General features: G+C 38.6%; 125 protein-coding genes, 1 pseudogene, 1 riboswitch and 1 other annotated feature (1 of these 128 running past the window's edge). Of the genes and pseudogenes, 21 read left to right on the top strand and 105 right to left on the bottom strand.

Translation table 11 applies throughout. From position 1 onward, the window contains the following. Positions 1–10, bottom strand: the 5' portion of a protein-coding gene (gcvPA, locus tag MLE14_RS05055; RefSeq protein WP_243297242.1) for an aminomethyl-transferring glycine dehydrogenase subunit GcvPA. The gene continues 1340 nt to the left of window position 1, outside the view; 10 of the gene's 1350 nt are visible here — the first part of the coding sequence; it begins with the start codon at positions 8–10; the stop codon falls past the left edge of the window. A 15-nt stretch (positions 11–25) separates the two neighbouring features. Continuing rightward, positions 26–1141 carry a glycine cleavage system aminomethyltransferase GcvT gene (gene gcvT / locus MLE14_RS05050; protein WP_390628234.1) on the bottom strand — a complete coding sequence of 372 codons (1116 nt, stop codon included), beginning with the start codon at positions 1139–1141 and terminating at the stop codon, positions 26–28. Positions 1142–1446: 305 nt separating this feature from the next. After that, positions 1447–1555, bottom strand: a riboswitch (glycine riboswitch). 149 nt (positions 1556–1704) lie between these two features. On the opposite strand from gcvT, the gene MLE14_RS05045 reads away from it, so the two are divergent. Together MLE14_RS05045 and MLE14_RS05040 are read left to right on the top strand one after the other, a co-directional pair. Beyond that, positions 1705–3393 carry a DEAD/DEAH box helicase gene (locus tag MLE14_RS05045; protein WP_243297240.1) on the top strand — a complete coding sequence of 563 codons (1689 nt, stop codon included), beginning with the start codon at positions 1705–1707 and terminating at the stop codon, positions 3391–3393. Continuing rightward, a complete protein-coding gene (locus MLE14_RS05040; RefSeq protein ID WP_243297239.1) occupies positions 3374–4201 on the top strand; it encodes a YqhG family protein in 828 nt (275 codons plus the stop codon). Before MLE14_RS05045 ends, MLE14_RS05040 begins: the two co-directional genes overlap by 20 nt. Positions 4202–4244: 43 nt before the next feature. On the opposite strand, the gene MLE14_RS05035 is transcribed toward MLE14_RS05040, so the two are convergent. The 9 genes from MLE14_RS05035 to comGA are packed head-to-tail and all read right to left on the bottom strand — an operon-like array spanning position 4245 to position 8882. After that, entirely contained in the window at positions 4245–4424 is a 180-nt protein-coding gene (locus MLE14_RS05035; protein ID WP_243297238.1) for a YqzE family protein, read from the bottom strand. Positions 4425–4459: 35 nt separating this feature from the next. After that, positions 4460–5008, bottom strand: a complete 549-nt coding sequence (locus tag MLE14_RS05030) for a shikimate kinase (protein WP_243297237.1) — start codon at positions 5006–5008, stop codon at positions 4460–4462. Then, positions 4974–5327, bottom strand: coding sequence for a competence type IV pilus minor pilin ComGG (locus tag MLE14_RS05025; protein WP_243297235.1), 354 nt, complete (start codon positions 5325–5327; stop codon positions 4974–4976). Before MLE14_RS05025 ends, MLE14_RS05030 begins: the two co-directional genes overlap by 35 nt. Beyond that, positions 5320–5823, bottom strand: coding sequence for a competence type IV pilus minor pilin ComGF (comGF, locus tag MLE14_RS22405; RefSeq protein WP_279326772.1), 504 nt, complete (start codon positions 5821–5823; stop codon positions 5320–5322). Before comGF ends, MLE14_RS05025 begins: the two co-directional genes overlap by 8 nt. Then, positions 5747–6064: a type II secretion system protein gene (locus MLE14_RS05015; protein WP_243297233.1), complete on the bottom strand. Its 318-nt coding sequence runs from the start codon at positions 6062–6064 to the stop codon at positions 5747–5749. The genes comGF and MLE14_RS05015 overlap by 77 nt, the downstream gene beginning before the upstream one ends. Next, entirely contained in the window at positions 6051–6500 is a 450-nt protein-coding gene (gene comGD, locus MLE14_RS05010) for a competence type IV pilus minor pilin ComGD (protein WP_243297232.1), read from the bottom strand. The genes MLE14_RS05015 and comGD overlap by 14 nt, the downstream gene beginning before the upstream one ends. Continuing rightward, entirely contained in the window at positions 6487–6792 is a 306-nt protein-coding gene (gene comGC, locus MLE14_RS05005; RefSeq protein ID WP_313897731.1) for a competence type IV pilus major pilin ComGC, read from the bottom strand. Before comGC ends, comGD begins: the two co-directional genes overlap by 14 nt. A gap of 10 nt (positions 6793–6802) precedes the next feature. Then, positions 6803–7834 carry a competence type IV pilus assembly protein ComGB gene (gene comGB / locus MLE14_RS05000; RefSeq protein WP_243297231.1) on the bottom strand — a complete coding sequence of 344 codons (1032 nt, stop codon included), beginning with the start codon at positions 7832–7834 and terminating at the stop codon, positions 6803–6805. Then, entirely contained in the window at positions 7827–8882 is a 1056-nt protein-coding gene (gene comGA, locus MLE14_RS04995) for a competence type IV pilus ATPase ComGA (protein ID WP_243297230.1), read from the bottom strand. The genes comGB and comGA overlap by 8 nt, the downstream gene beginning before the upstream one ends. Positions 8883–9147: 265 nt before the next feature. Here comGA and MLE14_RS04990 point away from each other — a divergent pair, with 265 nt between their 5' ends. Next, a complete protein-coding gene (locus tag MLE14_RS04990) occupies positions 9148–9390 on the top strand; it encodes a DUF2626 domain-containing protein (RefSeq protein ID WP_097157346.1) in 243 nt (80 codons plus the stop codon). Positions 9391–9455: 65 nt separating this feature from the next. Here the strand turns inward: MLE14_RS04990 and MLE14_RS04985 are convergent, their stop codons facing one another. Both MLE14_RS04985 and MLE14_RS04980 read right to left on the bottom strand, forming a co-directional pair. Next, positions 9456–10535 (bottom strand): SAM-dependent methyltransferase, encoded by a 1080-nt coding sequence (locus MLE14_RS04985; RefSeq protein WP_243297229.1) that lies wholly within the window; start codon positions 10533–10535, stop codon positions 9456–9458. A 35-nt stretch (positions 10536–10570) separates the two neighbouring features. Continuing rightward, positions 10571–11197, bottom strand: a complete 627-nt coding sequence (locus tag MLE14_RS04980) for an MBL fold metallo-hydrolase (RefSeq protein ID WP_243297285.1) — start codon at positions 11195–11197, stop codon at positions 10571–10573. Between the two features lie 259 nt (positions 11198–11456). Here MLE14_RS04980 and MLE14_RS04975 point away from each other — a divergent pair, with 259 nt between their 5' ends. Further along, on the top strand, positions 11457–11630 hold the full coding sequence (locus tag MLE14_RS04975; protein WP_243297228.1) for a DUF2759 domain-containing protein: 174 nt from the start codon (positions 11457–11459) through the stop codon (positions 11628–11630). A gap of 29 nt (positions 11631–11659) precedes the next feature. Here the strand turns inward: MLE14_RS04975 and MLE14_RS04970 are convergent, their stop codons facing one another. From MLE14_RS04970 to MLE14_RS04945, 6 genes are all read right to left on the bottom strand, one after another. Then, the gene (locus MLE14_RS04970) at positions 11660–12772 is read right to left on the bottom strand and encodes a YqgU-like beta propeller domain-containing protein (protein ID WP_243297227.1); all 1113 of its coding nucleotides are present in this window, start codon (positions 12770–12772) and stop codon (positions 11660–11662) included. A 248-nt stretch (positions 12773–13020) separates the two neighbouring features. Beyond that, entirely contained in the window at positions 13021–14208 is a 1188-nt protein-coding gene (locus MLE14_RS04965; RefSeq protein WP_243297226.1) for a M14 family metallopeptidase, read from the bottom strand. A gap of 138 nt (positions 14209–14346) precedes the next feature. Next, positions 14347–16236 carry an LTA synthase family protein gene (locus MLE14_RS04960; protein WP_243297225.1) on the bottom strand — a complete coding sequence of 630 codons (1890 nt, stop codon included), beginning with the start codon at positions 16234–16236 and terminating at the stop codon, positions 14347–14349. A gap of 328 nt (positions 16237–16564) precedes the next feature. After that, entirely contained in the window at positions 16565–17509 is a 945-nt protein-coding gene (locus tag MLE14_RS04955; protein WP_243297224.1) for an ROK family glucokinase, read from the bottom strand. Then, entirely contained in the window at positions 17506–17721 is a 216-nt protein-coding gene (locus tag MLE14_RS04950; protein WP_243297223.1) for a YqgQ family protein, read from the bottom strand. Before MLE14_RS04950 ends, MLE14_RS04955 begins: the two co-directional genes overlap by 4 nt. A gap of 113 nt (positions 17722–17834) precedes the next feature. Next, complete coding sequence (locus MLE14_RS04945) at positions 17835–19304, bottom strand: spore germination protein (RefSeq protein ID WP_243297222.1); 1470 nt, start codon at positions 19302–19304, stop codon at positions 17835–17837. Positions 19305–19465: 161 nt separating this feature from the next. On the opposite strand from MLE14_RS04945, the gene MLE14_RS04940 reads away from it, so the two are divergent. Continuing rightward, a complete protein-coding gene (locus MLE14_RS04940; protein ID WP_243297221.1) occupies positions 19466–20335 on the top strand; it encodes a hypothetical protein in 870 nt (289 codons plus the stop codon). Here MLE14_RS04940 and MLE14_RS04935 read toward each other — a convergent pair. From MLE14_RS04935 to MLE14_RS04915, 5 genes are all read right to left on the bottom strand, one after another. Beyond that, positions 20307–21863: a rhomboid family intramembrane serine protease gene (locus MLE14_RS04935; protein ID WP_243297220.1), complete on the bottom strand. Its 1557-nt coding sequence runs from the start codon at positions 21861–21863 to the stop codon at positions 20307–20309. The two genes, MLE14_RS04940 and MLE14_RS04935, sit on opposite strands and share 29 nt — an antisense overlap. A 125-nt stretch (positions 21864–21988) precedes the next feature. Further along, positions 21989–22168, bottom strand: coding sequence for a hypothetical protein (locus MLE14_RS04930; protein WP_243297219.1), 180 nt, complete (start codon positions 22166–22168; stop codon positions 21989–21991). An 83-nt stretch (positions 22169–22251) separates the two neighbouring features. Beyond that, positions 22252–22821: a 5-formyltetrahydrofolate cyclo-ligase gene (locus tag MLE14_RS04925; protein ID WP_243297218.1), complete on the bottom strand. Its 570-nt coding sequence runs from the start codon at positions 22819–22821 to the stop codon at positions 22252–22254. A gap of 297 nt (positions 22822–23118) precedes the next feature. After that, on the bottom strand, positions 23119–23268 hold the full coding sequence (gene rpmG, locus MLE14_RS04920) for a 50S ribosomal protein L33 (RefSeq protein ID WP_097157332.1): 150 nt from the start codon (positions 23266–23268) through the stop codon (positions 23119–23121). A gap of 58 nt (positions 23269–23326) precedes the next feature. Next, positions 23327–23749: a hypothetical protein gene (locus MLE14_RS04915; RefSeq protein WP_243297217.1), complete on the bottom strand. Its 423-nt coding sequence runs from the start codon at positions 23747–23749 to the stop codon at positions 23327–23329. 627 nt (positions 23750–24376) lie between these two features. Here MLE14_RS04915 and MLE14_RS04910 point away from each other — a divergent pair. Next, complete coding sequence (locus tag MLE14_RS04910) at positions 24377–24739, top strand: hypothetical protein (protein ID WP_243297216.1); 363 nt, start codon at positions 24377–24379, stop codon at positions 24737–24739. Then, positions 24739–25248, top strand: a complete 510-nt coding sequence (locus tag MLE14_RS04905; RefSeq protein WP_243297215.1) for an endolytic transglycosylase MltG — start codon at positions 24739–24741, stop codon at positions 25246–25248. Before MLE14_RS04910 ends, MLE14_RS04905 begins: the two co-directional genes overlap by 1 nt. 46 nt (positions 25249–25294) lie before the next feature. On the opposite strand, the gene phoU is transcribed toward MLE14_RS04905, so the two are convergent. The 10 genes from phoU to MLE14_RS04855 form a co-directional block, all read right to left on the bottom strand. Continuing rightward, entirely contained in the window at positions 25295–25954 is a 660-nt protein-coding gene (gene phoU / locus MLE14_RS04900; RefSeq protein ID WP_243297214.1) for a phosphate signaling complex protein PhoU, read from the bottom strand. A 68-nt stretch (positions 25955–26022) separates the two neighbouring features. Continuing rightward, positions 26023–26841, bottom strand: coding sequence for a phosphate ABC transporter ATP-binding protein PstB (pstB, locus tag MLE14_RS04895; RefSeq protein WP_243297213.1), 819 nt, complete (start codon positions 26839–26841; stop codon positions 26023–26025). Positions 26842–26870: 29 nt separating this feature from the next. Then, complete coding sequence (gene pstA / locus MLE14_RS04890) at positions 26871–27749, bottom strand: phosphate ABC transporter permease PstA (RefSeq protein ID WP_243297212.1); 879 nt, start codon at positions 27747–27749, stop codon at positions 26871–26873. Then, the gene (gene pstC / locus MLE14_RS04885) at positions 27749–28705 is read right to left on the bottom strand and encodes a phosphate ABC transporter permease subunit PstC (protein WP_243297211.1); all 957 of its coding nucleotides are present in this window, start codon (positions 28703–28705) and stop codon (positions 27749–27751) included. Before pstC ends, pstA begins: the two co-directional genes overlap by 1 nt. Positions 28706–28757: 52 nt before the next feature. Beyond that, positions 28758–29732 carry a PstS family phosphate ABC transporter substrate-binding protein gene (locus tag MLE14_RS04880; RefSeq protein ID WP_243297210.1) on the bottom strand — a complete coding sequence of 325 codons (975 nt, stop codon included), beginning with the start codon at positions 29730–29732 and terminating at the stop codon, positions 28758–28760. 276 nt (positions 29733–30008) lie between these two features. After that, complete coding sequence (locus MLE14_RS04875; RefSeq protein ID WP_243297209.1) at positions 30009–32186, bottom strand: peptidoglycan D,D-transpeptidase FtsI family protein; 2178 nt, start codon at positions 32184–32186, stop codon at positions 30009–30011. Between the two features lie 134 nt (positions 32187–32320). Further along, complete coding sequence (locus MLE14_RS04870; RefSeq protein ID WP_243297208.1) at positions 32321–33538, bottom strand: MFS transporter; 1218 nt, start codon at positions 33536–33538, stop codon at positions 32321–32323. Between the two features lie 264 nt (positions 33539–33802). Then, on the bottom strand, positions 33803–34411 hold the full coding sequence (gene sodA, locus MLE14_RS04865) for a superoxide dismutase (RefSeq protein WP_243297207.1): 609 nt from the start codon (positions 34409–34411) through the stop codon (positions 33803–33805). 132 nt (positions 34412–34543) lie between these two features. After that, positions 34544–35026: a DUF456 domain-containing protein gene (locus tag MLE14_RS04860; protein WP_243297284.1), complete on the bottom strand. Its 483-nt coding sequence runs from the start codon at positions 35024–35026 to the stop codon at positions 34544–34546. Between the two features lie 101 nt (positions 35027–35127). Beyond that, positions 35128–36762 (bottom strand): Na/Pi cotransporter family protein, encoded by a 1635-nt coding sequence (locus MLE14_RS04855; RefSeq protein ID WP_243297206.1) that lies wholly within the window; start codon positions 36760–36762, stop codon positions 35128–35130. A 201-nt stretch (positions 36763–36963) separates the two neighbouring features. On the opposite strand from MLE14_RS04855, the gene MLE14_RS04850 reads away from it, so the two are divergent. Then, on the top strand, positions 36964–37728 hold the full coding sequence (locus MLE14_RS04850; protein ID WP_243297205.1) for a DUF1189 domain-containing protein: 765 nt from the start codon (positions 36964–36966) through the stop codon (positions 37726–37728). Positions 37729–37762: 34 nt separating this feature from the next. Here MLE14_RS04850 and MLE14_RS04845 read toward each other — a convergent pair whose 3' ends face one another. Further along, on the bottom strand, positions 37763–39496 hold the full coding sequence (locus MLE14_RS04845; RefSeq protein ID WP_243297204.1) for a methyl-accepting chemotaxis protein: 1734 nt from the start codon (positions 39494–39496) through the stop codon (positions 37763–37765). Between the two features lie 164 nt (positions 39497–39660). On the opposite strand from MLE14_RS04845, the gene MLE14_RS04840 reads away from it, so the two are divergent. Both MLE14_RS04840 and ispG read left to right on the top strand, forming a co-directional pair. Then, positions 39661–39978 (top strand): hypothetical protein, encoded by a 318-nt coding sequence (locus MLE14_RS04840; RefSeq protein WP_243297203.1) that lies wholly within the window; start codon positions 39661–39663, stop codon positions 39976–39978. Positions 39979–40065: 87 nt separating this feature from the next. Further along, a complete protein-coding gene (gene ispG / locus MLE14_RS04835) occupies positions 40066–41169 on the top strand; it encodes a flavodoxin-dependent (E)-4-hydroxy-3-methylbut-2-enyl-diphosphate synthase (RefSeq protein WP_243297202.1) in 1104 nt (367 codons plus the stop codon). A gap of 64 nt (positions 41170–41233) precedes the next feature. Here ispG and MLE14_RS04830 read toward each other — a convergent pair whose 3' ends face one another. Beyond that, the gene (locus tag MLE14_RS04830; RefSeq protein ID WP_243297201.1) at positions 41234–41614 is read right to left on the bottom strand and encodes a hypothetical protein; all 381 of its coding nucleotides are present in this window, start codon (positions 41612–41614) and stop codon (positions 41234–41236) included. 185 nt (positions 41615–41799) lie between these two features. On the opposite strand from MLE14_RS04830, the gene MLE14_RS04825 reads away from it, so the two are divergent. After that, on the top strand, positions 41800–42384 hold the full coding sequence (locus MLE14_RS04825) for a 5' nucleotidase, NT5C type (protein ID WP_243297200.1): 585 nt from the start codon (positions 41800–41802) through the stop codon (positions 42382–42384). A 26-nt stretch (positions 42385–42410) separates the two neighbouring features. On the opposite strand, the gene MLE14_RS04820 is transcribed toward MLE14_RS04825, so the two are convergent. From MLE14_RS04820 to MLE14_RS04810, 3 genes are read right to left on the bottom strand one after another with little or no spacing between them, the layout of a single operon-like run. After that, entirely contained in the window at positions 42411–42827 is a 417-nt protein-coding gene (locus MLE14_RS04820) for a Fur family transcriptional regulator (protein ID WP_243297199.1), read from the bottom strand. Between the two features lie 26 nt (positions 42828–42853). Then, complete coding sequence (locus MLE14_RS04815) at positions 42854–43699, bottom strand: metal ABC transporter permease (RefSeq protein WP_243297198.1); 846 nt, start codon at positions 43697–43699, stop codon at positions 42854–42856. A 16-nt stretch (positions 43700–43715) separates the two neighbouring features. Further along, positions 43716–44471, bottom strand: coding sequence for a metal ABC transporter ATP-binding protein (locus tag MLE14_RS04810; RefSeq protein ID WP_243297197.1), 756 nt, complete (start codon positions 44469–44471; stop codon positions 43716–43718). A gap of 380 nt (positions 44472–44851) precedes the next feature. Here MLE14_RS04810 and MLE14_RS04805 point away from each other — a divergent pair, with 380 nt between their 5' ends. Continuing rightward, positions 44852–45106, top strand: a complete 255-nt coding sequence (locus tag MLE14_RS04805; RefSeq protein WP_243297196.1) for a DUF2624 domain-containing protein — start codon at positions 44852–44854, stop codon at positions 45104–45106. A 44-nt stretch (positions 45107–45150) separates the two neighbouring features. Here MLE14_RS04805 and MLE14_RS04800 read toward each other — a convergent pair whose 3' ends face one another. Both MLE14_RS04800 and MLE14_RS04795 read right to left on the bottom strand, forming a co-directional pair. Beyond that, positions 45151–46047 (bottom strand): deoxyribonuclease IV, encoded by an 897-nt coding sequence (locus tag MLE14_RS04800; RefSeq protein ID WP_243297283.1) that lies wholly within the window; start codon positions 46045–46047, stop codon positions 45151–45153. A 13-nt stretch (positions 46048–46060) separates the two neighbouring features. Continuing rightward, a complete protein-coding gene (locus MLE14_RS04795; RefSeq protein WP_243297195.1) occupies positions 46061–47377 on the bottom strand; it encodes a DEAD/DEAH box helicase in 1317 nt (438 codons plus the stop codon). A gap of 158 nt (positions 47378–47535) precedes the next feature. On the opposite strand from MLE14_RS04795, the gene MLE14_RS04790 reads away from it, so the two are divergent. Beyond that, positions 47536–48216, top strand: coding sequence for a YqfQ family protein (locus MLE14_RS04790; RefSeq protein WP_243297194.1), 681 nt, complete (start codon positions 47536–47538; stop codon positions 48214–48216). Positions 48217–48306: 90 nt separating this feature from the next. Beyond that, a complete protein-coding gene (locus MLE14_RS04785; RefSeq protein WP_243297193.1) occupies positions 48307–49257 on the top strand; it encodes a 4-hydroxy-3-methylbut-2-enyl diphosphate reductase in 951 nt (316 codons plus the stop codon). 192 nt (positions 49258–49449) lie between these two features. On the opposite strand, the gene MLE14_RS04780 is transcribed toward MLE14_RS04785, so the two are convergent. The 26 genes from MLE14_RS04780 to rpsU form a co-directional block, all read right to left on the bottom strand. After that, positions 49450–50553, bottom strand: a complete 1104-nt coding sequence (locus MLE14_RS04780) for a Nif3-like dinuclear metal center hexameric protein (protein ID WP_243297192.1) — start codon at positions 50551–50553, stop codon at positions 49450–49452. Beyond that, positions 50550–51254 carry a tRNA (adenine(22)-N(1))-methyltransferase gene (locus MLE14_RS04775; protein ID WP_243297191.1) on the bottom strand — a complete coding sequence of 235 codons (705 nt, stop codon included), beginning with the start codon at positions 51252–51254 and terminating at the stop codon, positions 50550–50552. The genes MLE14_RS04780 and MLE14_RS04775 overlap by 4 nt, the downstream gene beginning before the upstream one ends. Positions 51255–51570: 316 nt before the next feature. After that, entirely contained in the window at positions 51571–51936 is a 366-nt protein-coding gene (gene cccA, locus MLE14_RS04770) for a cytochrome c550 (protein ID WP_243297190.1), read from the bottom strand. A gap of 168 nt (positions 51937–52104) precedes the next feature. Further along, positions 52105–53250, bottom strand: coding sequence for an acyl-CoA dehydrogenase family protein (locus tag MLE14_RS04765; RefSeq protein ID WP_243297189.1), 1146 nt, complete (start codon positions 53248–53250; stop codon positions 52105–52107). 349 nt (positions 53251–53599) lie between these two features. Next, positions 53600–54736: an RNA polymerase sigma factor RpoD gene (gene rpoD / locus MLE14_RS04760; protein WP_243297188.1), complete on the bottom strand. Its 1137-nt coding sequence runs from the start codon at positions 54734–54736 to the stop codon at positions 53600–53602. Positions 54737–54770: 34 nt separating this feature from the next. Further along, positions 54771–56588 carry a DNA primase gene (dnaG, locus tag MLE14_RS04755; protein WP_243297282.1) on the bottom strand — a complete coding sequence of 606 codons (1818 nt, stop codon included), beginning with the start codon at positions 56586–56588 and terminating at the stop codon, positions 54771–54773. A 79-nt stretch (positions 56589–56667) separates the two neighbouring features. Then, positions 56668–57153: a YaiI/YqxD family protein gene (locus tag MLE14_RS04750; RefSeq protein WP_243297187.1), complete on the bottom strand. Its 486-nt coding sequence runs from the start codon at positions 57151–57153 to the stop codon at positions 56668–56670. 254 nt (positions 57154–57407) lie between these two features. After that, positions 57408–58217, bottom strand: coding sequence for a pyruvate, water dikinase regulatory protein (locus MLE14_RS04745; RefSeq protein WP_243297186.1), 810 nt, complete (start codon positions 58215–58217; stop codon positions 57408–57410). Between the two features lie 19 nt (positions 58218–58236). Next, a complete protein-coding gene (locus MLE14_RS04740) occupies positions 58237–58869 on the bottom strand; it encodes a helix-turn-helix transcriptional regulator (protein ID WP_313897608.1) in 633 nt (210 codons plus the stop codon). Between the two features lie 147 nt (positions 58870–59016). Further along, positions 59017–61089, bottom strand: a complete 2073-nt coding sequence (glyS, locus tag MLE14_RS04735; protein WP_243297184.1) for a glycine--tRNA ligase subunit beta — start codon at positions 61087–61089, stop codon at positions 59017–59019. Continuing rightward, positions 61086–61973, bottom strand: a complete 888-nt coding sequence (gene glyQ, locus MLE14_RS04730) for a glycine--tRNA ligase subunit alpha (protein WP_243297183.1) — start codon at positions 61971–61973, stop codon at positions 61086–61088. Before glyQ ends, glyS begins: the two co-directional genes overlap by 4 nt. 119 nt (positions 61974–62092) lie before the next feature. Then, positions 62093–62270 (bottom strand) — a binding site (T-box leader). Positions 62271–62316: 46 nt separating this feature from the next. Continuing rightward, complete coding sequence (gene recO, locus MLE14_RS04725; protein ID WP_243297182.1) at positions 62317–63075, bottom strand: DNA repair protein RecO; 759 nt, start codon at positions 63073–63075, stop codon at positions 62317–62319. A gap of 73 nt (positions 63076–63148) precedes the next feature. Next, complete coding sequence (locus MLE14_RS04720; RefSeq protein WP_243297181.1) at positions 63149–63292, bottom strand: YqzL family protein; 144 nt, start codon at positions 63290–63292, stop codon at positions 63149–63151. 132 nt (positions 63293–63424) lie between these two features. Beyond that, positions 63425–64330, bottom strand: a complete 906-nt coding sequence (gene era, locus MLE14_RS04715) for a GTPase Era (protein WP_243297180.1) — start codon at positions 64328–64330, stop codon at positions 63425–63427. Further along, the gene (locus MLE14_RS04710; protein ID WP_243297179.1) at positions 64323–64721 is read right to left on the bottom strand and encodes a cytidine deaminase; all 399 of its coding nucleotides are present in this window, start codon (positions 64719–64721) and stop codon (positions 64323–64325) included. Before MLE14_RS04710 ends, era begins: the two co-directional genes overlap by 8 nt. Positions 64722–64817: 96 nt before the next feature. After that, entirely contained in the window at positions 64818–65204 is a 387-nt protein-coding gene (locus MLE14_RS04705) for a diacylglycerol kinase (protein WP_243297178.1), read from the bottom strand. Further along, positions 65188–65655: an rRNA maturation RNase YbeY gene (gene ybeY, locus MLE14_RS04700; RefSeq protein ID WP_243297177.1), complete on the bottom strand. Its 468-nt coding sequence runs from the start codon at positions 65653–65655 to the stop codon at positions 65188–65190. Before ybeY ends, MLE14_RS04705 begins: the two co-directional genes overlap by 17 nt. After that, a complete protein-coding gene (locus tag MLE14_RS04695) occupies positions 65652–67859 on the bottom strand; it encodes an HD family phosphohydrolase (protein WP_243297176.1) in 2208 nt (735 codons plus the stop codon). The genes ybeY and MLE14_RS04695 overlap by 4 nt, the downstream gene beginning before the upstream one ends. Before the next feature lie 130 nt (positions 67860–67989). Beyond that, complete coding sequence (locus MLE14_RS04690) at positions 67990–68952, bottom strand: PhoH family protein (protein ID WP_243297175.1); 963 nt, start codon at positions 68950–68952, stop codon at positions 67990–67992. A 3-nt stretch (positions 68953–68955) separates the two neighbouring features. Then, complete coding sequence (yqfD, locus tag MLE14_RS04685) at positions 68956–70143, bottom strand: sporulation protein YqfD (protein WP_243297174.1); 1188 nt, start codon at positions 70141–70143, stop codon at positions 68956–68958. An 11-nt stretch (positions 70144–70154) separates the two neighbouring features. Continuing rightward, the gene (gene yqfC / locus MLE14_RS04680; protein WP_243297173.1) at positions 70155–70442 is read right to left on the bottom strand and encodes a sporulation protein YqfC; all 288 of its coding nucleotides are present in this window, start codon (positions 70440–70442) and stop codon (positions 70155–70157) included. Positions 70443–70605: 163 nt separating this feature from the next. Beyond that, the gene (locus MLE14_RS04675) at positions 70606–71058 is read right to left on the bottom strand and encodes a hypothetical protein (protein ID WP_243297172.1); all 453 of its coding nucleotides are present in this window, start codon (positions 71056–71058) and stop codon (positions 70606–70608) included. 23 nt (positions 71059–71081) lie between these two features. Beyond that, the gene (gene floA / locus MLE14_RS04670) at positions 71082–72077 is read right to left on the bottom strand and encodes a flotillin-like protein FloA (RefSeq protein ID WP_243297171.1); all 996 of its coding nucleotides are present in this window, start codon (positions 72075–72077) and stop codon (positions 71082–71084) included. A 21-nt stretch (positions 72078–72098) separates the two neighbouring features. Beyond that, complete coding sequence (locus MLE14_RS04665; protein ID WP_243297170.1) at positions 72099–73427, bottom strand: NfeD family protein; 1329 nt, start codon at positions 73425–73427, stop codon at positions 72099–72101. A 194-nt stretch (positions 73428–73621) separates the two neighbouring features. Beyond that, positions 73622–74068: a GatB/YqeY domain-containing protein gene (locus tag MLE14_RS04660; protein ID WP_243297169.1), complete on the bottom strand. Its 447-nt coding sequence runs from the start codon at positions 74066–74068 to the stop codon at positions 73622–73624. A 13-nt stretch (positions 74069–74081) separates the two neighbouring features. After that, the gene (rpsU, locus tag MLE14_RS04655; protein ID WP_097157280.1) at positions 74082–74255 is read right to left on the bottom strand and encodes a 30S ribosomal protein S21; all 174 of its coding nucleotides are present in this window, start codon (positions 74253–74255) and stop codon (positions 74082–74084) included. Between the two features lie 301 nt (positions 74256–74556). Between rpsU and MLE14_RS04650 the strand changes: the two genes are divergently transcribed. Further along, positions 74557–75483, top strand: a complete 927-nt coding sequence (locus MLE14_RS04650) for a Na/Pi symporter (RefSeq protein WP_243297168.1) — start codon at positions 74557–74559, stop codon at positions 75481–75483. 47 nt (positions 75484–75530) lie between these two features. Here MLE14_RS04650 and deoC read toward each other — a convergent pair whose 3' ends face one another. The 13 genes from deoC to gpr all read right to left on the bottom strand — a co-directional run bounded on the left by deoC (position 75531) and on the right by gpr (position 90827). Next, positions 75531–76196: a deoxyribose-phosphate aldolase gene (gene deoC / locus MLE14_RS04645; RefSeq protein ID WP_243297167.1), complete on the bottom strand. Its 666-nt coding sequence runs from the start codon at positions 76194–76196 to the stop codon at positions 75531–75533. 15 nt (positions 76197–76211) lie between these two features. Continuing rightward, on the bottom strand, positions 76212–77564 hold the full coding sequence (gene mtaB / locus MLE14_RS04640) for a tRNA (N(6)-L-threonylcarbamoyladenosine(37)-C(2))-methylthiotransferase MtaB (protein ID WP_243297166.1): 1353 nt from the start codon (positions 77562–77564) through the stop codon (positions 76212–76214). 5 nt (positions 77565–77569) lie between these two features. Further along, a complete protein-coding gene (locus MLE14_RS04635; protein ID WP_243297165.1) occupies positions 77570–78322 on the bottom strand; it encodes a 16S rRNA (uracil(1498)-N(3))-methyltransferase in 753 nt (250 codons plus the stop codon). A gap of 9 nt (positions 78323–78331) precedes the next feature. Next, a complete protein-coding gene (gene prmA, locus MLE14_RS04630) occupies positions 78332–79276 on the bottom strand; it encodes a 50S ribosomal protein L11 methyltransferase (RefSeq protein ID WP_243297164.1) in 945 nt (314 codons plus the stop codon). Between the two features lie 19 nt (positions 79277–79295). Beyond that, entirely contained in the window at positions 79296–80417 is a 1122-nt protein-coding gene (gene dnaJ / locus MLE14_RS04625; protein WP_243297163.1) for a molecular chaperone DnaJ, read from the bottom strand. A 168-nt stretch (positions 80418–80585) separates the two neighbouring features. Next, complete coding sequence (dnaK, locus tag MLE14_RS04620; RefSeq protein ID WP_243297162.1) at positions 80586–82424, bottom strand: molecular chaperone DnaK; 1839 nt, start codon at positions 82422–82424, stop codon at positions 80586–80588. Positions 82425–82453: 29 nt separating this feature from the next. Further along, a complete protein-coding gene (grpE, locus tag MLE14_RS04615; RefSeq protein ID WP_243297281.1) occupies positions 82454–83044 on the bottom strand; it encodes a nucleotide exchange factor GrpE in 591 nt (196 codons plus the stop codon). A gap of 172 nt (positions 83045–83216) precedes the next feature. After that, positions 83217–84248, bottom strand: a complete 1032-nt coding sequence (gene hrcA, locus MLE14_RS04610) for a heat-inducible transcriptional repressor HrcA (protein ID WP_243297161.1) — start codon at positions 84246–84248, stop codon at positions 83217–83219. 86 nt (positions 84249–84334) lie between these two features. Next, positions 84335–85474: a radical SAM family heme chaperone HemW gene (gene hemW / locus MLE14_RS04605; protein ID WP_243297160.1), complete on the bottom strand. Its 1140-nt coding sequence runs from the start codon at positions 85472–85474 to the stop codon at positions 84335–84337. A gap of 74 nt (positions 85475–85548) precedes the next feature. Continuing rightward, the gene (gene lepA, locus MLE14_RS04600; protein ID WP_243297159.1) at positions 85549–87387 is read right to left on the bottom strand and encodes a translation elongation factor 4; all 1839 of its coding nucleotides are present in this window, start codon (positions 87385–87387) and stop codon (positions 85549–85551) included. 632 nt (positions 87388–88019) lie between these two features. Further along, a complete protein-coding gene (locus MLE14_RS04595) occupies positions 88020–88367 on the bottom strand; it encodes a YqxA family protein (protein ID WP_243297158.1) in 348 nt (115 codons plus the stop codon). 47 nt (positions 88368–88414) lie between these two features. Next, positions 88415–89617, bottom strand: coding sequence for a stage II sporulation protein P (gene spoIIP / locus MLE14_RS04590; protein WP_243297157.1), 1203 nt, complete (start codon positions 89615–89617; stop codon positions 88415–88417). 88 nt (positions 89618–89705) lie between these two features. After that, positions 89706–90827: a GPR endopeptidase gene (gene gpr, locus MLE14_RS04585; RefSeq protein WP_243297156.1), complete on the bottom strand. Its 1122-nt coding sequence runs from the start codon at positions 90825–90827 to the stop codon at positions 89706–89708. A gap of 255 nt (positions 90828–91082) precedes the next feature. On the opposite strand from gpr, the gene rpsT reads away from it, so the two are divergent. Then, a complete protein-coding gene (rpsT, locus tag MLE14_RS04580; protein ID WP_243297155.1) occupies positions 91083–91349 on the top strand; it encodes a 30S ribosomal protein S20 in 267 nt (88 codons plus the stop codon). Between the two features lie 10 nt (positions 91350–91359). Here the strand turns inward: rpsT and holA are convergent, their stop codons facing one another. Further along, positions 91360–92505, bottom strand: a complete 1146-nt coding sequence (gene holA, locus MLE14_RS04575; RefSeq protein ID WP_243297154.1) for a DNA polymerase III subunit delta — start codon at positions 92503–92505, stop codon at positions 91360–91362. A 339-nt stretch (positions 92506–92844) separates the two neighbouring features. On the opposite strand from holA, the gene MLE14_RS04570 reads away from it, so the two are divergent. Beyond that, on the top strand, positions 92845–92979 hold the full coding sequence (locus tag MLE14_RS04570; protein WP_243297153.1) for a YqzM family protein: 135 nt from the start codon (positions 92845–92847) through the stop codon (positions 92977–92979). Positions 92980–93059: 80 nt separating this feature from the next. Here the strand turns inward: MLE14_RS04570 and MLE14_RS04565 are convergent, their stop codons facing one another. The 3 genes from MLE14_RS04565 to MLE14_RS04555 are packed head-to-tail and all read right to left on the bottom strand — an operon-like array spanning position 93060 to position 96493. After that, complete coding sequence (locus MLE14_RS04565; RefSeq protein ID WP_279326774.1) at positions 93060–95348, bottom strand: DNA internalization-related competence protein ComEC/Rec2; 2289 nt, start codon at positions 95346–95348, stop codon at positions 93060–93062. Between the two features lie 8 nt (positions 95349–95356). Continuing rightward, on the bottom strand, positions 95357–95815 hold the full coding sequence (locus MLE14_RS04560) for a ComE operon protein 2 (RefSeq protein ID WP_243297151.1): 459 nt from the start codon (positions 95813–95815) through the stop codon (positions 95357–95359). A gap of 24 nt (positions 95816–95839) precedes the next feature. Then, complete coding sequence (locus MLE14_RS04555) at positions 95840–96493, bottom strand: helix-hairpin-helix domain-containing protein (RefSeq protein ID WP_243297150.1); 654 nt, start codon at positions 96491–96493, stop codon at positions 95840–95842. A gap of 84 nt (positions 96494–96577) precedes the next feature. Here MLE14_RS04555 and comER point away from each other — a divergent pair, with 84 nt between their 5' ends. Next, positions 96578–97399, top strand: coding sequence for a late competence protein ComER (gene comER / locus MLE14_RS04550; RefSeq protein WP_243297149.1), 822 nt, complete (start codon positions 96578–96580; stop codon positions 97397–97399). A gap of 147 nt (positions 97400–97546) precedes the next feature. On the opposite strand, the gene MLE14_RS04545 is transcribed toward comER, so the two are convergent. The 8 genes from MLE14_RS04545 to MLE14_RS04510 are packed head-to-tail and all read right to left on the bottom strand — an operon-like array spanning position 97547 to position 102652. Further along, on the bottom strand, positions 97547–98296 hold the full coding sequence (locus tag MLE14_RS04545; protein ID WP_243297148.1) for a class I SAM-dependent DNA methyltransferase: 750 nt from the start codon (positions 98294–98296) through the stop codon (positions 97547–97549). After that, on the bottom strand, positions 98293–98649 hold the full coding sequence (rsfS, locus tag MLE14_RS04540) for a ribosome silencing factor (RefSeq protein WP_243297147.1): 357 nt from the start codon (positions 98647–98649) through the stop codon (positions 98293–98295). The genes MLE14_RS04545 and rsfS overlap by 4 nt, the downstream gene beginning before the upstream one ends. A gap of 16 nt (positions 98650–98665) precedes the next feature. Continuing rightward, positions 98666–99223, bottom strand: coding sequence for a bis(5'-nucleosyl)-tetraphosphatase (symmetrical) YqeK (gene yqeK, locus MLE14_RS04535; protein ID WP_243297146.1), 558 nt, complete (start codon positions 99221–99223; stop codon positions 98666–98668). Beyond that, entirely contained in the window at positions 99213–99785 is a 573-nt protein-coding gene (locus tag MLE14_RS04530; RefSeq protein WP_243297145.1) for a nicotinate-nucleotide adenylyltransferase, read from the bottom strand. Before MLE14_RS04530 ends, yqeK begins: the two co-directional genes overlap by 11 nt. Before the next feature lie 23 nt (positions 99786–99808). Then, entirely contained in the window at positions 99809–100099 is a 291-nt protein-coding gene (gene yhbY / locus MLE14_RS04525; RefSeq protein ID WP_243297144.1) for a ribosome assembly RNA-binding protein YhbY, read from the bottom strand. A gap of 3 nt (positions 100100–100102) precedes the next feature. Beyond that, positions 100103–100945 carry a shikimate dehydrogenase gene (gene aroE, locus MLE14_RS04520; RefSeq protein ID WP_243297143.1) on the bottom strand — a complete coding sequence of 281 codons (843 nt, stop codon included), beginning with the start codon at positions 100943–100945 and terminating at the stop codon, positions 100103–100105. Positions 100946–100985: 40 nt separating this feature from the next. Then, complete coding sequence (gene yqeH / locus MLE14_RS04515; RefSeq protein WP_243297142.1) at positions 100986–102116, bottom strand: ribosome biogenesis GTPase YqeH; 1131 nt, start codon at positions 102114–102116, stop codon at positions 100986–100988. After that, positions 102098–102652, bottom strand: a complete 555-nt coding sequence (locus MLE14_RS04510) for a YqeG family HAD IIIA-type phosphatase (RefSeq protein ID WP_243297280.1) — start codon at positions 102650–102652, stop codon at positions 102098–102100. Before MLE14_RS04510 ends, yqeH begins: the two co-directional genes overlap by 19 nt. Before the next feature lie 364 nt (positions 102653–103016). Here MLE14_RS04510 and MLE14_RS04505 point away from each other — a divergent pair, with 364 nt between their 5' ends. Further along, positions 103017–103157 carry a sporulation histidine kinase inhibitor Sda gene (locus MLE14_RS04505; protein ID WP_097157255.1) on the top strand — a complete coding sequence of 47 codons (141 nt, stop codon included), beginning with the start codon at positions 103017–103019 and terminating at the stop codon, positions 103155–103157. Positions 103158–103215: 58 nt separating this feature from the next. On the opposite strand, the gene MLE14_RS04500 is transcribed toward MLE14_RS04505, so the two are convergent. Next, a complete protein-coding gene (locus MLE14_RS04500) occupies positions 103216–104007 on the bottom strand; it encodes a phosphatidylserine decarboxylase (RefSeq protein WP_243297140.1) in 792 nt (263 codons plus the stop codon). A gap of 116 nt (positions 104008–104123) precedes the next feature. Here MLE14_RS04500 and pssA point away from each other — a divergent pair, with 116 nt between their 5' ends. Continuing rightward, entirely contained in the window at positions 104124–104663 is a 540-nt protein-coding gene (gene pssA, locus MLE14_RS04495; RefSeq protein ID WP_243297139.1) for a CDP-diacylglycerol--serine O-phosphatidyltransferase, read from the top strand. Between the two features lie 291 nt (positions 104664–104954). Here the strand turns inward: pssA and MLE14_RS04490 are convergent, their stop codons facing one another. From MLE14_RS04490 to MLE14_RS22400, 3 genes are all read right to left on the bottom strand, one after another. Further along, positions 104955–106736: a M3 family oligoendopeptidase gene (locus tag MLE14_RS04490; RefSeq protein ID WP_243297138.1), complete on the bottom strand. Its 1782-nt coding sequence runs from the start codon at positions 106734–106736 to the stop codon at positions 104955–104957. A 161-nt stretch (positions 106737–106897) separates the two neighbouring features. Further along, positions 106898–107041, bottom strand: a complete 144-nt coding sequence (locus MLE14_RS04485; RefSeq protein WP_243297137.1) for a hypothetical protein — start codon at positions 107039–107041, stop codon at positions 106898–106900. 416 nt (positions 107042–107457) lie between these two features. Continuing rightward, the gene (locus MLE14_RS22400; RefSeq protein ID WP_279326374.1) at positions 107458–107583 is read right to left on the bottom strand and encodes a hypothetical protein; all 126 of its coding nucleotides are present in this window, start codon (positions 107581–107583) and stop codon (positions 107458–107460) included. A 121-nt stretch (positions 107584–107704) separates the two neighbouring features. Between MLE14_RS22400 and MLE14_RS04480 the strand changes: the two genes are divergently transcribed. Beyond that, entirely contained in the window at positions 107705–108670 is a 966-nt protein-coding gene (locus tag MLE14_RS04480) for a F510_1955 family glycosylhydrolase (protein ID WP_243297136.1), read from the top strand. Positions 108671–108699: 29 nt separating this feature from the next. Here the strand turns inward: MLE14_RS04480 and MLE14_RS04475 are convergent, their stop codons facing one another. The 9 genes and pseudogenes from MLE14_RS04475 to MLE14_RS04435 form a co-directional block, all read right to left on the bottom strand. Beyond that, the gene (locus MLE14_RS04475; RefSeq protein ID WP_243297135.1) at positions 108700–109203 is read right to left on the bottom strand and encodes a DUF1648 domain-containing protein; all 504 of its coding nucleotides are present in this window, start codon (positions 109201–109203) and stop codon (positions 108700–108702) included. Positions 109204–109334: 131 nt separating this feature from the next. Then, positions 109335–110048, bottom strand: coding sequence for an RNA polymerase sporulation sigma factor SigK (gene sigK / locus MLE14_RS04470; protein ID WP_243297134.1), 714 nt, complete (start codon positions 110046–110048; stop codon positions 109335–109337). Positions 110049–110303: 255 nt separating this feature from the next. After that, entirely contained in the window at positions 110304–110447 is a 144-nt protein-coding gene (locus MLE14_RS04465) for a YrzI family small protein (protein ID WP_243297133.1), read from the bottom strand. Between the two features lie 483 nt (positions 110448–110930). After that, the gene (locus tag MLE14_RS04460) at positions 110931–111179 is read right to left on the bottom strand and encodes a YrhC family protein (RefSeq protein WP_243297132.1); all 249 of its coding nucleotides are present in this window, start codon (positions 111177–111179) and stop codon (positions 110931–110933) included. 302 nt (positions 111180–111481) lie between these two features. Further along, a complete protein-coding gene (locus MLE14_RS04455; protein ID WP_243297131.1) occupies positions 111482–112618 on the bottom strand; it encodes a bifunctional cystathionine gamma-lyase/homocysteine desulfhydrase in 1137 nt (378 codons plus the stop codon). Positions 112619–112620: 2 nt separating this feature from the next. Further along, positions 112621–113544, bottom strand: coding sequence for a cysteine synthase A (cysK, locus tag MLE14_RS04450; protein ID WP_243297130.1), 924 nt, complete (start codon positions 113542–113544; stop codon positions 112621–112623). A 23-nt stretch (positions 113545–113567) separates the two neighbouring features. After that, positions 113568–114260: a 5'-methylthioadenosine/S-adenosylhomocysteine nucleosidase gene (gene mtnN, locus MLE14_RS04445; RefSeq protein ID WP_243297129.1), complete on the bottom strand. Its 693-nt coding sequence runs from the start codon at positions 114258–114260 to the stop codon at positions 113568–113570. 57 nt (positions 114261–114317) lie between these two features. Next, entirely contained in the window at positions 114318–114956 is a 639-nt protein-coding gene (locus MLE14_RS04440) for a class I SAM-dependent methyltransferase (protein ID WP_243297128.1), read from the bottom strand. A 195-nt stretch (positions 114957–115151) separates the two neighbouring features. Beyond that, positions 115152–115343: pseudogene (locus MLE14_RS04435) on the bottom strand (group II intron reverse transcriptase/maturase); the annotation flags it as partial.

Raw genomic sequence — 115343 nt, 5'->3', positions numbered from 1 at the left:
GATGTTTCATTGTATGCGCACCCCTTTAATTCTTAGGTCTTTTATAAAATGGTAATGGGACAACTTTTGCTTTTACTTTTTTACCGCGAATTTCAACGAACAGTTCTGTATCTACTTGAGAATTTTCAGACGTAACGAGAGCAACCCCGACATTTCTCTTTGAGGTTGGCAGCTGAGTGCCAGTTGTTACTTCTCCAATCAGCTCATCATTACCATTCCAGACAGGATAGCCATGACGCGGTATTCCCCGCTCTATCATTTCAATTCCGACTAGTTTACGGGCAGGCCCTTCTTCTTTTTGTTTTTTCAATATTTCTTTCCCATTAAAGTTCTCTTCCTTTTGCACTTTAACGGCAAATCCAAGCCCTGCCTCGATTGGTGTAATATCTTTTGTTAATTCTTGGCCATAGAGTGGGAGGTTCGCTTCAAAGCGAAGGGTATCTCTTGCGCCTAGTCCGCATGGAAGTAATCCAAACGGCTTTCCTGCCTCAAGGATTTGATTCCAAAGATGCGGTGCATCACCTGCATTACAGTATATTTCAAATCCGTCTTCACCTGTATAGCCTGTACGGGATACAAGTGTTGATGCGCCAGCAATCTTTACATCCTTTTTAAACTTAAAAAATGTAATCTCGGCTAAATCAATATCTTCTGCTAATGTTTGAAGAATATCCTGACTTTTAGGACCTTGCAGGGCCAGCTGAGCTATTTGGTTTGAGATGTTTTCGATTTCAACATTTCCCTCTTTCTGGGAGTTGATCCAGTCGAAATCCTTGTCAATATTAGAAGCATTGACAACCAGCAAATAGTCATTTTCCGCAATCATGTAAACTAATAGATCATCAACCGTTCCGCCATTCTCATAGCACATAAGATTATACTGTGCACCATTTGGCTGAAGTTTTGAGATATCATTCGTCAGAAGCTTTTGTAAGAATGATAGACTATCAGGACCTTTTACTGTAATTTCACCCATGTGAGATACATCAAACAAACCAGCTGACGTGCGAACTGCCTCATGCTCTTCCTTTATGCTGGAAAATTGAACAGGAAGTTCCCAGCCGCCGAAATCAATGGTCTTGGCACCAGCATACGACTCAAAAAGGGGTGTACGTTTTATTGTCACACAAGTTCCTCCCATCTTTAACCTGCTTTTGATTATAAAAAGAATAAAGCTCCTGAATCCGATTTAGCTCTTCTATTCTGCAAAAAGATTAGTTCCAAAGGAAGTTACGTCTGAACTTGACCATTGCATGGTTTTTTGCAAGAAAAAAAGAGCCACCTCATCCGTAAATGAGAGGGCTCTGTCCTGGAACCTGAAAGTTTACCGCAAGTTTTTCCTTATCTGCGGCTTTCCCCTTTGGTGGTCTAAAGGAAATTGCTGTTCCAAAAATCAGAAAATTCTAACCGGAATCAGCCATTCGTTTTAGACTCTCTCCAGAGCTGCGTCGAGCAAGAGTCTTTTTGCCTGAGAGATTCACGGTTCTTCCCGCTTGCTCCTTCGGCGCCACATTCTAGTACAAGTACTGTCTGCAGTCTCTCCCCTTGCTGTCATTCGCTACTATTAAAAATTGGCTTTTTGGACATACTAATGAATGTTGTACTCAAAAAGACATTATTAGATTCAAAGAACTTTCAGAAGCTATTACAATCCTACCATCTAAAGCAATAGGAATCAATCATTTTTGAGGAGGAACAGTGTTTATGGATTGGAAGCTCGTTTGGAATCAAGACTGGCAAGAGGAATTTTTAAAAAAATTAGAAGATGATGGTCCATGGGGAAGCTGGGATATGTTAAAGCTGGCTCTAGAAGCGGAACATCACACATTAATCCCGAGCTTCGAAGGCCTTCAGGCACCTAGGTTTTTGCCCAATCTTACTCCTCTTCCGCATCAGCTGGAAGTAGCCAGACAAGTGGTTGAGGAAATGAACGGTAAAGCAATCCTGGCAGATGAGGTTGGTTTGGGGAAAACGATTGAAGCAGGCCTAATTTTAAAGGAGTATATGATTCGCGGTTTAGTAAAAAAAGTGCTGATATTAGTTCCCGCCTCGCTCGTATCGCAATGGGCCCAGGAGCTTAATAATAAATTCTATATTCCTGCCATTATCCACCGAAAAAGCTATGCTTGGGAACAAGTGGACGTTATGATCTCCTCAATCGATACAGCAAAACGCTCTCCTCATAGAGAAACTATATTAGATTTACAATATGACATGATTATCATTGATGAGGCGCATAAATTAAAAAATCATAAAACCAAAAACTATGAATTTGTACAGCAATTAAAAAAGAAGTTTTGTTTATTATTAACCGCAACTCCAATTCAAAATAAAATTGAAGAAATCTTTAATTTAGTATCCTTATTAAAACCTGGTCATCTTGGCAGTCTCGCAGACTTTATGGAGAAATATAATCAGGATGCACGCTCACTTCAAGGAGATGAGCATTTAAAAGAATTGGTCAATAAAGTAATGATCCGAAACAGGCGGACTGATACCGGAATCGAATGGACAAAACGCCACGTAGAAACCGTACCAATAACCTTAACGAAAGAAGAAAGAGATTTGTATGAAGCCGTTACTAAACTTAGAACAGACGATACCCTGACAGCAGGCAGCGCCTTTTCGGTTGTAACACTGCAAAGGGAGGCATGCTCAAGCCGGGAAGCGGTGTATTATACATTAACAAATCTATTAAAGAAGCAAGAGGAACCTAGTGAAGGCTTGCAGACTAGAGTTCAGATGCTCATTGAAAAAATTCAGGCGATCCAAACCAACTCTAAGGCTGAACAGGCACTAAAATTAATTAAGGAAATCAATGATAAGGTGATTATCTTTACAGAATACCGTGCAACTCAGCTTTATCTGCAGTGGTTCTTGAAACAGCATGGAATCAAATCAGTCCCATTTAGGGGCGGGTTCAAGCGCGGTAAAAAAGATTGGATGAAAGAACTGTTTAAAAATCATGCCGATGTTCTCATTGCAACGGAAGCAGGCGGTGAGGGTATCAACCTTCAATTTTGCCACCATATTATTAATTTTGACTTGCCATGGAATCCCATGAGACTTGAACAAAGAATCGGAAGAATTCACAGGCTTGGTCAGGAACACGATGTTAAAATCTATAACTTTGCTACGAAGGATACTGTAGAAGAACATATTCTAAAATTATTGTATGAGAAAATTCAATTGTTTGAACGGATTGTCGGTGAACTAGACGATATCCTGACAAGAATGGAATTTGGAAAAATCGAGGACCACCTAGAGGATATATTTGGTCATTCTGCGACTGAAGGCGAAATGAAAATCAAATTGGAAAATCTTCAATCGATGGTTGAATTTGCCGAATCAATGAAAAGGAGTGAAACACAGCATGCAGCAACTGGAAATTAAAGAATATTTAAAGCGTTTCTTCTTATTAAATCAATGTGATTTAGTCGAAGAAGGCCCGGGTCATCTTACAATCCAGCTAACGATTGACATGGATAAAGAACTAATGAATCGTCCCTTCTATTGGCATTATCTCGAAAAAACAGGCGGAGTTCCTAATCCTATGAAAGTTAGCTTCATAACGGATCAAAGTCTGGCACCAGAAGATTTAAAGGGAGAAAAGATTCACTTTGGTTCACCGCGTCTTCAGCAAATATTTCAGGTAACCAAAAAACTTTCCAGTTATGTCCGCTTATTTCAGATAGATAAGGCTGTAATTGGGCAGCATATCCCTCTACACCCTTGGATTGGTCTTAATATGAAAGTTTCTTATCAATGCGATTTAAAAAGAGATGAGTTTCATTCAATCGGCCTGCATTTAATAACGGGACGAATGGTAGAGGATTTCCACTCATCCCTTGAAAATATTAACTTATCTACTAAGATTCCTGACCTTACTTATACTCTGTCGCCTCTCATCAAACCGCGAAGCGGACTGATGAGAATCCAGCAGTTTATTGAACAATATATCAATGAACAGGACGATACATGGGCGAAGGAAGCAAGAAACCGCTGGGAAAAAGATTTGGCCCTGTTGGATCATTTTTATGAAGGATTAGATGATTATCCTGAAACGTATTACAAAGAAAAACAAGCAATTCAAGAGCAATATGAGCCGATTGTAGAGGTTGAAATTATCAATGGAGGATTGTACTACTTAACCGATCGCTATTCCCAACAAATAAAAACAAAAGCAGAGTCTGCCGTTTAGCTTCTAACATATACAAAAAGGATGAACCAGAGCATATCCCGGTTCATCCTTTTTTCTTAAAGATCGAGAAGAAAGCAAATGGAAGTAAGCCAAACCATTTCATTAGAAAGGGCTGCTTGTATTCCTTTTTTTGCTGTTTTTTTTGCTTTCTTTCATCTTTTGGCTGTTCATAGTGCTGAACAACAGTTTGCGTTATAAACTTAACATAATCATTCATAGACATATCGGTACACCACCTGTTACCAACATTCTCTCCATTTAAAAGGATTTTAATTCATGTAACAGAAGCATCAGAGACTGGTGTATGGATAAATCTGTTGTATTCATTTGAATATGACATTGCAAATAGAATGGCTTACGTTCAAAATACAGTTTTGTAACTTCTTCTTTGCTTTTCGCCAATGGCCTAGTCGAATCTTCTTTGATTCGAGACCATAATTGCTCAATCTCACAGTCTAGAAAAACGACAATCCCATTTTTCAGCATCCATTCTCGATTTTCTTCTTTTGTGACAATTCCTCCGCCGGTAGAAACAACCGCATGTTCACGTATCGATTGCAGGACCTTGGTTTCTAACTCGCGAAAGTATTCCTCACCCTTGCTTGCAAAAATGTCTTTAATCTGCATCTGTTCTTGCTGCTCAATCAACTGGTCTGTATCTAGCACAGGTAGACCTAGTTGCTGTCCTAACAGGTGCGATAATGTTGTTTTTCCAGATCCCATAAAGCCAGTCAAATAAATCGGTTCCGCTTTCATAATCCCTCTGCCCTTTTTAATAACGATTCCAAATATGGTTTGTCCTATCATACCATAACTCCCAAGTATAAGTGGCACCCTTTTTGGTTGTACAATGAAATTGAAACAGTGATTTTTCACCTTTTTGCTCCAGCTGCTTAACATGGACAGTTCCTTCGTTATAGTGATACGTCTTCTCCTCGACCGGAGTGGTACTATTCTCAATATATTGTATGGTGAGCCCATACAAGCTTTGCAGAAGTTCAATTTGCTGCATTTCCTGATAAAGGGCTACCTCTGTTTCGTACATTCTTAAAAAAGATATACACAAACTGAAAATAAAGACTACAAATAGAGCTGTATAAGGATAAATCACACCTTTTTCATTCATAATTAAACTCCAAAGCATGAACCGTAAACCAATCCTTAGAAATGGATTCTCCATTTAAAAAAATAACTCTGCTTCGCAACCGGTTATTCACAAACTGCACCTCGAAATCAGAGACATTTTGAAGCACCAGTTCATGGCCTAACCCATTTACCCTCCTACGCACGATATCATGATATTGGGAATAAGAAATGGTTCTTTCGGGAGTCATTATATAAAGTGTGCCTTCCTGAATACGGACTGCTTCCGCATGATATAGCTCACGCTGAATTTCCTCAAAAAACATAAAAAATTCATATTCCTCATAGGATTGGCTTCTTTGATCGATACTCCCTATCGAATGAAGAAGAACAAGAATGAAATTGGATATAAGGAACAGGATTGAAAACGCAATGAGCGATTCAATTAAAGTAAATCCTCTGCTATTTTTGTATACGCTTAAGACATTTTGTATTCTCTTTTTTCTGTTCACTTTGTTTTTTAATACAAACCTCCTCATTCCGGATTGTTACTTGAAATGTCCCATAAAAATTGCTGAAGTGGTGTTCCTTTTCTTCGAAAGACTCCATTTCCATAATCGCCTGCTTTAAAGAATAAAGTGTCCCGATGTCCTCTTTCATCTCGGATCTGTGATTGTACACGAAAAGCAATGAAGTAATAAGAAACATACAAAGAAGTATCAGCATGAAAGCCAACAACGCTTCAAGTAAAGTAAAGCCTCTTTCATCACAAAGCTTCAATTTCGGTTCTCCCTTTGCCAACATAAATAACAAATCTATACCTTTTCTCTCCGATTAAAATATAAAATGTGCCAAATTGACTTACATTGCCATTTGGCAAATAATAAAATTGTCTTAAGGTGGAATTAATGATCTTAATTTCTTCATCATATTTTCTTTGCACCAGGTAGTTGTTAATTCCGGTTAATATGATATACCGGCTTTCTTCGGGTACAAATAAAATTCGAACGGTCTGCAAATGAGACATTGCATAAACTTTTGCCAAATGCAGGTCTTTTTCTAATTGACTGATAAATTGGGATTCTTTGAAATGACGATCTAGGGGGTGTAGAGAAAATATAAAAATGGTAGTGCAGATGAGGAATATGGATAAAACGATTAATATCTCTGTTAGGGTAAACCCCTGATCATCCCGTTTCTTTTTAAGTCCCGCCATCCGCTTCTCCGCTCTCATTAAAAATCCGGCTTACTTCCTCTTCACAGGCTGGGGCAGGCTGAGGCAAGTATTCTTCCTCAACTAAAACGCCATAATTCGCAGGCTCCTCATCAGTATCAAGTTTATACGCTTGAATTTGGCCTTGTACAAGACGAATAAAAGCTTCACAGCCTTTGCCTTCGATTGTTTGCTGATGTTTAGCAACATTGGGAACCGTAATGATTAGCAGAACAGAAATGATTAAAAGCACGATCATCATTTCGATTAAAGTAAAGCCTTTTTCATTCCTCATTTAAACCCTCCTATTTGATTCCTTCAAGCATTTGTATGACTGGAAACATGACTGAAACATATAGTAAAACAACAACGAAACCAATGCATAAAAAACAGATGGGCTGGATTAATTTGCTGAATGTAAGGATTTTTTTCTCCAGATTTTCAGAACAGATAATCGAAAACGATAGAAATTCTCTTTCCATTCTTCCATTTTTTTGTCCATGTTCGATTAAATAAGGTAACTCATTTAAAAAAATCCGCTCGTCGCGAACTGCGACAGACAAAGAATCACCTTTTGAAAGAGCTTGTTTCATCCTTATTGACATTTCCCTGTAGAGAGGTTTATCTTCCCATTCGTGCATAAAAGCAACACACTCAAGATACGATAAGCCTTTTTGCAGCAAAACACTCCACTGATATGAAAAGAAATAAGAATGATACAGCCTTATAATCGGGCCGGCGAAGGGGATACTTAACCAAAAACGATGTTTCTTAGTTGCTGAAATCCGTTTGATTACAAGCTGAGAAAGAATGAACATGAGAAGACAAATCAACAGTATACTCAGAGTAAGTGAAGGAAAGTCATTTCTTAAAAAGAGCAAAAGCTTTAATGTCCACGGAGACTGAATAGAGGATTGAGTAAATATTGATTCAAACTGGGGTAATAGCCAAATACATGTCAGGAAGAATAAACCTCCTGAAATAATCATCAGCACAAAAGGATACACCGCCATTTTCTTGATTTTATCTTTATGCTGATTTATTTGATTTATAAAAATGCTTCCCTTTATTAAAGCCTCACCAATGTCACCATGCCTTTCAGCAATCATAACAAAAATAACGAGGTCAGATTGAAATTCCCAGCTTCTTAGTATGAAAATCAGACTTTTTCCATTTTTTAATTGAGAAATGGCCTCTTCCCATTGCGATTTCTTTGAAAGGAAATCAGTCATGTTTAAAAATTGAAGGGCTTCTTGGATATGATAGCCCGACTGCAGTAACTCTCCTAGCCTTTTACAAAACTGAGCTTGCTCCTCTAACACCCACTTCTTATTCAACAGAGAATACCCACCGATTAAATTCTTCTTCATCAATAAAACCTAATGCCATTCCTTTTTTTAACTCCTCTTTTAACGTTCTATAATGAACATCACAATGTTTTTTTACTTCTATTACGATCTTTTGCAATTCTTTACCCGCGAGCAATTCAAAAATACAGGCCCTTTGTCTGTTATAGAATGGGCAATGGATTGAACAATCACGACCGCAATAAGGACACTTTACATGAATTAGACGCTGCGCTGTTACGGCTATCAGCGCTTGTTCAACTTCATAGTCCTTTACCCCCAATTCTAATAGCCTAGTTACTGCTCCTTTTGCATTTCTCGTATGCATAGTAGTCAAAACTAAATGTCCGGTAAGTGCAGCACGGACCGCTACTTTTGCAGTTTCTTCGTCTCTTATTTCCCCTACTACAATAACATCCGGATCATGACGCAAAATTGCTTTTAATCCGCTTGCGTAAGAAACACCTGCCTTTTCATTTACTTGAACCTGAAGAAAATCAGACGAGGTTTTTTCAATCGGATCCTCAAGGGATATGATATTCCTTTTTAGCCACTGAGAGGAATGCTTGAGAAGAGTATATAAAGTGGTCGATTTGCCGCTTCCGGTGGGTCCTGTAAATAAAATAAGACCATGAGCATGCTTTAAAAGGGAAATTAATTTTTTGGCAGTTGAAGGGAAGAGAGCTATTTGCTCAATCGGAATCGCTGCTTCTTGAGGAAGAATCCGGATACTTAAGCTTTCTGAAAAAGATGTGGGAAGTGTAGAAAGACGAAGAGAAACTTGAAGGTCTTCTAGTACGGTTGTATAAGCACCGCTTTGCGGCTTTCTTTTTTCACCGATGTCTAATCCTGCCATAAACTTGAAATGGGCAATCAGCCGGCTGCTGTCTTCATGTGAAAGATCCTGAATAAAACGCAAAATATGCTGAAGTCGAAAAAAAATCTTTGATGTCTTTTCTTTTGGGACGATATGAATGTCGGTTGCTTGGAGAGAGATTGCTTTTTTAATGAGATTATGGACCTGCTGTTCAATTATCACATTTGATCATCTTCCTTTCACTATTTTCTCCGGCTCTTACTTTTTCGGTATTCATCTGAAAAATTCCTCTAAAAAAATTTAAAATTTTTTGATAAGATTTTTTACAGCGAAAAACCAACATAATAGTGTTTCCTCAACAAAACGGTACTGCCGTGAATAATTGTTATGAAACTGACACAAACTTTCCTTAAGGAAATATTTACATTGATATTCACTTTTATATATAATGTTGTAGTAGCATAGTGGGCACGAAGGAGGGATACATATGGATCGTATGTACAGAGTACTTGGATTCTGGACTGGTATATTTGCAATTATGTTTTTCTTAGGAGATATGGTTGAAATCTCTTTACTTTTCTTCGGTCAAACGGCCTTTTTCGTTTTCTTAGGTTATTTAAAGCTCTCAGAGAGAATGTACATTTACATTTTTGGTGCCTATCTGACGGTATTCTTTGCCGGATTTACGTATTACACCACATTTATGATGACACCTGGAGCAGGACACTAAGAAACATAATAATATCCATAAGCTGTATAAAAAGAGCTCCTTTTCCAGCAGAAAAGAAGCTCTTTTTATTTTTCAAAAATTAATACATGAAAATATGGACTCATTCCGCTTGGTGAGATTAAAGATTGAATTGCGCGATTCCTCTTTACAACCGGATGAAAGGGGTCAGAAATAGAATGGCTCTTTAGCTTTTCCAAAATACCGTTATTAATGAAAAATTCATCCTGACGCACTGACTCTATTAATGAAAACCCATTTTCTATTGCAATTGAGGTTATAAGCTCCAGCGGGAGGTGATACGTGATATCCATATCACCTGGAGTTTCAAGCACATTTTTCATAAGCTGATGATTTTTATAACCCCGCAGACTCCCTTCCTTTAATTCAGGCAATTTCCATTCATTTAGTGGATACATATAGTCAATCAAGATGAGTTTACCCGACTCAAGTTTCTGTGAGAGGATAGGAAAAATTGAATCCAATATGATCGGAACTTCCATCTTATGTCCTTCTTTTGGTTCCAGCTGATATTTTTTGATAAAAGACAGTACCTTTACATCGGTAATGGTTTCAAGCGTTTGGTAAAAAACTCCGTCCCTTTCACCTACTACTACTTCACATAAATCTCCTTTGTATGTAGTTATCACTTTGACAGGCAGCGCATCCAGCCATTCATTGGCAAAAATGACTCCTTCTATCGGATGAAGTAATTGGAGCCCGTCCAATACCTTAACCTGGAAAGGGTATTCTTTTAATAATTCCTGATGATACCGACTCGATTCAATGGCATAATAACAGATTTTATTTAATTGATCTTTATATTTCTTTTCAGCGTACGTAAACCATCCATTTAGAAATTTCCCTGTTCCCGCACCAATTTCGCAAAAATCTAGCCTGATTCGTTTTTTTAAATCGGATGAACAATAATCGAATACAACTTCCGCAAACAAATCTGTAAGAAAAGGAGCAGTATAAAAATCTCCGTTCTTGCCGATTTTTTTTTTGTTTTTGTTGTAATAGCCTAATTCAGGATGGTAAAGTGCCAGGTTAATAAATTGATCGAACGGAATATGGTTTGTTTTCTGTTCACGAATTTGATTAATAATAATTTGTCTAAGAGTATTCATATTTAGATGATTAGTCAACGGATTAATAAATTCCTGCTAAAAGCAAGAAAAAACTATTTTAAAAACGGATTAAATTCTTTCTCATGGATAATCGTTGTTTCCTGATCATGGCCAGATAGGACAATTGTATCATCCGGGAGAGTTAATAATTTTTCTTTAATACTTTTTATTAACTCCTGATGATTTCCACCGGGCAAATCAGTCCTGCCGATACTTCCGTAAAATAAAGCATCACCTGAAATAACAAATCCCGCTTCTTCAAAATAAAAAGTTACACTCCCTGGAGAATGACCTGGAGTTTCGAACAATGTAAATTTTAGTCCTTCTACTTCATGTGTACCTTCTGATGTAAAAAAGTGGTCGGCGGGCTTACAGCGAACGATTCCTACCTTAAACAACTGGGATCCGTTTAAAGCAGGGTCAAGCAGCCACTTCGCTTCATTTTCATGAACATACACAGGAATTGAATAAAATGTGCGAATGTCTTCAAGAGCCGCTATGTGATCAAAGTGGCAATGGGTCAGTAATATGGCCTTTGGTGTCAGTTCCAATTTGTTTATAGCCGATCTTATTTTTTCTGCTTCTCCCCCCGGATCAATGATTAGGCAGTTTTTACTGTCATTCCATACAATATAACAATTGGCTGCGACCGGTCCTACAGGCATTCTCTTCCATTTAATCATACATCACACCCCTTTAGTTCAGTGTATTTATATCTATTATAACAAAATCATGCAGCCAATCAGATACGTATGATTTCAGGAAGATGCGTTATGATAAAGCTAAATTTTCTCTGCAACTTTTCCCTACTTTTGTCTAAACGTTGAAAAAGTATTGTTTTATCTCGACAAACCATAAAAAAACCTATAAAATAATGAGGGAATGAAAAGGGTATCATATACATATCGAACTTTTGCCTGATCGAAAGGAGCTTAAAAAATGGGTTTAGTTATTATTTTTGCTCTCGTGACTATCCTAGCTGCGATTGGCACTTATACGTCTCTTAGAAACAAAAATATCTTAGGAATTATATTCGGACTAGGTACTTTTCTAGTAATTGGCTGGTTCACAGTTATGACATTTCTTAATAGCGGTTATCCCGCTGTACACTAAAAAGCAGATGCCTGAAAAGCATCTGCTTTTTAATTTTCTTCTTTTATCAGCGGTACCATTTTTTGCTCACTAATTAAGAGAATATTTTCTAATTGATATCCATACATACAATAGCTGCCATTCGGTGAACACTCGATTGGTAAATTTTCAAGTCCTTCCATAAGAATTTTACTTTCTCCTGTATTTAGCTGATAGGATGTTAAAATAAACCCTTTGTTGTATAAATCGGCTTGCCCGCCCTCAACAGGCTGAAAGAAAAAAAACTCATTCTGTTTATTTATATCATCATAAAATGGAATAAGCCATTCTGAGTAGCTATTTAAGTGAAAGACATCCATTTGTCCAAGCTGATTCCCGTTAGAACTGTAAAACTGATAGGTACCTTTATCCTCTGAAAGTTCAGAAGGAGATAGAGTAAAAAACCATTCGCCAAATGACTTAGCATAATAAACATCTTCTGCTAGTGTGGAGATTTTACCAGATGAATCTATTTGTTTTAATGGGGCTAACAGACTCGGCTGACTTTCGTCCCATTCAATGTAGTGAAATGTACTCGAACCGCCCCATTCAGCAAAGGGATGATTCAGCTCAACTGTCTCTAGCTGCATTGCCTCAGTATCCCAAATGTAGCTTTGATAGCTCCAGTCCTCAGAAAAGGCTGTTACCAATAATTTTGCCTGATTGGTTCGATTCCAGTTTGTATAAACTTCAACGGACGGAATCGTAACGGTAGCATTTACTTTCCCTTGTTCATCAAGAACCGCTAATGTAGCTTCATTTTCTTTGGATGAATATTGGATTAACAATTGATCCCGCTCAGGACTCACCTCGGCGAGCTGAACAAATCCAGGTGTAACAAATAATGGTGTTTTTTCTCCTGATGGAAGATGATATTTAAAAATAGTGGATTCTTGATTTTTATGTTCAATATAAATAACGTCTTCATTTGAGAACCAATCGACAAACTGAATTTGGTCACGATTCTGTACTGTCAATGGAGTGACAACCAGTTTGTCAACGGAATTTTGAGCTGTGTCATTTGTAGTTGGAGGAACTTCCGAAATTGGTTTTACACTGTTTGAATCTTCACATGCTGTTAAAAATAAAAATAATGCTGCGATTAACCCGATTAATTTATGCAAATGGTGTCCCCCCTTTTATTTACAAAATATCTGCGTTCATAACTCCCTAAGTATATAGACGATTATATTGCAGCAAATGTTTCAAATTGTAACAATTTCTTTACTTTATTTACTAAAATAGGACATTCGTAACATAAAAAGAGTTCGACCCCTTAATCTTATTGTATGAGACTTTTATACTACACATCTTTAAAATTAATGAACTTACTAAAGGTGCCCTCCTGCCGCGAAGAACACCTTTTCCTTTCCTACCTTCTATAAAGGGCTACCAGAAAAACGCCTAACATAGCTTGATACATTTCATCGAATTGAGCAATTGGCAGCGGATTAACGCCACTTCCCAATTCAAAAGTGAATCCCGGCCTGCGATAAATATAAATAAACCAATCGCGATACCCCGCGTGACTATCCACATATCTGACCGACTGATATCCGCTCACTCTTTCAAACTCTTCGGCTAATTGAGCAGAGAATGAAGGTTCGTACCCAAGGTACCCCCAATAAAATTCTTCACCCTGTGTGTGAAGAGCGTACACTTGCGCGAACTGCCTTCTCTGCGTTAATTCAGCCATAGCAATTGCTTCCGGCTCAGTAAGAGGTGCCCTGCCAGGGTAATCTCGCGGACCTGGTACTTTAGGTTTTCTTGCTTGTTCAATTTCCCAATTGGCCGGGTATTGATTATTTAAATCGACGCCTCTAATATTGGCTTTCCACCCATTAAAGTTTAGACTCCCATTATTCATCTCAATGACTTCTTCTCTAACAGTTTGCGGCGGACCGTTAATCACTAAATCAACCCCATCCGGATTTACCATTGGGACTGCAGATAATGTATTGAAATTATATAGCGGAAGTGTTTGGACTCCTCTAATGGCCTCGCCGTTCGTCAAAGCTAAAACATAGTCATTGATAAATGTCATGAGAACAGGCGTAGTAATCCATTCGTTCGCATGAAAAGAAGCATTAAAATGAATCATTCGCTCGCCTCTGCCAATTCGGAGTTCAGTCAAAGGCTTTCCTAATACACTTTCTCCAATTTGTTCAATTTTGATAAATGGATAGATCTCAACTAAGGCAGAAAGGTCCTCTTGAAACCGGCTAGAATCATAGTTTACTCTCCCTTCAATGATTCTGGACATGACCCTTTCAGGCAGTCGAATCGATTGCCCTAGCTGTAATTGATTAGGATTCACTGAAGGATTCATTAAAAGAAGCGCATCTAATGATATAGAACGTTCATTAGCCAGTTTCCAAAAGCTATCCCCTGATTTAATTGTGTAGCCCACAGAGATAAATCCAGGAATTTGAACTTCAGAACCCGCAGTGATAGCGTTCGGATTTATGCCAGGATTGGAATCAAGAAGAAGCGGGAGCGGAATACCAAATAGTTGACTATAATACCACAGCGTATCTCCTGGACGTATCGTTACTCTCATGAATTTCCCCTCCTTCTTTGCACCTACATATTTAGGTGTATGAATAGCACCTAAAAAAATGCAAGTACTAATGAAAAGGGATAAGGGATAATTTATTGGAAACGAGAAAAGGGATTCCTCGAAAGGACCCCTTATTACTTATTCTTTATTAGTATTTTTATTTGCTTCTTCTTTAGAGGCATTTTCGCCATAAAACCTTAGCAAGTCTCCATAAATAATCTTGTCAGAGTATTCTAGTTCTTTGACCGTCATATCGATAAAAGGCTGACAATGAGAAATATCAACTGGTTCTTCTGTTTGCTTGCTATAGCACACATTTTCCGCATACAGATAATCCTTTGTTACAAAGCTGCCATCACGCTGCAGTGCGTAATCGAGACGGTCTTCAGCAAACAAGTCAGAACCAAAGTCAATATTTCCTTTCGTCGAAATTCCTAGCAAGTGAAGTAGAGTTGGTTTTAAATCAATTTGTCCGCCAACCGTCTCCATCGTTTTTCCTTCCATTCCAGGGATATGGATGATTAATGGAACACGTTGAAGCTGAGTATGAACAAAAGGAGTTACCTCTTCTCCCAACAGCTGGCTCATCGCTTTATTATGGTTTTGAGATATTCCATAGTGATCACCATAAATAATGATAATGGAGTCTTGATATATTCCCTCTGCTTTTAGCTGTTCTATAAACAGTTTGATCGCTTCATCTGTGTATCGGACAGTTGGGAAGTAACGATTTAATGTGCCGCTGTTTGAATTATACTCGTCAATCCATTTATATTCTTCTGCTAATTCAAACGGATAATGATTTGTCAGAGTTATAAATTTCGCATAGAACGGTTTCGGCATTTCTTTTAAATGATCAATAGATTGTTCAAAGAACGGGATATCTAACAATCCCCATTCTGTCGTTTCATCTTCAGGGACCTCGTAATCTTCCACATCATAAAACTTTTGATATCCTAGAGACTGGTACATCACGTCACGATTCCAAAAGCTGCTATTATTCGCATGGAGAGAAGCAGTGAAATAGCCATTTTCGTTTAAGATTTCCGGCAAAGCTTCATATTCATTACCTGAGTGAGTAAAGAAAACGGCTCCTCTGCTTAAAGGATACAATGAATTATCAACGAGGAATTCCGAGTCAGATGTTTTTCCTTGACCTACCTGGCTATAGAAGTTTTCGAAATAAAAGCTTTCCTTAATAAAATCATTTAAAAATGGAGTTACTTCTTCCCCATTGATTTTTTCTCCAATAACAAAACTTTGTGTAGACTCCATTGAGATCACGATCACATTTTTGCCTTTTGCTGCACCAAACAATTCTGGATTTGGTTCTTTATAATTGGCTCTGACATAGTTTTCTATATCAGCGAGTTCACTTCCATCAGCTAAAGCTCTTTGAGCCGAAGTCTTGGACTGGAGAAAAATATCGTACAAGTGATAGTTATAGGTTCCGATATTTTTAACCAAGATTTCACGGTCAAATGTTCTGGTCAGCAACTGCGGTCTTTCAGCTTCAGCTAAACCTAAATTAAAAAATGCAATCGCAAAAGCTACTAAAAAGTAAGCTCTTCGAATTCGTTTCGAATATGAAGGTCTTATTAAAAAATTGGGTTTATGCCACATTAATAAGGCAAGGATGACTACATCCACAAAATATAGAATATCAAGCGGATGAATTAAAGTTACAATACTTCCTCCCAAATCTCCGAGATTATCGGTTTGAAATAAAAGCGGAAGTGTAATAAAATCGTGAAATTCCCGATAATAAACAACATTGGCATACAGAACGGCTGATAATAGGAAATATAAGATGAAAATGTATCGACCCTGATTTTTTTCCTTTAGAAACATGCTTAACCCAAACACGATGAGCAAGAAACTTAGCGGATTTATAAATAGTATGATTTCTTGTGTCACATTATCGATTGGAATTGAAAAGCTAGTTTTATAGGCGATATACGTTTTAAGCCAAAGAAACAGCGTCGGAATGGCAAGAAGAGAAATCTTTGGCCACTTTACGTTTCGCATAAGAATAACCTCCTATAAACTACATCCCCTGTAATTTATTTATAGTTTTAGAAAAAAAAGGATTTGAAATTGAACCTTGGATAATCTTAATACGTTGTTAACAAAAAATCAAATGAAAATTTACATATAATTAGATTAATAATTTAATGTAAATTTTGTTACCCCTATTATAGACGGATAAAACCATAAAATGGTTTCAAACTCGTCCATTTTTTTGAAAATGAGACTATTGACACATAGCCCCTTTGTGACATTTGATTGAGATCCTAGGTTCAAATCTTAATTTCTGACATTGTAAGAATACTGCTTGTTTATAGGAGGGGGACTATTATTCTTGTGCTAACCATGCTGCGCCATATATACCAGCATCATTTCCAAGGGTTGCAATACTTAAGTCTGTCGATTCTTGAACCGTCGGAAAAGTAAACTTGCGAAAATACTGATTAACAGGTTCAAGCAGAGTATTTCCCGCACGAGAGACTCCCCCGCCTATTACAATTTTTTCAGGATTTAATGTATTTCCAAGATGACTTAGAGCTAAGCCAAGATAGAATGCTACTTTCTCAACGATTTGGTTTGCAAGAGTATCACCTTTTTCCGCTGCCTCAAATATGCTTTTTGCACTAAGGGCTGCTTGATCAATGAGCGTTTCACCTGTAAAGCTTTCAAGGTGCTGTTTAGCCAGTCTCACAATCCCTGTAGCAGATGCTACCGTTTCTAAGCAGCCTGTTTTTCCGCAGTTACATGAAAATCCATTCTCAGGGACAATCGTCATATGTCCAATTTCTCCGCCCGCACCTTTAATACCGTGAACAACTTGTCTGTTTGTGATCACACCGCCGCCAACACCAGTACCAAGGGTTACACAAACCATGTCTTTCGAGCCTTTTCCAGCACCCATCCACATTTCGCCTAGGGCAGCACAATTGGCATCATTGTCGATAGTTGCCCGGATTCCAACTGTTTTTTCTAATTCCGCTTTTAATGGAAACTGTTTCCACCCGAGGTTGACTGCCTCAAAAATTAAACCTGTCTCTACATGAACGGATCCTGGAGCTCCGACCCCTACACCGATCACTTGTTTTTTTTCAATATGCAGGTCATGCAGCTTCTCCTCAATTGATTTGGCAATTGAAGGTACAATTCGCTTTCCATTGTTGCTTACATCTGTCGGGATTTCCCATTTATTGAGCAATTCTCCCATTTCTGAAAACATTCCGATCTTCGTTGTAGTGCCCCCTAAATCAATCCCTATTAAAATTTTCTCATTCATTTTTCCTCTACCCCTCTTTGTTCTAATTCTTTCGTAATCTGACTGCGAATCAGCATAATTGCACTTTGATAATCCTTTGTCTCGATTAATTGTGACCGGTAAAGCTCCTTAAGTTCGTCTTCCATCAGACGCAAATCCGCCAGTCGGTCTCCTATATAAATAATGGTCCCATATTGTTTTAAGAACTGCTGTACCTCATATAATGTTTTCATATTTTTTACCCTCTTCTCTTACTTCTAGTTAAAGTATATGGAAAGGAAGAAATATGCACAAGTAAATTCATAGTCATTACATCCATTGAAAAAAGACAGGATTAACTCCTGTCTTATCTGTCTGGATCTTTAGGATGAAGAAATCGCGGTCTCCTATTTTTGAGCGGCAGCGGTGAACGTATTAAAACGTCTCTAAACGCCTTATAATTAAACGGGATAAAAGGCCACATGTACGGAACATTAAAGGATCGGACTGAGGTCAGCCACAAAATCCAAATCGTTGTGCTAATTACAAATCCGTAAACCCCGAACAATGCTGTACTGAATAAAATGAATATACGTACAAGGCGATTAGCCAGGCTTAACTCATAACTTGGCGTTGTAAACGTTCCAATTGCAGCAATGGATAAATAAAGAATCACCTCATTGATAAATAATCCTACCTCTACTGCGACTTGTCCAATCATGAGAGCTGCGACCAAGCCTAACGCCGTTCCTAATGCATTAGGGGTATGTATCGCTGCCATCCTTAATATATCTAACCCTACTTCAATGATAATAAACTGCCAGAGCAGAGGCATATTTCCCGTATCCTTTGGTCCGATAAATTCTAGAGCATCTGGCAAAAACTCTGGATGAGTCGAAACGAGATAATACAAGGGCAATAAAAATAAAGATCCCCATACAGCTATAAATCGGACCAACCTCATGTAGGCTCCCACAATCGGCTTATTGCGATATTCTTCAATATGCTGGAGGTGATGCCAAAAAGTAGTTGGTGAAATGAGAACACTGGGAGAGCCATCCACTATGATACAGACATGTCCCTCATATAAATGTACAGCTACTGTGTCTGGCCGTTCTGTATACCTAACAACCGGATTAGGATTCCAGTGTCTCCCTGATATGTATTCTTCCACCGTTTTCTCAGCCATTGGCAATCCATCAGTATCGATATTTTTAATCGATTCCCGTACCATTTCTACTAGCTTTGGGTCGGCAATTTCTTCAATATAACAAATAGCAATATCTGTTTTGGACCTTCTCCCAATTTGCAAATATTCCATTCTTAAAGATTTATCTCGGATTCTTCTTCGCGTTAATGCTGTATTAAACACTAGAGTCTCTACAAATCCGTCCCTGGCTCCGCGAACGACTCTTTCTAAATCCGGTTCCTGTGGAGTTCTGGCAGGATAAGTTCTTGCATCAATCTGGATGACTTGATCTAAACCATCTACAAGCAGAATTGTTGGACCGGCCAGCACTGTTTCTGCAGCAATCTCTAAATCATCAATTGTTCCTATCTCAATATAAGGAATATGACGTTTTAAAAGACGCTGTAAAATATCATCATCAAGCACGCCATCCTCTAATTTAGCTAAATACTTCATGAGCAGGTGAATGATATCATCTTTGGCAAATCCATCCACTAAATACATGGCCATATCACGGTCTGCATAATTTAAATCAAGTCTGATGACATCAAAGCTTTTATCTACCTGCAGCAAATCGTTTATGGTTTTAACATTTTCCTTCAAATTTTTTGAAACGGGATATTTCAGGTCGGTCTTCGCTTCTGTCATTATCAGTCAACTCCCATTAACCGAACATCTCATTATTTCATACTATTCATTTTTGGCCTTCCCCTATAAAAACATACATTTATTTCGGCCAAGCCTTCATAAGAGGCTTTGGACAAACATATAGTGTTGAGAGGCATGCTGGAAAGGAGGAATATAGTTAAATGTTAAAAAACAAATGGGTCTTCATGACTTTCACTGCTTTTGTCCTTGCATTTGCGGGGTTTTATTATCACTTAGCGAATAAAGCCGAAGAAAGCTTCACCTATTTTCCTCCGGATCCAACAGCAAGGTATAATTCTGGTTATACAACGCTCACTGTAAACCAAAAAAGCCCTGATGGACCTTATGAGGTCAGCTGGAAAAGCCAATCTTCTTTAGATCAAAAAGCCTTTTACCGCCAAGATGTTGCTCTTTTATATGAAGGGGGAAGGCTGAAGGGGAAGATGGGAGAATGGAAACAAAATGTAAGTGACATTTTCCAAGAAAGCACTCTCTTTTTTAAGGATTCACAATTACTCCAAGCTGTCAGCTTTCATTTTTCGGAAATTCACCGGGATGAAAAAATCGGCAGCGCACAAAAGCTTTCCAGTGATTATCTTTATATCATTGATTCTCAATTTAGTCCCTTCGAAAGTTTCCGGCATCCCGAAAATGAGGAACAGGAAAAATGGAAGAATACGATTGACCAGGTCGTGAGGAATCGATTAGAAAACAGCTGGCAGAATACATCTAAGCAATATAATATAAATCTCGGTCAATATGATGCTTTTCCTTTAAATCAAATAGCTCAATTTGATGATAGACCCTTACCTGGTTTTTCCTTGCTCGAAACTAAAAGAATAATAGGGCAATTATGGGAAGGGCTTTACAAAAATTATTATTTGGGAATTAAAAAACCAGACAGTTCCCAAGAAGATGCTTTAGATAGTATCATGCCTCTTATTTTATTGGCAAAGGATCGAACGCATCTTTTGGTACTAACCGAAACAAAAAGCGGAGAATCTATAGTTCTCCGCCAACAAATTGAGTGAGTTCATCTACTAAGCTGCGATATTGCTCATCATTTGGTTTGATATCTCTAGCCTGTGTAGCAAATTCGTAAGCCTCCTCTATTTTACCATCATGATAATACAGGAGCGCTAAGTTGTAATAAGCTTGATGATATTTAGGATCGATTTCAATAACTTTTTTTAAATGTGTAGCTGCCAATTCATACTGCTGCCACTGAATTTCGATGTACGACATCATGAAATAAATATCAGCGGAGGGTTCCCCGTTATCAAAATCGTAGGAATTGAGAAGCTTATATGCTTTTTCAAAATTTTCCTCTTCTACATATCCTTGTGCCATTTGAGCAAGATATGTTCCTTCCTCCGCTTTAACTCCGTTTTGGGCACCAGAATAAAGAAGACCCGCTCCTATTCCAAAAGTAAGAAAAAGAAAAATAATTTGAGTAAAAAAACGAAACTTTTTTGGAAAATGAACAATACCCGTTGCCGTAAATCCGCCAACAAGTCCGCCAATATGACCAGCATTATCAATGCCTGGTATTGCAAATCCCAAAGCAAGATTCAGTGCAATTACAATAAAAATGTTATAACCAAGAGTTCTTAAAAATAACTTAGGCTGTAACATTCCAAAATAAAGGAGAGCACCAAAACAGCCAAATATAGCTCCGCTGGCTCCAGCGGATAAATTGGGACTGAAAGCAAAACTAGCAATTGACCCCATAATGCCAGCAATCATATATATGAAGAAAAACCGCACGCTTCCAAAGATTCTCTCCACTAAAGTACCTAGATAATACAAAGCCATTGTATTCATCAGCAAATGGAGAACACCAATGTGGATAAAGATTGGTGTAATCAGACGGTACCATTCTCCTGCGAGGATAAGCGGGTTAAATTTAGCACCGAATTCAAGTAAAGTTCTAGGGTCTTCACTTGAACCTTCCAACTCCATCCAGGCAAACACAGCCAGCTGAATGGCTACAAATAAATAAGTAAAAATAGGTTTCCCATTTTGAAACGTCTTTTCTATCGTTTGTCTTTGATGAGTGGCCCATTGTTTAGTGTACTCACGTAATTGTAATACATCATGTTCATCAGGCGTGATGAGGAACGGTTGCTTCCATTTACATCCGCTCATTTGTGAAATGATATTTAGAGTTTTATCCTGATCTGCCTGATCTAAAATCAATGTGTACCATGACAATCCAGGGCTATCTGTTGGGTGGTACCATTCTGATAAAGGGGCAAATCCATCATCAACGGGGGGATATGGGGTTATGTATACGTTCAAAACAGACAGATTTTTCTTATATAAACTTTGTTTTATATCGAGTGCCTGATCAATCGAAAGATCCGTGTGCTGCCTCAGCCAATTCGACCAGTCCAGATCATATTGATTAAGGTGGATGAGGTCTGCCTCTTCATGTCCTTCAACCTTTTCTAACCACAATTCTTTTCCGTTATGCGATTCATAAATTAGCTGATACCTGCCTGAGGAAATTAATTCGTAAGCAAGTTTCCATAATAAATACGATTCGCGAAAACTCAATTGTTTTCACCCTCTCTAAGAAACACATATAACCCCGATCATCTTTATTCTATCCTGTGAACATGCTGTTTGTCTTACAAAATATATAAAAAACAGAAGAGTAAATCCTCTTCTGTCCGCTAGAATTACATCTTAAATGTACCTTGCATCAATCGGTTACGTAAAAAGGGAAGCTGCATGGAATACCGTATGATCAGCTTCCGGATAAAATACTGACCTAATAACAAATTGACAATCTTATACCGATTTCGATAAACAGTTAAAACTGCTGCACCTGCTAACATCCATTTAATGATTGAAGACATACTAATCCCTCCTACCCTTAGTTTGGCAAGAGAATGAAGCTTTATCCTTCAAATTTGCATAATTGTTTTTTTATATGCAAGAGTTAGCTAGTTTCAATAATAGCTTTGTCAGTCACAATTCGCTGAACTTTTCGGTCATATGAATCAATTGGAATCATGTCCATAAGCTGTTCATGAAAAGCCAAAGAAACTGTTTTTCCTGGGAAATCAGCTAAATAGCGATCATAGTATCCGCCGCCAAAACCAATCCTATATCCGTTTAAAGAAAAGGCTAAACCAGGGACGATTAGAAGGTCAATCTCCTTTTTTTCAACTAGCTCTGTTTCAACTGGCTTCGGTTCCCATAAATGGATATACACATTTTCTAATTGGGTAAAAGTGCGAAGGTGTCTAAAGTCCAAATGTTTTTCGTTTACAATACATCTTGGGACAGCCACCTGTTTCCTCTCTAGCCAGGCTTGTTTAATAATAAAATATGTATCCACTTCCGGAAAAACAGAAAGTGTAATGCCGATTGTTTTAGCGGTTTTCCATTCTGGTTGATTAAATAGCCTTTCTGCTACTAAATATGACTTTTGCTCATATTCCGGTTTTGAAAGCTGTTTAAGGATACCCTTCATTTCTTTTCGAATCAATTCTTTCGTCTTGTTCATCTGAATCCCTCTAAGTTTGAAATACTATTAAACCTCTTCGATCAAAAAAATAGGCTTTGTTAAACTTACTTGTTCATTTCCGTTACAGGCAAACGCTTTCCGCGAGCGGTACCGATTATCGCCTCCGGGGTCTCGCCTGTCCCGTATTTCCACTGCTCTTGATAAAATTCTTGAAATTTTTAATGTGAGGCAGTGGGAATGAGTCTCGCACCTCTAACTCCAATCAACCTTGTACTCTAAACAAAGAGCTTAACAAAACAAAAAAATAAAAAGCAGCGAAGATAAATATCCTGCTGCTTACTTAGTTTCACGATGTACAGTTGTACGTTTTTCTCTTGGGCAATATTTCTTTAGCTCAAGACGATCTGGGTTCGTACGCTTGTTTTTAGTGGAAATATAGTTACGCTCACCACATTCTGTGCAAGCCAATGTAATATTCACGCGCATTGTTTTCCCTCCAAACTATAAATACATCTTACACGACTTTTCTATGATACCATTTTTTTTAGGACAATGCTAGTACGTTTTTCTTGATTTCGTCATTCCACCGTAAAACATCATGAGTTGTTTCCCCCTGAACCGCCCATGCCCAGGCAGTTACTGTTTCACCTTGTGGTATTTCAGTTTCTAGTGAAAACATGGAACTGAGGGCTCCTCTTGCAATCGGCTGGTAATCGATCTTTCCTTTTTTTAGATTGGCTTTCATTTTCTTTTTCGATTCATTAGCAGAGAAAACCGCACATTGCTTTATGGATTCCCCATTAATGGTGCCATTTACTAATTGAATATTCTTTCCATTAAAAATAAAAATACAATCATTTTTGGGAGATATATAGGCGTATTGCTGAATTTGAGGAATAAACTCACTTTCGAAGAAAAGTTTAACCTGTCGATCGATTGCGGATTGATTACACAAGTCAATTTTCAAAATTTTCCCCTTTGTTCCTAAGGAAAAACTTTGTGATTTGTACGTTATAGGATTTATAGGGTTTTGTTTAGAAGTGGTTAATGTGAGCATACCATCCGACCAAATATAACTTTTTAGCACACTCTTTGTTTCCAGGCGTTGACGCGAAGATTCCGGCATTGACAATAAATCTGAAAAAAGATTAAGATTTGCTTTCATAGCCCACCATTTCCTTCTTTTTTTTGTAAATCTTTTAGCCTCTTATCCAACAGCTTGTACTTTTATTTGCAGACAAATTTTTAAAAAGTATGCAATTTTAACTGATGTCCGATTTGGGATGATTAAATGACTATAGTATGCTTATTTGCATTTTTTTATGTCATCATATATATATGGTAGCACCTGAAAAATATTCAGACAATAAACACATTTTGTCGTAAAATGTTGGTCCTATGACAGTTCTGAAGTATGGACAGAAGAAAAATTTTTAAGAGAAGGTCATTTATCATTCGATGTAAATTTTCATTGGATTTTCGTTTATTTGCGACAAGGGAATATTACATTTTGACGAAGTTTGCTCAATTTTGTTCCTTAAAAACTGCAGGTATGTTATAACTATTTTAGACTGACAGCAAAGGGTGGAATAATATGGAGTTTCTACTTTATGTAGTAATTGCAGCATCGGTTTTAATTTTCATAGTTTCTATGTTTATGCCTAACCGCATCAAACAAATGGAAACAGAGTTAGAGGAGCTTTCTTATCAGGTAATCCAAGATTCCTATCAATTTAAAAAAAGATTAAAAGTATTAGAGGAAGAACTTCTTGTTGATCACAGCACATCTCCTCTATCTGCGGATACTGTTAAACCAAATGAAATTATAGTGAATCAAGTTCTTTCCTTACATAAGCAAGGGATTCCAATCAAGCAAATTGCATCTCAGTCTGCCTTAAGCCAAGACGATGTAGAAAAAATCATTGAGGGTAAGGGCACAGAAAGAGGGGCTCTTTAATGCAGCGACATTTATTACAGGGATTCGCAGCGGGGATGTTTTTAACTGCATGTATCAGTTTATTAGGTGTTTATAACTCAGATAATGATAGTAATAATATCGATCCCAATCAAGCAATTGCTGAATTGAAAAAGAACGGTTATCAGGTACTAACGACAGCTGAATGGAATGATTTACAGGCACAAATTGTAACCGGTAAACCGGCAGGGGAACAATCTGTAGAAGCTACAGCTGCAGAAACTGAAGACTCAAGTGTCTCCACAAGTCAAACACCTGCAAAAGAAACAAAGGATGAAGTCAAATCCTACACATTAACTATTGCAGCAGGAATGAATTCAAGTGATGTGGCAGAAAGATTAGAGCAAAATGGGATTATTGATGATTCATTTGTATTCCAGCAATATTTAATAGACAGGAAGTTAGACGGGGCCATCCAAATTGGTTCCTATCAAGTTAGAAGCGATATGTCATTTGAAGTGATTACATCTATTATTACCAAAGGTAGATAAAAGGGCTGACTCCAATGGATGTCAGCCCTTTTTTTGGGTAACTGAGTTACTGGTTTAAATCGTATCTGCGCCCTTTAACCAAATAAAAGATGTATTCAGCAATATTGGTTGCATGGTCTGCAGTTCTTTCCAAATACCGGCACACAAACGATAATTGTGTAATTTGTGAATGATTTTCCGGCTGGGTTTGCATTAAAGAAAGTAATTCTTGAATCGTTGAGCCGTAAAGATCATCTACTACGTCATCGATATCCGCTAATTCTTTTGCTTTAACTAAATCTTCTTGATAGTAGCCTTCAATAGCTAATTCGATCATTTTAATTGTGCTTTCATGCATTTTTTTAATCGAATCAATCGGTTTTACTAAAGGCTGATTGCCAATTCGGATCGTTGATTTAGCTATGTTCACAGCAAAATCTGCCATCCGTTCAAGATCCGAGGCAATCTTAATCGCAACAATAATTCTTCTTAAGTCAATCGCAACTGGCTGTTGCTTTGCAATTAATAATATAGCGGTATCATTAATTTCATCTTCCAGTAAATCCGCATTTACATCTTCATCCATTATTTCTAGGGCTTTTTCAACATCTTGATTTTCAAGTGCGTCTAATGCATTGATTAAAGCCGATTTCGCAAAGTTTCCTAATTGAATTAATTTATCCTGAAGCTCTTTTAAATTAATTTCAAATTGTTCTCTAACTGGCATTTTTCTGCCCCCTTATGCAAAATGAATGATCAGGAATGATGGTAACCGATTTTATAATCATGATGTTTTTATCCAAAACGACCGGTAATATAATCTTCAGTCCGTTTGTCACTTGGATTGGAAAAAATAACATCCGTAGGAGCAAATTCTACTATTTCTCCATTTAAGAAAAATGCTGTTTTGTCTGAAATCCGAGCCGCTTGCTGCATGTTATGTGTAACAATGATAATACTATAATCCTTTTTCAGTTCCTGAACAAGCTCTTCCACTTTGAGGGTAGAAATTGGGTCAAGGGCAGATGTTGGTTCATCCATTAAAATTACATCAGGTTCAATGGCTAGACAGCGGGCTATACAAAGACGCTGCTGCTGACCTCCAGATAAACCATAGGCATTTTCGTTTAAACGATCTTTCACTTCATCCCATAGTGCTGCACCGCGAAGACTTTTTTCAACGATTTGATCTAAAATTTTCTTATTTCGAATCCCATGAATTTTTGGCCCATACGCGATGTTCTCATAGATGGATTTTGGGAAAGGATTTGGTTTTTGGAAAACCATTCCGACTTTTGTCCGAAGTTCTTCAACTCGATACGATTTATCAAAAATATTTTTACCGCGATAATTAATCTCACCAGCGGTTTTTACATTAGGGACTAATTCAATCATACGGTTTAAGGTTTTAATATAAGTTGATTTACCGCACCCAGAAGGACCTATAATAGCTGTCACTTCGTTTTCCGTTATATCTAAGTTAATGTTTTTTAATGCATGGTTATTCCCATACCAAAGGTTTAATTGTTTTGTTTCATATACAATTTTAGCATTCGGTTTATTTTCTTGGTTATTGATTTCTTTTTTCTCTATTTTAGCCAAAGTTTGCTGCATTTTGAAAACCCCTTTCAATCCTTATATGATTAATATCTCTTTTCAAATTTGTTGCGAATCCAGACAGCAATGGAATTCATCAGAATGATAAAAATCAGCAACACAATGATTCCGGCTGCAGCCAAATCGTGAAAATCAGTTTGTGGCCTACTCGTCCAGTCATAAATTTGTATTGGCAAAGCTGTAAATGAATCTAAAATAGATGACGGCAAAAATGGAACAAATGTCGGAATCCCGATAACAATCAATGGAGCAGTCTCTCCAACTGCCCTAGAAAGAGCTAAAATCCCGCCTGTTAAGATTCCTGGAATCGCAGCAGGCAATACAACCTTTACAATCGTTTGCCATTTGGTAGCGCCCATTCCATAAGATGCCTCTCTCAATTCCTTTGGCACAGCTCGGATGGCTTCCTGTGATGCTACGATAATCACGGGTAATATTAGAAGACTCATGGTTAGTGATGCAGCTAAAATACTTGTTCCAAAGGCCAATGCATGAACAAAAATCGCCAGCCCCAGCAATCCAAACACAATGGAAGGAACACCGGCAAGGTTAGAAATATTAATTTGAATGAGCTGAGTCAGTTTGTTTTTTTGCGCATATTCCTCTAAATAAAGGGCTGTACCTACCCCTAAAAGTAAGGAGATAGGAGCAACCACAACCATTAGCCAAATGGATCCGACCAAAGCAGCTACTACTCCTGCTCGTTCAGGAATACGAGAAGCAAAATTTGTTAAGAAATCGATATCTAAAAACCCAATTCCTTGAGTGAATATCCGATATAGAAGAATGGCAAGCACAAGAAGCCCAAAAATGGTCGCAAATAAGAATAGACCATTTAATAAAATATTCATGGTAAGCCTTAGCGAAATTCTCTTCGTTACTTTTGAATGATCGATTAAGTTCATTAGTATTCCTCCCTAAAGCGACGTGAAATAAATTGAGCAAGCATATTCATGACTAGGGTGAATACAAACAGGGTAAAGCCGACGGCAAAGATACTATAATAAATCGTTGAACCTAATCCCGCATCCCCTGTACTAACTTGAACAATATATCCTGTCATCGTCTGGATGGATTCTAAGACATTCCAATCAAAGGTTGGAGTTGATCCCGCCCCAATCGAAACAATCATGGTTTCTCCGATTGCTCTTGAAACAGCCAGTACAATAGAAGCAACTATTCCTGAAAGTGCAGCAGGAAAAACAATTTTTAATGCCACTTCAAAACGAGTTGCTCCCATTGCATAAGCCCCTTCTCGAATCGCTTTAGGAACAGACCCCATTGCGTCCTCGGATAAAGATGCAATCATCGGGATAATCATAATTCCTACTACAATACCGGGACTTAGCGCATTAAAGATTTCCATGCCTGGAATAAGCTCCCTTAGAAGAGGCGTTACAAAAGTAAGCGCAAAAAAGCCATACACAATGGTTGGAACTCCTGCTAATACTTCTAAAATCGGTTTAATAATTCTTCTGGCTCTATCTGTAGCATACTCACTCAAATAAATGGCGGCTCCCAGACCAATAGGCACAGCTACGATCATGGCAATGACTGTTATTTTTAGTGTTCCACTAACTAACGCTAATACACCGTAAGATGCATCACCTGTAAATGGGTACCATTCGGTTCCTGTTAAAAATGCCCAAAATGAAGTTTTAGTAAAAAAAGTAATAGTTTCAAAGACTAATGTTAAAACTATTCCAATGGTCGTTAAAACCGATACACTTGCGATCACTAACAAAATCCAAGGCACTGCTTTCTCTATTGTAGAGCTAGTATTTCTTTTTGATTTATTCTCCTCTATCATCTGTTGAATTGACGATTGTTTTGTTTTTTCCAAGATGAAAACCCCTTCCATCCAAATTACACCAGGAAAAGCGCTTCGAAAAAAGCGCTTCTCCCCAAATTTTTTATTTTAATGTTTCAAGAAGTTCAAGCTGTTCTGTATATTTTTCTTCTGGAAGACTTACGTAACCTACGCTAGCTGCCAGATCAGCTGAGTTTTCAAGTAAAAACTTCACATATTCATAAACCGCTGGATCTTCTTTAATCGCTGCATTGTCTACATAAGTGAAGAGCGGACGAGATAATGGAGCATATTCACCAGATTCAACTGTTTCAGCAGTTGGTTCAACTGGACCGTTTCCTCCATCAATAGGAACCACTTTTAGCTTATCTTGGTTTTCTTGATAGTAAGCATAACCGAAGAATCCAATCGCGTATTTATCACCAGTTACACCAGTTACAAGAACATTGTCATCTTCAGAAAGTGTTGCATCCTTAACCATTGGCTCATCCTCAAGGATTACTTCGTTCCAGTAATCATATGTTCCTGATGAAGTACCAGGAGAATAGAATTTAATTTCTTCGTCTGGCCATTCCGGACGAATATCAGACCATTTTTTCACAGTACCGTCTTCAATCCACATTTTTTTCAATTCTTCTACTGTTAGGTGATCAACAAAATCATTTTCAGGGTTAACAACAACAGATAATCCGTCTTTTGCTAATTCGAATTCAGTATATTCAATACCTGCTTCTTCAAGAGCTGCCGCTTCTTCATCTTTGATTGGGCGAGAAGCATTACTCATTTGTGTAGAACCTGCGATGAATTTTTCAAATCCGCCGCCAGTACCAGAAAATGCAACTGTTACTTTTACATCAGGATTAGCAAGCGTAAATTCTTCAGCTACAGCTTCCATAATTGGATAAACGGTTGAAGAACCATCAATTGCAATTTCACCAGAAAGAGCAGTTTCGCTATCATCGCCAGTTGCTCCGTTACCTTCTCCATTATCAGTTTCTGGGTCTGTACCACATGCCGCAGCAAAAACCATTACAGCTGCTAATAGGGCAAGCAGACCGAATTTTTTAAAGAAGTTCATTGTAAGAATTCCCCCTAAGACTTTTGTAATTTGTTGTCCTACATGTCTAGAATACAGACAGAGTTTTAACCACGTATAAACGAAATGTTAACGTTTTGTAAATCGCGATAAAATAGGCATAATCATGGAACCCCGACGATTATGTAATTAGTGTTACCTGTTTCGGGTAAAATATGAAAAACGATAGAATAAGCAATTTGCCTCAGTTCCTTCTCTTATTGTTCATAAAACGACAAAAAACCTGATGTGAACAATTTGTCACATCAGGTTTTTGTTTTATGGTGTGCTAGTTTCTTCTTGATCACTTTCTTCTGCGATGCCCTGTTCATTTTCTTCGCGAATTGTTTCCTGCCCTTCCTGTACTTCATCTATATTTTGAATACCTTGAACAGGATTATTTTCAGTACTGCGGCTTTCTTTTAATTCAAAATAGGCATTAAATACTTTTTGACCGATATCTAAGTTCATATTGTGCTTGGCATTACCTTGATAAGCTGAAGGAACCACTATGGCAATTGCAATTTCAGGGTTCTCGTATGGAGCATAGCCAACCAATGAAAGATTAGTAGTTGGAACAGCTCTTTCTAATTCTGGGTCATATATATAGGTTTCAGCTGTTCCTGTCTTTCCGGCAGGTTCATACGGAAGATCCCGGAACGAACGTGCCGTTCCTTCTGAATGGTTCATCACTTGATAAAAACCAAGCTGTACCTGATCAATTTCATCTTGTGACATGGTTAAACGGTTTAACACAACAGGGTCAAAGGTATCGAGAATAGGTCCTAAATGTTCTTGGTCTAATATAGGTTCTCTAACTTCTTTCACTAACTGCGGTTTCATCCGATACCCGTCATTTGCGATTGTGGATACATATTGCGCCATTTGCAGCGGAGTATAGGAATCATATTGTCCAATTGAATAGTCTAGTACAAAACCAGATCCAAAAGGACCCTTGTATCCAATCTGCTCATTTGGCAAATCAATGCCTGTCGGTACCCCAAGACCAAATTGGGCAAAATTTCTTCTGAAAATATCTAAAGAATCTTGTCGTAAAGGCAATGGCTGGTTGTACTGATAATTTCCATCACCGATTCCAATCGCAATTTTATACATGAAACCGTTAGATGACCTGCGAATAGCTCTTAGATCATCAATCCATCCAAGTGCTCCATTAAGCGTACTTTTTTCAGGGGTCTTCGCAATTTTAATCACTTCATCGTATAACCTTCCGCCAACCTCAAGGACACCCTCTTCATATCCTGTAAGAACAGTTGCGCCTTTAACAGCGGACCCCATTACATAGGAAGTTGTTATATTTCCTAAAGCAAAATCCTGCATTTCCAATTTGCCTGTTTTTTCATTCTTTTGATATAGCTTACCGGCAATCGTTAATATTTCACCTGTGTAAGGGTCCATTATAACTACAAAAGCACGATCCAAGTAATCGGTGCCAGGTCTCTGTTTTTTCTCCATTAATTCTTCTTCAATAATTTGTTCGACTTTTTGCTGAAGCTCCATGTCAATGGTCAGGACTAGGTCTTTACCCCGTTCCCCTTCAGAAATCACTTCTGTATCCATGATATTTCCATTATTATCGGTAACCGTTTTAACCTTAGCCTTTTGTCCATGCAAGAGGTCTTCATACACTTTTTCTAAATAGCTAAGACCAACGCGGTCATTTAAACTGTATCCTCGTGTTGTATAATAGTCTAGCTCTTCACGAGGCAGCCCCTCTTCAGCAGACGATACTTTACCCAATAAAGATTTCAGCGTATCACCAAATGCATAGTATCTTTCCCAATCTGTCGTAGTATCAACACCTGGGAGCGCTTCTAGATTTTCGCTGACAACTGCGAATTCTTCTGCCGTAACATTTTCATTCTTTACAATTTGCGGTGTGAGAGCATAACCACCAATAAATTCAAAGTAGATTGCAGCTACTTCTAGTTCTTCTTTCGTAAGAGACTTAATATGCTCCTCCGTCACCCGCTCTAACTGAACCTCATAAAGGCTATCAATTTTCTCATCCTCGAGAGCTTGTCTGTCCTGTTCAGTGATGAGAGCTTCAGCCTCTTCTGGATGTGTCATCAGCCAAAAATCTTTCTTTTCCCGCTCAGTTAAATCATCAGTATCTTTTTCAATGAGTAACGCCAGCCGCTCCGCCACTTCAAGCATCTTGCTTTGATCAGCATATTGCTCCTGAGTGTACGTAATGGCATTGAGCGGTATATTATCAACGATTACCTTCCCATTCCGATCAATCATTTTCCCCCGTGGTACAGAATTGTTTACCGTAATTTCTTCTGTACGTTCAATGGCTTTCGAATAATCCTCCCCATTTACGATTTGAACTACGCCAAGCCGAAAAATCAGGGCAGAAAATAACAAAAACACACAAAAGAATAAAATATTTAAACGAAAGGGGATATGGGTTTTTTTCTTCTTTTTTCCCATAAGCTTTCACACTCTCTCTAATATTTGTTCTTTCTTTATTGTAAGGAATATTACTGAGGAATTCTAGTAAAAAACGAACCACTTTTTATTGACAATTTTTTGTCAAAAAAAAGAGAACCCCTCAGTTCTCTTTTTTAAGTGGATTGAAATTGCACCTTTCTTACACAAAAGTAAATAATTAGATGGCCAGCACCTAATATCATTAGCAAAAAAGGCAAACCCTCGGTTGGATTAAATAAATGGATTGTAAAAAGGAAGGATAGGATTGAGACGATACGCCCACAATTAAGGAAAATCTCACGGACAACGATATATTCAATTCTCATTTCCGCTGCCCTCCAGCCTGTGCCAATCACATCGTAAGTCATCGAAATATAAGGAACCAGCAAGGTCGGATAGGCAATCGCAATTATTCCTCCATACAACAGTAATTTCGCATACGAAACATCAAAAACAATCAAAAAAATCGCTGCATATAAAAGGACCCCGCCAATTAATATCGATCGTTTTCTATGTTTCGTTTTAATAATCCGTGAAATGATATAGTAGCCCAAAAAGGAGATGGCCGAATTAATTAACCCATACGTTCCTAATCCCATTTCACTCCCTGAAGACAGGTAAACAAAAACGGAAATCACGAATACAAAGGTTCCCTCACGAAGCCCTTGAAAAAAATGGGCATTCGTAATATATTTCCAGTTTTTATTAAACTGCCTTTCCTTTATGATTCTGATAAAAAGATACCTTCCTGAAGCCGGGCGTCTCTGCAGAAAGAAGCTTAATATAACGGCTAAGATAAACAAGCCCAATGAAAGTGAAAATATGATGGTATAACCGGTAAATTCACTTAAATTTGAAATAATATACCCTGAGGCAATCGGACCGATCATGCCGCCTGAAGAGGATAATACCCCTGTAAAACCATTAAAAAAATCCCTTGTTTCCGGCTCTGTTATTTCAAAGGTCAAAACATTAAAGGCAAGCCAGTAAAAACCATAGCCGATTCCTAATAAAGCTCCCAGCAGGAAGATAAATTGCGAAGCTTTTTCTCCAACCAACAGGACTGTCGTATAAAAGATTGCTAAAAAAGAAACTCCCATTCTAAGGACAATGACCCGATCCACTTTTTTTGCCCACCGTCCTGCGAGAATGAAAGTTAAAGGCTGAAATACGACAACAGCTAAGTTGTATAACCCTAAATCTACATAGTCTTCTGATTGTTTCCATAAATAAATATTCACAAAAGTATTGGATAAGGCGACGCTAAGCGAATATAATCCACCTATTATTAGCAGGAGGAGTAAATCTTTGGAAAGATCCACATCACCGATCCATTTTTTAAAATAACTCATGATAGGTCTCCCCTTTTTCATAACCTTATTGTTTGAATGAAGGGGAGACATTATACATTTTTTGTCGAATGGATGGGGAGAACTGCAGTTGCTGGCATGATGGAGTTGGACATTATTTAGTAAACATTGATAAACCGTAAATTTTTTTTATAAATTGCAATATCCGCTGATTAACCATTCATATTCATCAATACCGGAGCAGCCTGCTTCATAATCAAATTCAAAAAAATGGAGGGGACCAATCTGATCCCCTCCATTTCTTATTTACTTCGCAGCGTTATAACGTTTGTTAACTTCTTCCCAGTTAATCACATTAAAGAAAGCTTTAATGTAATCAGGACGACGGTTTTGATAATTTAAGTAGTAAGCATGCTCCCAAACATCAAGACCCAGAATTGGCGTTTTGCCTTCCATTAATGGAGAGTCTTGGTTAGGAGTACTTGTGATTTCAAGCTCGCCATTGTTTACAACAAGCCAAGCCCAGCCTGAACCAAAACGGCCTGCCGCTGCAGCTGAAAATTCCTCTTTGAATTTGTCATAGCTTCCAAATTTTGCATTGATCGCTTCAGCAACTTCGCCAGTTGGCTCTCCTCCTCCATTTGGAGAAAGAATTGTCCAGAATAAAGAGTGGTTAGCATGTCCACCCCCATTATTTCTTACAGCAGTACGTGCAGCTTCAGGAACCGCATCTAAATTAGAAATAAGATCCTCTACAGACTTACTTAATAACTCTTCGTTGCCTTGTAATGCGTTATTAAGATTCGTTACATACGTATTATGATGCTTAGTGTGGTGAATGTTCATTGTTTCTTTATCGATGTGAGGCTCAAGTGCGTCATACGCATAAGGTAATTGTGGTAATTCATATGCCATCTGATATTCCTCCCAAATATGTAAATTTCATTTCTCAAGTCTTGGAATAAATTGAGAAATGTTGGATTACCCTTAGATTACCAAATCTAATGGGGACTTTCAAATATAAAGCTTTGTTTTTAATGAGAAAAATTATAGTACCAGCACAATGAAGTATATGATCATAGCCGCCATGATCATTCCCTTTACAAATACACTTCCAATAAATCCGGCAACAGACCCCAATCCGATTTTAACCGCTTGTGTGAATGGGGTTTTTGAAACAATCATTTCTCCAAGGACTGCGCCGATGAATGGACCTAATATAATCCCTGCAAAAGGAATAATAAAGGGACCTGCTAATAACCCAATCGTACTGCCCCACATACTAGCTTTTGTGCCGCCAAATTTTTTAATACCTAAAGCGTTTGCCACATAATCAACGATAAATAGCAGCAGAAAAAAACAGCCTTGTATCACCCAAAATAACCAGTTAAAAGGGGCAAAACTTACAAGCCAGCCGTAAATCAAAAATGAAGCAAAAATTAAAACAGAGCTTGGGAGTATCGGATAGATTAATCCTACAAAAGCTCCCAGCCATAATACAATAGCAATCGTCCAGCTAAACGTTTCGATTGGACCACACCTCCTGTAATTGCGTTTGCATCCATTATACAATCTCCTTTCGTCAAAAACTAAAAAGATGCTGTACATCTCATCAGCATCTTCCATTAAAATTAATTTCTTTCTCCTAATACAGCCTCTGCAATATTGACACTGTGATCACCAATCCGCTCTAAGTTGCTAATGATATCTACATAAACGATACCTGATTGGCCAGAGCATAAGCCTTCATTCAAACGAACAATATGCTGTTTGCGAAGCTTTCTCTCCATTTGGTCAATTTGGTCTTCCTCATCTTTTACCTTTTTAGCCAAATTTAAATCGTTTTGATCAAGAGACTCAATCGCATCTTTTAGAGTTTTAATCGATAAATTAAACATTCCTTCAAGGTCTTGCATCGCATCATCAGATATGACGACTTTATTGGCTAATTGATAATCCACCAATTCAATGATGTTTTCAAAGTGGTCTCCGATTCTCTCAATGTCACGAACTGTATCCATCAGCAAGGAATGTCTTTCAGACTCAGCTGAAGATAATGATCTGCGCGAAAGCTCTACTAAATAATCCGTAATTTTTTTGTCAAGGTTATTAATCGCATCCTCTAACTGAAGGGCAACTTCAGAGTGCTTCGATGCTTTTGTCTGTAAGAAATCAAATGACTCTTCTAAGCCTTTAATTGCAAGCTGTCCCATACGCAGGACTTCCTCTTGTGCCTGTCCTATTGCAATCGACGGATTTTGTTCGATAAAAATCGGATCTAAGTGTTTGGCTTTATACTCTACATACGTGTCTTCACCAGGCACGATCTTCGTTACTGCCTTTGCAATATAAGCAATAAACGGCAATTGAATTAATGTGTTTACTACGTTAAAAGTTCCGTGTGCAAAAGCAATTTGCATTTTTGGCCCTAAATCGAGAACTTGAGTTAAATACTCAATATATATAGTGAAAGGTTTAAGCAATATTAAAAAGATAATTGTCCCAATTACATTAAACATCACATGGCTGGCTGCCGTTCTTTTCGCTGCTACCGATGCTCCGATAGAAGCAATTACTGCGGTAATGGTCGTACCGATATTGTCTCCAAATAATACCGGTAATGCAGCACTTAAATTGACGAGACCTTGCTCATACAATCCTTGAAGGATTCCAACGGTAGCGGATGAACTTTGAACAATCACTGTAAATAAAGTCCCGACAACGACCCCGAGAATCGGAGTTGACGCCATTTCAATTGTTAAATCATGAAAAGCCTCCAATGAACGCAGGGGTTTCATTCCTCCGCTCATTAATTCTAATCCATAGAATAAAGCACCGAATCCGAATAAAACTTGACCAAGATTTTGCCACTGGCGATTCTTAAAAAAGAATAAAAAAACGACTCCTGCAAAAAGAACCGGCAATGCATATGCACCTACATCGATTCCAATAATAAATGCGGTGACAGTTGTACCAATGTTGGCCCCCATAACGACACCAATTGCTTGTCGCAATGTCATAAAACCGGCACTTACTAATCCAACAGTAATAACAGTGGTACCAGAACTTGACTGAATTAAAATGGTTACTAACATTCCTGCAAGAACACCTAATAATGGATTAGATGTCCATCTGTCGAGAATATCGCGCAACTTGTCACCAGCGGCCTTTTGTAATCCCTCTCCCATGAACTTAATGCCTAAAAGGAATATCCCGAGACCGCCTAAAAATTCAAATATTAATCTTTGTATATCAATACCTTCCAAACGATTCAACCCCTTAAATCCACGCAATATTTGTCTGAAAACCCCATACAATTATTAATGAAGTATTAAGAAAAAGTAAAGTATGTTTACAAAATCTTAACATTATATTTACTTTTGTAATATCGTGATTTACGAATTATTTGATTTACACCTTTTTCCGGTCTAAACTATGTAGAGATGCAATGGAAAGGGAGACGGCTTATGAACATTTTGAAACAATTTTATAGAAGTTTATTTTCACCAAAAGATGTGGCTTCTTTTCGGTTACAGAAAATCGGAAAAACCATTTTATACGTGTTCTTCCTCGCACTTCTATCGGTCATTCCCACTTTCTATAATGTTCAAGAAGGAATCACGAAATCAATTGATGCTGTTGCTGATACAATTGAGGACGATCTGCCTGACTTTACAATTGAGAATGGAACCTTGCATGCAGAGCAAGAAAAGCCCATAATACTGGAAAGGTATGGATTCAAAATCATTTTCGACAGCACGGGTGAAACAAAGGTTAGTAATCTAGACGCAAACGAGGATGCTATTGCTCTTTTGCAAAATGAGTTTGTAATTGTATCTAATGGGGTTGTGGATAATTATCCATATACATTGATTGACGTAGCTGCTTTCTCGAAGCAAGATGTGCAAGCATTGGTACAATCATTTGATTCTATTTCAATGATTCTCTTGCCTATTCTATTTGTGATTATGTACGTATTTATGGCCGGGATTGATTTTCTCGAAATTACAATACTGGCAGCTATTGGTCTTTTGGTCGTTAGCTCCTTAGGCAAGAATTTGAAGTTTGGTCAAGTCTGGCGAATGATGGCCTATAGTGTAACGCTGCCAACCGTTTTCTTTATGATTATGGGCTTTTTAAAGACTGCGGTTCCCGGGGCATTATTGATTCACTGGGGTGTATCGCTAATATTCTTATATCTGGCAGTAAAAGAAATTCGCGAGACAGACTAAGCAGTTTACTAATTCAAAAAAACAGGGCCAGCATCTATTCCGATGCTGGCCCTGTTTTTTTGTCAATCTCAAATTTTTGAAGCAACAGAGTCAATCTGGCTGAGAGCTCTGATAATTTTTCAGCTAAGTCCACATTCCTATCGAGTTTTTCTCCAAGCTTTGTAAAGTAAAGATTCATATCATCTACTGATTTGATTGTTTTCTCTGCAATCATAGTAACTTCTTCCGTTCTGACTTCTATAGAAGGGAGATCTGCTAGTAATGAATTGACTTCATGGCCTACATCCATTGTCCACTCCATAATGTCACGCAGATCTTGTAAAAGTTTATCAAATAATTCAATACTTTGGTTTGCCATTAGATCCTGATTTTCAAATTTCTTTTGTAAGATGAGGAATTGATTCCTTACTTGCTTTGCTTGCTGATCGATTTTGTCTGTCATCATTCCTACTTGTTGTACAGCTCGGGTGGAATGTTCAGCCAGTTTTTTAATCTCGTCAGCAACTACCATAAAACCTGTTCCAGCATCTCCTGCCCGCGCTGCTTCAATAGAAGCATTTAAGGAAAGAAGCTTAGTTTGTTCTGCAATTTTTTTTATCGTCAAAAGAACATCGCCTATTTTTGAAGTCTGGTCTTCCATGCTTTTGATGGCTCCAGACATATTGTCCATTTGCGCTTTCATATCAAAAGTCCCATTTATCATGGCATCCATGGTAGACTTCCCTTCCTCTATATAAGAAGTGGATCCCTCTGTTTGCCTCATCATTTCATTTACTTTATCAGTTACAAGAGAAACAGACTGTGCCATATTTTTTTGTTCCTTCGTTGTCAGATAAGAGCTTGCTGCTGTTTCCTTAGCACCGCTATGAACATATTGCAAAATTGTTTGAACTTGAAGCTGTTCCTCTTTAAGAATGTCTGCATTCGATTTTAAATTCGATTCAGCTGTAATCAAATGACTGCTTGTCTGCTGGATCTCTTCTATCATTTTTTTCATTTGCCCAATCATGACATTGTAAGTTTCGACGAGGTTCCTTATTTCGGGACTGCTTTGTTTTTCTTTAAGATTAAGATCGGAGAGCTGAAGCTTGGTCCCATTCATTTTAGACATGTGCTGACTTAAAGTATGGATTGGTTTTGTTATAGATCTTGTAATTAAAAAAATAATTAAAAAAATGATAATACTGCTTACGATTAAAATCGATAGTAAAAGCTCTCTTAACTCATAGATCGAAGACAGATATTCACCTTGAGGGATCAGAATCACATACTTCCCTCTGATTTCCTGAATTTCCTGAAACCCGATTGTAATAGGAGCTCCATTGATTTCGTCATGTATGACTCCGTTCGTTTTGTTTTCCATCTGCTCTAACACAGATTCAGCAGGCTTATACCGGACATTACTAGAGCCAATCGATGATACAGTTCCATCTCTTACTATAAAATATTCTCCTCTGTACCCATCCTGCGCAAAATTGGCGTCCTGCTTTTTAATCGCTTTTTCTAATTCTTTATTAAATGATTCTGAATCACCTACATAGCGATACATTAAACTTTGGGAGGTTTCATAAATGAATTGCAACTCTGTCTCAAGACGCTCTTCCATCAGTTTAATTCCATTATCTCTGGCCTGATTAAAAGTAATTAAGGTGGTTACACTGGCACTTATTAAAAATAAAGGGAAGATTAAGATTACTAAACGGGCACGTAAAGATAGTTTTTTAAATGTAAACCCTTGTACTGTGAAATGTTGAGATTTTTTTAACATAATCTGCCTCTTTCAAATACTGTTATAAATTTCTTCTCATGTCTCATTATGGCAGTGCAATGTAAAGCAAATGTTAATCATTTATAAATTTAGTGTTGAAACAAGTCATAATTTTCTTCTTCGGTCATATAAATGGGACAAGTAGACCAAGGGAGGAATTTTTGATGAAACGAGTCGCAGCTATAGTCGCAGTACTATTGTTTTTACTATCACTTTACTATGATTTAAAAGTCGGTACACTTCCGCTAAAGGCAACAGCACAGACGGAAGCAGCAGCAACTGCAGCAAATGAAGAAGCCATTCCATATGTAGAACATATTGTAGACCGCGGAGATACGGTTCTTACCATTGTAGAAACCTATACAAGTCCGATACCGGTCGGGATTGATAAGGTTGTGGAAGATTTTATTTCATTAAATCAAATTACCCCAGACAAAATTCAAGCGGGCAAGATATATAAATTTCCTATATACAGCGAATAATTCCTAATCCTTGTCAATTTCCTCATCTGACTGGTACAATGAATGGGTAATTAGAAGTTCTAATTGACGAAAGGGAGCGAATGACTCTTGAGCGAACTCATTCATCGTACAAAAACAAGACCCGTTAAGGTTGGTAATTTGACAATTGGCGGAAGTAATGAACTTTTTATACAAAGTATGACAACAACCAAAACTCATGATGTAAAAGCTACTGTTGAAGAAATACATCGTCTAGAAGAAGCTGGGTGTCAAATCGTCCGGGTTGCCGTGCCAGATGAAAGAGCAGCTGATGCAATTCCGGAAATAAAAAAACAAATCAACATTCCATTAGTAGCAGATATTCATTTCGACTATCGCCTAGCCCTAAAGGCTATAGAAGGCGGCGTTGATAAGATTCGAATAAATCCTGGGAACATTGGCAGAAGAGAAAAGGTAGAGGCTGTAGTAAAAGCAGCTAAGGAACGTGGAATTCCGATTCGGATTGGAGTTAACGCCGGTTCTTTAGAAAAGAAAATTCTTGAAAAATACGGCTATCCGACCGCAGATGGAATGGTTGAAAGTGCCCTTCATCACATCAAAATTTTAGAAGATCTGGATTTTCATGATATCATCGTGTCCATGAAGGCCTCTGATGTCCAATTAGCGATTGAGGCTTATGAAAAAGCCGCTAAAGCCTTTGATTATCCGCTGCATTTAGGTATCACTGAATCGGGAACACTTTTTGCAGGAACGATAAAAAGTGCTGCTGGCCTAGGAGCCATCCTAAGCAAGGGAATTGGGAATACACTGAGAATTTCTTTAAGTGCCGATCCAGTTGAAGAAGTAAAGGTTGCAAAAGAGCTTTTAAAGGTATTTGGCCTTGCTTCCAATGCAGCGACACTCATCTCATGTCCAACATGTGGCCGGATTGAAATCGATTTAATCAGCATTGCCAATGAGGTAGAAGAATATATCCAAAAAATCAAAGCACCCATTAAGGTTTCTGTTCTCGGCTGTGCAGTAAACGGACCTGGAGAAGCGAGAGAAGCTGATATCGGAATTGCAGGCGCCAGAGGGGAAGGGCTTCTCTTTAGAAAAGGGAAGATTGTCCGAAAAGTACCAGAAGAAATAATGGTTGAGGAACTGAAGAAGGAAATTGACCAATTAGCGGAAGAGTATTATAAAAAACAGGCAGAAGCCCAAAACGCTTAAAAGAAGAGCTTGGTCTACAGGAGACCAAGCTCTTTTCTATTGCTCCTCATTAAGGAATTACGCGTTAAAAAAATGGGGCTAGGAAAAGACTGATAATAATCGCTGCAGCGCCAATTCCAATGGCCGTTGCTCCGATTCCTTCTGCTCCTCTTCTTCTTGCAATAAATCCTAGAACAATTCCTGCTGCACCAAACAATACAGGTAGTACAAACAGCGCAAGAATAGATAAGGCAATTCCAAAATACCCTATTCCTCTTCCACCTGTTTCTTCGTTTCGATTAATTTCTCTTTCATTTTCATCGCGCCGAGGTGCAGCAAAAGGAGCAGCTACCTCTGCTGATGCTTCCTCTAAATAGTCCCCATTATTAATTCGTTCTTCCATAATTTCTTCATTGGTATCTCTTACGTCAATATTGTGATCGACGAATTTCCTTTCGTCTGCCATTTACATCCCTCACTTTCAAAGTAGGAGCACTCATATTTTTTGCAAAACTTCAGATTTTCCTCATGTTAATCTTTAACAGTGAAATTGAATTAACACTGTAGAAAACGTTAAAGGTATGGTACACTTCTTTTTGTACGTTTAAACAAGGTTCAATGGAATATTTGACAAGTGGAAGGAAGAGACACGTGATTAAACCATTACGCTTTGGAATTGATATAGATGGAACTGTAACCGATCCCAATTCTATGCTACCTCATATAAATAAAGCATTTGGATTATCCTTAAAATTAGAGGATGTTACACAATACGATTTAACAAAAGCCGTAAAAGTAAACCCGGAGGAGTTTAATGATTGGTTTGTGAAGACAGAAGCTGAAATTTACATAAGCTCACCTTTAGCAAAAGGAGCAAAGAACGTTTTAAATCAGTGGAAAGAGCAATTTGAACTATATTTTATTAGTGCAAGAAGCTCCCATCTGTTAGATGTGACAAAACAATGGTTTGATGAAAAAGATCTGTTTTATCATCATATTGAATTAATTGGTTCCCATGATAAAATTAGTGCCGCCAAAAAATATGAGGTTGACCTATTTTTAGAGGATAAGCATGATAACGCCGTGAATATCCATTTAGAATGCGGGATTCCTGTTTTATTATTCGATACGCCTTATAACCAAGAGCCGATTCCAAGTGGCGTAATCCGCGTGAAGTCATGGGAAGAGACAAATCAATGGGTACAGAATTGGCTAAAGACAAAAAACAGAAATTAAAATGAGCATGAACCCTTAAATGAGGGTCATGCTCTTTTACATTCCGGACACTTGCCGTATACTTCAAATTTATGATCATGGATCGTATAATCTTCAAAATTCCCTGGAAGTACCTCCATCGGACATAATTGAATTTCTTTTGTTTTTCCGCATTCGAGACAGATAAAATGATGATGATGGTGATGATGGTCACACGTAAACCGAAATCTCATTTCTCCTGAAAACTCTGTTTGCTCTAAAATCCCGAGCTTTGAAAATAATGATAAATTTCGATAGACTGTATCCACACTGATTCCCGGAAAATCCGATTTCATCAATTCCATCACTTCTTTAGCAGATAAATATTTATTATGAGCTGCCAGACTTTCAAGCATATATTCCCGCTTGTCTGTATATTTATATCCATTTTGCTTAAGAAGGTCAATTGCTTGTGTGACATTCATGATTCCCACCACCTTCCTTTATTTTATCATATTCTTCTCAATTTTGTTTTGAATTGTTTATACCCAATTGAAAAAAGCAGAATGATTACAGAGAAAATAACAATTGTTCCGCCTGGAGCTAAATCCAAATAATACGCACTTACTAATCCTCCAAGAACAGAAATCTCTCCAAAAACAATGGATAGGAACAAGGATTGTTTAAATCCATTTGCAATGCGAATACTGGCTGCTACCGGCAACGTCATTAAGGCGGAAACTAAAAGAATCCCTACAATTCTCATCGACGCAGCAATAACTAATGCTACAAGCAAAATAAAAAGAACATGTATATATGAGGCTTTGAGCCCAGAAGCCTTTGCATGTTCCTCATCAAAGGAGAGTAAAAATAATTCCTTATAAAATATAAGAACGGCAGATATAACAATCAGGCTGATCATTACAATTAATATTAAATCGGATTGATCTACGGCACTAATGCTGCCAAATAAATAATTTAGAAGATCCGTATTAAATCCATCTGCGATTGAAATAAAAATCGCGCCTAATCCTATTCCACCCGATAAAATAATGGGGATGGCAAGCTCCTGGTAATGTTTATATACAGTTCTAAGCCTTTCAATAAATAATGCACCAGTGCAGGAAAACAGAATACCCATATACAGCGGATTTACTCCGGTAAACCAGGTGAATGATTTACTTAAAAGCAAACTAAACGCAATTCCTGACAGGGTTACATGGCTAAGTGCGTCCGCAATCAAAGAAAGTCTTCTGACGACTATAAATACCCCAAGCAATGGTGCAATGATTCCAACAATAGCACCGATCAAGAATGCATTCCTTAAAAATTCATACTCCAAAATACTTGATATCATTAAATCTTCCCCATTTTTAGTGTTGATGCGTTAACAAATGTATGTCATGCCCATAAAGGCCTGAGAGAGCAGTTTGTTCCAATGCTTCAAACTCTTTAGCTTGACCGTGAAAATGCAAATGTTTGTTTAAACAGGCGACGTGACTTACTTTACTTGTAATGGTTCCAACATCATGTGTTACGAGAATCATCGTAATCCCATGATTCCGGTTTAATCTCTCTAATAACTCATAAAAGCCTTCGACTCTTTTTATATCAACACCCACTGTCGGCTCATCGAGAATTAACAGCTCCGGATCGCTGACTACTGCACGTGCTATAAAAACTCTTTGCTGCTGACCTCCTGATAATTCACCGATATTCCGATGTAAAAAATCATCCATTTCAACAGCCCGAATCGCTTCTAATGCTTTCTGTTTATCTTGTTTTGAAGGAAATTTAAACAATCCTATTTTCTTCGTAAGTCCGCTTAACACCACTTCTAGAACAGTAGCCGGGAATCCGCTATTAAAAGAGTTTGCTTTTTGAGACACATAACCAATTTTTTCATACTGATTAAATGATTTCGAATCAGTTCCGAACAAGCGGATGGATCCTTCCTGCGGTTTCAGTAATCCCAGAATTAGTTTAAGCAAGGTTGATTTACCTGAACCATTAGGTCCTACCAGTCCTAAAAAGGATCCTTTAGGAACTGATAAATTTATATGTTCTAATACAGGTAAATCATCGTATCTATAAGATAAGTCGTTTATTTCTATTACGTTTTGTGTCATATCGAATTCCACTCTTTCGTAATCATTCCGATTTAGAACTACAAACCGTAGTATACACAATATCTTGATTTCTGTAAACCAAATTAAATCTAAACCAGATATCTAATCTCTATTTATGTCTTTGAAAAATGAAAAGAGCAAGATTACTTATACTTGCTCTTAGTGACTGGCCGATTTAAATTGGCCCCCTTTGGTTTCTTGTGTATCCATAATTGTAACAAATGCATGACTGCAGCCATGGCTTCTGAAATTTTAATTTAAGCGATAAATGGTATATGCAATTGATTCTTTCTAATGCACTTTTCCAGCCACTGTTATTATCCTTTTTTTGTCACAAGACAACTTGGTCTTACATATATTTTGTGGGGAGGAGTGGTAAAATGAAATTATTTGAAAACGTCGTAAATTATAAAATAAATAATATTACGTATGAAGATATTTTAAAATATAGCAAGCAATTTAATATAAAGATCAGTACAGAACAAGCAAAAAAAGTAGCCGGTTTAGTAAGGGGCAAAGGTGTCAATATTTTTAACGATAAAGAACGGGCCCAATTAATTAAAGAAATTGCCAAAATTACTGGACCAGCTGTTGCAAAAGAAGTGAATCAGCTATTCATTCAATTTACAAAATAAGAAAAAGGAAAAGTCATGTGAAGACTTTTCCTTGTACTTCTATCTTATTCCTGTGCCATAATATCTTCTAGTAATTGCTCATTAAAGTTTTGATTCCTTAGCATTTCAATCTCCTTTTTATAAGGAGGTTTTTTATTCGTTTTATCCTCACCTACATAAGGTGTTTCGAGAATTTTCGGGATGGAAGCAAATTGCGGATGATGAACAATATAATTGAGCGCTTTAAATCCAATATGACCAAAGCCAATATTTTCATGGCGGTCCTTTCTTGCCCCGACACTATTTTTACTGTCGTTTATATGAAGGACTTTGATGCGGTCGACTCCTATGATTTTATCAAACTCTTCTAGTACACCATCAAAATCATTAACAATGTCATAGCCGGCATCGTGTGTATGACAAGTATCAAAACAAATAGAAAGCTTTTCATTATGTGTTACGCCATCTATAATTTGAGCTAATTCTTCAAACGTTTTGCCGCACTCTGAGCCTTTGCCGGCCATCGTTTCAAGAGCTATCTGCACGTTTTGCTCCTTACTGATTACCTCATTTAAACCTTCAATTATTTTTTTTATGCCTGCCTCTTCTCCTTCTCCAACATGGGCTCCAGGATGCAAGACTATTTGTTTTGCCCCGATTGCTTCTGTTCTTTCAATTTCGGAACGCAAGAAATCAACGCCCAATTGATAAGTATCGGGATTAACAGAATTGCCAATGTTAATAATGTAAGGAGCATGTACTACAATTTCTTCAATACCGTGTTCCTTCATATGGGCAAGCCCTGCTTCAATATTTAAATTCTCTATTTTCTTTCTCCTCGTATTTTGCGGTGCCCCCGTGTAAATCATAAACGTATTAGCTCCGTAAGAAACAGCTTCTTCACTTGCTGCTAATAACATTTTACTTCCGCTCATTGATACATGAGATCCGATTAACATAATTCTCTCTCCCTTTTTATTTTTTTTTCGAAATCTTTCGTTTTTCTCTTTTTTTTAGTTTCTCTAATTCTGCTTTCATTTTCTTCTTATAACTCGGCTTGACCTTAGCTGGTTTTTTTACTCTCACAGAGATTTTCTCTAGGACTTCATCTTCTGTACGCTCTCTCTTTTTTCTGCGATTTCGGTCAGGGATATCCTTCCATTCCCCTTTTACTACATCTTTCGAGAGAAAGTGAATCCCTTTTTTCTCTAATTCATTCAACGCATGTTCATCCGAAGGCTCATATACAGTTATTGCTATACCTGAAAGGTCCGCTCTGCCTGTTCTCCCAGTGCGGTGCACATAAAAGTCAAGATCCTTTGGCAGTTCCATATTGACAACATGGCTAACACCTTCAATATCAATTCCCCTTGCTGCAAGGTCGGTTGCTATAACATATTGGTACTCCAGATCCCGGATTTGCTTCATGACTCTTTTTCGTTCCCGAGGGGTAAGTCCTCCGTGAAATCTTGCAATCTTCAGCCCTTTTTCAGTAAGAGCATCAGCAAATTCGTCAACTTTTTCCTTTGTATTAGCAAAAATAAGTGCTATGTAAGGATTGATCGATGTCAGTATGTCGTAAAGAAGATTTTCTTTTGTACGCGATTTTAAGGGCACTAAGATATGATCAATTTTCTTAGGCGATGCGGTCTTCGGATCAATTTGCACATAAACAGGATTTTCCATGTACTTTTTTAAAAACGGCTTTAGTTTTTCAGGAATCGTTGCAGAAAATACTAAAATCTGCAGTTTTTCCGGCATTCGGCCAGCCAGTTGGTCCACTTCATGAATAAAGCCCATATCTAACATGATATCTGCTTCGTCTACGACAAGCATGTTTGTTTTATGGATGTCTAAGGCTTGCTCTTTGACAAGGTCTAGAATTCTCCCTGGTGTTCCAACTACAACCTGAGGCGGGGTTCCCAGCTTTTCAATTGTCCGTTGCTTGTCTGTACCGCCAATAAGACATCTGCCAGTGATTTTTTCGCCTTCAGGCAATGCAGCGGTCAGCTCTTTAAAATGCTCAAAAATTTGCAAAGCCAGCTCTCGTGTAGGAGCAGTAATGACAGCTTGTACAAATTCTAAGTCGGGCTGTATCATCGATAGAACAGGCAATAAATAAGCATGAGATTTTCCAGTACCAGTCTGGGATTGTCCAATTATGCTTTCTTTTTTTAAAACTAATGGAATAACCTTTGCCTGAATTTCAGTCGGTTCGTAAAACCCTTTTTTATCAATAACCTGGACAAAAGCAGGATGAATATGAAACCGTTCAAATGGATGTTTTTTCATAATTATTTCTCCTTTGCAGATTCCCAATCTACATTATACTTATTATTTTATTATTTCTCTACCGAAAGACGATAAACATGTATATTCAACTAATACCAAAATCTCATTTTTCGCATATTGTATCAAGAGCATTGAAATTAAGAGAGGAGGGTCTAGATATGCCTCCAAGACAGATTCCCCCAATGATGGGACAAAGAGGACTATATGGCAGAAATCCTTATATGATTTATCGACCACAAATGGGTCAGCACATGTCAGCAAGAAATTTACGGCGAAGAGGCGGATTCGGGATGAATCAAGCCAGAAGAGGCGGATTTGGCGCCAATTTGTCAGGAAGCGGTTCTGGGGGGTTATTAAGCCGAATTAATGGTCAGCCTGGTCAAGGTAATCCAGGCAGGTCTGGTGGACTTCTTTCTAAACTGTTTAGAGGCGGTGCCAGAGGAGCAAATGCCGTTACGGGATTTGAAGGGGCCGCAAGAGGCGGCGGTCTGCTTCAGACTGCTTCTCAGCCCGGCGGTATTATGAATATCTTAAATCAGACGCAATCCGTGATACAGGCGGTATCTCAGATTCAACCAGTGATTGAACAATATGGACCACTGGTCCGAAATCTGCCTGCTATGTGGAAACTATATCGCAGTCTAAAGTCAGATAATGATGATTCCAACGATCAAGATACTAATGACCAAAATACAGCAAAAGCAGAAGAATCAGAAGAATCTAAGCAAAAGCAAATAAAACAAAAAAAACAAAAAAACACTTCAATAAAAAAAGCAAAAAAGAAAACTTCTTCATCAAAGGGTTCCAATAAAGGTCACCGTCCTAAGTTATATGTGTAGATGTAAAGGTTCCCTTTTGTCTTATAGAGAATCCTCCTTTATAATAGAAGGTATGAAAGTATCTTTGTAATCTAGGAGGATTGGACTTTTATGAATGTCTTAAAAATTACCCCTAGAGGTTATTGCTATGGTGTCGTTGATGCGATGGTAATCGCACGAAACGCTAGTTTAGATCCAACATTACCTCGTCCTATCTATATTTTGGGGATGATTGTCCATAATAAACATGTCACAGATGCCTTTGAAAAAGAAGGAATCATTACATTAGACGGTAAAAACCGCAAAGAGATATTAGAAAAAATTGATAAAGGAACGGTTATTTTTACAGCCCATGGCGTTTCTCCAGAAGTACGGGAGCTCGCTTCGAAAAAGGGATTAGTTACGATTGACGCAACCTGTCCTGATGTTACGAAGACACATGACTTAATCCGGGAAAAAGAAAAAGAGGGATATCAAGTCATTTATATTGGCAAAAAAGGACACCCTGAGCCTGAGGGTGCCGTTGGTGTGGCTCCTAAAATTGTGCATTTGGTTGAAACGGTTGAAGATGTAGAAGCTTTAAATATCAAGGCAGATAAGATCATCGTTACGAACCAAACAACCATGAGTCAATGGGATGTAGCCCATATTATGGATAAAGTAACAGAAAAATATCCGCACGCTGAAAAACACCGTGAGATTTGTTTAGCAACGCAAGTAAGACAAGAAGCCGTCGCCGAACAGGCAAAAAATGCAGATGTATTAATCGTGGTTGGTGATCCGAAAAGTAATAACTCAAATAGATTGGCTCAAGTTTCCGAAGAAATTGCCGGTACAAAAGCCTATCGTATTTCCGATATTAGCGAGTTAAACATCGATTGGATTAAAGACGCTGATACTGTCGCCGTTACTGCGGGAGCTTCTACACCTACACCGATTACAAAGGAAGTAATTACTTTTCTGGAACAATTTGATCCAAATGATTCGTCTACTTGGGACCGTGAGAAAAAAGTTCCGTTAGAAAAGATCCTGCCAAAAGTGAAAAAACTGAAGACCACTTAAAACGCTCGGGGACATCCCGAGCGTTTTTATAGTTAAGGAGATAAAATTTTAGCATGACGAATATTCGACGCAGTTAAAATATTGGGTGGGGCATGAGACATAAGTCAAGCTAGACATAAGGACGTGGCGTCTCAATCGTAAGTGCAGCTGCACATCTCGCATCGCCCCTCAAGGCTAGCCGGTTGGCGAGTTTTAAATGATTTGAAATGGATCTGTATTGATTTCTGACGGAAGAAATTGTACATCCCACTGTTTCGGAACAAGCTCTTCCAGTTTTTCTGCAACACCTTTAATCATTACCTTCTCTACATGATGACCGGGATCAATCACATTTAATCCATCCTGCAAAGCATCCTGGGCTGTATGAAAATAAAGATCCCCTGTCACATATACATCTGCTCCATGACGCATCGCATGCCTATAATATTTATTGCCGTCACCGCCCAGGACAGCTACCTTTTTGATTGTGTCATTCAGTCTGCCAACTACGCGAACCATCGAAACATCTAATTGTTTTTTTACGAATTCAGCAAATTCCCTTAGGCTCATTGGTTCCTTAAGTGTTCCGACTCTGCCAAGCCCGAGTGATTCCCCTTTTAATTCAAGAGGATAAATATCATAAGCGACTTCTTCATATGGATGAGAAGAAAACATTGCATTCAATACTTGTTTTTCAATGGAAACTGGGTAAATCGTTTCTATTCTTTGTTCAGCTACAGTTTCAAGCTTCCCGACTGTTCCTAAATAAGGATGAGCTGCATTGCCTGGGAGAAAGCGACCTTCTCCGCTGGCAGTGAATGAACAATAACTGTATTCCCCAATATGGCCGGCACCCGCTTTTCCTAATGCATCTCGAACCTCATCTGCATTTTCAATAGGAACAAAAACAACCAGTTTTTTTAATGGAATTTCATAAGTTGGAACTAATACCTTTGTATTCTGCAAACCTAGCCGTTTACTTAATAAATCGTTGACTCCTCCTACTGCCACATCCAAATTGGTATGAGCAGCATAAACGGAGATATCATGCTTAATTAGACTTTCAAAGATCGAGCCGCCTTCTATTCTCTGAAGCGGCCTAAAAATAGGAGGATGATGGGCAATGATTAACTGAACACCTTTTTGGATGGCTTCAGCCACAACGTCTTTTGTAACATCAAGGGTCACAAGGACCTTTTGGACGTGTCTGCTTAAATCTCCTATTTGCAGTCCAATTTTGTCCCCCTCCATTGCATATTTTTTCGGGGAAAACTGTTCGAAAAGCTCAATAATCTGATGACCATTTACACTTTTCATTGGCGCAATCCCTCCTCAATCAGTTTAAGTTCGTTCCGGATTTTGTTCTTTTTCTCATTTGTCCCATCGGTTGGCTTAGCCAATTCTAAAGACTGCAGCACTCGTTCCAATTGCTGTTTTTCCCCTTGCCATTTATGAATAAAGGCCTGATTTTTTTCTTTAATTAAAAAGGGACCCATTAAAAGTTCCACTTCGCTTAGGTGCTGTTTCTTTTCCTGAAGAAAATCGGCACAAATAATTTCATAGATATGATCATCTTCTTCTAAAATCTGTTCAGTCACAATGGTCCACCCATTCTTGTCCAGCCATTTTCGAACTTGATTGCCTCCAACATTGGGCTGTAAAATTAATCTTGTATCTTTTGTTAATTTATCTTTTCCCTCTTCAAGAATCCGGCTAATTAAGGCTCCGCCCATCCCTGCGATGGTAATACAATTGACTTCACCAGGACTTATAACCTCAAGTCCATCGCCTTTTCGCACGTCTATTTTATTTAATAAATCCGCTTCTGTAACCTGATTCAAAGCTGATCGGAATGGTCCCTCCGCTACTTCTCCGGCAATTGCGCGAACAGCTCTGCCTGTTTGTACAGCATAACAGGGTAAATAGGCATGATCTGAGCCGATATCGGCGAGAACAGCCTGATTGGGTATGTATTGATATACAGCATTTAATCTTTTGGAGAGTTGTTCTATGTTCAAAAATACCACCTCTCGGCTATTATTTCATTTCCGCCTATATTTTACAATCGGTTAACCCGGTTCAGCTTTAAACTTTATCAAAGTTACATTATAAAGAAAACTTGCTAGCGCCAAGCCTTTAGGAGCAGGCGATGGCCTTGGTTGCACGCATCACGCTTGATGCGCAACGTCCTAATGAATCGCTCGACTTGGCAATCCTGACCTTCGTACTTTATTCCTAAAAAATTTTTACTGCCCCGAAATTACTTCTTTGCTAAAATTTTATACTTAAAGTAAAAAAGAAGTCCTTTACTTGACTAAGCAAAGGACCCCTTTTTTATTCTAATGTTAATAGCCATTCGGCCATTTCGTCTAATTTTTCTTCTGGCACTAGTCCTGGAGGCATTCCTCCAGGTAAACCATTTGTTAAAATTTCCTTAATATCGTCAGCCGAATACTTTTCTGAAAGCCCAATTAATGATGGAGCCGATCCGTTCGAATAATCAGTTCCATGACAGGTAATACAGCCTGCCTCTTGGTAGAGTTGTTCCGGTGATAATTCTAATAAAGCATTATCAGTACCTTCTTTTTCTCCTTGAGCTCTCTCCTCCCGGTTGTCTAATCCGATAAATGAGAGGAAGAAAATAAGACCAATTCCAAATACCATGATTAGTACGAAGGGAATTATAGGATTTCGATTCATTCTTGATCCTCCTTATGTATGAAACAGTAGTTCTGGTAGGAATAAGTACAAACAATATTTATTTTACTTGAAAACGTTATAAAGGGAAAGTAGATTTACCATTTTCTTTATATTTTCACGAAATAGACAAAAATACTACTGTTCATATCATATGGGGGAAAGCAATTATTATACATTTTTGAGAATTTCACGTGCAATGACGATTCGCTGAACCTCGGATGTTCCTTCTCCAATTTCTAAAAGCTTGGCGTCTCTCATATATCTTTCCACATGGTAATCCTTCATATAGCCATTTCCGCCATGGATTTGGACAGCCTGACTTGTAATTTCCATACAAATCTCAGAAGCATAAAGCTTACACATAGAAGCTTCTTTCGAAAAAGGCTTTCCTTGATCTTTTAGCCATGCGGCTTTATATACCATATTTCGAGCGAGTTCAATTTTCAATGCCATATCGGCCAATTTAAATTGGATGGCCTGGAATTGGCTTAGTGATCTTCCGAATTGCTTTCTTTCCGAGGCATATTGGAGTGCTTTCTCATAGGCTGCTTGAGCAATCCCTACTGCCATTGCTCCAATCCCAATTCTTCCGCCATCTAAAGTGATTAGAAATTGACGAAATCCCTCTCCGCGTTTACCAAGTATGTTTTCCTCGGGAACCCGGACATCTTCTAACACTAATTCAGTTGTATTCGAAGCGTGTAATCCCATCTTTTCATAATTATCGATAACCTTAAACCCTTTTGCATTTGTTGGAACAATAATCGCAGTAATTTCTTTTTCATGATCATTTTGTCCCGTAACAGCAGTTAAGGCTAAATGCTTAGCGTAACTGGCATTGGTAATAAAGCATTTATTACCGTTTATAACCCATTCCCCGGATTCTAGACGTGCAACTGTTTGAGTTCCCCCTGCATCTGATCCTGCATTTGGTTCGGTTAGACCGAAAGCACCCATTGATTCTCCTGTACAGATTGGAACTAAGTACCTTTGTTTTTGATCCTCCGTACCAAACATATGAATGGGAGCCCCGCCTAAGGAAATGTGAGCTGAATAGGTGATCCCTGTTGAACCGCAGGCACGGCTCAATTCTTCTGTCACAATGGCAAAACTGATTGTATCGGCTCCGGCTCCTCCATATTCCTCAGGAAATGGCAGACCCATTAATCCTAATTCAGCCAGTTTTTTCATAATAGAAAGAGGAAATTCCTTTTTATTATCCCTTTGTAATGCACCGGGAGCTACCTCTTCATCAGCGAACTCTCTTATCATTTTTTGAATCATTTGCTGCTCTTTAGTCAGTTCAAAATTCATTTCATACCCCTCCCTTTGTATGCGCTTACATCATACTATTATATGTTTAAATTCCCTTTTACACAACATTAAAACTTTTTTGTATTATATGATCAATTTCCAATTTCTACGATTGCAAAATGACTGACAATTCAGTAAAATATAAAGTAACCACTGGTAATTAAAAAGAAAGCTCGCCAATTGGCGAGTTTTCAGGCGAAGCATGATGCGCATTTGCACTTATCACTTTTGAGTGCTCCTGCCCATCGTACTTTCTAATGATTTTGACTGCGTGGAGTATGCTTCATTTGCTAAAATTTTACACTTTCTAATGTGCAAAAAAATAAACTTACTCATAGATTGAGTAAGTTTATTCTAAGAAATCTTTAAGTCGTTTGCTTCTGCTTGGATGGCGAAGTTTTCTTAATGCCTTTGCTTCAATTTGACGAATCCGCTCACGTGTAACACCAAAGACCTTTCCAACTTCTTCAAGTGTTCTCGTCCGGCCGTCATCTAGCCCAAAGCGTAACCTTAATACGTTTTCTTCACGGTCTGTCAGTGTATCTAAAACATCCTCGAGCTGCTCTTTTAATAATTCATAGGCGGCATGCTCAGAAGGTGATGTAGCTTCTTGGTCTTCAATAAAGTCACCAAGATGCGAATCATCCTCTTCACCAATTGGTGTTTCGAGGGAGACAGGTTCTTGAGCAATTTTTAAAATTTCTCTTACTTTATCAGGAGTAAGATCCATATCTTCTGCAATCTCTTCTGGCGTTGGTTCGCGTCCTAAATCCTGCAGTAACTGTCTTTGCACACGAATCAATTTATTTATAGTTTCAACCATGTGTACAGGAATCCGGATTGTTCTGGCCTGGTCTGCGATTGCACGCGTAATTGCCTGACGAATCCACCAGGTAGCATACGTACTAAATTTGAATCCTTTACGGTAATCAAATTTTTCAACGGCTTTAATAAGCCCCATATTTCCTTCTTGAATTAAATCAAGGAATAACATTCCCCGGCCTACATATCTCTTCGCAATACTTACAACTAACCGTAAGTTCGCTTCCGCAAGGCGTCTTTTCGCTTCTTCGTCACCTTGTTCAATTCTTTCGGCAAGTTCTATTTCCTCATCAGCTGAAAGGAGATCCACTCGACCAATTTCTTTCAGATACATGCGGACAGGGTCATTTATTTTTACACCAGGAGGAACACTTAAATCATTTAAGTCGAATTCCTCTTCATCATCTTTTGGATCTACAACATCTACATTTGTATCTGCAACTTCATCATGTTCTCCTAGTAAATCTACACCCTGGTCACCTAAGGCTTCATAAAATTCGTCTAAATGCTCCGAATCAACTTCGAATGAAGATAATTTGTCTGCAATCTCCTCGTATGTTAGGTGCCCTCTTTTTTTGCCAATTTCAATTAGGTGGTCTTTTGCTTGTTCAAGTGTTACCTCATTTTCAACTTCTTCTCTGGAACGCGCTGATTTTTCAGCCAATGCGGCCCCTCCTTCCAACTCAAAGAACAAAATCCTATAACGTTTTGCGCAGCTGCAATATCTCCATTGCAATGCTAGCAGCCTTCACATAATCTTTACTGCTTTCTGCTTCCCTTTCTTCTCGCTCTTTTTCTTTTATCATTAGCAATTTTTTTTGCTTTAACACCTGCATAATATAATCATTCAGTTCTTTCTCTGTTAGTTCCTCTTGGATTTGAATCAAGCTGATTTCAGTTACCAACCTTTTAATGGATTGGTCTTTAATAAAATCCAAAAATTGACTAACATCGGGTGAGTTCCCTTCTTCATAGTATGCAGCAAGATAAGTAAAAATAGCTTGATGTTCATCTATATTAAATGTTTGATGGTGAAGAAGTTTTTGGACCTCCCATACTAGCTGGTCATTCTGCAGCATATAAGCGAGAAGCATTTTTTCAGCAGTTACAAAAGCAGGTGCCAGCTTTTTTTCTCTTTTGCTAAAAGAAGTAATTTGCCGTGGCATCAGCTTTTGCTGCTTGCGAAGACTTTTATCCTGTTGTATCGAATATTGTTGTTCTTGTTCCTTTAACGCTTCTAAGGACAATGAAAATTCATTGGCCAGCTGTCTTAGATAGTGGTCCTTTTCAATCGCACTATTCTGCTTTGAAATTTCTTTTAGTACTTCTTCTATATAGAGAAGCCTTTCTCCTTCATTGATAAGATTTTTCCCTCTCCGCAGATAGGAAAGTTTAAAAGACATAAAGGTTTGGCTTCGATCTACCACTTCTGTCTGAAATTTTTCACCGCCATATTGGCGAATAAATTCATCAGGGTCTAACTGGTCTGGAATGCTGGCTACTAAGACTGAGATGCCATTCTCTTCTAACAGTTTTCCAGCCCGATAGGCAGCTTCAACCCCAGCATCATCTGCGTCAAAACACAAAACCGCAGTAGACACATTTCTTTTTAAAATCCTGATGTGTTCCTCCGATAATGAGGTTCCCATCGTAGCAATCCCATGTTTGACTCCTGCATTAAATGCTGAGATAACATCTGCATAGCCTTCAAACAGGATACAGGCATCCTTTTTCCGGATTTCTGGCCTTGCCCGGTGGAAATTATAAAAGATGTTTCCTTTTTTAAAAATCGGAGTCTCAGGTGAATTAAGAAACTTAGGCTCATTTCCGTCTGCCTCCATGACTCTTCCGGAAAAAGCAACGGTTTTTCCGCTATGATCATGAATTGGAAACATAATTCTATTTCTGAATCTGTCAAATGTGCGATCACCCTGTGCACTTCTAACAATAATCCCAGATTCCTCAATGATGGAATGAGAGAATCCCTTTTTCTCTAAATAGTTCTTAACAAAATCCCATGACCCGGGAGCATAGCCAATTTGAAAAGCAGCAATCGCATCTTTGGATATCCCTCGGTTTTCTAAGTAGGTAAGCGCTTTTTGACCTTCTTTTGTATTTACCAGCAAATGATGGTAAAATTTATTTAATAACTCATGTAAATCAAAAAGCTGCTTCTCTTTTTCACTTTTCGGGCTTGTGTGTTCTGATTGAACAGTAAGTGCTGGAATATCTTTTCCTGTGCGTTCGGCAATTTTTTGTACGGCTTCAATAAAAGACAGACCATCAATGTCCATTAAAAAAGAAAACACATTTCCCCCAGCCCCGCATCCAAAGCAGTGAAAAATTTGTTTATCCGGGGCAACAGAAAAAGAGGGGGTATTTTCCCCGTGAAATGGACAAAGCCCAAAATAGTTTCGTCCTTTTTTCTTTAATTGGACATACTCGCTTATTACATCAACTATGTCTGCCGAGGCCCTTATTTCGTCTATTAATTCGTCCGATAATCGTTCAGACATCATCATCAACTGCCTCTTTTTTGATATAAATCGATGTAATTCATCATTTTTTTACAAACAATTAATTCGATAAAAAAATTCAAATTCCTGCAAGCTTCGACAAAATCTGTTCAAATTCTTTACAAAACTTTTGCCGGTCTTGTTCCGTGAATTTTTTTGGACCTCTCGTTCTTTCACCACCTCTTCTTGCCTTATTGGATGCATAACGAAAAAACAAGATAGAATCCAGGTCCTTATCGTTAATTACTTTTCCGCGAGGGGTAATTGCGTACACTCCTTTTGGAATAACTGAAGCTGCTAACCCCATGTCCTGTGTAACAACACAGTCACCTTTTTGTGAGTGATTGACGATAAACAAATCAGCAGACTCTTTGTCCGGATCAACAAACTTCCACTCATTTGCATCATCATTTTGATGATAATGGGCATATGAAGCAACAAAATGAACTGGTATCCCATACTGCCTTGAAAGCTGTCGAATTTCATTTTTAACCGGACAAGCATCCGCGTCAACAAGAACCACCGGTTTTTGCAGGTAAGGAATACATTCTACGTCATGTCCCATTATCCTTCTTTTACTCACCTTTTTATACAAAACTCATATGGTTTTGTCGAATTTTTTTTGTGATTTCCCCTTGACATCCACCAATAATAAGTTTATTCTTTCTTGCTTGACCTTAAACCTATTATATGGTTTTTTTATCACAATTTTTTATTATAGTACATAAAAGCCGGTAATTCCATTATTTTTTACTGATTATCTGTTAAAATTTTTCCCATACAAAAGCAAAAGACCGTCTATTAAGACGACCTTTACTTTTATAGTCTTTTTTGCTGAATTTGATTCATGATAATATTGGCTGTTTCCTCAACTGCTTTATTTGTTACATCTATAATTGGACACCCTATTTTTTCAACAACTTTATTAAAATGCTCAAGCTCACTTTTAATTCTGTCTAAATTTGCATAGCTTGCCTGATCATTTAAGCCTAATGTTTTTAATCTTTCTCTTCTGATTTGATTCAATTTTTCCGGACTGATCTTTAGACCGAAGCATCGATCTTTTTCAACTTGATATAACTCATCAGGCGGATCAATTTCCGGGACAAGCGGTACGTTTGCCACTTTTAAGCGCTTATGTGCCAAATATTGTGATAGAGGTGTTTTTGAAGTTCTCGATACCCCTATTAGCACAATATCCGCTTTTAACAGTCCTCTAGGGTCTCTGCCATCATCATATTGAACAGCAAACTCAATCGCTTCAACCTTTTTAAAATAATCATCGTCCAGCTTTCTGACGAGCCCTGGTTCAAATAACGGAGTTTTCCCATATTGTTTATGAAAGTGATCCATTAGCGGACCAATCACATCAAAGGCGAATATTTCTTCTCTTTCGGCTGCTGCCTTGATGTACGCTCTCATGTCAGGCTTAACTAAAGTAAACACAATCATGCCATTATTAATTTTAGCCAGCTGGATTACTTCATCAATCGTTGATTCATCCTCAACGTAAGGAATCCTTTTTATTACGGAACCAGATCCGTTAAATTGACTGATGGCAGCTTTAGCAACCAATTCAGCGGTTTCCCCGACGGAATCTGATACGATATAGATTACTGGGAATTGCATCCGTTTCTCCCCCTATCTGTCAATCCCGGCTTAATGCAACAAATGCCTTCGTAATATTTGTTTTCGTGATTCTCCCTATTACCTCAAACCCATTCTCTGTCTTTTTCACAACGGGAAGGGCGTCGATTTGTCTTTCAATCAGACGATAGGCCACATCTAGCAGCGTATCGTCTTTTTCACACCAGGTTATATTAGGCATTCTTGTCATTATAATATGAACAGGCAGCTTATTTAAATCCTGCTTGCCTATACTTGCCCTAAGCAAATCTTTTCTGGAGAGGACACCTGTTAAAAAAGACTTATCATTGACAACAAACAAAGTTCCAACATCTTCTAAAAACATGGTAGTGATTGCATCATAAACGGACACATTTTCATTGACTACAACAGGAATGGATTGATGATCTTTGACCAGCAGCTTATTAATATGGTCAGAAAGCAGCTGGTTGCTGGATTTACCCGTATAAAAATAGCCTACTCTTGGCCGTGCATCAAGGAAGCCCGCCATCGTTAAAATAGCAAGGTCCGGTCTTAATGTAGCACGGGTTAAGTTTAGCTGTTCTGCAATCTGCTCACCTGTAATGGGCCCTTGTTCTTTTACGATTTGTACGATTTGTTCTTGCCTTTTATTTAGTTCGATTGTCCCCACCACCTAACTCCAAACCGGTTCAATTCTACAGAGTGGTTTGTTTTGGTTACGTAAACCATTTTGTCAATATTTATAACAAGTTAAAACATGCCGATATCATCATTATATATCATGAAACCTTTTTGAACAGTATCTTACTTCAAGTAAAACCTAGATTGTCTGTTTCACTTGAAGCAAATTCACATTTGCAAATTGAAGTATCAAATCACTTATTTTTTTCATAAGTGATAAGCGGTTGTTTTTTATTTTTTCATCTGAGCTCATAACCATCGTATGATCAAAATAAGGATCAATGGTTTGCTTCAATTCCGCGAGCCTGTCAAACCGTTCCTCTTCAGAAGTTACATTTGTCCAATCATCTTTAAGCTTTGTATACGCCTCAAAAAGAGCTGTTTCATAATCATTTTCAAACAGGGAAGCATCCACCTCGCAGATTTCCTCTGCTTTTTTAGCAATATTAATGACTCTTGATAAGCTCTCAATGATTTCTTTAAAGTGTTCGTCTTCGCGTCTTTCATTTAATATTCGGGCTCTTTCTACCAATGTCGGAACATCCCCGATTTCTCCTGAAAGCACAGAATCTATCACATCATAACGAACCCCTTGTTCTTGTAAGATAAACCGAATTCGCTGCGAGAAGAAATGTAATACTTCCTTAATGGTATCTTCTACTTTAATCGGAACCCCGCTTGCCTTACAATTTTCAAATGCTTTTGTTACGAGAGCATCAAGCGAAAATGGCCAATTTTTATCTAATAGTGTGACTACCACTCCCCATGCCTGCCGTCTTAATCCATACGGATCCTGAGAACCTGTCGGAATTAGTCCAATCGCAAAACAAGAAACAATTGTATCTACTTTGTCAGCGATACTAACGATAGAACCGGGAACAGAAATCGGAGGCGAGTCATCCGAATGACGAGGCATATAGTGCTCATTAATCGCTTTTGCAACCGCTTCTTTTTCATTTTTTAATAAAGCATATTTTTCTCCCATGTAACCTTGCAGTTCTGGAAATTCATATACCATATGTGTCACAAGGTCGTACTTGCAGATTTCTGCTGCTCTTGCTACCACTTTCATCTGGTCGGGATCCAGTTTTAACTGATGACCAAGCCATCCTGAAAATGCTGCTATTCTTTTTACCTTTTCTGCATAAGTACCAATTTGTTCCTGGTATACAATTTTCTCCAATTTCGAATTCCACTCATCGATGGAGAGCTTTTGATCCTCTTTGAAGAAAAAGTTGGCATCTGACAATCTTGCCGATAAAACCTTCTCATTCCCCTTTGCAACTTTTTCAATATGCCTGTGATCGCCGTTACGGACGGTTACGAAATAAGGAAGTAGCGTTCCGGATTGATCCTTTACAGGAAAATAACGCTGATGCTCTTTCATAGAGGTAATTAAGACTTCAGCCGGTAGAGATAAAAATTCCTGACTGAATTTTCCGTACAAGACAGTCGGATACTCTACAAGATTTGTAACCTCTTCTAAGAGTTCCTCGTCAATCGGTATAATCCAGCCTTCAGCCTCAGCCAACTTTTCTAATTGCTGTCTGATGGCTTGCTTCCGTTCTTCATATTTAGCTAATACATACTGAGACAGAAGTTTTTGTTCATATTCTTCAGGTTTTTCAATTTGAACCTCTTCTCCCAGAAAACGATGGCCCCTTGTTAATCGGCCTGTTTCAACATCCGTAATCGCAAATGGAATGACTTCAGATTCATATAAAGCTACAATCCACTTAATCGGGCGAACAAATTTAAAATCATAGCTTCCCCATTTCATATTTTTCGGGAAGGTTAGAGAAGTAATTACGGTTTGAATAGAAGGAAGCAATTCTTTTGTTTTTAGTCCTTTTTGCTCGATTTTTACAAAACAATACTCAACACCATTCACTTCTTTAAAATAAATATCATTGACTGTTTTTCCTTGCCCCTTCGAAAATCCGATGGCCGCTTTTGACCAATTTCCTTCATGATCTAAGGCTATATGTTTGGCAGGTCCTTTCGCCTCTTCTACGATATCTTCTTGTGAATCTGCTACACCTTCAATTCTGACTGCTAAACGTCTGGGTGTAGAAAAAGCTTTTACTTGCGTGAATCCGATTCGATTTTCACTTAGCCAGTTTTCCGTTTTGTCCTTAAACTGTTCCATAGCCGCTTTTATCATTTTTGCAGGCATTTCTTCCAAGCCAAGTTCAATTAACACATTACTCATTTACTCTCCACCTCCTGAGTCTTTAGGATTGGGAACCCTAGCTTTTCTCGTTCTTCAAAATAAGTTTTCGCCACTTTACGGGCAAGATGTCTCATTCTTCCGATATAACCTGTCCGTTCTGTGACTGAAATCGCACCTCTTGCATCTAAAATATTAAACACATGTGAACATTTTAAAATATAGTCGTAAGCCGGGTGAACCAATCCCTCTTCCATTTGCTTATGAGCTTCTTGTTCAAATGTTTCGAACAGAGTAAATAACATGTCCTGATTAGACGTTTCAAACGTATATTTGGAATGCTCATATTCCGGCTGGCCAAAAATATCCCGATACGTAAAACCATTGGTCCATTCAAGCTCAAATACATTATCCTTCTCTTGAATGTATGAGGCTAAGCGCTCAAGTCCATAAGTGATTTCAACCGAAACGGGACTGCATTCTAATCCGCCAACCTGTTGGAAGTAGGTAAATTGGGTAATTTCCATACCATCGAGCCAAACCTCCCAGCCAAGTCCGGCACAGCCAAGTGACGGATTCTCCCAATTGTCCTCAACAAAGCGAATATCATGCTCTAACGGGTCAATACCTAACGCCTTTAATGAATCCAGGTAGATCTCCTGAATATTATCAGGTGAAGGCTTCATTATGACTTGAAATTGGTGATGCTGGTATAAGCGATTTGGATTTTCTCCATAACGGCCATCTGCTGGTCTTCTGGAAGGTTCTACATATGCAACATTCCATGGTTCCGGACCGACAGCCCGTAAAAATGTATATGGGCTCATCGTCCCCGCGCCTTTTTCCACATCATAAGCCTGCATCAAAATACAGCCTTGTTCTGACCAATGCTTTTGAAGCGTAATAATCATATCTTGAAAATTCATTTCAAACACCTCCGTAAAAATCCCTTACATTTTTGGTTTTTTATATTTAAATTGATACACTCTTAGCCCTTCATCCCCCATATAAAAACAAACAAAAAACCCGTCCCTATGCACATCTGCATAGGGACGGGCCTGTACCCGCGGTTCCACCCTATTTGCCGGATTATAAACAAATCCTGCCTCTTTTATCATAATAAGCTCCAGAACGCCTTCCCTACCTGTCTATACCCTAGCTCCCACCATCCTAGGTTCGCTTTTATAGCTTGGATAGGTACTACTTTCCTTCTCAGCCTATATTCATTTTAATTCACAGTGTAACGAAATCTGAAATCATTGTCAACTTTTAGTTCTGATCGGGCTTCCACACCTGCTTAATTTGTTTTAAGACCCCTTTACTCTTAAGATACAGCCCCGTGTACGTATCATAGTATTGTTCCATAACCATATCCAATTCTTTTTTTGTCTGCTCCTTTACATGGATGGAACCTATCTGTTCTAAGCTTATTTTTGCAAATTGACTTAAAAGCCTTGTGGATGCTGGTGAGAGGGGGATCCGGTATGGATCTGTTTCAAAACAGCGATGGCAAAGAAAACCGTTTTCTCTCACAGAGAAAGAAAATATTCCTTCCTTTGCTTTACAGTTGACACATTCATGTAAAACTGGCTTCAATCCTAATATCGGCAGCATTTTGATTTCGAAAATAGTTTTAATAATATCTGGATCATATTCTTCCTGTAAATAGTGTAATGAGAGAGCAAGCTGATCATAAAGTATGGGGTTTGGTTTCCTTTCATCTATCCCTTTCTCAGCCAGTTCAACGATATAGGCTGCAAATCCGGTTAAGTATATATCCTCCCGTAATCTTCGCATCGATTGAATTGATTCTCCTTGATGGAGCAATCCTAGTCCTCGATTTAGCTGAATCAAATATGATCCAATCGTAAATAGCTGGGTACAGCTGAAAAGCTTGCTATTCGGTTTTTTTGCTCCACGTGCCATAACACCGATTTTTCCCCAGTTTTTCGTTAAGAGGGTAACAATCTTATTGGTTTCACCATAATCAGTCGTCTTTAAAACAATTCCTTCTCCCTTATTAAACATGCTTTTCCCTCTCTATAATTCAATATATAAAAACAAGCCGACTCTAATAGCCGGCTCAAATTTTGGGGGTAACCTACATCATGGGGAAATCTATTTCTGCTAGCTCGTTTTCCTGCTCCTCCTTTTTAGGTAAGGATTGTTGTTCCAACTCTTTGTAAAGAAGATAAGTGTCAATATTCCCAGTTTCAGAAAATACCTTCCAGGTAAATTCTAACATTTGATACCCACCTTTCTAGGATTTGAACTAGCTATTGTAATTCCCTTTAGCTTACTATATAGGTTGACCAAGACCGCTCAAATCATGAGACGAAAAATTTACTAGCTTTTTGAACGAATAAAACCGAACGATTTAGTATTCGTCCTCCCTAAATCCAAAATCCCTTAGATGCAGCGCCTTATTTCGCCAGTCTTTTTGTACTTTTGCCCAGAGCTCCAGATATACTTTAGAACCTAATAAGTTTTCAATATCAACTCTAGCCCTCTGACCAATTTCCTTTAACATCGATCCCCGCTTTCCAATTATAATCCCTTTTTGTGAATCCCTTTCCACAACGATGGTGGCCATTACATGGATGAGATCCTTATCTGGATCTTTCGAGATTTTATCGATAGTTACGGCAATCGAATGAGGGACCTCTTCACGCGTTAAATGAAGCGCTTTCTCTCTTATTAGCTCCGAAATAATAAAACGCTCCGGATGATCTGTCACCTGATCAGCCGGGTAATATTGCGGCCCTTCAGGCAGCGTTTCTTTGATAACCTCAAGAAGTCTATCAACATTCTGCCCTTGTAATGCAGAGACTGGGATAATCTCAGCAAAATCAAAGCGTTTTTGATAGCCTTCAATAAAGGTGAGAAGATCATCTGGATGTACTTGATCGATTTTATTTACAACTAGAAAGACAGGTGTTTTAATCCCCTGTAATTTCTCAAGTATCATTTGTTCCCCTTTTCCGAATCCTTCTGTTACATTAACCATAAAGAGAACTAAATCCACTTCTTTTAAGGCATTTGTTGCTACCTTCATCATAAAATCTCCAAGCTTATGTTTCGGAACATGAATCCCTGGAGTATCAATAAATATCATTTGTGCGTCATTTAAGGTTAAAACACCTTGTACTTTATTTCGAGTTGTTTGCGGCTTGTCACTCATGATCGCTATTTTTTGCCCAATGATACGATTTAACAATGTAGATTTTCCAACATTCGGTCTTCCAATGATAGAAATGAAACCTGATTTATATCCTTCAGCCATTTAAATCACTCGGAGAAAACGCTCCTGGCAATAGCTCTTCAACCGTTAACTCTGCTACATCACCTTGGAGGTTTGTTAGATAGATTGTCATATCCTTCGGGCATAGCTCTGAGATGACTTGACGGCAAGCTCCACAAGGAGGTACCGGCCGTTTCGTATCTGCCACAACTACTAATGCTTTAAATTGTTTAACTCCTTCAGAATAGGCTTTAAAAATTGCTGTTCTTTCCGCACAATTGGTCATACTGTAGGCCGCATTTTCAATATTACAGCCATGGTAGACAGTACCATCTTCTGCTAATAGCGCTGCACCTACCTGAAAATTTGAATAAGGAACATATGCTTTATCTCTTGCTTTATTTGCTTCTGCGATTAATGACTGGATATCCAAAGATCTTAGTCTTCCTTTCCTGATGGTAGTATTCAAATTTTATCTGAATATACCCGTGTTTTCAAATTTAGTGTATGAGATAACCTTGATTTCGTGCTATGACAAGATGTTCCAGATCTTAGGAATAAATACGATGATTCCTACAATAACCGCATACACGGCGAATAGGAACACCGCTCCGCTTGCCATATCCTTCGCTGCTTTTGCCAGTTCATGATATTCTTTAGTAACCAAATCAACGGCACGCTCAATGCTTGAATTGATCAATTCAAGTATAAGCACCCCAAAAATAGCGGAACAAACAAAGAGCCACTCAATCCATGTAATGGAGAACAGAAATCCTAATGTCGTAACAATTGCAGCACTGACAAGGTGAAACTGAAAATTTCTTTCATGCTTGCTCGCTGAAATTATTCCGGAAAGCGCTGCTTTAAAAGAACTGAGAAATGTCCTGTTCCGAAACGCTCTATCTTTTGAGTCCATATTCTTCTAATATGCTTTCTTGTTTTGAAAACATTTCTTTTTCTTCTTGTTCTGTCTCGTGATCATATCCAAGAAGATGAAGTAGACCGTGCACTGCCAAAAACCCCAACTCTCTTTCAAAGGAATGACCGTATTCTTCTGCTTGTTCCTTTGTTTTCTCAATTGAAATAATAATATCTCCTAACACTCTTGTTTCTGGAGCACCGATAATGACCTCTTCCTCATCTCCTTCTTCAAGTGCAAATGAAATCACATCAGTAGGTTTATCTTTGCCTCGATATTCTCTATTAATTTCTTGGATTTTATCATTAGAAACAAAAGTAACAGATATTTCACAGTCTTCTTCAACTTTCTCTTGCTTTAGTCCAATCGTTATTAAATCTCTTATGAGTTTTTCTTCTTTCTCTGTTACAGTGTTTGTTTCATCTAAAAAATCAATTTCTAAATTCATTTATTTTCACCCTTCTGTATTTTTTTCAAATCTGGATATTCAATCCGTGAGTGAAAGATTCCGTATAATGTTTCACATAATGTGTGAGCTACGATATCAAGTTCCTTCAGGGTAATATCACAATCATTTAACTGACCATCCTGAAGCCGATCCCGAATAATTCCATTCACAATTTCCTTAATTTCTTCAGGTGTCGGATTATTTTTAGACCGTACGGCAGCTTCAACACTATCAGCAATATTGATAACAGCTGCTTCTTTAGTAGCGGGACGCGGACCCGGATAACGGAAATCCTCTTCTTTTACGTCTTCCCCGCTCTCCATTGCTTTGTGATAGAAAAATTTAAGTAAAGTCGTTCCATGATGCTGTTCCGCAATATCAATTATTTCTTTTGGAAGTTTCGCTTTCTTTAACATTTTGACTCCATCAGTGACATGAGAGATAATGATATTTTTACTTGCGATTGGTGAAATCTGATTATGCGGATTTTCTAAATTCATTTGATTCTCAATAAAAAACTTGGGCCTGTTAGTTTTCCCGATATCATGATAATAGCATGCAACTCTTGCTAAAAGACCATTCGCCCCAATTGATTCACAAGCTGATTCCGCTAAATTGGCGACCATGACACTATGGTGATACGTCCCTGGAGCTTCCGTCAATATTTTTTTTATTAACGGGTGATTCGGGTTTGAAAGCTCAATTAGCTTCATACCCGATAAAATATTAAAACCTGCTTCAAAAAACGGCAGCAATCCAATTGTAAAAACGGATGCCGCTACACCTGAGGCAATGCCCATGAGAGCATCATAACTAAAATCTAAGCTTGGAAAAGGGCTGTTTTTAATCAGATAATAACTTAAAATAACCACTAGGTTTAAAATGGATACTAATAAACCGGACCGTAATATCCTGGAACGCTGATTGTGACCGGTTAAAAACAGCATTCCCGCGATTCCGCTTAACAATATGTAAACTCCAATATCAAAATTAATCGCTCCAGATACATCTCGATTGAAAATAATAGTTGAAACGATCGCAAGAATAATAGTGTTAATAATCGCTAGCCTGTCATGAATTAATATTTTAATAAGCATGCTGCTCATGGCAGCAGGGAAAATATAGCCGATATTTTGCGAATTAATTGGCTGCAGTAAGCTGACAAGCTTCATAAAAATCAATGAAATAATAAAAATCATGCTGAAGATCAGAAGTTCCGAGTGTTTTGCGTCAGCCTTACTCTCTCTAAAGAATAAACTCAAGCCACCAACCAATATAATCACCAGGGCACCCAGCCCAATAAATGGTTTAAGTTGAACCTCATTATTCAATAATCCTACAAGTTCAAGCTGACGATACACTTCAGCGGTAATCATCTCGCCCTCTTCAATGATGACTTCGCCTTGTAGGATTTTAACAGGTTCGACCCCTTCAACTGCTTGTTTTTTTAACTCTTCTGTTTTTTCCAGGCTGAAAATTTCATTTTGGATCACTCCATAACGGCCCAGGGCAATAGCAGCATCTTTTAGAGCTGGAGGAAGCGGAGCATATTTAAGTTGTTCTTCCACCTCTCTTTTTGAATTCTCCACCTGATTAGCGGGGATCCGATTGCTCATTACATGATTAACAGCCGTAATGGTCAGGTCTTTTGCATTATTCAATTGCGTTGGTGTTGCCTGAAGTAATGCCCCAAGAACACTATCATTCAGTTCTGATGAGACATCTTCTGAAAGTTTATCTCGATAACGTTTAATTTTTTCTTCTAAGGTTGGCTCGTCTGCTGTTGGTTCTTGAGCATTGTTACCGCCAGGGGAAGTTCCTTCCGTTGCCTCTCCCTCTTCAGCAGCAGCATCTTCCTTTTCTTTTGCAACTTCTGTATTCACTTCCTCAGCCAGCTCAAATATACTTCTAATTAAATTTACCTGGTTTTCCGAGTATTCGGTTTTTAATTCATATACATCTTGGACTTGTGACCGTGCTTCTTCTTTTCTTTTTTCTGTAAGCTCTTTATCTTCGACCTGAATCGGTGCCCTTATCGTCTGCGGAGCTGTCTGAAATAGAGCTACATCCAGCTTTTCTGGCCTTACATTGCTAAACATCACAGCATAGAGAACCGCGCCAATCAGAATAAATAAAAGGGCTCGAACAAAAGTATTTCCGAGTGAATGTTTAATCTTTGCAAAAAATTCCTGCAGTCGGTCCATTTAAATATCCCTCCTTTTAGAGAGGATCATTAGTCACTTTATGTAAAATAATAGCAGTTTTGCGTGCAACATGCATCTTATTTTAAAAATCACCAAAGAAAAAAGCCAGCATTGTTAACAATGACAGGCTTTATAAATTATTTTTTTCGTATGCATCTATAATTTTTCGTACCAACGGATGGCGGACTACATCAGATTGTTCCAAGTGAACAAAAGCGATTCCCGGTACCTCTTTTAAAATTGATTCTGCTATAAAGAGACCGGATTTAACTCCTTTAGGCAAATCGACCTGAGATTGGTCGCCTGTAATAATCATTTTTGATCCGAATCCGAGTCTTGTTAAAAACATTTTCATTTGTGCCGCCGTTGTATTTTGAGCCTCATCTAATATGACAAAGGCATCATCTAAGGTTCGGCCTCTCATATAGGCTAGAGGTGCTATTTCAATCGTTCCTCTTTCCATCATCCTTGTTGTATGCTCTGCCCCCAGCACATCATGTAAGGCATCATATAATGGCCTTAAATAAGGATCCACTTTTTCTTTCAGATCACCTGGGAGAAAACCTAATGACTCGCCCGCCTCAACGGCAGGACGGGTTAAAATAATCTTTTTGACAAGTCCATTTCTAAGAGCCGTGACTGCCATTACTACAGCCAAATAGGTTTTTCCTGTTCCTGCAGGTCCAATCCCAAAAATAAGGTCATTCTTTTTAATCGCTTGTATATATTGTTTTTGTCCAATTGTTTTAACACGAATCGCTTTCCCTTTTACATTCCGCGCAATTTCTTCTGCATATAAATCCAGCAGCTCACCACTATTTCCGTCTAGTGCTAATTGGGAAGCATAGATACAATCGCGAGGTCCAATATGGATTCCTTTGCGAATCAGAATCAGGAGCTTTGAAAGGGCATCTGACAACATGTCAATCTTTTCCTCAGGTCCGCTCACTAATACCTTCTCGCCTCTGGTTACAATAGATACGCCCAATTGTTCCTCAAAGATTTTTAAATGCTGGTCTTCAATTCCAAATAAAGCTTGTGCTTCCTCTGGTCCTTCAAGTTCAATTGAAATCTGTTTTAAAGCTTCTGACATTCGTTAGTCTCCTTGAATTATCGGTTGTCCCTTCGCTATATTTTCAATGACTTGGAAGAGAATAGTCACTTTTACTTTACCATTCTGTACTTCCTTGTGCAAAATCTTTTCTCCTTTTATTTTTGCTTCTTCCCCTAACTTTGATAACAAGTCTTTTTTGGCTATAGTAATTCCAGTTTTTACTGCATCTGATTCACCTATTTCGTGAACTGCCTTCTCAATCTCATTTATTTCAACTTCCTTATAGCTGATAGGCAGCTGCCAGCGCAAAAATTTAAACGGATGAACAGTTGTATCCTCTTCATACACCTGAAAATCCGGATCTCCAAAACCCCAGATTGGCAGCTCCCAATTACCGAATTGAATATAACGTTTGTCCTTTTCATTTCCTGTCATGACGGTCAATTCCTTTTTTAATGGAACCGTTACCTCCGCTCTATACCAGGTCTCAGCCATTATTTCCCCTTCTGCTGCAATAAATTGCTGATTTTTTTCCGCACCCATTTGCCCAGAAACTAGCATCTGTCCTGGTCTGACAAAATCATTTACAACAACCATAGGCTGTCCTTTTTTTACATACATACTGACAATTGTACCTTTTTTCGTTGCGACGAGATGTTGAGGACCTGTTTCTGCTTCTCGTTCCGGTTCATTTTTTTCCACTACGGTAAGTCTGTACACTGTACCATTCAGCTTAACGCCTACCCACGTAATCTCAGGAATATTGTTGGTCAGAATTCTTTGTATTTCTTCTGGAGAATCCGTTAAAAATTGAAGACTTCCAACTTCCACTCCGAGCTTGTCCAGTTCTTTCCAGATACGTTCCTCTGTCTTTGGTCCAGCCCCTTCAATTTGGATACCCCATATCATATTTGACAGCAGGAATAATAAAACAAAAAAACAAGCAAAACCAATCATAAATCCGCTATTAAAAATTAGCCGTTTTAAAAGAAAAGGAAAACCATGCTTGTCTATAAAACGAACGGACAAATTACTTTTCCTGACTGCCCGTCTTAATGGGTACAGTTTATTTAATGCTACTTGAAAGGTTACAGTATCCTGATCTAGTCTTCTTGCGTTCCAGATTAATATACCTTGTCTCGAGAGGCGATTTAAAAATCTTTCTATCCCTTTTCCAGTTACCTTTACTGTTACATACCCTAAAAAAAAGTGGATCCATTGATTTTTCACTACTTCTCCCCCTATTTGCTATCCAAATATGACACTTGGCTGATTCGCCCTTCCAGCAAAATCTCTTCAGGCAGAATTGCTTTAATCACTAAGCCTTTTCCTTTTATCAGTAATTGTCCATTGTCCAACAAAACACGAATCTCATTTTCGGCAAATGATAAAAGTCCTTTATGATTTTCTATGTATAGATGAAGCTGACCAATCATCGTTATGCGGGGTAAATCCATCATGACATCTGGGGGTAAGTCTAACTTTGTGGTTAAAAGATTCCGGAGTGCTGCTTTTAACTTTCGTGCCATATTAAGAGGCCCCCTTTCATCTCATATGTATGTTAAAAAAAGGAGGATTAGCACACTTTATCGGGGGTGCGAAGCAAGAAAAACGAAATAAAAAAAGGTGATCCCTTATCTATAGCAGTTCAGCTGTAAATGAACTTGAAATAGATCAGGACCAGCCCTTTATTTAAATATTTCTTCTTCTTTTAGCCTTTGGCGGTGATAAAATTTCTGCCCAAATCAGACCTTGAAGAACTTGGTCGGATGTTGGATCAAGCTTATATTTCTTTTTCGTTAATTCATTCTGTTCCACAGACCCAAGTTTAATCGGATTTGCACTCGCCTGTTCTTTTTTCTTTCTAGCTTCTGCTAACTCAGCCCGCTTAATCAATTCATTAGTCTCAGAAGAGATATTGACAGGTTGTGAAATCGTTTGGGGTTGGGTTTTAGTTTGGGGAGGAGGTGAAACCCTCTCTCTGTCCGCTGGCGTATGTCGAATAACCGTTTTCTTTGGCGGAATTCTTTCGTTCCTCTGTACCGGCTCTGTATTCTTCCTTTTAGAAAACAGAGAGGAAAGAATCCCCATTATCACAATGATAATAATGGGATTCTCCAGGATCATTTCAATGATAGTTGACAAAGGAGTTCCCTCCTTCCTTCATTTTATTTCTTCTTATCGTCTTTTTCTCCAGTCATTTTACCAATCGATTCTCTCATATCTGTATCAGCTGTAATATTCTTTAGATTCCAATAATCCATTACACCTAAATTGCCTGACCGTAAAGCCTCCGCCATCGCAAGCGGAACTTGCGCTTCAGATTCAACTACTTTTGCCTTCATTTCTTCTACGCGGGCTTTCATTTCTTGTTCTTGTGCAACGGCCATCGCTCGGCGTTCTTCGGCCTTAGCCTGTGCAATATTTTTGTCAGCTTCGGCCTGGTCAGTTTGCAGGATAGCCCCAATGTTTTTGCCGATATCAACGTCTGCTATATCAATCGAAAGAATTTCAAAGGCAGTTCCTGAATCAAGACCCTTCTGCAGGACAGTACGGGAAATCATATCCGGATTCTCCAATACCTTTTTATGGTCATTAGAGGAACCAATTGTACTAACAATCCCTTCACCAACACGGGCAATTACAGTTTCCTCGCCGGCACCACCGACTAAACGGTCAATATTTGCGCGAACTGTAATACGAGCTTTTGCCTTTACTTCAATCCCATCCATCGCAACCCCAGAGATAAATGGTGTTTCAATTACCTTTGGATTAACACTCATCTGTACAGCCTCTAGCACATCGCGTCCGGCTAGGTCAATAGCCGCACAACGCTCAAAGGATAGTTCAATATTGGCTCTTTGTGCCGCAATTAATGCATTCACGACTCTGTCGACATTACCACCTGCTAAATAGTGGCTTTCCAGTTGATTGGTATTTACATCTAGCCCCGCTTTGGACGCTTTAATCAACGGGTTAATCACTCGGCTTGGAATAACGCGCCGTAATCTCATTCCGATCAGGGTGAAAATACTAACTCTAACTCCAGCTGCTAATGCTGAAATCCACAGCATAACTGGAACAAATGTAAATAGAACGGCTAAAACAATAATTGCCAGCACGACTGCTACAATTAAAAATAATGTACTTGCTTCAAATACCATATTATTTACCTCCTCAAAGTCTTACTTTTTGTCTAAGCTGGTAATTTCACGTACTACTATTCTTGAGCCTTCTGCCTTAATTATTTTCACTTTGGCTCCTTTTTCCACATAGCCACCTTCCGTTACTGCATCAATCCGTTCGTCTCCCACTAAGATTGTTCCGGCAGGGCGTAAAGACGTATGGGCAACCCCGGTAACGCCGATTAATTCTAGCCGGCTTTTATTGGAAATATATCCTTTTTCCGAACTGGTTGAATCCTTTAAGATAATTTTATTAAAGATATGGATTCGCTTTCGGAAGACTTTAGATAAAACAAATCCGGCAGCGATTGCAATTATAATGGCAATTAATAAATAGATCCCCATTTGTGTCACACTCTCTCCTGCAATCAAAATACCCCATACAACTGCAATGAGCCCAATCCCCCCTAAAATACCGCCTGGGATGAAAAATTCTAAGAGTAAGAGGACAATTCCAATAACGAAAAGAATGAGAGATTCGTACCCGGCAAGCCCCGCTACTAAATGTCCATAGAAGAAAAGCAGCAATGAAGCAAGTCCCATTGTACCAGGTATTCCAAAACCAGGGGAATATAGCTCAACCACTAGCCCTATGCTCCCAATTGATAGGAGGATAGGTACGATGATTGGATTTGTCAGGAATCTCGCTAATTTCTCAAAAAAGCTTTCCTCCAGCTCTCTGACTTCCACATTCTCAAGGCCCATGCTATTTAATACATCGTCAATACTTGTAACTATTTCTTCCGCATACCCAACCTCTTTTGCTTGTTCTGCGGTAAGTGTCAGGAGTTCAGTCTCATCATCTCCATATTTTTCGATTTTAACCTTTTTATCGGCCATAGCCAATGCATACTTTGGATCGCGATCTTTATGTTTCGCCGCATTTTCCATCTCAGCGAGCCAATAGGATTGTGCTTTTAAATCGGCTGCATTTCCATCCTGATCAATAATCGCAGCTGATCCAATAGTTGCATTGGGAGTCATAAATATATAATCCATATAGAGGGAAATGTAGGCACCTGCAGATAATGCCTGATTATTAATAAAGGCTACAGTGTCTATATCGGCATGGGCTAGCAGATTTCCAATTTCACTTGCCGCATCTACTGCTCCTCCTGGTGTATTGACTTCAAAAATAATGGCTTTTGCTCCTTCTTCTTCAGCGGTTTCAATTGCCCTTGCTAAAAACGCTGATAAGCCTTTTTCGACAGTATCGTGTAAAGGCACAACGTAAACAAAATCCTGGTTTGCTTTAACACTTGACCCAAATCCCAGAATGACCGGGATAAGTAAAAGAACTGAAACAATTGTTACATACCATTTTTTCAAGAAACTCCCCCCTTTCCTGAGCACTATTATATACGTTTGGTAAATATGTAAGTTTCATTTATTGAAAAATAATTTGCAATGCAGGAAAAATATACCTTTTCATTTTAAACGAATCGTATGTCCTTTAATCTTGCTGGGTGGCTCAATTCAGGTCATTAAAAAAGACTGCAATCCATCGACTGCAGTCTTTTATATTAAGAAAGCTTTTGCATGACTAGCTTATTTACGAGTGAGCCTTCTGCTTTTCCTTTTACTTTAGGAATAACAGCTCCCATAACCTTGCCCATCTCTGATTTTGAAGTGGCACCTAAGCTTGTTATGACTTCATCAATAATTGCACTTAGTTCTTCTTCAGAAAGCTGTTCAGGCAAATATTCTTCAACAAACCTTAGTTCGGTTTGAATTTTTTCTACTAAATCGTCTCTTCCTGCTTTTTCAAACTCATGGAGGGAGTCTTTTCTTTGTTTGACTTCGCGAGAAAGGACGGTAAGCTCTTCTTCCTCGGAAAGCTCAGATTTCCCAACCTTAATAGCCTCGTTTTGCAGAGAAGCTTTGAGCATCCTGATCACAGAGAGCTTTTCTTTTTCTTTATTTTTCATGGCTTGTTTCATATCATCATTTAGTCGCTGAACAAGACTCATATCCTACACCTTCTTAGAACTTACGTTTTCTAGCAGCTTCAGATTTCTTCTTGCGTTTTACGCTTGGTTTCTCGTAAAACTCACGCTTTCTATATTCTTGTAAAGTTCCAGTTTTGGATACAGAGCGTTTGAAGCGACGAAGAGCATCCTCAAGCGACTCGTTTTTACGAACGATCGTTTTCGACATTCTTTATCCCTCCCTCCGAAACACAACACAGTAGAATCAAAGGTGACTCTCCTATCGTTGAAGCAAAGTTGACCATTTTAGGCCATATACCTAAAAAAATCATGTACCTATGAATTATAATACACTGTTTGAACTAGGTCAACAAGTGCTTACTATCTTACTAAAACTTATAACATTTTATTCTAAAAATTTTAAAGCGATTGGACATGTCCCTATCAGGATGGCCATACATTTTATTTAAAGGGGTGTACAAGGCGAATGTAACTGCCATTTGCCCATAGAAAGCTAAGAGGGTGTTTTTATGCTGTTTTTCCTGATTTTTTTGATCTGTATTGGCCTTTTTTTGTTTGGTATGTATCTTATGCGCAGCGGCCTATTTTCTTTCTCCGGTGAAAAATTAAACAGATGGCTATTCCGATTTACAAACAAGCCCATAAAAGGGATGGCCGCCAGCATTATTGTGACTGGACTCCTGCAATCAAGCTCGGCAGTAATGGTGATTACAGTGGGCTTAGTTTCTGCAGGCGCACTTACTTTCTCCCAAACAATTGGAATTATACTGGGTACCAACATAGGAACAACGTTTACGGCCGAATTTATGGCCTTTCCAATTGAACAGTATACTTTTCCGCTTCTCGTTTTAGGGGCATTTATAATTGGATTGGGAAGGGGAAAAGTTCGGTCGATTGGTTTTGTTTTATTTGGAATTGGTACCATCTTTACGGCAATGAGAGGGTTTAAGTGGATTGCTGAACCATTATCGTCTATATCCATGGTGGACAAGGGCTTCAATCTGATGAATGACAGCCTGATTTTTGCGCTCGTTTTAGGTATGATTTTTACAGCATGTATCCATTCAAGTTCAGCTACTATAGGAATTCTCATGAGTTTTTTGGCAAGCGGAACTATTAGTTTAGAGGCCTCAATCGCGGCCATGCTTGGAGCTAATATTGGCACCTGTATTACTGGCTGGATGGCTAGTATAGGTGCAAAAAAAGAGGCCAAATTAACCGCTTATGCTCATATTTGGCTAAACATTATCGGTGTCCTCTTATTTTTTCCATTCACTAAGTTACTCGGAGAAATGGCTTCAGGTTGGGCATCTTCCCCAGCCGTCCAGTTAGCACACTCTAGTGTCGTATTCAATATTGTTTCTTCGCTGTTAGTACTGCCTTTTGCTCAGCGATTTGGCCTGCTTATTGAAAAAATTCATGGAAAAAGGGCCTGACCCCTAGTGCGTTGATGCTTTACGCACTAGAGGTTTGGCCCCAACCATTAATAATCTGTTTTTGCAGTTAAACCCTTGACTATTTCGACTCCAGAGCTTGCCCCTAAACGGTTAGCTCCCGCCTCAATCATAGTTTCTGCATCTTGGGAACTTCTGATCCCGCCAGATGCTTTAACTCCCACATCAGGTCCTACCGTTTTTCTCATTAATTCAACGTCATGAGCAGTTGCTCCGCCTCCTGAAAATCCAGTAGAGGTTTTGACAAAGTCAGCACCAGCTTGAACAGCTAATTGACAAGCCTTTACTTTTTCTTCATCTGATAAAAGGGCTGTTTCAATAATCACTTTGGTTAAAACATTTCCTGCTGCCTCGACAACAGCACGAATATCATCAAGAACCACATCGTATAAACCGCTCTTTAAAGCACCGATGTTGATTACCATATCCACTTCGCCAGCTCCATTTTCTACTGCATTTTTTGTTTCAAATGCCTTGACTTCAGGCGTACTGGCACCTAAAGGAAATCCAATAACTGTACAGACTTTCACATCTGTATCCTTTAACTCTTCACTTGCAAGCTTTACCCAATATGGATTCACACAAACACTTGCAAAGTGATACTCTTTTGCTTCAGCGCAAAGTTTTATAATTTGTTCTTTCGTTGCCTCTGGCTTTAACAGAGTATGGTCAATCAGCTTCGCTATTTTTTCCATCGTTTTCTGCTCCCTTCAAATTGCAGTCTTTTGCTGCTCTGCCTGTTCATCGAGCACTCTGACAAACTTTCCTTCACAGTATGGATAACCAGGTTTTGTAATTTTTACTTTGACGAGCTTCCCAACCATTTCATCAGAGGCAGGGAACACAACTTTAAGATAATTGCCTGTAAAGCCTTCGTAAAGCCCGCTATCTGGATCCTCTTTGTATTTTTCTTCAGGGATTACATCTAAAACTTCATTTTCAAATTGGGAGGCATATTCTTTGCTTAATTGTTCAGACAAGGTAATCAGTCGGTTTACCCGGTCATTTTTAACTTCCTCATCCACTTGGTCTTCCATTCTTGCAGCAGGTGTTCCCGTTCTCTTTGAATAAGGGAACACATGGAGCTCAGAGAAACGGTGTTCTTTTACGAAATTATAGGTTTCCATAAATTCTTCTTCTGTTTCCCCTGGGAAACCGACAATTACGTCAGATGTAATCGCCAGATTTGGCATGACTTCTTTTAATTTAGTAAGACGCTCTGCAAAAAATTCCATTGTGTATTTTCTTCTCATCCGTTTCAAAACAGTGTTCGATCCAGATTGGATCGGGATGTGGAAGTGAGGGACAATCAAAGATGAATGGCGAATGACTTCAATGACCTCATCTGTCAATTGACTCGCTTCAATGGAAGAAATACGAAGACGTTTTAAGCCCGCCACATGTTTCTCCAAATCTTGAAGAAGTTTCGCTAAATTGTAATCCTTCAAATCCTCGCCATAACCGCCCGTATGAATTCCAGTAAGAACGATTTCTTTATAGCCCGCATCAACCAGCTGCTGGGCTTGACGAACAACTTCCTGCGGGTCACGAGAACGCATGAGTCCGCGTGCCCATGGAATAATACAAAACGTACAGAAGTTATTGCATCCTTCCTGAATTTTAAGAGATGCCCTTGTACGATCTGTAAAACTAGGAACGTCTAACTCCTCATATACCCGATTCTTCATGATGTTTCGTACAGCATTAATCGGTTGTCTTTCACGCTTATATTGCTCAATATATTCAAGCATCTTTTTGCGGTCTTGCGTTCCAACCACAATATCAACGCCAGGTATCGCCATAATTTCTGCAGGTGATGTTTGTGCATAGCAGCCAGTGACACAAATGACAGCGTCAGGATTTTTCCGAATCGCTCTGCGAATCACCTGTCTGCTCTTTTTATCCCCCGTATTCGTTACGGTACAAGTATTGATAACATAAACATCAGCTGTTTTTTCAAAATCAGTTCGTTCATAGCCTTCTTGCTGAAACAGCTGCCAAATAGCTTCTGTCTCATAATGATTAACTTTACATCCCAATGTATGAAACGCAACAGATGGCATTATATTCACCTCATTAATTCAAAATGATAGGAAATGGCGGACAAAACATAAAGCGGTGCTGTTTCTGTCCTTAAAATTCTTGGCCCTAATCCTACAGCTGTAAAACCATTATTTTCTAAAAACGAAACCTCTTCTGCTGTTAAACCGCCTTCCGGTCCAAAAATCACGATTATCGAATCCCCAGGGGACATATTACCTAATATAGATGCAAATTTGGAAGATTTTCCATTTTTGGCTTCCTCTTCGTAAGCAATCACTTTAAACCTATACTCCCGCCCGATTTCAAGAAGTTGCTCTAGTTCTACTGGCGGAATTATACTTGGGATTGTTGTTCTGTGGGATTGTTCTGCTGCTTCTTTTGCAATCTTTTCCCATCTGATCAGCTTTTTGTCGGACTTTTTGGGATCCCACTTTACAATAGAGCGAGCAGCATTAAAAGGGATAAATGTGCGGGCACCGAGCTCCGTTCCCTTTTGAATAATCCATTCGAATTTATCCCCTTTTGGCAGACCGCTCCCGATTGCAACTTTTATTGGCAACTCTTTTTCTTCCTGCTTCCACCCAATAGCTTTTGCCATAATCCTAGTCTCTTCTATTTGCAGAATTTCACATTGAGAAGAAGAGCCATTTGGGAGGACAGCGATCAAGTGATCTCCTTCTTTCATTCTCATGACACGCGAAATATGATGAGCATCTTCGCCAGTGATCCATATTTGGTCATTTTGGGTTTGATCAAAGCCAATAAAATAACGTTGCATGCGATTCACCTAGACTTCATTTTTCTTTGCAATAAAAGCCACCCAGTCTTCCATTGATAGAGTTTCAACGATTTCAAACCCATCTTTAATGAGTGCATCTTTTACCAGCTGTTTTTTCAGATTAATAATCCCTGATGTAATAAAGTATCCGCCTTTTTTAATCCGATTATAGGCATCTTCTGTAAAACGTACGATCACTTCTGCCAAAATATTGGCCACGATAACATCTGCTTCCTCTGTTACCTCTTCTAGCAGATTTCCTTGTCGTACAGTAACGATTTCCTGTACTTTATTTAATTTCGTATTTAGGATGGCAGATTGAACCGCGACTTCATCGAGATCTAATGCCAGTACCTTTTTTGATCCTAATAGAGCAGCCGCCACACTTAATACACCAGAGCCTGTTCCTACATCAATGACAGTATCTCCTGGTTTTACTGTTCTTTCTAGCGCCTGAATACACATGACAGTGGTCGGATGAGTTCCGGTGCCAAATGCCATTCCCGGGTCCAGTTCGATAATCAATTCGTCGCTGCTGACTGGTGTATACTGCTCCCAAGTCGGAACAATCGTAAAGCGTTCTGAAATTTTTACGGGATTATAATACTTTTTCCAGGCAGTCGCCCATTCTTCTTCGTGGACCTCTGAAATCGTTACTTTGTTTGCGCCAATATCAATATCAAACGTGGTCAGATTTCGAATCGCTTCTTTAATTTCCTCGACGGTTTCACCAAGAAAGCTGTTGACTGGCAGATACGCTTTAACTAGGACTCCTTCTCGCGGGTAATCATCTGGATTGAGTTGGTAGATTTCTCCGAATTGATCCTCTCTTTCTTTAATTAATTCGAAAGGATCCTCAATGACAACCCCGCTGGCGCCAGCTTCATGAAGAATATTTGAAACTGGTTCAATTGCTTCATTGGTTGTTTGGATACATATTTCCGACCATTTCAACTCTACCAACTCCCTATTATTATCTAAATGCTTTTTTTACTTTATCAAAAAAACTTTCCTGCTGCTCATCCGTAACAGTACCGCTTAGTTCAGCAAACTCTCGTAATAGCTGCTTTTGTCTTTCAGTAAGCTTAGTTGGAGTAACGATTCTTACCCGAACATGCTGATCGCCAACTCCATATCCTCTGACATTTGGAACCCCTTTGCCTTTCAAACGGAATCTCGTTCCAGTCTGAGTTCCAGCTGGTATCTTCAATTTCACACGGCCATGTAAGGTAGGTACTTCAACTTCATCCCCAAGCGATGCCTGAACAAAGGTAATTGGCATTTCGCAATAAATATCGTCGCCATCACGCTCAAAAAACTCATGAGGCTTCACCCGAAAAACGATGTATAAATCGCCAGCAGGTCCTCCATTGATTCCAGGTTCACCTTGACCTGACACCCGCAATTGCTGGCCATCGTCAATCCCTGCAGGAATTTTGACCTCAATTTTCTTGCGTTTTTTAACTTTGCCCGTTCCTCCGCACGTTGTACATTTATTCTTAATGATTTGGCCAGTTCCGCTGCAGTGGTGACAAACTCGACGGTTGACAATGCGGCCAAATGCAGTATTTTGTTCTTGACTTAATTGGCCTGTACCATGACAAAAGGAACATGTTTCTGGCTTTGTACCCGGCTTTGCACCGCTGCCTGCGCAGGTTGAGCATGTTTCCTCTTTTGGAATTTCAATGGTTGTTTCTTTTCCAAAAGCAGCTTCTTCAAAAGCTAATGTCATTGTATATTGTAAATCAGCACCCTGTCTTGGCGCGTTCGGATCTCTCCGTCGTGAAGAACCGCCGCCGAAGAAAGTTTCAAAGATATCTTCAAAGCCAAAGCCCCCGCCAAAATCACTTCCGCCAAAGCCGCCAAAGCCTTGGTTTGGATCCTGATGTCCAAATCGATCATATTGGACTCTTTTTTGATCATCACTTAAAACCTCATAGGCTTCCTTGACCTCTTTAAACTTTTCAGCTGCATCTGCTTCTTTATTAATGTCAGGATGATATTTTTTGGAGAGCTTTCGGTATGCTTTTTTTATCTCGTCTTTACTGGCGCTTTTACTGACGCCCAGCACTTCATAGTAATCCCTTTTGCTCAAGACACTCACTCCCGATTTGTTTCACATAAAGAGTATTGTACCATTAATTTTTTGCCTCTGACAATATACAAAACTTAGGCGATTAAGGGGTTCTTCTGCTCTCTGCCTGTTTTTTCTTAAAAAAAGCCAAAGCCAGATATGCTAGCTTTGACCTTTTTAATGGGCTGATTATTTTTTATCGTCTACTTCCTGGTATTCAGCATCTACGACATTATCATCTTTTTTTGTATTGGTTCCCGCTCCCTCAGCGCCGTCTTGGGCAGCTTGTGCCCCGGCCTGAGCCTGTTCGTAAAGCTTCACAGTTAAATTTTGGACAATTTCTTGAAGAGCGTCCTTTTTCGCTCTGATTTCTTCAAGATCTTTTTTCTCAATGGCAGCTTTCAGAGCTTCCTTCGCTTCTTCTGCTTTCTTCACTTCAGCATCATCCACTTTTCCTTCCAAATCTTTTAAAGTTTTTTCAGTTTGGAAGACAAGCTGGTCTGCTTCATTGCGAAGTTCAACTTCTTCTTTCCGCTTTTTATCCGCTTCTGCATTTTCTTCTGCTTCTTTAATCATTTTTTCGATTTCTTCTTCTGATAGTCCTGAAGAAGACTTAATGGTAATGGCTTGCTCTTTGTTTGTGCCTAAGTCTTTGGCACGAACATTTACAATACCGTTTTTATCAATATCAAAGGTTACTTCAATTTGCGGAATTCCTCTAGGTGCTGGCGGAATATCTGTTAATTGGAACCGTCCTAGCGTTTTATTATCTGCTGCCATTGGACGTTCACCTTGTAATACATGGATATCTACAGCTGTTTGATTATCAGCAGCAGTTGAGAATACTTGTGATTTAGAAGTTGGAATGGTTGTATTTCTTTCAATGAGTTTTGTGAATACGCCGCCCATTGTTTCAATTCCAAGAGATAGTGGAGTAACGTCAAGTAAAACAACATCCTTTACGTCTCCTGAAATCACTCCCCCTTGAATCGCAGCACCTAATGCTACAACTTCATCAGGGTTAACTCCTTTGTGCGGATCTTTCCCGATTTCTTTTTTAATCGCTTCCTGAACCGCTGGAATACGGGTGGAACCGCCAACTAAAATAACTTTATCAATATCTGCAGCGGATAACCCAGCATCTCTCATTGCCTGGCGCGTTGGTTCCATTGTTCTTTCTACTAAGGAAGCGGAAAGCTCATCGAATTTGGCACGGGTTAAAGTAACATCCAAGTGTAATGGTCCACTTTCTCCAGCTGTAATAAATGGAAGAGAAATTTGTGTGCTTGTTACACCTGAAAGATCTTTTTTCGCTTTCTCAGCAGCATCTTTTAAACGCTGTAATGCCATTTTATCTTTTGATAAGTCAATTCCATTTTCTTTTTTGAATTGCTCGACTAAATAATCAATGATGACTTGGTCGAAATCATCTCCACCTAATTGGTTGTCCCCGGCTGTTGCACGGACTTCAAAAACACCGTCTCCAAGCTCAAGGATCGATACGTCAAAAGTACCGCCGCCTAAGTCGTAAACAAGGATGGTTTGGTCTTCATCCATTTTATCTAATCCATATGCCAGTGCGGCAGCAGTAGGTTCGTTAATAATCCGCTCAACTTCTAGACCGGCAATTTTACCGGCGTCTTTGGTTGCTTGTCTTTGAGCATCATTGAAATATGCAGGAACTGTAATAACAGCTTTTTCTACTTTCTCGCCAAGATAATCTTCAGCATACGATTTTAGATACTGAAGAATCATCGCTGAAATCTGTTGAGGTGTATATTCTTTTCCTTCCACTTCAACTTTATAATCTGTACCCATGTGGCGTTTAATAGAAATAATCGTATTTGGGTTCGTAATCGCCTGACGCTTTGCAACCTCACCAATTTGGCGTTCGCCATTTTTAAAGGCAACCACAGAAGGTGTTGTACGATTTCCTTCCGGATTTGGGATAACCTTTGGCTCCCCGCCTTCTAATACAGCTACACATGAATTTGTTGTTCCTAAGTCAATTCCAATTATTTTACCCATGTCTAACTTCCTCCTATTACATATGTAGTTTATTCACTTACTTTAACCATGGATGGGCGAATCACGCGGTCTTTCAGTTTATAGCCCTTTTGAAATTCCTCTATCACAGTATCAGGTTCGTATTCGCTGCTGCTTTCCTTCATAACAGCTTGGTGGAGATGAGGATCGAACGGTTTGCCCGCTGCCTCAATCTGCTCAACCCCTGCATTTTTTAAAGCTTCTAAAATACTTTTATATACCATTTCCATACCTTGGAAAAAAGGACGCAAAGAGTCGTCCACTTGATCGGCTTTTAAAGCACGCTCAAAATTATCTAATGCTGGCAAAAGATCGGTCACTAAGCTTTGCGCTTTATATTTTTCAATCATTAGCTTTTCATTTTGGAGGCGACGTTTAAAATTCTCAAAGTCTGCATGCAATCTTAATTGCTTGTTTTCAGCTTCTTCTAATTTTTGTTCAAGTTCTCTGATTTTTTCATTTGCCAATGCAAGCTGATCTTTTTCATCCTCTCCTGAAGCACCCGATTTTTCTTCAGGCTGAATAGCTTCTTCTGCTTCAGTCACAGATTCTGTCTTTTCATTTTCCAAAGTTGTATCTTCCTTAATATTGTCTTGCTCCATTACCGTTTGATCATGTTCTGCGTTTTTATGCTCCAACGGTATTCACCTCCTCGAGATATGTAAGAATCAGGGTACTTCCAGCATGGATTGGAAATCAAATGCCAAAAAAAGTCCATAATGAAGAGCGAGAAATTAATGACACTCGCTCTCCCCTAAAAAATACCCTTGCAGTTTAGGAATGATACAGTTTTGTTAAAACGGATGTCAAGTCATTTCCTAAATAGTTCAGTAATGTAATGACCCGTGAATAATCCATTCGTTTTGGCCCCAAAACAGCAATCGTTCCTATTGGCTCCTCTCCCACTGTATAGGTTGCAGTAACGAGTGAACAGTTTTCCATAGCGGACGTATTGATTTCACGCCCAATTTTCACATGAATTCCAGATGGATTTTTCCTCATTAGATGGTAAAGCCTTTCGTCTGGGTTTTCGATCACTGACATTAAAGACTTAAACGTTTCAACATCGTGGAATTCCGGCTGATTTAAAATCTTCGTTTTTCCGCTAAAGAACAGTTTGTCATGTAAAGATACGTTTAACGTATCCCCCATCTGTGTCAAAATCTCTTTGAAGTTCTCGATATGACTTTTTAATACAATGGATACTTCTTTAAAAAATTTATTACGCAGGTCATAAAGAGGGACACCTTGTAGCTTGTCATTTAAAATATTCATCAGTTTCTCTATTTCTGTATTTTTAACAGAAGAAGGCAGATGAAATAATCGGTTCTCAACGTGACCTGTATCAGTTATGATAATGGCCACCGCAGTTTCCTGATTTATAGGAACAATTTCAAGCTTTTTAAGCTTATGTTCTTTAAATTCCGGACCTAATGCAATGGATGTATAGTCAGTTAAGTCCGAAATAATCTGTGCCGACTTTTGAATAACCTTTTCAAGTTCAAAAATTCGATCTGCAAAAATGGACCTTAGCGTTGACATATCCTCCACGGTAATTCGATTTGGCGAAAGTAAATGGTCAACGTAATATCGGTATCCTTTCTCGGATGGAACCCTTCCGGAAGAGGTGTGAGTTTTCTCAATGAAACCTAGCTCTTCCAGGTCAGCCATTTCATTCCTTATCGTAGCTGAGCTAAAGGAAATTTCCTCCTTTTTCGATAAAGAACGTGACCCGACAGGCTGTGCAGAACGAATAAAGTCATCAATAATCACCTGTAAAATTAATAATTGACGTTCAGTAAGCATGCACATCACCTCTATTAGCACTCATCACTACCGAGTGCTAAATCTATACTTTAAATTATCAAATGAAGCCTTAGATGTCAATGGATTTAATCGAGAATGAATGCTTGGAAAACTTCATTCCCCAGGAACCTTCCCTTTTTTGTCAGCCTGATAAATCCATCAGAAATTTCAATTAAGTCCTTTTCAGTTAATTCCCTTATTTCATCGGTATAAATCGATAATAATGAATCGCCGAATTTTTGCTCAAACACGGCTAAACTGACTCCGGCTGTTTTTCTTAATCCTAAAAATAATTGCTCTTCAATCTGTTCCTTTATACTTAGCTTATTCTCTTCAATGGCTGGAAGATTTCCTTCTTTAATGAAGGACATGTATTTTTTAAGCGGCCCGATGTTCCCTCTTCTGACCCCGGCAATGTAGCTATGGGCCCCTGCGCCAAAACCGTAATATTCTTCATTATCCCAGTAGGTAATATTATGTTTACTGTCATACCCTTCTAATGCAAAATTGCTGATTTCATACTGAATATATTGGTTTTGGTTTAATGCCTCAATTATATAATCGTACATATCGGCTTCTGTATCCTGACTTGGGAGTTTTAGCTTCCCTTTTCTCATTAAATTATAAAAAACCGTTTTTGGCTCCACAATTAACGAATAAAGCGATAAATGCGGAATCTTAAGTCCTAATGCAATATCTAAAGATTTTTTTACACTTTCTAATGTTTGTTTTGGCAGTGCATACATTAAATCGATGCTCATATTCTCAAAACCAATGTGTCTGGCAAGCTCGATACCTTTTAGAACTTCATCGGTTCGGTGGGTCCTCCCAATAGCTTCTAATACTTCATCATCAAACGTTTGTACCCCTATGCTTAAACGATTGACTCCATAGTTTTTTAGAATCGATAGTTTCTCTTCTGTTAAATCTTCAGGGTTCGCTTCGAAAGTGAATTCTCCCGACTCAGCTAAAGGTAAACGTTTCTGAATCGTTTCAAGTAAAATCGATAGCTGAGTGACACTTAAAGAAGTTGGGGTTCCGCCACCTACATAGATTGTCTTAAGCGGCTGGGAAACTGGGTACATTTTTAAAGTCAGATCGATTTCGCCCGCTAAGCTTGATAAATAGGCTTCTACCGGCTGGTTTTCGATAAAAAATTTATTAAAATCACAATAATGACAAATTTGGTGACAAAATGGGATGTGGATATACGCTGACTGGACCATAATGATGACACCTCCATAAATGGGCTGGATAGAAAAAGAGGCTGGACTTATGTCATCCACCCCCATTTTCAGAATTACTTGTTCTTTGACTGTGTATCGTCCATTTTTAACACGGCCATAAACGCTTCTTGCGGAACCTCGACCGATCCTACTTGTTTCATCCGCTTTTTTCCTTCTTTTTGCTTCTCTAATAATTTCCGTTTTCTTGAAATATCCCCGCCGTAACACTTGGCAAGCACGTTTTTTCTCATTGCTTTAATGGTTGATCGGGCAATGATTTTCTGTCCGACCGCGGCCTGAACCGGCACTTCAAATTGCTGACGCGGAATAAGCTCTTTTAACTTTTCAACAATTACCTTGCCTCGATCATAGGCAGAATCTCTATGGACAATAAAACTTAACGCATCTACTCTTTCTCCATTAAGCAGGATATCCATTTTAACAAGCTTTGATGCCTTATAGCCGATTAATTCATAGTCAAACGATGCATATCCCTTTGTTGAAGATTTTAACTGATCAAAGAAATCATAAACAATTTCTGATAGAGGGATTTCATATATAATACTGACACGGTTTTCATCTAAATACTGCATATCCACAAAAATACCGCGTTTTTCCTGGCAAATCTCCATAACAGCCCCAACATAATCATTAGGGACCATTATGGTTGCTTTAACATATGGTTCTTCAATCCGGTCAATTTTTTGCGGATCTGGCATATTAGACGGATTGTCGACCCTCACCTCGGAACCATCGGTCATGAAAACATTGTAAATAACACTAGGCGCAGTTGTAATCAGGTCGATTTTAAATTCCCTTTCAATTCGTTCCTGAATAATTTCCATATGAAGCAGACCTAAAAATCCGCATCGGAATCCAAAGCCAAGCGCTTGGGACGTTTCAGGTTCAAATTGCAGAGATGAATCGTTTAATTCTAGCTTCTCTAACGCTTCACGCAAATCGTTAAATTTAGCTGAATCGATTGGATAAAGACCGCAAAATACCATTGGATTTAATTTTCGATACCCTGGAAGCGGTTCAGTTGCGCCATTTTTTGCGTTTGTAATCGTATCCCCAACCCGTGTATCACTGACATTTTTAATGGCAGCCGTTAAGAATCCGACATCCCCAACCGTCAACTCGTCACATAGAGTAGCCTTCGGGTTGAATACTCCCACTTCCGTAACTTCGAACTCTGCACCGGTCGCCATCATTTTAATTTTATCCCCTGGCTTTACGGTTCCATCCATCACACGAATATAAGTTACCACTCCCCGATATGGGTCATATAAGGAATCAAAAATTAACGCCTTAAGCGGACCTTCCGGGTCGCCTTGTGGTGCAGGTATTTTTTCAACAATTTGTTCTAGAATCTCTTCAATCCCGATTCCCGCTTTGGCAGATGCTAAAACAGCATCAGATGCATCCAGTCCAATCACATCTTCAATTTCTTGACGAACTCGTTCAGGTTCAGCACTTGGCAGGTCGATTTTATTAATAACAGGTAAAATCTCAAGGTCATTATCTAAAGCCAAATAGACATTTGCTAAGGTTTGTGCTTCAATTCCTTGTGCTGCATCAACAACCAGAATAGCGCCTTCACATGCAGCTAAGCTTCGGGAAACTTCGTACGTAAAATCGACATGTCCCGGTGTATCAATCAGGTGAAAAATATAGTCCTCGCCATCTTTAGCTTTATATTTTAATTGAACAGCATTTAATTTAATCGTAATGCCCCGCTCTCTCTCAAGGTCCATCGAATCGAGAAGCTGATCCTTCATTTCACGTGCTGTTAATGCATTAGTTTTTTCTAGTATTCTGTCTGCAAGAGTTGATTTTCCATGGTCAATATGAGCGATAATGGAAAAATTACGGATTCGCTCTTGCCTTCTGCGTCTGTCTTCGTTATTCATTCGGTTCACTCCTACTAAATTACCGCAAAATACACTAATCTTCATTATATCAGCGTAAAGAAAACTTGGCTAGTACCAAGCCGTAAGGCGCAGGTAATAGCCTAGTTGCACTTATACTTATACCTAAAATTGGCTACTGCGTCGACTAACCTTCTTCGCTGCCAATTTATCTAATAGTATAAAGAAAACTTGGCTAGTACCAAGCCGTAAGGCGCAGGTAATAGCCTAGTTGCACTTATACTTTATTCCTTAAATTGGCCGCTGCGTCGAATAACATCCATGCTGCCAATTTATCTTAAAGTATAAAGAAAACTTGGCTAGTACCAAGCCGTAAGGCGCAGGTAATAGCCTAGTTGCACTTATACTTTATTCCTTAAATTGGCCGCTGCGTCGAATAACATCCATGCTGCCAATTTATCTTAAAGTATAAAGAAAACTTGGCTAGTACCAAGCCGTAAGGCGCAGGTAATAGCCTAGTTGCACTTATACTTTATTCCTTAAATTGGCCGCTGCGTCGAATAACATCCATGCTGCCAATTTATCTTAAAGTATAAAGAAAACTTGGCAGTACCAAGCGGTCTGAGTGCGAAGGCGTGCCAAAAAGAAAAGCGTTTCAAAAATGAAACGCCAGATTAAGTGATTAAACTTAGTATACCTCCTAAAACAGACAGTATCCCCTGAATAAAACCAGTTATAAATTGGGCGAGACTTTTTCCGATCTGAGAAAAGAGATTAAAGGTTTTAACTTCCTCGAGCTGTTTCTGCTTAGCTTCAAGATCATGAGAAGAAAGATTATTCCCTAAAAAGGATGCTTCTACCTCACCAGAAGCTGCTTCTTCGATCGATACAGGTTCCTGAAAACTAGGATCTTGATAACCCCGCATTTTTACCATGCCTTCATTGGCATATTGCATCCCTATCAAAACTCCAAAAAACAGGATAAATGTGAGGGTTATAACCTTTAAAATAAATCTTTTCATGCCCAGAACTCCTTTAAATCAGCTAAATTCCCTTTCATCTCTTTGGACTATTGCTGCGTTTTATCCGTTTCCTCATCGGCATTGACAGCTTCTGCCTGCCAATAATATTCGCTAAAAACTTCAGCAAAAGCTTCTGCGGTATTGTAAAGCTCTTCAAAGTTATTTTCGTATCCGCCAATTTCTATTAATAAAGCATTTCCATGTAAGTCTTGATTGTATACACCATCCACCCCGGTTCCTGCCTTTGAGACAACTTTTCTGCTTATACCCGGATAGGCTTCGTTAAGTCTTTTGTGAAGATCTTCTGCGATTTTTTTATTTTTTTCAAAATCCGGATTTTCCCTGCCATATACAAACATGATTTTTGCATAGGACTTCCCATTTATTTCGATTGTAGTTTTTTCTCTCGGTTGTGAATCCCTATGAATATCCATTACATAACTTACATCTCGGTTAGCTGCTAATGCATCTTGAACCACTGGCCGGGACAAATCGTACGCAACGCTATAATCCAAGCCATCATTGATGATCTTTCCGATAAAATCTGTTTTATCTACTGCTGTCCCAATGCCTCTTTGCTCAAGCTCTTCCTTGAGACGGTCCCCTACCTTTGTTACATTCACTTCCGAATGCTGGGCAAGATCCGGATCGGTGACTCCTTCTAAATGAGGCAAAAAGGATTCACGGTTATGGGTGAAATATATATAAACCACGTCTTTTTCCCCAGTCGATTGCTCTGGAGGCGGGGCTGTGTCTTCATCTGCAGGTGCCGGGTCGATATCTTCCGTATTTTTGACAGGCACATCTTTTTCAATTTTTTTAATAGGCGGTGTTGATTCAATGGGCATATCCGTATAATCACTGCCATCCCTTGGAGCAATCACTTTCTGATGAAAAGCATATAAGCCCGGAAGCTCTCTTCCCAAAAAACTTGTAGGATCATCAAACTCAATATTCGTAGCCATTGCTAAAAGAGGTTTGGCCAGTGAAATTTTTTGCTCATTCTTTGGCAGCCCTTCTAAAAAATAGCGATTTTCCGTCCCCATAATTGCATAAAGCATTTCGATATCAAGTTCAGCCACAGCATTATGAACATTTAACGAAGATAAACGGAAAGAATCATTTAACTTCGTAATGATTCCACTTACAGAAAAAAGAAGAAACATCACTGATATAAATATTCCAACGGCTTTTACAATATGGATCCCCTCAATAGTTATAAATGGACTTTGACGACGATAAGGTTTCACTCTCGTTCTCCTTTCTTCTAAAAACTTATTCCTACTTTATGAATTTAATAGAGAAGATAGAACCTTATCGTCCAGATTGTCCTCCAAATTATTTCGTTTTAAATCCTGCATCGCTTTGATCTATAGCCTCATGAAGGGCGGCATTTAGTGCGTTAGCTACTAGATTTGCCGTATCTTCAATAAACACATCCACTTCTTTAGGTGTCACCATTAAATTATGGCCGATTGGAGCCAATACTTCAGATATTAATTGTCGTTTTTCATTTTCTTCTAATGTTCCAACCAGTCCGAGGAATGATTTCCGTTGTTCCTCGCCTGGGAGATCTTCTTCCGTATAGACTCTTTTTTCTCCAAACGTCATTCCCGCTGGAGTTAGCGCTTTGGATGGTTTACCTTGTTCTTTAATTTCTCTGCCAAAATGCTTCAAAATAAAGTCAATTGTGTCACTTGTAATGGTCACAGCGTCAACTACGGTTGGAACACCGACAGAAATCACTGGTATTCCTAGCGTTTCTTGGCTCAGTTCTTTTCGCTTATTTCCTACCCCTGAACCAGGATGGATTCCCGTATCTGAAATTTGGATCGTAGCATTTACACGTTCAATTGAACGGGATGCCAGCGAATCAATCGCTATCACAAAATCAGGCTTTGTTTTATTAACCACTCCATAGATAATATCGCTTGTCTCAATTCCTGTTAATCCCATAACTCCTGGTGCTAACGCGCTTACGGGGCGGTATCCTTCATCCACAGACTCGGGCTGCAGCTCAAATAAATGTCTTGTAATAAACATATTTTCACAAACTAAAGGACCTAGTGCATCTGGTGTGACATTCCAGTTCCCTAAACCGACTACAAGACATGAAGCATCCTTAGAAATCCCTTTATCCGAAAGGAAGGCGCTGAATTCTCGGGCAAGCACTTCTTCTACGCGCTGCTGCAAAACCGTATCTTGCTGCCTGATTCCTTGCGCTTCCACGGTTAAGTATCGGCCCCTCTTTTTTCCAATTGTCTGTTCGCCTGCTTCAGAAACGATGACTTCTGTAATTTTGATGCCATCTTCTTGTCTTTCTTTTATTTGAACTCCTTCCAGTTCAGAAAGTGCTTCCTTTTGCTCTTTATTTTGCTGTTCGACAACCATCTGTCTTGCTTCTACGGCAAGGTCTGTTCTCACCGCATATTTAGAAAGGTCTATCGATTGCTGTTCCATTCAATATTCACTCCTTAAGTTCCCAGATTCTCATTTTCTAGGTTCGCCCTTTGACGGAAACTTCATACGAAGATTCCTTCAAATTCCATTTCTGCAGGTCGATTTTCATTTTATACAGGACAAACTAGAGTGAACTTGAAGGAAACTATTGCAATTAAATAATGGCTTTGTTAGAATATCACTTGTTCTTATTTAAAAATCGGTAACTGAAACAGAGTTTGATACAACTCCGAATCCGATTAGGAGGTGACTAGCATGCCAAATATTAAATCAGCTATTAAGCGTGTTAAAACAACAAATGTACGTAACGCTCAAAACGCAGCGCAAAAATCTGCAATGCGTACAGCCGTTAAAAAGGCTGAAGCAGCGATTGCTAATAAAGACGTTGAAGCAGCAAAAGCTTCTGTTGTTAATGCAACAAAAGAGCTTGATAAAGCCGCAACAAAAGGTTTAATCCACAAAAATGCTGCAGCTCGCAAAAAATCTCGTCTAGCAAAGCAAATTAATTCTCTAAACGCATAAACAGCGCCTTTTACAGCGCTGTTTTTTTGTTTCTGATCTGATGAATTTGTAAGAGCAGGAGCTCAAGAATCAGTTCTTTATCCATTTTTCCAGTTTTCATTTGATAATCCGCCTGCGCAAATGCCTGCATGATTGAATAGAGTTCTTCCTGCTTAAATAATTGACTTTGTTTTAGGGCGATTTGAATCCGAAAGGGGGCTGCACCTAAAATCGAGGCAATCTGCTTTTGTCCATAGCCTTTTTGAGCATATGCCTTCGCCTGGTAAATCACCCTAAATTGAGAGGCAAGCAAAGCAATTATTTTAATTGGCTCTTCATTTTGTTTTAATAAATCATGTAAAATCGCAAAGCTTTGTTTCGTATCTTTCCGAACTACTTTATCCACAAATGAAAAAATATTATTTTCTAATGATTTAGCAACTAATAATTCGACCTCTTCAGCGGTTACAGACTTTTGATCACCTGCATAAAGCGCTAATTTTTCAACCTCTTGATTTAACATCCACGCTTGATTGCCGCCTAATTGCAAAAGCCTTTCAAACGCATCCTGGTTTAAATGCAAGCCATACTGATCTAACTGCTCTTTCACCCATTGTTCAAGCTGATTGCCAGATACAGGCTTAGCCTCGACAACAACGGCATGCTTTTTAAGTGATTTCGTTATTTTTTTCCGATCATCCAATTTTTCATAAGGTGCCAAAATTACTAGAATGGAACTAGGATTTGGAGTCTGTAAATACTCTTCAAGCTTATCCACATTGTGTTCAGGTGCGCTTAATTTCTTTTCAGACGTTAAAAAAAAGGGCTTGTCTATTAAAATAATCCTTCTTTCTCCAATAAAAGGCAGAGTTTGGGCATCGTCAATTGCACTTTCAAGCGGAGCTTCTTCCATATCATAATGGGATAAATTAAAATCCATGGTATCCTCATCAAGAGAATTTTTTATGAGTAATTGTTTCGTTTTATTCATAATATATGTATCTGTACCGCATATTAAATAAATAGGAGCGAATTGCTTTTTTTTAATTTGCTTCCACACATCCACAATGCATCTATCCAATCCTTTTTCTTTTATGGTAAGAGAATGTATGGCTTTATGCAAGGAAAAAAGGGAGAAAGAAAGTTCGATCAAAAACGGCACGTACTGTGCCAGCATCGAACCACCTCACGACACGTGTGAGGCAGCGGAAAGAGAGCGGATTTGTAAATATCAACAACCGAATTTAACATAGCCTATAAAAAAAACAAAAGGAATTGGCTATCCCTTAAGCGCCAATTCCCCTTTATTTAAACGCCAATGAAAAAGACCTAGGACCCTTCTTCATTGGCGGGATCCCTTTGTACTTGTAGTTTGACCCTTCACGACTAAAGTATTTGTGTAAACTCTTGTCATATTTAGAAATGAGTCCTTAAGTCGAATTGGTAATTTAGGCAGAAAGGCTAGATTTTTACAAAGCATTATTTTATACTTAAATGGAAATAGGAGGGGTAGTAAGTGAATCAGTTTGAAAAAGATGTCCAAAGCAAACGTAATGATTTTACAGATTCAATTGTAGGTTTTGTTGTTTCATTCGGTTTCTTTGCAACCATGTTCATTATTGCTACTGTAATTGAGGTTTTGGGAAGATAATGAATTTTTGAAAAAGCCCTTTAAGAGACTACGCCAAGTAGTCTCTTTTTCGTTTTACTGATCCATCATCACATATTATTCTATGGCAAAACGGTTTTAATGGTTCCATTTGAAAAAAGGTTGAGCTTATATTGAATAGCCCCATTTTGATCGGTCCTAAACAATTGGATATCCTGTTTTTTAAGATTTTTTAAAACTTCTTGGTGCGGATGTCCATACCAATTGTTTTTCCCGACTGATATGATGGCCATGTTTGGGCTGACTGCTTTTAAGAAAGCAATACCTGTAGACGTTTGACTGCCATGATGACCCACCTTCAAATAATCCGCTTTCAAGTTTGGAAATAATCTCACCAATCTTTCTTCCTTTTCAATCGAGATATCCCCAGTAAACAGGAATGATTCTTGACCAATTGTGGCATGAAGCACAATTGAACTGTCATTTTCATTTGTCTCTGTCCCTTCTGGAGCAAGGATGACGTAGTGTCCATTTCCTGTTTTCCAATAATCTCCTTTTTGAACTACCTTGATTGGAATGTCTGCCTTTTTTGCATTACCCACAATTTCAATTTCTAAATCAGAGTTCGCTGATTTTTTTCCGATGACTACTTCATTGATTTTTAGGTCTTCCATTAAAGTAAGCGCACCACCTGCATGATCGTTATCACCATGAGTGATGAGAAACTTATCAATTTCAGTAATCCCCAGCGAATGTAAATAAGGGATGATCACCGTCTCAGCAGCAATATACTTTGACTCCTCAGCTTTCATTTGATTTTCGTCAGATCTGCCTGAATCAATTAAATATGTTCCTGCGTTGTAAGGAAGGTTAATCAGTATCGCATCTCCTTGTCCTACATTTATGGCTGTAATTTCTCCACTAGGCTTAGGCAATATCAGATCAAAACATATAAGAGTAAAAATCGGAAAATACATAAACCATTTTCCTTTCCTTGCCTCCATTAAAATAAATACGAGAAGGAACCCCATTATAATAATTACTATTTGAATTAAAGAAGGACGGCCCAAAATGATAGAGGTATAAGGGATATCCATCATGAAAAGAGCAATTTCATCTGCAGCTGTGATCAAATGGTTTGAAATTGTAACTAAAAAAGCAGGTGCACTGCCTGCAGCTAACACCAGCAGAGCTAGGATCCAGCTTAAAGGCAAAAGGATCAGGGAAAAAAGAGGAACATATAAGAGATTCAGCAGAATACTGTATGGGGAAAAGGAAAAAAAGTGATATAAAAGGAAGGGCAATGAGGATAAGGAGGATACGAACGAAACAGCCAATGAAGCTTTCCACGGAGTAATTTGTAAAGCTAAAATATGGCGAATTGATAAAAGAAGGCTTAATGTAACACCATAGGAGAGCTGAAAACCTACAGCATAAATCGAAAATGGCTGGAAGATAAGAATCACTGTAAAACTAATAAAAAAAACGTGTATAATGGATAGCCGTACCTTAAACAGGTAGCAAAGAAGAACAATCCAAGCCATAAATACTGCTCTTACGACTGAGGGAGATGCCCCGGCAAGAACTGCATAAATTGGTAAGACCGTTAAAAGCAGAGTGGTTGATCCCTCACGTGTCAATCCCGCTCGAATGAAAATTCCAAAAAGCACTGCTGTTATAAGACCAATATTTAATCCTGAAATAGCCAGCAAATGGACAATTCCCAATTTTTCATAGGCGTCTTTTACTTCAGAATCCATTTCAATACGGTTACCTAAAACAAGAGCCAGGACAATTTCTTTGGTAGGGGAAGGCAGAGACTGTTTTAATTGTTTGATCATCCATTCTTGAAGATACTGAAGCGAAGTAAAGGAGAGCGTAACAGGATTAGGCATACAATCGCTTTTCTGAAATGATTGTGCCTCAAATATCCAAAAGACCTCTTGTGAATGAAGATAATTACGGTAGTTAAAGGCATTAAAATTAGATGCACGGGCAGGCTCTTCGATTAAGCCCGCAAATTGACACACAATCCCCGGCTCAATAAATTGTTCTAATCGGTCTTCCAATATAGAAGATCGAAAAAGGAGCTTTTCTCCATTTTCAGTTGTTACGATTGAGGATTGCGTATCTCCATTGTCTTTTAAAAAATCAGTGAATCGAACCGTTAGTTGAACTTTTTCACCATTTTCCCAGTTAGATAAAGGTTCCATTTCCGATTGAGCAATAAATGAAAAGAAGAATAAACTTGCCATCATCAGCAATCCATATTGTCTCATAAGTTTATAATGCATCGTTATGATTCCTAAAAAAATGGAGAGGAACCATAAAATCCATGCCTGTTCACTATGAACCAAATGAATGGCAGTGATGGCACAGCCTCCAAAAATAAACCAATTACGCAAGCTCATCAGTGTAACTAAGAAGAGAATGCAGATAATACATCTGTTTTCTGCCATTCGACTTTTTCAGTTTTGACTCCTGCCTGTTGAAGCAGTTCAATTGCATACGGATGATTTTTATAATCCTGTGCATAGTAAATACATTTAATTCCTGCTTGAATTATGGCTTTTGTACAGTTAAGACAAGGAAAATGAGTAACGTAAATCTCAGCTCCCTCTGTTTGCACGCCGAATTTAGCACACTGAAGAATAGCATTCATTTCCGCATGAATAGTTCTAACACAATGACCATCAATTACATAACATCCATGTTCTGAACAGTGCTCCCCCCCTGCAATTGAGCCATTATAACCCCCTGCAATCATTCTTTTATCCCGGACTATCGTTGCCCCTACTGTCAGCCTTGTACAAGTGCTGCGTAGTGCTAACAAATGACTTTGTGCCATAAAATATTGATTCCATGTTATCCTTTGCATAGACGTGTACACTCCTTTTAGTCGTTATAAGCTTATATCTTCGCGAATATTCGACAAAATTCCTTCTCCAATTCCAGGGACCAGCAAAAGATCCTCAATTGTTTTAAATGCTCCATTTTTTTCACGAAATTCAATAATAGCTTGAGCCTTTTTCTCGCCTATTCCTGTTAACTCCGTTAGTTCTGACTGGGAAGCTGAATTGATATTGATTTTTTTCACATCAGATGTGCCGGGAGCAGCCGTAGATGAAATAATGTCCGCAGATTCGCCTTTTTTAGGGACATACATCAGCATCTGATCCCATACTTTTAATGCGAGATTAACTTGAACCGTATCTGCTTCTGCAGTAAAGCCACCCGCTTTTTCAATAACTTCATGAAGTCTTGAATCACTTGGGACCGTATATACCCCAGGGTTATGGACCGCACCCTTTATATCAACAACTGCCATTTCTTCTTCCCCCACACCTGATTGCAAAGTCAATCCTTCTGAAGCTTTCTCTCCTTCTACCTTATCGTTTTCTTCTGTATCTGACAATGGAGAATTGTCCGCCTCTCCTGCATTTACATTCCAGCTTGTTTCAGCTTTTTTCTGACTCCAATTACCTATTAAAAATAGAAGCAGCAATATCAAGAATAATAGGGCAAGTCTTCTCCAATTTTCCAGTATTATTTTCACTACATTGGCACCTCCAGTTAGAGTGGTATAATTTCTTCATTTTGAACATAAAGTTGAATGAGAATAATGAAGGAGGGGATACGTATGCGAATCGGAGTGATTGGCACTGGCAACATGGGGAGTATCCTTGTAGAGGCGATGATAGTAGCAAACGTGATTTCTCCTTCTAGCTTATCGATTCATAATCGGACACGAGCCAAAGCAGAGCTGTTACGGCAAGAATATCCTGACATACAGATATTTGATGATGCGGAAAAATTAGTACAGGCGAATGACTGTTTGTTTATATGTGTAAAGCCGCATGATATTTTTCCTTTACTAAAAAAAATAAAACCACACATACAACGCGAGCATTGCATCATTTCGATTACCAGTCCAGTATCCGTTGAACAGCTGGAATATCACGTAAATTGTTCCATCGCAAGAATTATTCCCAGCATCACAAACCGTGCCCTAACAGGCGTCTCTCTATTTACATTTGGAACAAATTGCAGTGATAGCTGGAAAACACAGCTCCTCCAATTATTTAAATGCTTTTCAAAGCCCTACGAAATATCACAAAATATTACAAGAGTTGCATCAGATATAGTTAGCTGCGGACCGGCTTTTTATAGCTATATAACAAGAAGGTTTATAGATGGGGCGGTTCAGGAGACAGAAATCGATACGGAGACAGCAACGGTACTGGTAAGCGAGATGTTAATCGGATTAGGAGAACTGTTAAGGCAAGGGCATTATACATTAAGTACTCTTGAAGAAAAGGTAACTGTAAAAGGCGGTATTACTGGAGAGGGAATTAAAGTGCTAGAAAATGAGTTGGATGGGGTATTTGAAAAATTATTTCAGGCAACCCATGCAAAATTTCGTGAGGATCTAGAGAGAGTAAAGGACCAATTTGGTATATAATTTCGACAAACCCGCCTTCGATTCCTTTTTTAATTTTTGTATGTTCGGAAGAATTTTTAGTCGCTATTTATTTGGCGCTTTTCGCAAATTTCGGGACAATCCTCGTTCCCGCCTAAATAAAAAACAGACTCTTGCGCGAGCCTGTTTTTATTTTTGTACACAGAAAAAGAATCTCTCCGATATTTCATTTGGCGGTTCGTCTGTAAAATCAGCAGTGACTGATAAAATGGTGAAGCCAGCTGATAACAGAAGCTCATTCCAGTCTTCAATCGGAAATGTTTTTTGAAGGTGCCACTCATCAAAACGCTGATATTCGTTTGTATCAGGATTTTGGACGAAAAAGGTTAAATCATGAATCACTTCAAAAGCATCTTTACCTACAGAACAACTCCATATATATGTAACCTCTTCCCCAATTTCATAAAAAGGTTCATTTTCTAAAAATAAATCGATTTTATATGGAGAATGGGCATCGAGAAGAAGCAACCCTCCCTCTTTCAAAGCAGCATAGCAGGAATGAAAAGTGCTAGCAACGGCTTCTTTTGAAGGGAGATAATTTATGGAATCACAAAAAATCGTTATGATATCTGCTTTCTCATCCACTTGAAGCTGCGTCATATCTTGCTGAAACAACGGGAGAATCAATCCCTGACTTTCAGCCTTTTTTCTTGCAATCGTCAGCATTGTTTCAGATAAGTCCGTACCTGAAACATGAAAGCCGTCCTTTTTTAACCGGACGGCGAGTTCCCCTGTTCCACATCCAACATCTAATACGCTGATTTGTTCGTTGGATTTTTTTAAAATCAGTGCCTGCTTTTTCACATATTCCACCCATTTGGCATAAGGAGCATCTTTCATTAATTGATCATATACCATTGCCATATTGGCATAACTCATGATGACAACACACTTTCGACTGAAATAGTAGGCGCATCCCCCCATAATCTTTCTAGATTATAGTAGGCACGCTCATCTTTTTGAAAGATATGAACAATCACATCGCCAAGATCAATTAAAATCCATTTTGCCTCATCATAACCTTCAAGCCTTTTAATGGAGAGGCCATTTTCATAGACTTGATCCTTGATTTCTTTTACAATCGCTTGAACCTGTCTATCAGAGTTTCCGTGTCCAATTACAAAATAATCAGCTACTGGAGAAAGTCCCTGCATATTTAATATCATTAAATCATTAGCTTTCTTATCATCTGCAGCTTTAACTACCGTTTTCAATAGGTCTATTTCGTTCATATCTATGTAAGACCTCCTATTTAAGTAAAAAATAATTGTAAGTGTGGAAGGTATCAGGATAAATCGGCTGGCGTTTATTCATTAAAAACTGAATCGTATTTTTTAATGCAAATAAGACAGCCCGATCCAGATTTTCTTCAGCAAGTTTCCTGGCTTCCTCTACACCAGGGAAAGAACGTCCGGGTTCAATATAATCTGCCAAAAAAACGATTTTTTCTAAATCGGTCATCCCAGGTCTGCCGGTTGTATGAGAACGAATTGCATCTAAAACGGCTTCATCTTTAATTCCGGCTTCTGTTTTTACTAAGTATGCCCCGACTGGCGCATGCCATAACTCATGATGAAATTGAAGTAAAGTTTCTGGCATTTGTTCTTTAATAATAATGGCTCGCATTTCTTCCTTTGGGCGATTTTTCGCATAATCATGAAATATCGCGGCCAATTCTGCCTGGTCACGGTTGACCTGATATCGTCCGGCAAGCTTTATAGCTGTGTCTACTACCCCTAATGTATGGATATATCGTTCTTCCTTCAATTGCTTTTTTACAAGTGCTAATGCTTGTTCACGTTCCATAAATACCGTTCTCCTCAATATATTGTCTAACTGAATCAGGAACTAAATAACGTATTGATTGTCCTTTTTGAATCCGTTCCCTAATTTGAGTAGATGACAAATAAATTTCTGGCACATCGAGCATTTGCACTGGATATTCCGTATGGTGTGTATAAAAGGGGCGTTTCACGCCTAAAAACTGAACCATGTTTACTAGTTCATCAATCTTATACCAATTTGGCAAATACTCAATCATATCCCCGCCAATTATAAAGTAAAAAGTGACCCCTGGGTTTTGTTCAATCAGCTGTCTCATTGTATCAACCGTATAGGACTTTCCTTCTCTATGTAATTCAATTAATTCCAGCTTAAACTGAGGATGATTCTGGATCGCTAACCGTACCATCTGTTCTCTCGCTTCATTGCTTACGTTATCGGTCTTATGCTTATGGGGCGGAACATTATTAGGCATAAACCAAATCTCATCTAAAGAAGCCTGGTTTAAACATTCATTGGCGATTATCAAATGACCGATATGCGGAGGGTCAAAGGTTCCGCCTAAAATGCCAATTTTTTTTTCCATTCACTTCATCCTCTATTTATATTTTACGGCAATTGAATTTGTTTTTTCTCTTTAGATTCCTTGTATAACACAATTACATTTCCGATGATTTGAACAAGTTCGGCATCGGCACCTGAAGCAAGCTCTTCTGCAACTGTATCACGATCATATTCACAGTTTTGTAAAACGCTCACTTTAATTAATTCGCGGGCTTCAAGTGCATCCGCAACCTGCTTAATTAAATTCTCACTCACTCCGCCTTTTCCCACTTGAAAGATGGGATTTAGATGATGAGCCTGTGAACGCAGAAACCTTTTTTGTTTTCCTGTCAGCATGCATTATCCTCCTAATCGATTGATGACTACCTTTCTCATTTCGTCAGTATTCGGCCATATTTCGGTCCATAATTGAAACGCAAAGGCACCCTGATAAACAAACATATCAATGCCATTATGGATCGAACAGCCCTTTTCTTTGGCTAAAGTTAAAAATTTAGTTTCATATGGATTGTAAATAATATCAAACACATGTGTTTGTCTGTTTAGCTTCTCCAGCGTTAACGGTGATTCTTCCCTGCGGGGAGACATACCCACCGACGTAGTTTGAATCAGGATGTCATATTGGTTTAAGTTTTCCTCTGCATCCTCCATACTATAAGCGTTTGATAAACTGCTTGAAGCATGGGTACTTCCTGATATGAGCTGCCTGGCCCGTTCGACTGATCGGTTCGCTAAATCTACATTTGTAAATCCTTCAGCAAGCAGACTGTAGTATATCCCCTTAGCAGCTCCCCCGGCACCTATAATTAATACTTTCTTTTGCTCTACGTTTACTTCGCGGATCGCTTGTTTTAATGCTTTAACAAAGCCAATTCCATCTGTATTGTAGCCGACATATGCCCCATTTCGAAGGACAACTGTGTTGACTGCACCTATTTCGGCCGCAAGTGCATCAACTTCATCTAAATACGGTATAATGGCTTCTTTATGCGGAATGGTTACGTTAAATCCTTGGATTCCAATTGCTTTCATGCCTCGTACTGCCGATTCCAAGTCTTCCTTTTTAACCAGAAATGGATGGTAGGCAGCCTGTATATTTTCTATGGCAAAGCTATGATTATGCATGAGCGGTGATAAAGAATGTCCGATTGGATCCCCAATTACTCCGTAGACTTTCTCCATCCTCTCCCCTCCCCAACAAACAAATTTATATCCCTGATTTTTAAATTAAAGACTTTCTAAGTAAAACGGAAATTCCTCTTGGAGCATAGGCCGCAACTTTTACACCTTTTTCTTGAATCGTCACCCAGCCTAAGCCTGAAAAGACGATATCGGTTTTATCTTCCTTTATCGAAAATTCATGCTTAACCAATGGCGGAATGTTTTCCTTACTTTCAAGGTCAGGGGGAGATAAAAGCTCGCCTAAATGGTTGTCATACAGTTCATCTGCTTTTTCGATTTTTGTGCGATGAATATTCAGTTCATTTGAAAAGTAATGAATAAAGGAGTGCCTTTCCCCGCTAATGAAGTCAAGTCTTCCTAAGCCTCCATAGAAGAGGGTCTGTCCCTCGTTTAATTGATACACCTTTGGCTTTATTTCTTTTTTAGGAGTAATCACTTTCAGATCCTTTTTGCTGACAACATGAGCCATCTGGTGACGATTAATGATTCCCGGAGTATCAATCATACTTTTCTCATCATCAAGCGGAATTCTGATAAAATCAAGCGTAGTTCCGGGAAAATGAGAAGTCGTAATGACATCTTTTTCCCCCGCTACTTTTTCAATTATTTTATTAATAAAGGTCGATTTGCCAACATTGGTGGTACCCACCACGTAGACATTTCGTCCTTTTCTGTGGTGTTCAATCAATGAAATTGCTTCTTCCATTCCAGTCCCTTTATAGGCACTGACAAGAGCTATATCAAGAGGTTTTAGCCCCAGCTCTTTAGCCTGTCGATTCATCCACTGAATTAACTTGCTTTGTTTCACCGATTTGGGGAGCAAATCTACTTTATTTCCAATTAATAATACGGGGTTATTCCCGGCAAACCTTTGAATCCCATTTAGCCAACTGCCATTAAAATCAAAGATATCTACAATTTTCACGACAAGTGCGTCATCTTCGCTAATCCGATGAATCATTTTGAGAAAATCATCATCCGTAAGCTCTACGTCTTGAACCTCATTATAATGCTTTAAGCGAAAACACCTTTTACAAACAATTTCCTCCTTTTCAAGCGCAGATGGAGGAGCATATCCGATTTTTTCCGGGTCTTCTGTTTGAATCAATACCCCGCAACCAATACAAGTAAAAACTAAGTTCTGTTGATTTGTCACGATTGATCCTCCCATTGGATATAGCCTTTCTTCTTAAAAAAATTTAATAGCCTTCTTTCAACAATCCGGTTAAACCTAGTAAAAAAGCCATCAGATTGAGCAACAGGCACCACTAATATCGTATGAAACCCTGCCCGATTTCCGCCAAAAACGTCAGTTAAGAGCTGATCTCCAATTACCACAGTCTCTTCCTTTTTAACATTTAACACCGTTAATGCCCGATAAAAAGCGCGTGTCATTGGTTTTCTGGCCTGATATATAAAAGGTATGTTTAAGGGTTCCGCAAATAATCGAACCCGTTCCTTTTGATTATTTGAAACAATCGCCACTAGAATATCATTTTTTTTCATCTCTTCAAACCATTCAATTAGGCGGGGTGTAGCACTCGGACGATCCCATTCAACCAATGTGTTGTCCAAATCAGTAATAATTGCCTTAATTCCTTTTTCCTTAAGCTTTTCAGGAGTAATTTCAAATATATTCTTTACGTGCTCAGCCGGCAAAAAACTCGTCAGCACTTTATTCACCTCGTTACTATCTATGACTTTCATCATCATACCTAATTTTTCATTTTGTTTCAAAATATTACTTATAAAAGCATGATTTTTATAAAAAAACCCTTTATAGTATATGCGATTGATGTCGAAATTCGTAGTATTAAAAATATTTTTCGACAAATTGCCCTCCTTTTCAACAGTTGTGGATAACTTTATTCACATTGTTCACATATGAAAATAGAGGGACTTGGATTTTTACACACAAGTTAATAACAGGTTATCCACTATTTCCTGTGGATAATAGAACGCTTGTTCTAACCAATTAAATTTGTTAGATTGTATGTACACCAAGCAAACTATCAATATATGCAAGGGACTTGGTGAATAGAACACTTATTTCAGCTGGAGGTGAATGTCGGTGAGAAGATTATCTGATCAATTATTGCTTGAATCTTACTACAAGGCCAGAGAATTAAATTTAAGCCCTGAGTTTATTCGCCTCATCGAGACAGAAATTCAGCGTCGTTCTTTAACTCATCATGTGAAAATAAGTTCTTAAAAAAATGACAAGCTCTGTTATCGCAACAGAGCTTTTTTTCTTCTTTCGATATAAAATGTTATTGTCCTTCATTAATAATGCCAATTGGATTTCCCATAAAGATGGTGGTACCTTTCTTTAGCTCCTGATTCAGTTCCATAAACCCTTTAGGAAATAAAAGGACAACAGACGATCCAAAGGAAAAATAACCCAGTTCTTCACCCTTTTCAACCCGTTCATTTGGGTTTGTCCACTCAATGCTATTTACAAACATGGCCCCGATTTTGATAATTGCATACTTACCGTGTTCCCCTTTAATTTCGGTTGCAAGCCGGTAATTTTTGGATAAAGGCGATTTTCCATAGAGCAAACCTAAACGATTCACTGGATACGATTTATTCCCTAATATATGCTTAGATATAATTTTCCCGCTGTAGGGTGCATGAATCCTATGATAATGTGCCGGGCTTAAATACAATAGCACAAACTTACCGCCAATGTAATCCTTTGCGATTGCCTCATTTCCGACCATTTCCTGAACAGAATAAACCTTCCCTTTTATTACCATTTCAGTGTTTTCCGAGATGAGACCCCATTCTTCAAGAACACCATCAACCGGGCTAATAATAATTTTATCCCCTTTTTCAATGACTCTTGCTCCATTTTTTAACTTGCGTATAAAAAAATCTTGGAGCGAAGGATACTGTTTTGGCGGGATCATAAGTTCGTGAGATTTTATTTTATAGGCTCTCATGTATAACGGAATCAGCGCTTTGCTCCATTTTGACATGGTAATTTTTTGCAATAGCTTACTTGTGACAGGACCATTTGTTAGTTCAATCATGGTGCGATATAGTTTTTCTTTAACCAACGAACTTCACCTATTTCTCCAGAAAAAAATCTTTACCTGTTCTTATAATATCCGTACAATAATGATATTATAATATAATAAGCGTTTACCTTCTATATTTTAGGAGAGTGATAAGATTGTTTTTAGCTCATGTTTTGGATATAACGGTGAAAAAGCTGAAATCACAAGCAGCCAATTTTATCACACTATCCAATCTCTTTTTAGGTGCCTTTGCGATTTTATTTGTAACCAAGGGGCAATTACACCTAAGCCTTACTCTTATTTTTTTAGCTGCATTAATGGATCGTTTTGATGGAATGATGGCACGCAAGCTTCAAACAGAATCAGAGTTTGGTAAACAGCTAGATTCGATGTGTGATATTATTTCATTTGGAGTGGCTCCAGCCCTGTTATTATATCACGGGATTCTCTATGAATTTGGTGCTGCTGGAATGTTTGTATCAATTTTTTATATTAGCTGCGGAGCTATTCGTCTCGCTAGGTTTAATATTTCGGAGCAACAAGGGTATTTTACAGGGGTGCCAATTACAGTAGTTGGTTGTATCGGGACATTACTATTTCTCTTTACCGCAATCATTCCATCTTATGTCTATTTGTTTATCACAGTAATTTTGTCATTAAGTATGGTAAGTCCCATTAAAGTGAAGAAGCTTTAACTATTCCGCCTGTGCAGACAGAGCGGATTTTTTTTGTGAAAGGCTGTTTTTGCATACTTTGCTGGTTTGAATAGAGGTAAACATGTCCGTTCCATTCGCTCCAGACACAAGATTCCCCGGGGAGGAAGTCGAGCCTCCTCGTGCTTTGCCTGCGGGGGTCTCGACCTTTCATCTATTTCCCGCAGGAGTCAAGTGAGTTCCGCTTTAAAAAATATATTCAGGTAACAACAATTTTTGCGAAATCAGCCTAATAAAAGGAGACCCGATTAGTGGTCTCCTCATTTCTTTCCTTTACTTTGTCATTTCTAAAAATTCTTCTACATCCTTTACAATCGGCTTCAAAGCATTTTCCCAGAATGTCTTTTCTGTCAAATCTGCCTGCAAATGTTTTTGCGCCAGATCCTCCACAGTCATAGAGCCCGTATCTTTTAGCAAGGCAATATATTTTTCTTCAAACCCCTTGCCTTCCACCATTGCTCTTTGGTAAATCCCCATAGAGAATAGGAATCCGAAGGTATATGGGAAGTTATAAAACGGTACTCCTGTAATATAAAAATGCAATTTAGACGCCCAGAATAATGGATGATATTCTCCAAGAGCATCACAATAGGCTTCTTTTTGTGCATCAAGCATAAGTTCGTTTAAACGCTGGAAGGAAACATTACCATTTTTTCGTTCTTCATAGAAACGGGTCTCAAATAGGAATCTAGCGTGAATGTTCATTAACAAAGCAACTGCCCGCTGCAGCTTATCTTCTAATAAAGAAAGTTTCTCTTCCTCATTTTTAGCTGCTTTAACGGATGCATCACTTACAATCATTTCTGCAAAAGTAGAAGCCGTTTCTGCGACATTCATCGCATAGCCTTTGTTAAGCGGATGAACATCCCTTAGTGCATAGCTATGAAAAGCATGTCCTAATTCATGAGCTAGCGTTGACACGTTTGAAGTAGTACCGCTAAATGTCATAAAAATACGTGATTGGTTACTCTCTGGAAAACCGGTACAAAAACCGCCTGGTCTTTTGCCTGGTCTGTCTTCTGCTTCGATCCACCTGTCTTCAAAAGCCTTTTTCGTAAAAGATGTTAATTGCTCCCCAAATTCTTTAAAGTTTTCTAAGATAAACTCTGCACCCTCTTGGTACGTAACCTTAGAATCGCTTGATCCAATTGGGGCATCCAAGTCATACCAGCTTAGTTTATCTAAGGCGAGCAGCTGAGCTTTTCTCTCTAGATATTGAACGAGATATTTTTTATATTCTACAATCGTATTCCACATTGCATCTAACGTTTTCTTCTGCATACGGTTATAGGCAAGCGGTTCTTTTAAAACATCTTCCCAGCCTCTGTGCTTATACACTTGAAGACGGAATCCTGCAAGATGGTTCAAAGTAGCAGATAGGTAATCTCCCTGTTCGCCCCATGCTTTTTCCCAATCTTCAAAAACTTGCTTGCGTACTTCTCGATTACTGTCGGAAAACTTGTTAGAAGCTTGTCCAACCGACAACAGCTTTTCTTCTCCATTTTCTTTGAATGGAATCTGGATGTTTTTGACAATATGATCATAGAATTGACCCCAGCCATGATAACCATCTACACTTAGCGAATTAATCAGGGATTCTTGTTCCACAGACAATTTTTCACTCGCTTTTTGCCTTCTTTCGCTAAGAACAAAAGCAATTTCCTTGAATGGTTCATTTTGTATAAGTTCATTCCACACTGTGTCATCAAATTCAGTTAATTTTTGATCTAGCACAGTTAAGGATGTTTGAAATTGGGCACTGAGATCGTTTAATTTGACTCTCCATTCAACAGCCTTATCATCCTTTGTATTTTGAGCCGTTAAACAGCTGACAAATGCACCTGCCTGTCTCATTTTATAAGATACTTTTGCAAAGGTTGAAAGTACTTCATTCAATCCTTTTGAGTCTTGCGCCTGATAGCTTTGAATCTGATTAGTGAAGGATTGAACCTTTTTCTCTAGTTCAGTTATGTATTGTTTAAATTCTTCGGACTCACTGCCTCCCTTAAAAAAAACATCTAAATCCCAAGTTTCTGAGTAAGTTTTTGTAGCCAAATGGCACCCCTCCAATTGCAAGAATTATCATTATTATAAAACGATTCCTATCAAATTACTATTCATTTATTTCGATTCCCTAAAATTTTGCTTTTCGTTAAATAAAGAAGGGTGAATCCGTAAATGACAGCGGATCACCCTGCATTATGTTTACGTCTTATTTATTTCCAGCACCACCAGCCGCCAAAGATTAGCAAAAGGACGAGCAGTACCACCACTAAGGCAAAATAGGCTCCTCCAGCTCCATAGGTGACAACTGGTACTGGGTAAGGAACACCACATGTGTATGGGTATGGATATGGCATGATATCCCCCTCCTCGTCTTGATTCTACAATATTTTATGAGACAATCGACTAGATGGTTTGGGCTAACGAATGAGCTTTACTTTCATTATCCCGATAAAATTTTTCCAAATAGCCGAGTCGGTCGCGGACAATTGCGATGCTATTTTCATAGTTCCAGCTGATTCTTGTCTCCCTATTTATTCATTAAATGGAGGACCTGATAAATTTTGTAAGCAAGATACTACACAAGGTTCACAAATTTTTTATATAATAATAGTAATTATAAACATTTGAAAATTCTAAATATAAGGGGTGATCTGCTTGAAAGTAATTGCAATTTGCAGGAAATGTAATGGAACAGGAACGGTTAAAAGTTATGGAATGATTTCAAAAAATTGTCCAGTATGCAAAGGTAAAGGAAAAACTATAGTCAAGGTCAAAGATTTAAAAAAGGATTATCAAAATCTATAAAGTCCGGCTTCCATTGTTTAATAGAGCTCATTCGATTTTCATCTAATAGCGATTGAGCAACTTCAGTTATATGTCTTTCATTGCGATTCATTGTTTTTCCCCAAACCTTTCCGCGCACGATTTAATTTTCTCAATTTGTTCACGTGATTTTTATAACATTTTCGCTTATAGTGTTAATGACAAGGTTACAATACAGTAGAGGTGTTTATAAATTGCGAAAATGGATCATTACTGCAACCATCACGTTGTTGTTTCTATCAGCCTGTTCCCAGAATGAAAAGCAGCAGGAAGCTGAAAAAGAAGCAAATCAAACCGATGAAAAGGTAACTCAGGATTCAAACCTTCCTTACTTAGTTCAAAGTGAAGAATTAACAATTGAGCATATTCATGGGATTGGGTATAACTTAAAAAATGAATTACTGGTGGCAACCCATCATGGACTTAAAATGAATCGTGATGGAATTTGGTATGAAACCACCCAAAACCTTCATGACTATATGGGGTTCCAAGTGACTGAAAATGGGTTTCTTGTAAGCGGCCATCCTGAAGAAGGTTCATCATTGGAAAATCCGCTCGGCTTAGTTAGAGCCAGTAACTACGGAGAGCAGCTGGAACCTATTCAATTTTCAGGTGAGTCGGATTTCCACTTTTTAGGGGCAAGCTTTTCAGATCAAGATCTCTATGTCATTAATGAACAGCCAAATTCTTTATTAGAACAAGGCTTTTATCATTCCCCGGATGCCGGACAAAGCTTTAATCAGCCGGAAATGGCAGGTTTTGATGCCGACTCATTCGGAATGATAGCGGTTCATCCAAGTAATGGAAAAATAGTGGCGATGGCAACAAGACAGGGAGTGTACGGGTCAGAAGATTCTGGAAAGACCTTCTCAAAATGGGTTGATGGAATGATCACAGCCCTTGCGTTTTCCAATGAACAATTAATATACTCGACGGTTTCTGATGAAGGTACGATTTCTCTACAAAGCTATTCCATCAAAAATAGAAAAACATCACCAATAACCATACCGCATCTAGATTATGATAATCCTATTACGTATATTGCGGTTTCTCCAACAGATGCGAATCAAATTGCGATAACAACCTATGACTTGGATATACTGCAAACAAAAGATTTTGGTGCCAATTGGGAGCCATTGACTCAGGATGGAAAAATGTAAAAGGCTGTTACGGCTAAGTAACAGCTTTTTTATTTTAAACGAAATGAACGGATCGTAAAAATAGTAATAGTCCCAAATATGGTAACCAATACGATCGGCAATTCCCATATGCCGAGAAGCATTGTTCCGCCCTTAGCAACTTGTATTGTACTAAAAGAAAGGTAGGAAAATAAAAGGATAATTTCATTTTTTATCATATTCATGAGAAGCTTTCCGTTTCGATATTGTCTTTCGGCGTTCTCTTCTGTGATTTGAACCATATAATTAAACGTATGCGGGTGTTTTCCTAAAACGGTCATCATAGTCCAAATGAATATCCCAACCAAGGGCAGAACCCATATGAATCCCTTGCCTCCCCAGTCGTCCGCTTCCCCAAAAACATTAAAATGGGTAGGAACCCGGTCAGGAATCTCATTCCATTGAATGAGGATAAACACGAAATTTGCTACAAAAATAAAACCTGCAATGAAATCAAACCACTTCTCAAAGGCGGTTTTTGGTATATCAATTTTTGGCCTGTTGTCATAGTTCATGATCATAATCCCCATTTCTGTTCCTTTGTTCCATTTATCTATATACGTATGTCCGATACTTTTAGTTTCAGGCTTTTCTATTTAAAAAAACGGGGAAATCCTTTTTCTAAAGGATTCCTCCGTTTTTTGTTTTACTTATTCTTTTTCTCTTTCTCTGCCCGATAAAACTCATGGAACATCTTCATTAAAGCTCTTTTTTCAATTCTCGATACGTAGCTCCTTGAGATCCCAAGCTCTTTTGCAATTTCACGCTGTGTTTTTTCCTTTTGTAAATCAAGTCCAAAGCGCCCGATAATGACCTCTTTTTCCCGGCCGTCTAAAACATCGATGTATTCTTTGACCTTTTCCAGTTCCATATTTAACTGAATGGTATCAATTACATCATCAGAATCAGATTTTAATACATCAATTAAACTTATTTCATTTCCCTCTTTGTCCTGGCCGATAGGATCATGCAAGGAAACATCCTTTTTCGTTTTCTTTAAAGCCCGTAAATGCATAAGTATCTCGTTTTCAATACATCTGGCTGCATAGGTAGCGAGTTTCGTTCCTTTCCCTTCTGAATAGCTTTCAATCGCTTTGATTAAACCAATGGTCCCAATGGAGATTAAGTCTTCGACATCTTCTCCGGTGTTCTCGAACTTCTTAACTATGTGAGCAACCAGTCTTAAATTATGTTCGATTAATAGGTTCCTGGCTTCCTCATCCCCTTCTGCCATTTTGCGAAGATACTTCCTTTCTTCGCTTGCAGATAAGGGTTGTGGAAAGGCGTTATTTTTTACATATGAAACAAGAAAAAAAAGCTCTTTCACCAAGTAAGATAATGCTGCAAGAATTCCAGACATTTCATCACCTCTCCTTAGACATTCGCCTATAACTTATACCTATGTATAGAGGAGAGTATTTGTGCATGTCTTACTAAGAAAGTGGCCCGTACATCCGTTGGCAGTAAATGCTGCAAATAAATAGGCAGCCTTTAGCAGGCTGCCTTGCATACTACGCTGTATCCATCTCCATAACAATCATTACCAAAAGTTTAGATGACATATTCATCAACTCCACTCTCCTTTCTAAATAATAAATGATTTCGTGCTCACACATTACCCAATTCGGTTAAAATATTCAGCTTGACGAGTTTTCATTTCATCATAAATTTTTTGTACATGTTCTTCATGCCAAATTTGTTCAGCGGTTTTTTTACGCTTTTCAATCGTAATCGTAAAGAAAATAAACTGAAATGTCATGACTGTTTTTCCTCCTTCAATATTTATCTTAGAGATTGAAAAATGAGTGGCGGTTGTTGTTCTGCTTTAGGAATTATCCAGACAAAGGGCGAAGTCTTTGGATTTTCCCCATAAAGTACAAAAACCGCAGGAATAACCCCTGCGGCTTAGATTTTCTCTAATTTAGGCACAAAAAAACCGCAGGAATCCGTTTCTTCCTGCGGTGTGCATACTAAAATTGAGCAGACTGCTACCTAATACAACCGTTCACCGAGGTCGAATACGTTTTTGTAATGCTATTCATTTGTTGCTTCTCACATACTGCAATGATCTTTTTCATTTTTTCTTCGACCTCCTTTCTTAATCTCCATTGCTATTATATATGTAAGGAATTAAAAAGTAAACCACTTTTTTCCTAAACGGATAAAAAATGGGTGTACAACCTAAAGTTGCTGTTTTATCAATATAAAAAAAAGCCAACCGCATCGGTTAGCTTTAAATCTATTATATATTTTCATCTTCTTCTAAGCGGTTTAAAATCCGCTTGCAGTGTTTTGCATAAAACAAGCATACAGTTGCTGCCGCTATAAAAACAATGGTACCTGTCATTAATAAAACTTGGACCATTGCAGTTTTTTCAATGGCAGGGATTACAGCACCAAAATATAAAAATCCGCTCCCAGCAAGTAAAACGTAAGCAAATCTTTGATAATCTTCTACTTTTCCTTTTAGAATCTTCATATAATTTTTCAAACCGACCCCCCCCGCCATTCTAAATTATATCTAAAAGAATACCATATTAAACTTTTAATCTCTTATGCAATTAATGGAAGAAATAGCAGGGGATACCTAAAGAAAACTTGGCTAGTGCCAAGGGTGATTGCAAGCATGCACTTACCACTATCTAAACGCCACGTCCTGATGTAAAGCTCATCTTGCCCATCCTGGCCGTCGTACTTTATAACAAAAAATTTAACTACGTCGAATTTACTTCTTTGCAAACATTTTATACTTTCTTAAAGTGCAAAAAAGTCCCATTTAAAAGGGACTTTTCATTAGTCTTCTAACGCCTGTTTTAAGTCTTCAATTAAATCCTCTGCATCTTCTAGGCCAACTGAGATACGGATTAACCCATCCGTTATTCCTAACTCCTGCCGTCTGTCAGCTGGAATCGAGGCATGAGTCATTTTAGCTGGGACTGAGATCAGACTTTCAACCGCGCCTAAGCTTTCTGCTAACGTAAAATATTTTACCTTTGCCAAAAGCTGGTCTGCTTTCTCACCGCTGCCAACATCAAATGATACCATGCCGCCAAAGCCCGTTGCCTGTTTTTTTGCAATGTCATGATGCGGATGAGTTTCAAGACCAGGATAATAGACTTTCTTAACATTTGGATGCTCGTTTAAGAAAGCAACAATGCGGCTCGTGTTTTCCTCATGTTCTTCCATTCTGACACCAAGTGTTTTAATTCCTCTGATTAATAGCCATGAGTCCTGCGGTCCCAGAATACCTCCTGTTGAATTTTGAACAAAATGAAGATCTTCTGCTAATTTTTGATCATTCACTACAACTAGACCAGCAACGACATCACTGTGTCCGCCTAAGTATTTTGTTGCGCTGTGAAGCACGATATCAGCATCGAGACGAATTGGATTCTGCCAATAGGGCGTAGAAAAAGTATTATCTACAATCGTAAGTAGCCCCTGATCCTTTGCCCATTTTGCAACAGCTTCTATATCTGTTATTTTTAGCAATGGATTGGTAGGTGTTTCAATATAAACCGCCTTGGTATTTGGTTTTAACGCATTCTTCACATTTTCGATATCACTTGTATCAACAAAGGTAGATTCAATCTTAAATCGGTTTAATACCTTTGTCATGACACGATAGGTTCCGCCATATACATCATCTGTTAAGATGACATGATCACCTGCGTCAAATAGCATGATGACAGCAGTAATCGCGGCCATCCCCGAACCAAATGCAAATCCGGCAACTCCGCCCTCGATCTCCTTGATTAATTCTTCAAGAGCAAATCGGGTTGGATTTCCTGTTCGGGAATATTCATATCCTTTGTGCTTTCCAACTGCTTCTTGTTTATACGTACTCACCTGGTAAATCGGTACGGTTACTGCACCGGTTTGTTCATCACCCATAATACCGCCATGGATGAGTTGAGTTTTTTTCCTCATAGTTATATCCCGCCTTCATAAATTTTCTTACTTAAATATCTTTCACTGCTATCTGGAAAAATCGTTATGATATTTCCTGAACCGTCTAGGCGTTCAGCCTCCCGTAAACTTGCACATAACGCTGCCCCGGAAGAACTTCCAACGAGAAGCCCCTCTTTTCTGGCTAATTCCTTTACCGCCCAGAATGAATCTTCATCAGATATCGTATGAATGGCATCAAATAATTTCGTATCTATAAAAGGTGGGAGAAACTCCATCCCAATTCCCTCCGTTTTATGTGGGCCAGGCTCTCCCCCGTTTAAGATTGATCCTTCAGGTTCAACGATAACTGTCTTGATGTTCGGATTCTTTTCTTTGAAAAACCTGGATGTCCCCGTGAAGGTTCCGCCTGATCCTGCCCCTGCCACAAATACATCGATTTGACCGTCCAGCTGGTTCCAGATTTCTGGTCCCAAAGTTTTATAATAGGTGCGAGGATTGGCTGGATTTGCAAATTGCTGGGGACAAAAAGAATCTGGAATTTCCTTAAGAAGTTCCTGAGCCCGATTAATTGCACCTTTCATTCCTTTTTTTGTAGGAGTATGAATAATCGTGGCGCCAAGGGCCTTCATCAATTCTTGTTTTTCTATACTAAATTTTTCAGGGACACATACAACGACCTTATAACCTTTTTGGATAGCTGCCAACGCTAAACCAATCCCTGTATTCCCAGCAGTTGGCTCAATCACCGTTCCGCCAGGCTTTAATTGGCCTTTTTCCTCTGCATCACGCAACAGTTCTAACCCTAGCCGGTCTTTTATACTTCCTCCAGGATTATAAAATTCTAATTTAGCAAAGATTCGTACTCCTTTGGGAAGAGGAAATTGAGTTATCTCTACAATAGGTGTATTTCCGATTAACTCATGAACATTTTTATAAACATTCATCTTCCCACTCCTTTTTTCACTTGTTATAAATTCTTCACGATATTAACAATTAGTTCAGCTGAATGCTTTGCAGCTTTATCTAAAAATTGTTCAAATGATACGTTTGATTCCTTGCCGGCAATATCTGAAAGGGCACGGATAATCAAAAATGGCTTGCCAAAAAGATACGCAACCTGTGCAATAGCTGCAGCCTCCATCTCAGCAGCTTGCAGTTCAGGAAACTTTCCTCTTACAAATTCCACCCGCTCCGGTTCATTCATAAACGAATCGCCTGTTGCAATTAACCCTTTAACCGTTTGAACTCCTTCAATTCCTTTTGCAGCTTCCTCAGCGATTCCGATTAACCGGTCATCAGCTTTAAAAGCGGCTGGAAGCTGGGGTACTTGACCATACTCATAGCCAAATATCGTAACGTCTACATCATGATGGCGAATCTCTGTCGAAATGACGAGATCCCCTACCTGTAACTTGGGATTGAACCCGCCTGCAGAACCAGTATTTAAAATGTAATGAGGCTGAAAAATTTGCAGCAGAAGAGAGGTCGACATGGCTGCATTCACCTTGCCAATCCCAGATTTTGATAGGATTACCTTTTTCCCTTCTAATATCCCCTCTGTAAATTCACATCCAGCGACATTCGTAATGGTTGTTTCGGTCATTTTGTCCCGCAAAATCGCAACTTCTTCTTCCATGGCTCCGATAATGGCTATCTTCATCTGTTATGTCCCTACTTTCTCCAATTTTTAATGCCCATTGCGAGAGAGTGGTTATTTTTATCGTTTAATGGCCTCCATAATCCAGACAAACTGATTTAGCTGTTTAAAATCAGCACTAAATCCAGCAGAAGTAACCATATCCTTTAATTTTGGAATCGTTGTATAGTATTCCGATAACAGATCTCCCGCAAGACGATTATATCCTTTTTGTTTGGCATCTTCTATCATTGTAGTAAAGATTTGCTCCGATTCAAACATAGTATCAGCGAAAACAATTTTTTGACCCTTATCAAGCATGGAAGAATAGATACGAAAAGCTTTTTCCTTCTCTTCATCTGTTAAATGGTGAAAAGCATAGGTACTTACAATACTTTGAATCCCCTCTTGCATTGGGAAGGTTAAAAAGTCCCCTTCATTGATTTCTACAAAAGAAGGAAGCTTTTGCAAAGCAATTTGTCTCATTTCTTTAGATGGTTCCACACCAGTAACCTTTAAACCCTTTTGCAGCAAAACCTGTGTTAAGTTGCCTGTTCCGACTCCAAATTCCAGCACTGTGCTAATCGCTCTATTAGCTACTTCTTCTAATATTTGATTATAGTTCGAAAAGACTTCCATATATTGAGGATCATGACCTGAAACAGTTTGATCGTACGAATCTGCCCACTCTGCAAATATATCTAAAAATTCACGGCCCACTTTAGTCACCTCTAATTTATATAATTCCTATGAGCATAGTATGAATTAAACAAAACCTTGTTCCCAATGTACCATATCCTCCTTGATTTAACAATAAAGAAAACTTGGCAAAAGAACTTTAATCGAGTAGGAGGGGGTGACTAACCCCCGACCTCTCACACCACCGTACGTACCGTTCGGTATACGGCGGTTCAATTATGATGATTGACGCAAAAATTCATATCGTTCCGCTAGACTTCTCAACCCTCGATTTCTCCAATAGGAGTTATGGAGGGTTTTGTTTAAGATTGGACTACAAGCGATTCTCCAGTATTTCTTCCGAGAATTCCCCCATTCGTATGCTTTATGTGGTGGAACCCCTAAGGTAATCAGTCTTTTAATCCTCGT

Source organism: Bacillus litorisediminis, from assembly GCF_022808645.1.
Lineage (GTDB): Bacteria > Bacillota > Bacilli > Bacillales > JC228 > Bacillus_BF > Bacillus_BF litorisediminis.
The sequence above is the reverse complement of the archived record's forward strand: the minus strand, read 5'-3'. Positions and strand labels throughout refer to the sequence as shown.

What these genes read in the sequence shown, in the direction of transcription:
- gcvT (WP_390628234.1), bottom strand. Translation starts at nt 1,141, where the DNA reads ATGGGAGGAACTTGTGTGACAATAAAACGTACACCCCTTTTTGAGTCG.
- MLE14_RS05045 (WP_243297240.1), top strand. Translation starts at nt 1,705, where the DNA reads ATGGATTGGAAGCTCGTTTGGAATCAAGACTGGCAAGAGGAATTTTTA.
- MLE14_RS05040 (WP_243297239.1), top strand. Translation starts at nt 3,374, where the DNA reads ATGCAGCAACTGGAAATTAAAGAATATTTAAAGCGTTTCTTCTTATTA.
- MLE14_RS05035 (WP_243297238.1), bottom strand. Translation starts at nt 4,424, where the DNA reads ATGTCTATGAATGATTATGTTAAGTTTATAACGCAAACTGTTGTTCAG.
- MLE14_RS05030 (WP_243297237.1), bottom strand. Translation starts at nt 5,008, where the DNA reads ATGATAGGACAAACCATATTTGGAATCGTTATTAAAAAGGGCAGAGGG.
- MLE14_RS05025 (WP_243297235.1), bottom strand. Translation starts at nt 5,327, where the DNA reads ATGAATGAAAAAGGTGTGATTTATCCTTATACAGCTCTATTTGTAGTC.
- comGF (WP_279326772.1), bottom strand. Translation starts at nt 5,823, where the DNA reads ATGAGGAGGTTTGTATTAAAAAACAAAGTGAACAGAAAAAAGAGAATA.
- comGD (WP_243297232.1), bottom strand. Translation starts at nt 6,500, where the DNA reads ATGGCGGGACTTAAAAAGAAACGGGATGATCAGGGGTTTACCCTAACA.
- comGC (WP_313897731.1), bottom strand. Translation starts at nt 6,792, where the DNA reads ATGAGGAATGAAAAAGGCTTTACTTTAATCGAAATGATGATCGTGCTT.
- MLE14_RS04990 (WP_097157346.1), top strand. Translation starts at nt 9,148, where the DNA reads ATGGATCGTATGTACAGAGTACTTGGATTCTGGACTGGTATATTTGCA.
- MLE14_RS04975 (WP_243297228.1), top strand. Translation starts at nt 11,457, where the DNA reads ATGGGTTTAGTTATTATTTTTGCTCTCGTGACTATCCTAGCTGCGATT.
- MLE14_RS04965 (WP_243297226.1), bottom strand. Translation starts at nt 14,208, where the DNA reads ATGAGAGTAACGATACGTCCAGGAGATACGCTGTGGTATTATAGTCAA.
- MLE14_RS04960 (WP_243297225.1), bottom strand. Translation starts at nt 16,236, where the DNA reads ATGCGAAACGTAAAGTGGCCAAAGATTTCTCTTCTTGCCATTCCGACG.
- MLE14_RS04955 (WP_243297224.1), bottom strand. Translation starts at nt 17,509, where the DNA reads ATGAATGAGAAAATTTTAATAGGGATTGATTTAGGGGGCACTACAACG.
- MLE14_RS04950 (WP_243297223.1), bottom strand. Translation starts at nt 17,721, where the DNA reads ATGAAAACATTATATGAGGTACAGCAGTTCTTAAAACAATATGGGACC.
- MLE14_RS04945 (WP_243297222.1), bottom strand. Translation starts at nt 19,304, where the DNA reads ATGACAGAAGCGAAGACCGACCTGAAATATCCCGTTTCAAAAAATTTG.
- MLE14_RS04940 (WP_243297221.1), top strand. Translation starts at nt 19,466, where the DNA reads ATGTTAAAAAACAAATGGGTCTTCATGACTTTCACTGCTTTTGTCCTT.
- MLE14_RS04930 (WP_243297219.1), bottom strand. Translation starts at nt 22,168, where the DNA reads ATGTCTTCAATCATTAAATGGATGTTAGCAGGTGCAGCAGTTTTAACT.
- MLE14_RS04925 (WP_243297218.1), bottom strand. Translation starts at nt 22,821, where the DNA reads ATGAACAAGACGAAAGAATTGATTCGAAAAGAAATGAAGGGTATCCTT.
- rpmG (WP_097157332.1), bottom strand. Translation starts at nt 23,268, where the DNA reads ATGCGCGTGAATATTACATTGGCTTGCACAGAATGTGGTGAGCGTAAC.
- MLE14_RS04910 (WP_243297216.1), top strand. Translation starts at nt 24,377, where the DNA reads ATGGAGTTTCTACTTTATGTAGTAATTGCAGCATCGGTTTTAATTTTC.
- MLE14_RS04905 (WP_243297215.1), top strand. Translation starts at nt 24,739, where the DNA reads ATGCAGCGACATTTATTACAGGGATTCGCAGCGGGGATGTTTTTAACT.
- phoU (WP_243297214.1), bottom strand. Translation starts at nt 25,954, where the DNA reads ATGCCAGTTAGAGAACAATTTGAAATTAATTTAAAAGAGCTTCAGGAT.
- pstB (WP_243297213.1), bottom strand. Translation starts at nt 26,841, where the DNA reads ATGCAGCAAACTTTGGCTAAAATAGAGAAAAAAGAAATCAATAACCAA.
- pstA (WP_243297212.1), bottom strand. Translation starts at nt 27,749, where the DNA reads ATGAACTTAATCGATCATTCAAAAGTAACGAAGAGAATTTCGCTAAGG.
- pstC (WP_243297211.1), bottom strand. Translation starts at nt 28,705, where the DNA reads ATGGAAGGGGTTTTCATCTTGGAAAAAACAAAACAATCGTCAATTCAA.
- MLE14_RS04880 (WP_243297210.1), bottom strand. Translation starts at nt 29,732, where the DNA reads ATGAACTTCTTTAAAAAATTCGGTCTGCTTGCCCTATTAGCAGCTGTA.
- MLE14_RS04875 (WP_243297209.1), bottom strand. Translation starts at nt 32,186, where the DNA reads ATGGGAAAAAAGAAGAAAAAAACCCATATCCCCTTTCGTTTAAATATT.
- MLE14_RS04870 (WP_243297208.1), bottom strand. Translation starts at nt 33,538, where the DNA reads ATGAGTTATTTTAAAAAATGGATCGGTGATGTGGATCTTTCCAAAGAT.
- sodA (WP_243297207.1), bottom strand. Translation starts at nt 34,411, where the DNA reads ATGGCATATGAATTACCACAATTACCTTATGCGTATGACGCACTTGAG.
- MLE14_RS04850 (WP_243297205.1), top strand. Translation starts at nt 36,964, where the DNA reads ATGAACATTTTGAAACAATTTTATAGAAGTTTATTTTCACCAAAAGAT.
- MLE14_RS04845 (WP_243297204.1), bottom strand. Translation starts at nt 39,496, where the DNA reads ATGTTAAAAAAATCTCAACATTTCACAGTACAAGGGTTTACATTTAAA.
- MLE14_RS04840 (WP_243297203.1), top strand. Translation starts at nt 39,661, where the DNA reads ATGAAACGAGTCGCAGCTATAGTCGCAGTACTATTGTTTTTACTATCA.
- MLE14_RS04830 (WP_243297201.1), bottom strand. Translation starts at nt 41,614, where the DNA reads ATGGCAGACGAAAGGAAATTCGTCGATCACAATATTGACGTAAGAGAT.
- MLE14_RS04820 (WP_243297199.1), bottom strand. Translation starts at nt 42,827, where the DNA reads ATGAATGTCACACAAGCAATTGACCTTCTTAAGCAAAATGGATATAAA.
- MLE14_RS04815 (WP_243297198.1), bottom strand. Translation starts at nt 43,699, where the DNA reads ATGATATCAAGTATTTTGGAGTATGAATTTTTAAGGAATGCATTCTTG.
- MLE14_RS04810 (WP_243297197.1), bottom strand. Translation starts at nt 44,471, where the DNA reads ATGACACAAAACGTAATAGAAATAAACGACTTATCTTATAGATACGAT.
- MLE14_RS04805 (WP_243297196.1), top strand. Translation starts at nt 44,852, where the DNA reads ATGAAATTATTTGAAAACGTCGTAAATTATAAAATAAATAATATTACG.
- MLE14_RS04795 (WP_243297195.1), bottom strand. Translation starts at nt 47,377, where the DNA reads ATGAAAAAACATCCATTTGAACGGTTTCATATTCATCCTGCTTTTGTC.
- MLE14_RS04790 (WP_243297194.1), top strand. Translation starts at nt 47,536, where the DNA reads ATGCCTCCAAGACAGATTCCCCCAATGATGGGACAAAGAGGACTATAT.
- MLE14_RS04785 (WP_243297193.1), top strand. Translation starts at nt 48,307, where the DNA reads ATGAATGTCTTAAAAATTACCCCTAGAGGTTATTGCTATGGTGTCGTT.
- MLE14_RS04780 (WP_243297192.1), bottom strand. Translation starts at nt 50,553, where the DNA reads ATGAAAAGTGTAAATGGTCATCAGATTATTGAGCTTTTCGAACAGTTT.
- cccA (WP_243297190.1), bottom strand. Translation starts at nt 51,936, where the DNA reads ATGAATCGAAATCCTATAATTCCCTTCGTACTAATCATGGTATTTGGA.
- MLE14_RS04765 (WP_243297189.1), bottom strand. Translation starts at nt 53,250, where the DNA reads ATGAATTTTGAACTGACTAAAGAGCAGCAAATGATTCAAAAAATGATA.
- dnaG (WP_243297282.1), bottom strand. Translation starts at nt 56,588, where the DNA reads ATGTCTGAACGATTATCGGACGAATTAATAGACGAAATAAGGGCCTCG.
- MLE14_RS04750 (WP_243297187.1), bottom strand. Translation starts at nt 57,153, where the DNA reads ATGGGACATGACGTAGAATGTATTCCTTACCTGCAAAAACCGGTGGTT.
- MLE14_RS04745 (WP_243297186.1), bottom strand. Translation starts at nt 58,217, where the DNA reads ATGCAATTCCCAGTAATCTATATCGTATCAGATTCCGTCGGGGAAACC.
- glyS (WP_243297184.1), bottom strand. Translation starts at nt 61,089, where the DNA reads ATGAGTAATGTGTTAATTGAACTTGGCTTGGAAGAAATGCCTGCAAAA.
- glyQ (WP_243297183.1), bottom strand. Translation starts at nt 61,973, where the DNA reads ATGAATTTTCAAGATATGATTATTACGCTTCAAAAGCATTGGTCAGAA.
- recO (WP_243297182.1), bottom strand. Translation starts at nt 63,075, where the DNA reads ATGTTTAATAAGGGAGAAGGAATTGTTTTAAAGACGACTGATTATGGT.
- MLE14_RS04720 (WP_243297181.1), bottom strand. Translation starts at nt 63,292, where the DNA reads ATGTTAGAATTTACCTGGAAGGTATTTTCTGAAACTGGGAATATTGAC.
- era (WP_243297180.1), bottom strand. Translation starts at nt 64,330, where the DNA reads ATGGCTGAAGGATATAAATCAGGTTTCATTTCTATCATTGGAAGACCG.
- MLE14_RS04705 (WP_243297178.1), bottom strand. Translation starts at nt 65,204, where the DNA reads ATGGACTCAAAAGATAGAGCGTTTCGGAACAGGACATTTCTCAGTTCT.
- ybeY (WP_243297177.1), bottom strand. Translation starts at nt 65,655, where the DNA reads ATGAATTTAGAAATTGATTTTTTAGATGAAACAAACACTGTAACAGAG.
- MLE14_RS04695 (WP_243297176.1), bottom strand. Translation starts at nt 67,859, where the DNA reads ATGGACCGACTGCAGGAATTTTTTGCAAAGATTAAACATTCACTCGGA.
- MLE14_RS04690 (WP_243297175.1), bottom strand. Translation starts at nt 68,952, where the DNA reads ATGTCAGAAGCTTTAAAACAGATTTCAATTGAACTTGAAGGACCAGAG.
- yqfC (WP_243297173.1), bottom strand. Translation starts at nt 70,442, where the DNA reads ATGGCACGAAAGTTAAAAGCAGCACTCCGGAATCTTTTAACCACAAAG.
- floA (WP_243297171.1), bottom strand. Translation starts at nt 72,077, where the DNA reads ATGGTATTTGAAGCAAGTACATTATTTTTAATTGTAGCAGTCGTGCTG.
- MLE14_RS04660 (WP_243297169.1), bottom strand. Translation starts at nt 74,068, where the DNA reads ATGAGTCTTGTTCAGCGACTAAATGATGATATGAAACAAGCCATGAAA.
- rpsU (WP_097157280.1), bottom strand. Translation starts at nt 74,255, where the DNA reads ATGTCGAAAACGATCGTTCGTAAAAACGAGTCGCTTGAGGATGCTCTT.
- MLE14_RS04650 (WP_243297168.1), top strand. Translation starts at nt 74,557, where the DNA reads ATGCTGTTTTTCCTGATTTTTTTGATCTGTATTGGCCTTTTTTTGTTT.
- deoC (WP_243297167.1), bottom strand. Translation starts at nt 76,196, where the DNA reads ATGGAAAAAATAGCGAAGCTGATTGACCATACTCTGTTAAAGCCAGAG.
- mtaB (WP_243297166.1), bottom strand. Translation starts at nt 77,564, where the DNA reads ATGCCATCTGTTGCGTTTCATACATTGGGATGTAAAGTTAATCATTAT.
- MLE14_RS04635 (WP_243297165.1), bottom strand. Translation starts at nt 78,322, where the DNA reads ATGCAACGTTATTTTATTGGCTTTGATCAAACCCAAAATGACCAAATA.
- dnaK (WP_243297162.1), bottom strand. Translation starts at nt 82,424, where the DNA reads ATGGGTAAAATAATTGGAATTGACTTAGGAACAACAAATTCATGTGTA.
- grpE (WP_243297281.1), bottom strand. Translation starts at nt 83,044, where the DNA reads ATGGAGCAAGACAATATTAAGGAAGATACAACTTTGGAAAATGAAAAG.
- hrcA (WP_243297161.1), bottom strand. Translation starts at nt 84,248, where the DNA reads ATGCTTACTGAACGTCAATTATTAATTTTACAGGTGATTATTGATGAC.
- hemW (WP_243297160.1), bottom strand. Translation starts at nt 85,474, where the DNA reads ATGGTCCAGTCAGCGTATATCCACATCCCATTTTGTCACCAAATTTGT.
- lepA (WP_243297159.1), bottom strand. Translation starts at nt 87,387, where the DNA reads ATGAATAACGAAGACAGACGCAGAAGGCAAGAGCGAATCCGTAATTTT.
- MLE14_RS04595 (WP_243297158.1), bottom strand. Translation starts at nt 88,367, where the DNA reads ATGAAAAGATTTATTTTAAAGGTTATAACCCTCACATTTATCCTGTTT.
- gpr (WP_243297156.1), bottom strand. Translation starts at nt 90,827, where the DNA reads ATGGAACAGCAATCGATAGACCTTTCTAAATATGCGGTGAGAACAGAC.
- rpsT (WP_243297155.1), top strand. Translation starts at nt 91,083, where the DNA reads ATGCCAAATATTAAATCAGCTATTAAGCGTGTTAAAACAACAAATGTA.
- holA (WP_243297154.1), bottom strand. Translation starts at nt 92,505, where the DNA reads ATGCTGGCACAGTACGTGCCGTTTTTGATCGAACTTTCTTTCTCCCTT.
- MLE14_RS04565 (WP_279326774.1), bottom strand. Translation starts at nt 95,348, where the DNA reads ATGAGCTTGCGTAATTGGTTTATTTTTGGAGGCTGTGCCATCACTGCC.
- MLE14_RS04560 (WP_243297151.1), bottom strand. Translation starts at nt 95,815, where the DNA reads ATGCAAAGGATAACATGGAATCAATATTTTATGGCACAAAGTCATTTG.
- comER (WP_243297149.1), top strand. Translation starts at nt 96,578, where the DNA reads ATGCGAATCGGAGTGATTGGCACTGGCAACATGGGGAGTATCCTTGTA.
- MLE14_RS04545 (WP_243297148.1), bottom strand. Translation starts at nt 98,296, where the DNA reads ATGAGTTATGCCAATATGGCAATGGTATATGATCAATTAATGAAAGAT.
- rsfS (WP_243297147.1), bottom strand. Translation starts at nt 98,649, where the DNA reads ATGAACGAAATAGACCTATTGAAAACGGTAGTTAAAGCTGCAGATGAT.
- yqeK (WP_243297146.1), bottom strand. Translation starts at nt 99,223, where the DNA reads ATGGAACGTGAACAAGCATTAGCACTTGTAAAAAAGCAATTGAAGGAA.
- MLE14_RS04530 (WP_243297145.1), bottom strand. Translation starts at nt 99,785, where the DNA reads ATGGAAAAAAAAATTGGCATTTTAGGCGGAACCTTTGACCCTCCGCAT.
- yhbY (WP_243297144.1), bottom strand. Translation starts at nt 100,099, where the DNA reads ATGCTGACAGGAAAACAAAAAAGGTTTCTGCGTTCACAGGCTCATCAT.
- aroE (WP_243297143.1), bottom strand. Translation starts at nt 100,945, where the DNA reads ATGGAGAAAGTCTACGGAGTAATTGGGGATCCAATCGGACATTCTTTA.
- yqeH (WP_243297142.1), bottom strand. Translation starts at nt 102,116, where the DNA reads ATGGGAGGATCAATCGTGACAAATCAACAGAACTTAGTTTTTACTTGT.
- MLE14_RS04510 (WP_243297280.1), bottom strand. Translation starts at nt 102,652, where the DNA reads ATGAAAGTCATAGATAGTAACGAGGTGAATAAAGTGCTGACGAGTTTT.
- MLE14_RS04485 (WP_243297137.1), bottom strand. Translation starts at nt 107,041, where the DNA reads ATGCCATATCCATACCCATACACATGTGGTGTTCCTTACCCAGTACCA.
- MLE14_RS22400 (WP_279326374.1), bottom strand. Translation starts at nt 107,583, where the DNA reads ATGAATCGCAATGAAAGACATATAACTGAAGTTGCTCAATCGCTATTA.
- MLE14_RS04475 (WP_243297135.1), bottom strand. Translation starts at nt 109,203, where the DNA reads ATGAACTATGACAACAGGCCAAAAATTGATATACCAAAAACCGCCTTT.
- sigK (WP_243297134.1), bottom strand. Translation starts at nt 110,048, where the DNA reads ATGTCTGGAATTCTTGCAGCATTATCTTACTTGGTGAAAGAGCTTTTT.
- MLE14_RS04465 (WP_243297133.1), bottom strand. Translation starts at nt 110,447, where the DNA reads ATGACATTTCAGTTTATTTTCTTTACGATTACGATTGAAAAGCGTAAA.
- MLE14_RS04455 (WP_243297131.1), bottom strand. Translation starts at nt 112,618, where the DNA reads ATGAGGAAAAAAACTCAACTCATCCATGGCGGTATTATGGGTGATGAA.
- cysK (WP_243297130.1), bottom strand. Translation starts at nt 113,544, where the DNA reads ATGAATGTTTATAAAAATGTTCATGAGTTAATCGGAAATACACCTATT.
- mtnN (WP_243297129.1), bottom strand. Translation starts at nt 114,260, where the DNA reads ATGAAGATAGCCATTATCGGAGCCATGGAAGAAGAAGTTGCGATTTTG.